Source organism: Paenibacillus sp. 276b (assembly GCF_900107875.1).
Lineage (GTDB): Bacteria > Bacillota > Bacilli > Paenibacillales > Paenibacillaceae > Paenibacillus > Paenibacillus marchantiae.
Map to the genome: position 1 here is coordinate 1,095,759 of NZ_FNRR01000001.1, position 115,343 is coordinate 1,211,101.

Annotated in this window: 90 protein-coding genes (2 of these 90 cut by a window edge); 77 read left to right on the forward strand and 13 right to left on the reverse strand. The window is 44.9% G+C overall.

Annotation, left to right across the window (positions count from 1 at the left end; translation table 11 throughout):
• The 6 genes from BLV50_RS04760 to BLV50_RS04785 form a co-directional block, all read left to right on the forward strand.
• A protein-coding gene (locus tag BLV50_RS04760; RefSeq protein WP_090806185.1) for a sensor histidine kinase crosses the window boundary here: on the forward strand, positions 1-559 show its 3' end. 1,241 nt of this gene lie to the left of the window's left edge; only the last 559 of its 1,800 coding nucleotides appear in the window; its start codon lies beyond the left edge, outside the window; the stop codon is at positions 557-559.
• 3 nt (positions 560-562) lie between these two features.
• Complete coding sequence (locus BLV50_RS04765; protein WP_090806187.1) at positions 563-2,254, forward strand: response regulator; 1,692 nt, start codon at positions 563-565, stop codon at positions 2,252-2,254.
• Positions 2,255-2,412: 158 nt separating this feature from the next.
• Positions 2,413-3,981, forward strand: coding sequence for an extracellular solute-binding protein (locus BLV50_RS04770; protein WP_090806190.1), 1,569 nt, complete (start codon positions 2,413-2,415; stop codon positions 3,979-3,981).
• Positions 3,982-4,014: 33 nt separating this feature from the next.
• Entirely contained in the window at positions 4,015-4,977 is a 963-nt protein-coding gene (locus BLV50_RS04775; protein WP_090806193.1) for an ABC transporter permease, read from the forward strand.
• Between the two features lie 16 nt (positions 4,978-4,993).
• A complete protein-coding gene (locus tag BLV50_RS04780; RefSeq protein WP_072732783.1) occupies positions 4,994-5,887 on the forward strand; it encodes a carbohydrate ABC transporter permease in 894 nt (297 codons plus the stop codon).
• A gap of 33 nt (positions 5,888-5,920) precedes the next feature.
• Positions 5,921-7,960 (forward strand): alpha-L-arabinofuranosidase C-terminal domain-containing protein, encoded by a 2,040-nt coding sequence (locus BLV50_RS04785; RefSeq protein ID WP_090807482.1) that lies wholly within the window; start codon positions 5,921-5,923, stop codon positions 7,958-7,960.
• Between the two features lie 107 nt (positions 7,961-8,067).
• Here the strand turns inward: BLV50_RS04785 and BLV50_RS04790 are convergent, their stop codons facing one another.
• Both BLV50_RS04790 and BLV50_RS04795 read right to left on the reverse strand, forming a co-directional pair.
• On the reverse strand, positions 8,068-9,303 hold the full coding sequence (locus tag BLV50_RS04790) for an MFS transporter (protein ID WP_090806195.1): 1,236 nt from the start codon (positions 9,301-9,303) through the stop codon (positions 8,068-8,070).
• A 156-nt stretch (positions 9,304-9,459) separates the two neighbouring features.
• Positions 9,460-9,933 (reverse strand): MarR family transcriptional regulator, encoded by a 474-nt coding sequence (locus tag BLV50_RS04795; RefSeq protein WP_090806197.1) that lies wholly within the window; start codon positions 9,931-9,933, stop codon positions 9,460-9,462.
• A gap of 205 nt (positions 9,934-10,138) precedes the next feature.
• Here BLV50_RS04795 and BLV50_RS04800 point away from each other — a divergent pair, with 205 nt between their 5' ends.
• The 3 genes from BLV50_RS04800 to BLV50_RS04810 are packed head-to-tail and all read left to right on the forward strand — an operon-like array spanning position 10,139 to position 13,639.
• A complete protein-coding gene (locus BLV50_RS04800; protein WP_090806199.1) occupies positions 10,139-11,485 on the forward strand; it encodes a spore germination protein in 1,347 nt (448 codons plus the stop codon).
• Positions 11,478-12,548, forward strand: coding sequence for a GerAB/ArcD/ProY family transporter (locus tag BLV50_RS04805; protein ID WP_090806200.1), 1,071 nt, complete (start codon positions 11,478-11,480; stop codon positions 12,546-12,548). The genes BLV50_RS04800 and BLV50_RS04805 overlap by 8 nt, the downstream gene beginning before the upstream one ends.
• Entirely contained in the window at positions 12,545-13,639 is a 1,095-nt protein-coding gene (locus tag BLV50_RS04810; RefSeq protein ID WP_063565103.1) for a Ger(x)C family spore germination protein, read from the forward strand. Before BLV50_RS04805 ends, BLV50_RS04810 begins: the two co-directional genes overlap by 4 nt.
• A 109-nt stretch (positions 13,640-13,748) precedes the next feature.
• Here the strand turns inward: BLV50_RS04810 and BLV50_RS04815 are convergent, their stop codons facing one another.
• Positions 13,749-14,297, reverse strand: coding sequence for a TetR/AcrR family transcriptional regulator (locus BLV50_RS04815; protein WP_090806202.1), 549 nt, complete (start codon positions 14,295-14,297; stop codon positions 13,749-13,751).
• 210 nt (positions 14,298-14,507) lie between these two features.
• Between BLV50_RS04815 and BLV50_RS04820 the strand changes: the two genes are divergently transcribed.
• The 7 genes from BLV50_RS04820 to BLV50_RS04850 all read left to right on the forward strand — a co-directional run bounded on the left by BLV50_RS04820 (position 14,508) and on the right by BLV50_RS04850 (position 21,561).
• Entirely contained in the window at positions 14,508-15,674 is a 1,167-nt protein-coding gene (locus BLV50_RS04820) for an MFS transporter (RefSeq protein ID WP_090806203.1), read from the forward strand.
• 273 nt (positions 15,675-15,947) lie between these two features.
• Positions 15,948-16,928 carry an aldo/keto reductase gene (locus BLV50_RS04825; RefSeq protein ID WP_090806205.1) on the forward strand — a complete coding sequence of 327 codons (981 nt, stop codon included), beginning with the start codon at positions 15,948-15,950 and terminating at the stop codon, positions 16,926-16,928.
• A gap of 280 nt (positions 16,929-17,208) precedes the next feature.
• The gene (locus BLV50_RS04830) at positions 17,209-17,934 is read left to right on the forward strand and encodes a methyltransferase domain-containing protein (protein WP_090806207.1); all 726 of its coding nucleotides are present in this window, start codon (positions 17,209-17,211) and stop codon (positions 17,932-17,934) included.
• Positions 17,935-17,992: 58 nt separating this feature from the next.
• Positions 17,993-19,147, forward strand: a complete 1,155-nt coding sequence (locus tag BLV50_RS04835; protein ID WP_072732787.1) for an NAD(P)/FAD-dependent oxidoreductase — start codon at positions 17,993-17,995, stop codon at positions 19,145-19,147.
• Positions 19,148-19,339: 192 nt separating this feature from the next.
• Complete coding sequence (locus tag BLV50_RS04840; protein WP_063565097.1) at positions 19,340-20,524, forward strand: aminotransferase-like domain-containing protein; 1,185 nt, start codon at positions 19,340-19,342, stop codon at positions 20,522-20,524.
• 15 nt (positions 20,525-20,539) lie between these two features.
• Positions 20,540-20,848, forward strand: coding sequence for a hypothetical protein (locus BLV50_RS04845; protein WP_063565096.1), 309 nt, complete (start codon positions 20,540-20,542; stop codon positions 20,846-20,848).
• A 212-nt stretch (positions 20,849-21,060) separates the two neighbouring features.
• Positions 21,061-21,561 (forward strand): GNAT family N-acetyltransferase, encoded by a 501-nt coding sequence (locus BLV50_RS04850; RefSeq protein WP_072732788.1) that lies wholly within the window; start codon positions 21,061-21,063, stop codon positions 21,559-21,561.
• A 112-nt stretch (positions 21,562-21,673) separates the two neighbouring features.
• Here BLV50_RS04850 and BLV50_RS04855 read toward each other — a convergent pair whose 3' ends face one another.
• A complete protein-coding gene (locus BLV50_RS04855) occupies positions 21,674-22,948 on the reverse strand; it encodes a stalk domain-containing protein (RefSeq protein WP_090806209.1) in 1,275 nt (424 codons plus the stop codon).
• 232 nt (positions 22,949-23,180) lie between these two features.
• The gene (locus BLV50_RS32665; protein WP_157258453.1) at positions 23,181-23,321 is read right to left on the reverse strand and encodes a hypothetical protein; all 141 of its coding nucleotides are present in this window, start codon (positions 23,319-23,321) and stop codon (positions 23,181-23,183) included.
• 305 nt (positions 23,322-23,626) lie between these two features.
• Between BLV50_RS32665 and BLV50_RS04865 the strand changes: the two genes are divergently transcribed.
• The 14 genes from BLV50_RS04865 (at position 23,627) to BLV50_RS04930 (ending at position 37,349) form a co-directional block, all read left to right on the forward strand.
• Entirely contained in the window at positions 23,627-24,856 is a 1,230-nt protein-coding gene (locus BLV50_RS04865) for an aminopeptidase (RefSeq protein WP_371129231.1), read from the forward strand.
• Between the two features lie 50 nt (positions 24,857-24,906).
• The gene (locus BLV50_RS04870) at positions 24,907-25,581 is read left to right on the forward strand and encodes a TetR/AcrR family transcriptional regulator (protein WP_063565092.1); all 675 of its coding nucleotides are present in this window, start codon (positions 24,907-24,909) and stop codon (positions 25,579-25,581) included.
• A 182-nt stretch (positions 25,582-25,763) separates the two neighbouring features.
• Complete coding sequence (locus BLV50_RS04875; RefSeq protein WP_063565091.1) at positions 25,764-26,540, forward strand: ABC transporter ATP-binding protein; 777 nt, start codon at positions 25,764-25,766, stop codon at positions 26,538-26,540.
• A gap of 54 nt (positions 26,541-26,594) precedes the next feature.
• Positions 26,595-27,605 (forward strand): aliphatic sulfonate ABC transporter substrate-binding protein, encoded by a 1,011-nt coding sequence (locus tag BLV50_RS04880; RefSeq protein ID WP_090806213.1) that lies wholly within the window; start codon positions 26,595-26,597, stop codon positions 27,603-27,605.
• Positions 27,606-27,647: 42 nt separating this feature from the next.
• Entirely contained in the window at positions 27,648-28,493 is an 846-nt protein-coding gene (locus BLV50_RS04885) for an ABC transporter permease (protein WP_090807487.1), read from the forward strand.
• Positions 28,490-29,302, forward strand: a complete 813-nt coding sequence (locus BLV50_RS04890) for an ABC transporter permease (protein ID WP_079696120.1) — start codon at positions 28,490-28,492, stop codon at positions 29,300-29,302. The genes BLV50_RS04885 and BLV50_RS04890 overlap by 4 nt, the downstream gene beginning before the upstream one ends.
• A 32-nt stretch (positions 29,303-29,334) precedes the next feature.
• On the forward strand, positions 29,335-30,696 hold the full coding sequence (locus BLV50_RS04895; RefSeq protein WP_090806215.1) for an LLM class flavin-dependent oxidoreductase: 1,362 nt from the start codon (positions 29,335-29,337) through the stop codon (positions 30,694-30,696).
• A gap of 236 nt (positions 30,697-30,932) precedes the next feature.
• A complete protein-coding gene (locus tag BLV50_RS04900; RefSeq protein WP_090806217.1) occupies positions 30,933-31,457 on the forward strand; it encodes a sigma-70 family RNA polymerase sigma factor in 525 nt (174 codons plus the stop codon).
• On the forward strand, positions 31,454-32,305 hold the full coding sequence (locus BLV50_RS04905; RefSeq protein WP_090806219.1) for a hypothetical protein: 852 nt from the start codon (positions 31,454-31,456) through the stop codon (positions 32,303-32,305). The genes BLV50_RS04900 and BLV50_RS04905 overlap by 4 nt, the downstream gene beginning before the upstream one ends.
• Positions 32,306-32,556: 251 nt before the next feature.
• Positions 32,557-33,690, forward strand: coding sequence for an alanine racemase (gene alr, locus BLV50_RS04910; RefSeq protein WP_090806221.1), 1,134 nt, complete (start codon positions 32,557-32,559; stop codon positions 33,688-33,690).
• Positions 33,677-34,483, forward strand: coding sequence for a D-alanyl-D-alanine carboxypeptidase family protein (locus BLV50_RS04915; protein WP_090806223.1), 807 nt, complete (start codon positions 33,677-33,679; stop codon positions 34,481-34,483). Before alr ends, BLV50_RS04915 begins: the two co-directional genes overlap by 14 nt.
• 54 nt (positions 34,484-34,537) lie before the next feature.
• Complete coding sequence (vanG, locus tag BLV50_RS04920; protein WP_090806225.1) at positions 34,538-35,590, forward strand: D-alanine--D-serine ligase VanG; 1,053 nt, start codon at positions 34,538-34,540, stop codon at positions 35,588-35,590.
• Between the two features lie 137 nt (positions 35,591-35,727).
• Positions 35,728-36,342: a TetR/AcrR family transcriptional regulator gene (locus BLV50_RS04925; RefSeq protein WP_090806227.1), complete on the forward strand. Its 615-nt coding sequence runs from the start codon at positions 35,728-35,730 to the stop codon at positions 36,340-36,342.
• A gap of 26 nt (positions 36,343-36,368) precedes the next feature.
• Positions 36,369-37,349 (forward strand): alpha/beta hydrolase, encoded by a 981-nt coding sequence (locus BLV50_RS04930; protein ID WP_090806229.1) that lies wholly within the window; start codon positions 36,369-36,371, stop codon positions 37,347-37,349.
• Positions 37,350-37,430: 81 nt separating this feature from the next.
• Here the strand turns inward: BLV50_RS04930 and metE are convergent, their stop codons facing one another.
• On the reverse strand, positions 37,431-39,722 hold the full coding sequence (metE, locus tag BLV50_RS04935) for a 5-methyltetrahydropteroyltriglutamate--homocysteine S-methyltransferase (RefSeq protein ID WP_090806231.1): 2,292 nt from the start codon (positions 39,720-39,722) through the stop codon (positions 37,431-37,433).
• A gap of 199 nt (positions 39,723-39,921) precedes the next feature.
• On the opposite strand from metE, the gene BLV50_RS04940 reads away from it, so the two are divergent.
• From BLV50_RS04940 to BLV50_RS04990, 11 genes are all read left to right on the forward strand, one after another.
• Positions 39,922-40,887, forward strand: a complete 966-nt coding sequence (locus BLV50_RS04940; protein WP_072732801.1) for an MBL fold metallo-hydrolase — start codon at positions 39,922-39,924, stop codon at positions 40,885-40,887.
• A 281-nt stretch (positions 40,888-41,168) separates the two neighbouring features.
• On the forward strand, positions 41,169-42,047 hold the full coding sequence (locus BLV50_RS04945; protein ID WP_090806233.1) for an AraC family transcriptional regulator: 879 nt from the start codon (positions 41,169-41,171) through the stop codon (positions 42,045-42,047).
• A gap of 86 nt (positions 42,048-42,133) precedes the next feature.
• Positions 42,134-43,408 (forward strand): ABC transporter substrate-binding protein, encoded by a 1,275-nt coding sequence (locus BLV50_RS04950; RefSeq protein WP_256337851.1) that lies wholly within the window; start codon positions 42,134-42,136, stop codon positions 43,406-43,408.
• Positions 43,409-43,460: 52 nt separating this feature from the next.
• On the forward strand, positions 43,461-44,351 hold the full coding sequence (locus BLV50_RS04955; RefSeq protein WP_090806235.1) for a carbohydrate ABC transporter permease: 891 nt from the start codon (positions 43,461-43,463) through the stop codon (positions 44,349-44,351).
• Between the two features lie 15 nt (positions 44,352-44,366).
• On the forward strand, positions 44,367-45,248 hold the full coding sequence (locus BLV50_RS04960) for a carbohydrate ABC transporter permease (RefSeq protein ID WP_064638483.1): 882 nt from the start codon (positions 44,367-44,369) through the stop codon (positions 45,246-45,248).
• A 231-nt stretch (positions 45,249-45,479) separates the two neighbouring features.
• Complete coding sequence (locus BLV50_RS04965) at positions 45,480-46,232, forward strand: response regulator transcription factor (protein WP_063565076.1); 753 nt, start codon at positions 45,480-45,482, stop codon at positions 46,230-46,232.
• Positions 46,201-47,853, forward strand: a complete 1,653-nt coding sequence (locus BLV50_RS04970; RefSeq protein WP_090806237.1) for a sensor histidine kinase — start codon at positions 46,201-46,203, stop codon at positions 47,851-47,853. The genes BLV50_RS04965 and BLV50_RS04970 overlap by 32 nt, the downstream gene beginning before the upstream one ends.
• A gap of 218 nt (positions 47,854-48,071) precedes the next feature.
• Positions 48,072-49,709 (forward strand): extracellular solute-binding protein, encoded by a 1,638-nt coding sequence (locus BLV50_RS04975; RefSeq protein WP_090806239.1) that lies wholly within the window; start codon positions 48,072-48,074, stop codon positions 49,707-49,709.
• 184 nt (positions 49,710-49,893) lie between these two features.
• Positions 49,894-50,763 carry an ABC transporter permease gene (locus BLV50_RS04980; RefSeq protein WP_063565231.1) on the forward strand — a complete coding sequence of 290 codons (870 nt, stop codon included), beginning with the start codon at positions 49,894-49,896 and terminating at the stop codon, positions 50,761-50,763.
• Between the two features lie 10 nt (positions 50,764-50,773).
• The gene (locus BLV50_RS04985; protein WP_063565073.1) at positions 50,774-51,661 is read left to right on the forward strand and encodes a carbohydrate ABC transporter permease; all 888 of its coding nucleotides are present in this window, start codon (positions 50,774-50,776) and stop codon (positions 51,659-51,661) included.
• A 161-nt stretch (positions 51,662-51,822) separates the two neighbouring features.
• Positions 51,823-52,971 carry a glycoside hydrolase family 76 protein gene (locus BLV50_RS04990; protein ID WP_090806242.1) on the forward strand — a complete coding sequence of 383 codons (1,149 nt, stop codon included), beginning with the start codon at positions 51,823-51,825 and terminating at the stop codon, positions 52,969-52,971.
• A 216-nt stretch (positions 52,972-53,187) separates the two neighbouring features.
• Here the strand turns inward: BLV50_RS04990 and BLV50_RS04995 are convergent, their stop codons facing one another.
• On the reverse strand, positions 53,188-55,242 hold the full coding sequence (locus BLV50_RS04995; RefSeq protein ID WP_090806244.1) for a GxGYxYP domain-containing protein: 2,055 nt from the start codon (positions 55,240-55,242) through the stop codon (positions 53,188-53,190).
• Positions 55,243-55,548: 306 nt separating this feature from the next.
• Between BLV50_RS04995 and BLV50_RS05000 the strand changes: the two genes are divergently transcribed.
• From BLV50_RS05000 to BLV50_RS05045, 10 genes are all read left to right on the forward strand, one after another.
• Positions 55,549-56,697 carry a GntR family transcriptional regulator gene (locus tag BLV50_RS05000; RefSeq protein ID WP_079696102.1) on the forward strand — a complete coding sequence of 383 codons (1,149 nt, stop codon included), beginning with the start codon at positions 55,549-55,551 and terminating at the stop codon, positions 56,695-56,697.
• Between the two features lie 168 nt (positions 56,698-56,865).
• On the forward strand, positions 56,866-59,070 hold the full coding sequence (locus BLV50_RS05005) for a hypothetical protein (RefSeq protein ID WP_090806246.1): 2,205 nt from the start codon (positions 56,866-56,868) through the stop codon (positions 59,068-59,070).
• Between the two features lie 46 nt (positions 59,071-59,116).
• Positions 59,117-62,197 carry an alpha-mannosidase gene (locus BLV50_RS05010; RefSeq protein ID WP_090806248.1) on the forward strand — a complete coding sequence of 1,027 codons (3,081 nt, stop codon included), beginning with the start codon at positions 59,117-59,119 and terminating at the stop codon, positions 62,195-62,197.
• A 44-nt stretch (positions 62,198-62,241) separates the two neighbouring features.
• Positions 62,242-63,168, forward strand: coding sequence for an ABC transporter permease (locus BLV50_RS05015; protein ID WP_082935088.1), 927 nt, complete (start codon positions 62,242-62,244; stop codon positions 63,166-63,168).
• A 12-nt stretch (positions 63,169-63,180) separates the two neighbouring features.
• On the forward strand, positions 63,181-64,077 hold the full coding sequence (locus BLV50_RS05020; RefSeq protein ID WP_063565068.1) for a carbohydrate ABC transporter permease: 897 nt from the start codon (positions 63,181-63,183) through the stop codon (positions 64,075-64,077).
• Between the two features lie 62 nt (positions 64,078-64,139).
• Complete coding sequence (locus tag BLV50_RS05025; RefSeq protein ID WP_090806249.1) at positions 64,140-65,792, forward strand: extracellular solute-binding protein; 1,653 nt, start codon at positions 64,140-64,142, stop codon at positions 65,790-65,792.
• Between the two features lie 133 nt (positions 65,793-65,925).
• Positions 65,926-67,944, forward strand: a complete 2,019-nt coding sequence (locus BLV50_RS05030) for a glutaminase family protein (protein WP_090807490.1) — start codon at positions 65,926-65,928, stop codon at positions 67,942-67,944.
• The gene (locus BLV50_RS05035; RefSeq protein WP_090806251.1) at positions 67,941-71,189 is read left to right on the forward strand and encodes a glycosyl hydrolase; all 3,249 of its coding nucleotides are present in this window, start codon (positions 67,941-67,943) and stop codon (positions 71,187-71,189) included. Before BLV50_RS05030 ends, BLV50_RS05035 begins: the two co-directional genes overlap by 4 nt.
• Positions 71,190-71,490: 301 nt before the next feature.
• Positions 71,491-73,020: a maltose/glucose-specific PTS transporter subunit IIC gene (locus tag BLV50_RS05040; protein ID WP_371121428.1), complete on the forward strand. Its 1,530-nt coding sequence runs from the start codon at positions 71,491-71,493 to the stop codon at positions 73,018-73,020.
• Positions 73,021-73,025: 5 nt separating this feature from the next.
• Positions 73,026-73,742, forward strand: coding sequence for an N-acetylmannosamine-6-phosphate 2-epimerase (locus BLV50_RS05045; protein WP_090806253.1), 717 nt, complete (start codon positions 73,026-73,028; stop codon positions 73,740-73,742).
• 49 nt (positions 73,743-73,791) lie between these two features.
• Here BLV50_RS05045 and BLV50_RS05050 read toward each other — a convergent pair whose 3' ends face one another.
• Positions 73,792-74,574, reverse strand: coding sequence for a MurR/RpiR family transcriptional regulator (locus BLV50_RS05050; RefSeq protein ID WP_176854346.1), 783 nt, complete (start codon positions 74,572-74,574; stop codon positions 73,792-73,794).
• 318 nt (positions 74,575-74,892) lie between these two features.
• On the opposite strand from BLV50_RS05050, the gene BLV50_RS05055 reads away from it, so the two are divergent.
• The 3 genes from BLV50_RS05055 to BLV50_RS05065 all read left to right on the forward strand — a co-directional run bounded on the left by BLV50_RS05055 (position 74,893) and on the right by BLV50_RS05065 (position 81,128).
• Positions 74,893-78,957 carry an S-layer homology domain-containing protein gene (locus tag BLV50_RS05055; RefSeq protein WP_072732811.1) on the forward strand — a complete coding sequence of 1,355 codons (4,065 nt, stop codon included), beginning with the start codon at positions 74,893-74,895 and terminating at the stop codon, positions 78,955-78,957.
• A 161-nt stretch (positions 78,958-79,118) separates the two neighbouring features.
• Positions 79,119-80,165 (forward strand): AraC family transcriptional regulator, encoded by a 1,047-nt coding sequence (locus tag BLV50_RS05060; protein ID WP_090806257.1) that lies wholly within the window; start codon positions 79,119-79,121, stop codon positions 80,163-80,165.
• Between the two features lie 168 nt (positions 80,166-80,333).
• Positions 80,334-81,128 carry an SDR family NAD(P)-dependent oxidoreductase gene (locus tag BLV50_RS05065; protein WP_090806259.1) on the forward strand — a complete coding sequence of 265 codons (795 nt, stop codon included), beginning with the start codon at positions 80,334-80,336 and terminating at the stop codon, positions 81,126-81,128.
• An 84-nt stretch (positions 81,129-81,212) separates the two neighbouring features.
• Here the strand turns inward: BLV50_RS05065 and BLV50_RS05070 are convergent, their stop codons facing one another.
• Positions 81,213-82,118: a LysR family transcriptional regulator gene (locus BLV50_RS05070; RefSeq protein WP_090806261.1), complete on the reverse strand. Its 906-nt coding sequence runs from the start codon at positions 82,116-82,118 to the stop codon at positions 81,213-81,215.
• A 134-nt stretch (positions 82,119-82,252) separates the two neighbouring features.
• On the opposite strand from BLV50_RS05070, the gene BLV50_RS05075 reads away from it, so the two are divergent.
• Both BLV50_RS05075 and BLV50_RS05080 read left to right on the forward strand, forming a co-directional pair.
• Positions 82,253-82,831 carry a LysE family translocator gene (locus BLV50_RS05075; protein ID WP_090806263.1) on the forward strand — a complete coding sequence of 193 codons (579 nt, stop codon included), beginning with the start codon at positions 82,253-82,255 and terminating at the stop codon, positions 82,829-82,831.
• A gap of 25 nt (positions 82,832-82,856) precedes the next feature.
• Positions 82,857-84,002 carry an epoxide hydrolase family protein gene (locus tag BLV50_RS05080; protein WP_218135362.1) on the forward strand — a complete coding sequence of 382 codons (1,146 nt, stop codon included), beginning with the start codon at positions 82,857-82,859 and terminating at the stop codon, positions 84,000-84,002.
• Positions 84,003-84,103: 101 nt separating this feature from the next.
• Here the strand turns inward: BLV50_RS05080 and BLV50_RS05085 are convergent, their stop codons facing one another.
• Positions 84,104-84,763: a helix-turn-helix transcriptional regulator gene (locus tag BLV50_RS05085; RefSeq protein WP_063565058.1), complete on the reverse strand. Its 660-nt coding sequence runs from the start codon at positions 84,761-84,763 to the stop codon at positions 84,104-84,106.
• A 165-nt stretch (positions 84,764-84,928) separates the two neighbouring features.
• Between BLV50_RS05085 and BLV50_RS05090 the strand changes: the two genes are divergently transcribed.
• The 10 genes from BLV50_RS05090 to BLV50_RS05135 all read left to right on the forward strand — a co-directional run bounded on the left by BLV50_RS05090 (position 84,929) and on the right by BLV50_RS05135 (position 93,268).
• Entirely contained in the window at positions 84,929-86,332 is a 1,404-nt protein-coding gene (locus BLV50_RS05090; protein ID WP_090806267.1) for an MFS transporter, read from the forward strand.
• A 33-nt stretch (positions 86,333-86,365) separates the two neighbouring features.
• Positions 86,366-86,671 carry a winged helix-turn-helix transcriptional regulator gene (locus BLV50_RS05095; RefSeq protein ID WP_063565056.1) on the forward strand — a complete coding sequence of 102 codons (306 nt, stop codon included), beginning with the start codon at positions 86,366-86,368 and terminating at the stop codon, positions 86,669-86,671.
• Between the two features lie 50 nt (positions 86,672-86,721).
• Entirely contained in the window at positions 86,722-87,063 is a 342-nt protein-coding gene (locus BLV50_RS05100; RefSeq protein WP_063565055.1) for a hypothetical protein, read from the forward strand.
• Between the two features lie 45 nt (positions 87,064-87,108).
• Complete coding sequence (locus BLV50_RS05105; protein WP_063565054.1) at positions 87,109-87,465, forward strand: HesB/IscA family protein; 357 nt, start codon at positions 87,109-87,111, stop codon at positions 87,463-87,465.
• Positions 87,466-87,578: 113 nt separating this feature from the next.
• Positions 87,579-88,469: a UDP-N-acetylmuramate dehydrogenase gene (gene murB, locus BLV50_RS05110; RefSeq protein WP_090806269.1), complete on the forward strand. Its 891-nt coding sequence runs from the start codon at positions 87,579-87,581 to the stop codon at positions 88,467-88,469.
• 6 nt (positions 88,470-88,475) lie between these two features.
• A complete protein-coding gene (locus BLV50_RS05115) occupies positions 88,476-88,904 on the forward strand; it encodes an Rrf2 family transcriptional regulator (protein ID WP_090806271.1) in 429 nt (142 codons plus the stop codon).
• Positions 88,905-88,941: 37 nt separating this feature from the next.
• Complete coding sequence (locus tag BLV50_RS05120; protein WP_063565051.1) at positions 88,942-89,490, forward strand: NADPH-dependent FMN reductase; 549 nt, start codon at positions 88,942-88,944, stop codon at positions 89,488-89,490.
• Positions 89,491-89,695: 205 nt separating this feature from the next.
• Positions 89,696-90,919 (forward strand): RNA polymerase sigma factor, encoded by a 1,224-nt coding sequence (locus tag BLV50_RS05125; RefSeq protein WP_072732819.1) that lies wholly within the window; start codon positions 89,696-89,698, stop codon positions 90,917-90,919.
• A gap of 166 nt (positions 90,920-91,085) precedes the next feature.
• Positions 91,086-92,066, forward strand: a complete 981-nt coding sequence (locus BLV50_RS05130) for an SDR family NAD(P)-dependent oxidoreductase (protein WP_072732820.1) — start codon at positions 91,086-91,088, stop codon at positions 92,064-92,066.
• Between the two features lie 182 nt (positions 92,067-92,248).
• Positions 92,249-93,268 (forward strand): phosphotransferase enzyme family protein, encoded by a 1,020-nt coding sequence (locus BLV50_RS05135; protein WP_256337852.1) that lies wholly within the window; start codon positions 92,249-92,251, stop codon positions 93,266-93,268.
• Positions 93,269-93,438: 170 nt separating this feature from the next.
• Here the strand turns inward: BLV50_RS05135 and BLV50_RS05140 are convergent, their stop codons facing one another.
• Together BLV50_RS05140 and BLV50_RS05145 are read right to left on the reverse strand one after the other, a co-directional pair.
• Positions 93,439-94,065, reverse strand: a complete 627-nt coding sequence (locus tag BLV50_RS05140; protein WP_090806275.1) for an HXXEE domain-containing protein — start codon at positions 94,063-94,065, stop codon at positions 93,439-93,441.
• Positions 94,066-94,089: 24 nt separating this feature from the next.
• Positions 94,090-94,671, reverse strand: a complete 582-nt coding sequence (locus BLV50_RS05145) for a TetR/AcrR family transcriptional regulator (protein WP_079696083.1) — start codon at positions 94,669-94,671, stop codon at positions 94,090-94,092.
• 281 nt (positions 94,672-94,952) lie between these two features.
• Between BLV50_RS05145 and BLV50_RS05150 the strand changes: the two genes are divergently transcribed.
• Entirely contained in the window at positions 94,953-95,867 is a 915-nt protein-coding gene (locus BLV50_RS05150; RefSeq protein ID WP_063565045.1) for a poly(ethylene terephthalate) hydrolase family protein, read from the forward strand.
• A gap of 150 nt (positions 95,868-96,017) precedes the next feature.
• Here the strand turns inward: BLV50_RS05150 and BLV50_RS05155 are convergent, their stop codons facing one another.
• Positions 96,018-97,112: a GntR family transcriptional regulator gene (locus tag BLV50_RS05155; RefSeq protein WP_161490581.1), complete on the reverse strand. Its 1,095-nt coding sequence runs from the start codon at positions 97,110-97,112 to the stop codon at positions 96,018-96,020.
• Between the two features lie 428 nt (positions 97,113-97,540).
• Between BLV50_RS05155 and BLV50_RS05160 the strand changes: the two genes are divergently transcribed.
• The 10 genes from BLV50_RS05160 to BLV50_RS05205 form a co-directional block, all read left to right on the forward strand.
• On the forward strand, positions 97,541-98,920 hold the full coding sequence (locus tag BLV50_RS05160; protein ID WP_063565043.1) for an ABC transporter substrate-binding protein: 1,380 nt from the start codon (positions 97,541-97,543) through the stop codon (positions 98,918-98,920).
• Between the two features lie 71 nt (positions 98,921-98,991).
• On the forward strand, positions 98,992-99,885 hold the full coding sequence (locus BLV50_RS05165) for a carbohydrate ABC transporter permease (protein WP_024631712.1): 894 nt from the start codon (positions 98,992-98,994) through the stop codon (positions 99,883-99,885).
• A gap of 12 nt (positions 99,886-99,897) precedes the next feature.
• Positions 99,898-100,716: a carbohydrate ABC transporter permease gene (locus BLV50_RS05170; protein WP_062319098.1), complete on the forward strand. Its 819-nt coding sequence runs from the start codon at positions 99,898-99,900 to the stop codon at positions 100,714-100,716.
• Positions 100,717-100,756: 40 nt separating this feature from the next.
• Positions 100,757-103,516 (forward strand): alpha-mannosidase, encoded by a 2,760-nt coding sequence (locus tag BLV50_RS05175; protein ID WP_090806277.1) that lies wholly within the window; start codon positions 100,757-100,759, stop codon positions 103,514-103,516.
• A gap of 123 nt (positions 103,517-103,639) precedes the next feature.
• Positions 103,640-109,189, forward strand: a complete 5,550-nt coding sequence (locus tag BLV50_RS05180) for a glycosyl hydrolase family 28-related protein (RefSeq protein ID WP_177031118.1) — start codon at positions 103,640-103,642, stop codon at positions 109,187-109,189.
• A gap of 45 nt (positions 109,190-109,234) precedes the next feature.
• Complete coding sequence (locus tag BLV50_RS05185; RefSeq protein WP_090806281.1) at positions 109,235-110,458, forward strand: enolase C-terminal domain-like protein; 1,224 nt, start codon at positions 109,235-109,237, stop codon at positions 110,456-110,458.
• Between the two features lie 34 nt (positions 110,459-110,492).
• Complete coding sequence (locus BLV50_RS05190; RefSeq protein WP_090806283.1) at positions 110,493-111,335, forward strand: NAD-dependent epimerase/dehydratase family protein; 843 nt, start codon at positions 110,493-110,495, stop codon at positions 111,333-111,335.
• Between the two features lie 45 nt (positions 111,336-111,380).
• On the forward strand, positions 111,381-113,060 hold the full coding sequence (locus BLV50_RS05195) for a carbohydrate-binding protein (RefSeq protein ID WP_256337853.1): 1,680 nt from the start codon (positions 111,381-111,383) through the stop codon (positions 113,058-113,060).
• Positions 113,061-113,112: 52 nt separating this feature from the next.
• Positions 113,113-114,441: a family 43 glycosylhydrolase gene (locus tag BLV50_RS05200; RefSeq protein WP_090806286.1), complete on the forward strand. Its 1,329-nt coding sequence runs from the start codon at positions 113,113-113,115 to the stop codon at positions 114,439-114,441.
• A gap of 336 nt (positions 114,442-114,777) precedes the next feature.
• Positions 114,778-115,343, forward strand: partial view of a family 43 glycosylhydrolase gene (locus tag BLV50_RS05205; RefSeq protein ID WP_256337854.1) — the 5' end (the start) only. The gene runs 1,906 nt beyond the window's last position; 566 of the gene's 2,472 nt are visible here — the first part of the coding sequence; the start codon lies at positions 114,778-114,780; the stop codon falls past the right edge of the window.

Here is a 115,343-nt window from a genome sequence, read left to right on the forward strand (position 1 = left end):
CATTGAAGCGGTCTCGGGATCGTTGATAGAGCTCATGCGAAGTGTCCTCGGTAATTCAAGCGAATTTCTTACGGTGCGTGAAGAATTGGCATATGTTGAGCATTACATCTCCATCATGAAGTACAGATATATGAAGCCGATTCGGATGATTACCGAAATTGAGGATGACGCATTGCTGGAATGCCGGGTGTTGAAGCTGATGCTGCAGCCCCTGGTTGAAAATGCAATTATTCATGGAATCGGACCAATTGAACAGAATGGATTCGTGTTGATACGGGTGTATGAAGAAGGAAACAATCTCAATATTGATGTGGTGGACAACGGAAAGGGGATCACGGAGGAGCAACGGGAGTATTTACTGAAAGGTACGGGTACAAACGGAGAAACATCACGTTTTAGTGGAATGGGTGTACGTAATGTACACGAACGAATCGTTCGCACATACGGCGACTCATATGGTGTCCATTTGTGCAGTGAACCGGGGGTGTACACCAAAGCTGAAATTTGGCTCCCCAAACTGGAGAAAAGTATGGAAAATACCAAACGAGAGGTGATATAAGCCATGTTTCAGGTGCTACTCGTTGATGATGAACCCTTAGTACACCATAATCTATGGACATTATTGGACTGGGCTGACTATGGATTTGAATTATGCGGTCAGGCGCATAATGGGTTAATTGCTTTAACGATGATTGAGCAGTCGCCACCGCATATTGTCATTATTGATGTAGATATGCCTGAAATGAACGGTGTAGAGCTCAATCGGGCTATCAAGGAACGTTTTCCGTGGATTAAGACCGTTATGCTCAGCAGTTATGACGATTATGACTATGTGCGGGATTGCCTGAACAATGGCTCCATTGATTATTTGCTCAAGCATCGATTGGATGAGTCAACGCTGCTCAACATCCTGAATAAAGCCGTATCGGAATTGCAGCAGGAAGATCGGTTGCGTGAGAAACAGGTCGCCGAGAGTGCCATGGCCGAGAAAGTGAGTCCCGAGGTTATGCGCGAGTATTTGCTGTATTTACTCAAAAGAAACACGAAATCAACGTACGGGTTTGAAGACGTTTCCCAGAAAGACAATCTGTATCCGCATGCGTCCAGATATGCAACCGCAGCTTTACAGATTGTTCCGTTCCTGCTGCTGACAGAGTCATACAGTGACGTGCAGACCAATGGCCTGGTTCAGCAGGTCGTCGATATGATGCAGCAGAGCCTGGGTGATATCCATGAGCGGACAGCGGTGTACGTTGAGGAAGGGCGATTTGTTATCGTGTTTTCTTTCAGGGAACGAAGCGAGCACATCATGCAGCGTGAGGTAGATGGACAACTGCGGAAGATTCAGCATGCGTTGGAACTGTTCCTGAATCTGCAAAGTGTAACCGCAGTAGGGCCAATATGCACCAGTCTATCACAGCTTGCATCCAGTTACTGCTCCGCCGAATACGAACTCGATGGATCTTCGTCTGTGAAAACGCTCAGAAGCCATACCCTCCAAGTTAAAAGTCCATGTTCGGACAAGCGTTCACATGAAAACGATCAGAGTCAACGAGTTTCTCTGACGATTGAGGAGCACAAGCAGCTTCTGTTATCCATTGAAAGGTTTGACAAGCAAGGCGTGCATCAATTGATTTCCACTATTATTGCTTCGATTGACCACTTGCCTATCCATTCACATACGGTTCAGATGATTGTCAGCGAGCTCATGCAAACGGGTGATAAAGCATGGAGGACCTGCTTGCCTTCCACAGATCCAGCGGTAGCTAATCTGCCTTCAAGAAGCGAGCTTGGGCGCATGAAAACGATAAGAGAACTGGAGCAAGGCCTGCAATCCTTCTTCTCCAGCCTGTTTCATTTGTTGAATCAACATCGTGTAATCGGTTCCTATTCTCGCCATGTCACGCAGACGATCCAATTCATTCTGGAGAGGTACTCCGGTTATGTCACATTGGAGCTTGCGGCAAGCGTAATCGGCCTGAATGCCTCCTATTTAAGCAGAATATTCAAGGAGGAGACGCAGCGGACTTTTTCAGAATATCTGAATCAGGTTCGGATTGACGCAGGGTGCAAGCTGCTGGACAGCGGCCGATACTCGATTAAAGAAATAAGCTTGCAAGTGGGATTTACGACACACAACTACTTTTTCAAAGTATTCAAAGAAATAACGGGTTTAACACCGCAAGCGTATTTGAGCAATCCAGGAAAAAGGAAGAACGAAACGAAGCTCCCATCTTTGCACTTGGGAAACTAGGCAGATAAGAGCAGAACTCTAAACTCGTAAAATATGTGGAGTAAAGGGTCATATTATTGTAATTACCTTCCATGCCCGGTGAATTATAATGAGCACACACCAACCGTGAACGCTTACAAATTACGTTGGTGATAAAGAATTGTGGGGGGCACAACTTTATGCGCAAACGCTGGGGAAGAAATATGATCATGATGATGATCGCTTCCAGTTTGATGCTGGCTGGATGCAATTCCGGTGGAAGCAATAACGAAGCTTCACCAGAGGTTTCGAAGAACGACGTTCATACGACTGGGTTTCCGATTGTGGACGAACCGGTGAATCTCAAGATGTTTACCCGCATTGCACCCGTAAATGGCCCTTTCAAGGAGATGCCGGTTTTCCAGGATTACGAGAAATTAAGCCATGTAAAGGTGGAATTCATTGAAGCGCAGACGGATGGTTTTCAGGAGAAAAAAAATCTGTTGTTTGCTTCGAATGAACTGCCGGATGCCCTGTTCCGTTCAGGTATTTCCCCGCTTGAAGCCATCCGCTATGGCTCTGCCGGCCAATTGATCCCACTGGAAGGTCTTATCGATGAATATGCTCCGAATTTGAAGAAATTAATGGAACAATATCCCGAAATTCGCTCAGGCATTACTACACCAGAGGGCCACATTTATACAATTCCGGGTATTGTTACGCTAAGTGCGGCGCGTACGGATAAGAAATGGATCAATCAGATGTGGCTGGACAAGCTGAATCTGAAAGTGCCGGAGACCACCGAAGAACTTTACAATGTATTGCTTGCCTTCCGTGATGGTGATCCGAATGGAAACGGCAAACAGGATGAACTTCCGATGACAGCCCGCGTAGGATTGGCTGTTGTAAACGCGATGAGTGGGTCATTCGGATTGGATTCACAGCTCGGCTATAACATTAATATTGAAAATGACAAAGTTAGTATCTGGATGGGCAGCGACCAGAATAAAGAAATGCTGATGTACTTAAATAAGCTGTATAAGGAAAAGCTGCTGGATCAGGAAATATTTTCACATACGGAAGCGCAATATCTGGCCAAGCAGGGATCGGGAAATACAGGTTTTTTCTTTGACCAGACGAACAATAACTTCTTGTCGATCAAAGACCAATATACTGGTATCGCCCCACTGGAAGGTCCACAAGGTGACCGTTTACAGAGTCAGGCTCTGCCAGTAGCCAGGGATTTTGGAGCCTTTGCAATCACATCCGTCAATAAATATCCTGAAGTCACGATGCGTTGGATTGATTATTTCTACAGTGACGAGGGTTCTACCCTGCTCCGATTCGGAAGAGAAGGCGAGCATTACGAGATGAAGGATGGTATTCCTTACTATAAAGAGGACTTCCTAAAAGAAATCAGTAACCAGGCCAAAATTACGCCTTATGCCGGCGGAGGCGCGCCACATCTCATCAGTGAACAGGTGGCTTCCTTTATCAATCCACCTCAGGTGCAGGAGGCGCAGCATAAGCTCGATCCGTTTATGCCAAAAGTCCGCTATGCGGCTCCGATGTTTGATGAGCAAACTGCCCAGGAAGTCAACATTCTGCGAAATGATATTGATAAATATTACGAAGAACAGAGTACAAAATTTATTGTGGGTGCAATCGGTTTTGACAAGTGGGAGCAATTCCAGACCACGCTCAAAAAGATGAGAGTTGAGGAACTGGAGAAGTTGTATCAGGATGCTTTTGACAAGATGCAGAAATAATGCTGAAACATCATGGATGAGGAGCAATTGCCTATGAAAAGCGTCAAAACCGATACAACGATGACGATGCCACGAAGCCATCCAAAAAAGAGTTCAGGCGTGTTAAGGCAAATGGGTAAAAGATTGGACCTGTACCTTATGCTGCTTCTGCCAGTCACTTGGTATGTGGTATTCCATTATGCCCCGTTGTATGGACTGCAAATTGCGTTCAAAAACTTCAATCCGGCTAAAGGGATTCTGGGCAGCAGTTGGGAAGGCTTTGGCCACTTCGAACGATTCTTTGATTCCTATTATTTCTGGAGACTTCTATGGAATACATTGTCAATTAACTTGTTCTCCTTATTAATTGCTTTTCCGATTCCGATTCTGCTAGCACTAATTATTAACGAAATTCGCAATAAAACCTTCAGCAAGTGGCTGCAAAATATTACGTATATTCCCCACTTTATTTCAGTGGTCGTTATCGTTGGCATACTGAATGTGTTTCTCTCGCCTCATACGGGTCCAGTCAATCTGTTGATTGAGGCTTTCGGAGGTACACCGATCCGTTTTCTTGAGGAAGCAGGTTGGTTCAAAACCATTTTTATCAGTTCGAATATATGGCAGAACATGGGCTGGCAATCCATCATCTATATTGCAGCTTTGAGCGGAGTGAATCCGCATCTGTATGAAGCTGCCAAGATGGACGGAGCATCAAGGCTGCGGCGCATTTGGCATATTTCGCTGCCCGGCATCGCTCCAGTCGTCATCATTTTGCTCATTCTGGACATCGGTCATTTCATGAACGTAGGGTTTGAGAAAATTTTGTTGATGCAAAACAATCTCAATCTGGAATCGAGCGACGTCATTTCCACGTTTGTCTATACGACAGGTATCCTCAAGGGAGAATACAGTTATACAGCTGCTATCGGGCTTTTTAATTCAATCATTAATCTGCTGTTACTTTTACTGGTCAATCGGATTGCGCGCAAGACGTCTGAGACGAGCTTATGGTAAAGGAGGGCAAGATCCCATGTCCAAGCAGGCGACAATACAAGCCAGTTCCAATGATCGGATTTTCGATGTAATCATCTACATCATAGCCTCAATCATTATCATCGCTGTGTTGTACCCACTGATTTTTATCGTGAGTGCTTCGTTCAGTGATCCCACAAAAGTATTAAACGGAGAAGTCTGGTTACTGCCCAAAGGACTGACGCTGGATGCTTACACGAATATTCTACACAACGAGAAGATTTGGCTGGGGTACCGTAATACGATATTTTATACGGTCGTGGGCACTGTGATTAACATTATCATGACCGTATTGGCCGCATATCCTCTTTCTAGACCTGACCTTCCTGGACGTAATGTAATCATGGTGTTCATCACGCTAACGATGTTCTTCAGTGGCGGATTAATTCCAACGTATCTATTGGTCAAAAATCTGGGCATGGTGGATACGATGTGGGCTCTGATCATTCCCGGCGCAATCGCCACGTACAATCTGATCGTGATGAGAACGTATTTTCAGTCGAGTATTCCCTGGGAGCTTCAAGAAGCTGCCCACATGGATGGGTGCTCCAATTGGCGGCTGCTTGTGAGCATTATCCTGCCCCTTTCCAAGCCGATCCTGGCCGTGATGGTGCTGTTCTATGCCGTAGGCCATTGGAATTCTTTTTTTAACGCGCTCATCTATATTCGTAACGAAAATCTGCATCCGCTTCAGTTGGTACTGCGCGAAATTCTGCTGATCAGCCAATCCGATGCCGTGGACGGCAGCCTTGGTTTGGAAGACAAAATCCTGCTCGCGGAGAGCATCAAGTATGCGGTGATTATCGTCTCCAGTTTGCCTGTACTGTTGATGTATCCTTTTGTGCAGCGCCATTTTGTTAAAGGGGTCATGATTGGATCGATTAAAGGTTAAATCCATATCAACCACAATGATGGAGGACTTATGTTGAAATCAAACGCCAGAATTAGTATAGATTGTAGTCGTGTAAGCGAACACACGGTCAACCCTTTTTTGTTTGGGCATTTTGTGGAAGACATCCGAGACCATATGGAAGCGATGCTTGCATTTCCATTGAAGGATATGGACTTTGAAAGCGAGGCTGAATCAAGCGCTTCTGTATCGGGAAGCTGGAGTACCTACACCAACGGAAGAAATACGCAATATGCAATGGAAGCCCCGGCTCCCAGACATTCGGGTCGCGCTCAGCGTATTCGTATCTTTAGTGATGATGAAGCGTACGCCGGGATTGCACAAAGCTGCGCATTGAAAGGGCCTATGGACTACACCGTTCGTATAGTTGCGCGAGCCTCCATCGAACTCCAGTATTTGATGGTGGAGGCGGTCGATAGACGTACGGAAGAAGTGCTCGGTCAGTTGAAAATCGAATTGCACAGCCATAACTGGCAGGATTATGAAGGACGGCTGACGATCCTACGTGCTTGTTCAGATGCAGAGATTCGGGTGTATGTTCCGACAGAGCATCCAAGATGGATCGATCATGTCTCCACGGGAATGCTCTGGCTGGACCATGTGTCTTTATTGCCTGTGGATCATATTGCTCTGGTAAAAAGCGAAATAATAGAGATGACCAGAGAACTAAACGCAGGCATGATGAGACTTGCAGGGAACTACATTAGCGCCTATCACTGGGAGCATGGCGTTGGGCCGATTCTGGAGAGGCCAGTCATGTACAACGAGGCATGGGGAGGATGGACCAGCAAATATTTCGGAACGGATGAATTTATCCGCTTTTGTTACGAGCTGCAGGTGGAACCTCTGATTTGTGTGAACGATGGATCGGGTACACCTCAAGAGGCCGCCCAATGGATTGAATATTGTAATGGAAGTGTAGATACCCCGATGGGGGCTCTTCGGGCGAAGAACGGATCTCCGGAACCATATCATGTGAAGTATTGGGAGATCGGCAACGAGGTGTGGGGGCAATGGCAAGTTGGAGCTTGCTCTGCGGAGCAATTTGCGGAGCGGACCGTACAGTTTGCCAAAACGATGAAGGAAGCAGATCCTTCCATTGTATTGCTGGCCTGTGGACATTACGAGCAGGATTGGAATAAAACTGTGCTTGCTCTGGCAGGGGAGTATATCGATTATTTAACATTACATTTATACCACGGCTACGGTCCCTTTGGCATGAATCGGGATACACCGGCTGAGGATCGGTATAAAGCAATGGCTAGTTATCCCGAGTGGACCCGGCACTATATACACCAAACAATGGAGGTCATTCATTCCGACATCAAACATCAGCATGTGAAGCTGGCCATCACCGAATATAACACGATGTACTATCCAAACACTGTGCGAAAAGGACTGCCAGACGAGCATACCCTTGGAGCAGCCGTGGCGAATGCCGCCAATCTGAATGAAATGATTCGTTGCAGCGATAGCGTGCAAATTGGCAGTTTCTCCGATCTGGTCAATGGTTGGCTTGGGGGATGTATCCGTGTCGGGGATTTCTATGCGGATCAATATCGGGGCAAGCATGCTGGATGGAGTGGACACCCACTCACGATCTATGGAACTCCAACCTATGAAGTATTAAAGCTTTACGCGAATCGGGATATTCATCATATCCTGCCTGTCGAAGCTGAATGTGGAACATTCTCTGTAACTTCAAACCAAAAAACGCCTGTAGAGCTGGATGCACTCCCCGATCTGGATGTTGTAGCCGGAATGAATGTTGATGGCAGCAGGGTCACCTTGTTTATTGTGAACCGAAGCTTGGAGGAAGTATCGGTTGAGCTGGATTTACAAGTTTTCGATGCGAGTGAGGAGGGGACCTTATATGAGATTACCAGCGATTCGTACAATAACATCAACTCCGTGTTTCAACCCAATCATATCAAGTGCACAGAACGGAGTGTTTTGACCGAGGATTGGCAGCGTGGTTACGTATTACATCCTTCATCCATCTATGTACTGGAGTTTGGAAAGGTAGACCGATTGTCTCGACATCCCGGACTGTAGACAAATAGGGTTTCAGAACCTGTACCTAAGTTCTGAAACCCTATTCTCTGTTCTATGGTGTCTTGACTACCAATCAATCCGATATTTGCCTGATGAAAGCAGGCATTTTAAATAATTACTTGTTTTCGCTTATACAAAACGGGTATTGCCGCTGCTATAAGGATCACACCCATAATGGCGGGTGCAGCATGACCAAGCGATACATAGATTTGACCTCCAATGATAGGACCAATCATTCTAGCTAAAGCCTGAATAGATTGGCTACCGCCTTGAACCCTGCCTTGTTCACTAGAATCGACAGATTTGGAGAGCATGCCATTGAAGGAAGGCCCGAAGATCGAATCACCAAAACCAAAGATAAACATGCCCACGATAAACAGTGGATAGAATGAGAACAAAGTAGATAACGCAATGAGACTGTAGCCTATTATCTCTGAAATCATTCCAAGAATGGCGATCTGTTTATCGCTAAGCTTTTTCAAAAGCTTAGGCATGATGAGACCTTGTGAGATGATATCCTGGACACCCATAATTGAGAACATAAGTCCGATGATTGCAGGCTTCCAATTGAAAGTATCCATTGAAAATTGTGAGAAAACGGCCTGTAAAGATCCGTTGGGTATCCAAAGTAAGAAGGCTGAGATAAGTAGTCTGTTTAAGTTTTTCATGGAAAGCAGGTTTGCAAGCTGTATGAATGGATTAAGTCTCACCAAAGTAATTTCTTTCAGTCTATGTGTCTTAGCAAGACTCTCAGGCATAAAAAAGAATCCATATATAACATTCACCAAAGTAATGATGGCTCCAAAATACATGGGTGCAGAATAATCAATCTTGGCGAGTAATCCGCCTACAGTCGGGCCAATGACGGTGCCTACACCTACAACCGCACTCACCCATCCAAAGTATTTGGTTCTCTGTTCGGGTGGGATGATGTCCGCAAAATATGCGAAGATTGTACCTATGCTTCCTCCTGTGATACCCTCGATTATACGCCCCGCAAAGAGTACCCATAGGGCTCCACCTATGCCGAAAACCAAGTATCCAATTACGGAACCCAAAAGGCATACCAGGAGCAATGGACGACGGCCATATTTATCGCTCAGAGCTCCAAGCACGGGAGACGCAAAAAATACGCAAAAGGCATAAACAGAGGTCAGCAGCGTAACAACGATAGCTTGTTCTCCTGGACTGCTTGTATAAGGCTGTACTAGAAATGGGACAACAGGCGCGATAATACTGAAGCCTATTCCGCAAAGAAACACAGAGATCAGACCGAATAATAAAGCGTGTTTGTCTATGGTTTGTTCTGTGTTCTGTGTATGATGTGATCGTGATTTAAACATTAAATTCTCCTCTCAAACGTCGTAATTTTATTTCCTTGGAAACATTAATATCGTACAACTGCTTTGTTTCCTTGTCAACAAAATAATAACAATAAAAAAACAGCCTGTTCTCAAATAGAGTCCGGCTGCCTTTAGTTTAACTTTCATTATTAAGATTTATTCCGACTTCAGATTTGTACCCAGCTTCTTTATTTCTGCATCCAAATGCCGATTATACTTGTCCACGAAGTTAAGCATACTGTCAAACTGATCGTCGGTTACCTGTTCGAATACAATTTTATCTCGCTCTTGAAACTCATTGTGCAGGTCCTCATGGATTTGATAAATGACTTTCCCTTGTTCTGTAAGCCTAAAATAGATCTCTTTCTTGTTATCCGACTTCTGATAGCTTTCAATCAGGCCTTTTTCTATGAGCTTCTTCGTTAATTTACTTATCGCACCTCGAGTCATATAAAAGGACTCTGCAAGCTTTGTTACATTGGAATCTGCATTTTTTTCAATGTATTCGATGCAATGTACTTCAGAAGGTTTATACCCCTTAAGACTTTCTTCCATCTTATCTTTATTAAGCCAAACCAGCTTGTTATATAAGTCCCTGAAACCCACTAAGACCTGTTCCTCTTTATTCATGGCCTATCCTCCCACCCATTGGTGCATTACAATATTATATTCAATTTTGGTTTCCAGTTCAAAAATATTGAAAACAATTATTTAGGAAGGGATCTATACGTGATAAAAGAGAGACAAAAGCTTCTAAATTACAGTGTAAATCAAGGTTAATTTCTGAATAAACTTTTTTCTTAACGACATACTACTTCAGAAGAGGTGGTAAAATTTGCAGCGAATCCATGAACAGGATCTTCACGATATAGAAAAGCAACTCTATGACCGTTTCGAAAAGAGCACGGATTTCAGCAATAAGGACGTACTTATCGCCAATCAGAAATTCAGAGCATACTTCGTGAAAACGCTAGTCGATCTTCCGACAACGTTGTCCTCAATAAATCAAGCGGCAAGTGGTAATGAGAACGAATCTTTTCTGAAAATGTTCAGTCCTTTTGAAGAAGAAGCATCCATGTCATTGGACGAACTATGCAACAATCTCCTGCATGGAAAACTTGTGTTGTTTAGCACAAAAGGATTAGCAGCAGTCATTGAACCGGAACATCCTGGAATTTCACGGTCCGTAAGCTCGCCAGAGAGCGAAAATCCCCTTCAATCCGCGTTCGATGCTTTTACAGAAGATATTGATAAAAATATAGGTTTGTTGCGAAAAAAAATGATATCCGACCAGTTGGTGATCGAAAGCAGAGAGACAGGGGTTCAGTCTACCAAGAAAATTGCCATGGTGTACATTGAGGGAGTTGCCCAACCCAAAGTCATTGCGGCAATTCGGGATAAGCTGGAACAAAATAAGGATAAGGAACTGACTACGGTAAGGGACCTGCTTAGTATACTGGGGCATCCTAGATTCTCAATAACACCAACGTATATCTCTTCGGAGCTACCGGGTGAGATGGTACAGAATATGATGAACGGAAAAGTGGTTATTTTGATTGACCAATATTCGTTTGCTTTTGCTTTCCCAGCGATCATAACGGATTTGTGGTCAACAACGTTGGACGTCAACTACCCGTATCTATTTCAGGTGTTTTTACGAACCATCCGGGCGATTGGTGCACTTCTGGCCATCACACTTCCGGGTCTGTATATTGTGCTTAATTCGGTAAACCCGGAACTGTTGCGAATCCAGTTAGCCATCACGGTAGCCAAGAGCAGGGAAGGGGTCCCTTATCCTTCGTTGATCGAAATGCTGCTGGTAATGTTGCTTCTGGAGATGATTATCGAAGCCACGATTCGACTACCAAAGAACATCGGACCCACCATAACCATGATTGGCGGTATTCTGTTGGGTCAAGCCATTGTCCAAGCTAAACTTGTCAGTAATCTATTAATTATTATTCTAGTTGCCTCTGCGATCGCTAATTTTGTGCTGGCGGGTTATATGAATACGACGGGTATACGAATGTATAAATATGTTGTCATGATCATCAGTTCCTTCTTTGGGATATGGGGTCTTGAGGCTGCGATGATTTGGATTATATTGTATTTTTCCTCGTTGAGTAGTTGCTCCGTTCCCTACTTAAGTTTAAGTGTGAAAGGAAAGGCTCAGGATGAATAAAGCCCAGATTCTTACTATGTTTGTTCTGCTTCACCTTGCTTCGATCTTTGCCATCTTTCCTGAACGGATCATCTCTGCGACTTCAAAAGGACACTGGGAACCCATAACGATCCTCTTTTTGGCAGAGCTACTGGTTCTATGGATGTACTTAAAAGCGTTGTCGCAGTTTCCGGGGAAAACAGTGGTGGACATCTGTAATGAATCACTGGGCAAATGGGTAACGAGACTGATCGTTCTGCCGATGTTGATCTTCCTATATATCGAGCTGTTATTGCTTATGTACTTCCAGTCTGTCGAAATCAAAGCTGTATTACTACAGAGAACACCGCCAGTAGCAACATCAGCTCTCTTTATCGTTCTGTGTTTCTATGCTGTTTGGAAGGGACTCGAGGTCATGATTCGGGCGAGCATCGGATTGTGTATTCTCTTGATGCCATTCATTTTTTTCTCCATGATGATCAGCATCCAGAATTTCAGAATCAGCTACATTTTTCCGATTTGGGATAGTGGAATGTCGTTTTTCTCCAATTCGGATTTCTATGTATGTACGGTCATTTCAGCCGGGTTCCTATTCCTTGGCATGATTCCCTCCAAGCAACGGCTTAGTTTTGGTAAAGCAGCTGCTGCGGTTGGTATCATATTTGTGTTTGCTTTGGGATCTGTATATGTTCCGCTTCTCGTATTCGGTCAGGAAACGGTAATTCATTTGCAATATCCCATGCTTATGGCATCGGATACCATTGATCTAGAGTGGGTTGTATTTGACTGGCTTCCAAGCTTCTACGTGGTAGCCTCCAGTGCGCTGGGTGTTCTAAAGGTTTCCGTTTTACTCTGGATTCTGGTGTCCCTGCTGAATCAGTTATTTATGCCGAAAATCAATCGATTATGGGTTCTTTCCGTGGTGTGCTTCACCTTGTACGTGTTCAGTCTCATGATACCGGATGTCAACGCTTTGAATTCATACCTGTACCTGAATTCTTTCTTTTGCGTTTATAGCGTTATCGGTTTTCCAATCATTGTATTCCTCGCGGCGCAATGGCAGCGAAAGAGGGTGAGTACATGAACATGCGCATCATCAAGACTCTGATTGTAGGCTTATCTATGATGATGTTACTTCCGGGATGTTGGGATACCAAGGATATTAACAAACAATATCTGCCTGTTGTCATGGGAGTGGGAAAGGGAAACACGGAAAAATACAGGATCATTCTCCAAATACCCGATGCATCAGGCAAAACCCAAATTCTTGACAAAGAAGCGAAATCCATCAGTAAAGCCATTGATTTGATTCGCACGGATTCCGAAAAAAGCATCGAATTGGTACATTTGAGATTATTGCTAATCGACAGGAAAGTCGCAGAGCAGGGAATTGATAACATCATCAATTTTGCTGTGAGAGCGAATGATATCTCGATTAAAGGCTTGGTAGGGGTTATTGACGGTGATTTTGAGAAGACGATGTATCATCAAATTTCGCCAACACCTGAAATTTCTTCCTACGACTTTTTTAGCCAGGATGCCGGGTGGACGCCCAATCAATCCATCGTCCGAATATGGGAAGCTTATCAAAACCAAAATTCATATACGGAAGACATGGCCATCCCCATGCTCAAAAACGGCGATCGAACTTTGTTCACCTTTAAAGGCACGGCCGTGATGCGGGATGACCGCATGGTAGGAACGCTCAATCAGGAAGAGACACTTTTGTTTAATTTATTTAAAGGCAAATATTCAGGGGGAACCATTGAAGTGGCACAGAACACGAGTGTTCTTATTCAAGACACTAAAATCAAACACAAGACCTCCTGGTCGGAGAACGGGCCATCCATCCTGACGGATATTCTTCTCAATGTAGTGATTACGGAAAGCCCTGAAAGTAAGGGTAACGCGGTGATTGAGAAAGAAATGAAAGAACAGATCAGCCAACAGTTTAATGAAACGGTAAGGAAGGTTCAATCTTTTAAATCGGATGTATTGGGTGTAGGCATGATATTTCGACCCCAACTGTCGGAGGGGAAATTAAAGGAATGGAAAACCAAGTGGTTTCCGAAGCTGGAGCAAAAGATCAACGTTCGTGTCAACGTTCTGAACGAAATTTATTTTAAAGAAAATGCCAATGATAATGATAGTCAGGGGCAAATGTTAAAAAAATAGCTTAGGATTATTTAATCCGCTATAAGCGAGGAAAATGCTATGCCGTTATGAAGTCGCCCTGGTGGCGACTTTTTTTATAATATTAGAAAGGTTCAGCGTGAGTTTTTATTTATGAAAGATTCAGCTCCAATAACGTATTCACTTGCTCTTCCATGACATGAGGTGGATAGGGCATTTGGTTTATAAACCACCATTCCACAATTCCCACATACGCTGGCGCAAAGAATTGAAGCAAAATGTCTTCACTTATCCCGCGATTTTTCCCTTCATTCATGTCCCATCCGTTTTTTATATCCTCGATGACAAATTGGAGAAAACGGCTGCGAAAGAAGGGTGCTCCTTTACTTGTTAACATAGCTGAAAAGAATAAATAGTTGTTCTCAAAGTATTCAAACCAGCTCATTCCCCCATCTGTAGCATTCGTTTCAGATTCGGATTCACACAATACCTGTAGTTCGTTCACATGTTCCTCGATGAGCTTATCCAGTAAATCATACTTATCCAGATAGTGAAGATAGATGGTTCTGCGGCTAACATTCGCTGTGTCGGAAATATCCTGAATCGTAATCTGGTCGAAATGCTTTTGAGACATAAGTTCAATCAACGCTTTTTTAATGGCATCTTGAGATTTGAGTATTCTTCGATCCACTTTGGGCATTTCGAGTCACCTGACTTTCCTCTGTTTGTATCCAAATTTCCACGATCTGTGCACTAATGCACAAATCATCATCTTTTAGTCATTGTAGATAAGACGTACTTTCTATAATAATACACATAAGCGCAAAAATACATTCTTGTGCATTTATTTTTTATCTGCGCCATTCGTAAGTTTAGAGAATGAATCAGAAATAGTGAAGGAGTTTTGCTTGTGGTCAAATCAAATCATGTACTCATGTATATATTAATTATCGGTGTTTTCGGCATCCTAACTACAGAGATGGGCGTCATTGGGATATTACCTCAAATAGCTGATTATTTTCATGTCAGTGTTTCCAAGGCTGGCTTGCTCGTGAGTCTCTTTGCACTCGCTGTTGCGATTGCGGGTCCTACGATGCCTTTATTATTTTCCGGTATAAACCGTAAAACGGTGATGTTACTCGTGCTCGGTATTTTTGTTGCATGTAATATTATTTCCATCTTTGCACCAACGTTCACCGTTGCCATCGTGGCTCGTATCATTCCGGGCTTTTTCCATCCCATTTATTGTTCATTGGCTTTGACCGTAGCAGCGACCTCTGTAAGCAGTGAAGAAGCTCCCAAAGCGGTATCTAAAGTAATGCTTGGAGTCACCGCAGGAATGGTACTTGGCGTACCAATCACAAACTATATCGCGAATGGAACATCGGTAGAAATGGCAATGGTATTCTTTGCGATCGTAAACGCGTTGGCATTTCTGGGTACATGGATATTTATCCCCTCTATGCCTGTTAAGGAAAAACTTGCGTATGGAACACAATTGGGAATCTTAAAAAGAGGTATCACTTGGCTAGCCATCGCTGCAGTGATCCTTATGGCTTCGGCAACAGCAAGTGTGAATAGTTACATCGCAGAGTACTTGGGCTCTATCACTCATATTTCGGGAAAAACATTGAGTATCGTGTTATTTATATATGGTTTAGCCAGTCTAGTGGGAAACGTGGTGGGAGGCAGGCTGCTTTCTAAAAACACACGTAAAACCGTTATACTTTTTCCCGTAGTATTGGGCATCGTATATCTTTTATCCTTTTGGACGGGCACATCCACTGGACCTATGATTTTAACCGTGATTTTATGGGGAGTATGTTATGCAATAAGCAATCTAATTGGTCAGTATTGGATCACCTCTGCCGCGCCAGAAGCGCCCGATTTCTCGAATGGTTTGTTCCTTTCATGCGGTAATTTGGGAATAACCTTGGGAACTGCTGTAGGCGGGCTGTTCATCTCGGGGATCGGCACACAGTACATCGTGCTTGGAGGTGTATTGTTCCTGGTACTAAGTCTGTTATCCATTTTGCTGAGAATTCGATTATTTGCCCCCGTAAAAAACAACATGTAAGCTAAGCAATCTTAAGCAACCTTAAGCAACCTTAAGTGACATACACAAAAGGGAAATGTTCATTATTCATCATCTTGCTTACCAAATAATGAACATTTCCCATCGTGTTGTTTACTAATGCACGTTTTATAGCCATTTGGGAATTGCGAGATTTTTTCTCATGCTTAATACTCTACTCAAGAATAGTTATTCTTCCGTGTGTATCTTATGCAGGCATCAGAGCTATCTGCAAAGGTAGCAAAAACCATCCGAAAGCGAGGGAGGAATACGCAAATGGATTATGTGAAGCTTGGCAATACAGGTCTGGATGTGTCCCGTCTGTGCTTGGGCTGTATGGGATTTGGTACAGCCGTTCCTGGAGGCCATCGATGGGTCATTAATGAAGAGAACAGTCGTCCCGTTATTAAAAAGGCGTTGGATTTAGGCATCAATTTTTTTGATACAGCAAATGTATATTCAGCTGGAACCAGCGAGGAAGTGATTGGGCGCACCCTACGTGACTATGCCAATCGAGATGAAATTGTACTTGCAACGAAAATTAATGGTCGTATGCACCAAGGCCCAAATGGTGCCGGACTTTCCCGTAAGGCCATTATGAGTGAGATAGATAAAAGCCTGAAGCGGCTGGAAACAGATTATGTGGATTTGTATCAGATCCATCGCTGGGATTACACTACACCCATTGAAGAGACGATGGAAGCCTTACATGATGTGGTCAAAGCAGGAAAGGTAAGATACATAGGCGCTTCTGCGATGTACGCGTGGCAGTTTTTGAAAGCGTTACATGTAGCTGAGCAAAATGGGTGGACCCGCTTTGTATCCATGCAGGATCACTACAATCTTATCTATCGTGAGGAAGAAAGAGAGATGCTTCCGCTCTGTAAAGCTGAGAAAATCGGTGTGATTCCGTATAGTCCGCTTGCAGGAGGCCGATTGACAAGAGACCCTCAGGAAAAAACACATCGTTCCGAAACCGATCAGATTGCAAAGCAAAAATATGATGCAACTGCAGATACCGACCGATTGATCATTGATCAGGTTGCCGCGATCGCTGAGAAGCATGGGGTTCCTCGTGTACAAATCGCACTTGCCTGGTTACTGCAAAAGGAACCGGTCACAGCTCCCATCATTGGTGCTACCAAAATATCGCATCTGAAGGATGGTGTAGCCGCTCTTTCGATTAAGCTAACACCTGAAGAAATAGCATCGTTAGAAGAACCCTATGTGCCTCACCGAATTGTTGGTCATCAATAATCAAGATGATTGGATAAGGAAGATGGAAAAAACGTAAATTAACAGGTTCATCACATATACAAACAGAAGTCGCCTAATTGGCGGCTTCTTTATGTTTTTATCTGGCAATGCAGCATCGAATTTATTCGTTTTAGAGTGTAATGGAATTAAGCATTCTGAGATGGAGGAAGTCTTCGTAAAATAACATATCGCAGTGCTTACGATTATAAGGCTTGGTTAAGGGGATAATTGTTAATTGGAGAAAATCATTCACAATATACAGCTGTAAAGGAGCGGGATCATGTCCTTCTTTAGAACACTTTCCGTACGGGCAAAGGAAGACGAGTTGATGGACGATTTCTCCATGGGGGGAGAAGAATTGAGCGAAGCGCTCAAACATCTGAGAAGGCTGAACAAAATATTTGCTGCTCCCGCTCCAACCCGTGCAGGGGTGGAGAAGTTATGGAAAGCGATTGGCAGTCCAACTACGCTGACCCTTCTTGATGTGGGAGCGGGTTCAGGTGATGTGAACCAGAAACTATTGCGCTGGGCGGACCAGAAGGGAGTTAAGCTGGAGATTACTCTGGTCGACCTGACAGAGGAGGCATGTGAGCAAGCGAGAAACCTTTTCTGGAATGAACCGAGAATCAAGGTTCGGCGTGCCGATGTCAAGGAATTGCCGGATGCCTCAGCAGACATCGTAACCGGCTCGCAATTTGTCCATCATTTTGAAGGAAAGCAACTCGTGGAGATGGTCTCGCATATGCTGCGTGCCTCCAAATATGGTGTTGTGATTAACGATATCCATCGGCATCCCATATCTTATGCGGCTGTCTGGGTAACCACTCGAATAATCTCACGCAATCGATACATTCGTCATGATGGACCGCTGTCTGTTGCAAAAGGCTTCACGGGAAGGGATTGGCGGGAATTGAAACAGCAGTTGAACCATGACACGCTGACCTATGAATGGAAGCCGTTGTTCCGCTATTCTGTCGTGATACCCCATCATGGGACGTTATCATAGCATCATTACATCAATAGGCAGTTATTATAAATGGACAATGAAAGGCGGGTGTTCTTACGTGTCTACACCATTGGATGCCATAGTCATCGGAGCGGGAATTGCCGGCAGTACCTGCGCGTTGCAGCTTGCCAGGCAAGGGCATCGGACACTGCTGCTGGATCGGCAGGAATTTCCACGTCACAAAACATGCGGTGAATTTATGTCACCTGAGACAACGGAGATGCTGGATTATTTGGGGATCAACCTTAGTGAACAAGAGATAAAGCCGAGTACGCTGGATCATGCCAAGATCATTATGCCTCAGGGCGGGGAGATCGTGGCGCCTTTGCCGGGATTGGCCTATGGGATTAGCAGATATGAGCTGGATCGGATTTTACACGAGCAGGCTACAGCCGCAGGCGTTGAGATCGTTACGAAGGCAACGATAACCAACATTCAGCAGTTAGATGATTGTAGCTATGAAATCGAAGCCAAACAAGGAAATGACCGAATTCAGTATCGAGCAAAAACCGTTATTGGAGCCCATGGCTCGAAGAAGCCGCGCGGGATGACCTCGCCAGCCGAGCTGCGGGATAAAACAGCATATGTTGGTGTCAAATCACACTATCGGGGGATCACCATTCCGCCACGGGTAGAGCTGTATTTTTGCAAGGGAGGATATGTCGGCATTTCTCCGATTGAGGATGGTATCGCAAATGTAGCTGCATTGCTGACACTTGATACGGTGCGGGGAAGCGGCAAGTCTGTAGAGGATATTTTGCAGGCAGCATCCCTAACCAACGAAAGATTGGCCGCGAGGCTTGCTGAGGGAAGCCCAGTTCCAGGAACACAGGTCTCGATCGCACCACTCCATCTCTCCAATGTTCCTGAACCGTGGTCCCAATATCCTCATATTGGGGATGCGATGCTGATGATCCCTCCCCTGTGTGGTGACGGGATGTCCATTGCACTTCGTTCCTCACTGCTGTGTGCTGAATGGACTGACAGGTATCTTCAAAGAAAGATCAACTTTACGCAGTGGCAGCAAGAGTATTCGAAAGAAGCCAATCTTGAATTCTCCCGACTGCTCCGGCGTGCACGAAGAATTCAGAAGCTGGCTTTTGCCAAAACGAATAAATTCTATCCTGGTTTGGCCCGGATGGTACCTGGTCTGGCGACTTATCTGGTTAAGGCAACACGGTTATCAGAAATCAATCTTGTCCATCGATCATAGATGGCAGCAAAGTGACATCCATAAAGTAAAATCCGTAGGAGTAGGGGGCGGCTTATGTCAGCCTCTTTTTTGTTGTTTCTCTGCCAATTTTGACGAGACCGTTTAGAAATCTGCCAAATACTCGTATAATAGAATCTAATTGTAGCTTTAGAGACAAGAGTCTGATTTGAATTCGGGAGGCATTATTTTAAGATGAACTATTCATTTTCCAACCGGATTGCTGCATTGCAGCCATCCATCATTCGTGAGATCCTGAAGGCTTCTTCGGGCCAAAATGTAATTCCGTTCTCTGCGGGGAATCCCGCTCCGGAGACGTTCCCTATTGAGGCGATTCGCACATTTACTCAATCGATTCTGGAACAGGACCCGGTAACAGCACTGCAATACGGAATTACCGAAGGCTATGCCCCGCTGAGGGATACATTGACTACACATCTGAAGACAGGCTTTGACACGGGTAAAGCATCGGATGAACTGTTCATTGTATCTGGAGCACAGCAAGGAATTGAACTTGCTTGTAAAGTATTCTGTAATGAAGGCGATACGATTATCTGTGAGAGCCCGAGCTTTATCGGCTCACTGAACTCTTTCCGGGCTTCAGGTGCAAACCTGGTCGGCGTTCCGATGGAGACGGACGGTATGGATATCGGGAAGCTGGAGCATGCCCTGCAAACTGAGCAGAATGTAAAGATGATCTATGTGATTCCGAGCTTCCAAAACCCTACAGGTTTTACCACCAGCCTGGAGAAGCGCAAGGCAATTTATGATCTTGCAAAGAAGTATGGAGTTATGATTCTGGAAGATAACCCATACGGAGAACTTCGGTTTCGTGGAGAAGATGTAGCGACAATTAAATCGATGGATGATGAAGGTCTGGTTATTTACGTAGGTTCCTTCTCCAAGATTCTGTCCGCTGGCTTGCGTGTTGGTTATGTTCTGGCACCTTCCGAGGTTGTTCAGAAGATGGTTGTTGCCAAACAGGGAGAGGATGTACATACAGCCATGCTGCCGCAGATTCTGGCACACAAGTTCATGACTGAGTATAACTATGCAGAGCATATCAGCAGTATCCGTGCGATTTATCGCAGGAAGTCTGCCTTGATGATTGACAAGCTGCAGGAGCATATGGGTGAGTCCATTACCTTTACCCAACCGGATGGAGGACTGTTCCTCTGGTGTGATCTGCCAGCTCATATCCCGATGCTTGATTATGCCAAAACAGCCGCTGCGGAAGGCGTAGCTGTTGTTCCAGGAACAGCTTTTCTCGTCGATGAGAACGAACCCTGCAATGCGATCAGACTTAATTTCTCAACACCTTCCGATGAGCAAATTGTGAAGGGCATCGAAATTCTGGGACAGGTTCTGCACAAATTCTAATTGGAGGCATATTTCATGAATCAACGTTTTCGGATCACTCGATCCATGCAAGAAAATAACGAGGAGCAATCCATCTCCTTGGAAGAATGCAAACAGTATTTTGCATCCAAACCGGACTTCACGTACTCACCTGTTCTTACCGTCCAGGGACCGGAGAGCGTCATGTCCATCGATGGGGATTTCTTCATGTGGACGTATGAGAACCTGCAGATTCCATTTCGTCTGTATATGGGAGATCTGTATGTTGCCATTGTCAATGAAGCTGTCGTTCCGCAAATGATTGAAGTTGCAACGGATTTGCGATCCGATGTGGTTGAAGGGTAAGCAGAGGCTTGGAATGAAGTCATCCGTCCAATTGTAACCATAAAAGTGTCGGGAGAGTCGCCAATCTGGCGACTTTTTTGCTCTGAATCTATTCGTCAGTTTGCTTATTGAAATATTCAATCGATGGGGAATTGACGCTTAGGACCTGTTCGTGATAATTTATATAAATCACAAAATCCAATAAATCCAATGAGGGAAAGGGGTTTTACGCAATGTCGTCGATCGTACTTGCTGCCGCCGAAGATATTCGAAGCGAGGATTCGGAACTTTTAATCAAGGAGCTAAGCGAAGAACTGGGATTGTTATATGGCGGCGATGGGACAGCGGGATTTCAGCCATCCGATGTGGAGACACCGCGAGCAGCCTTTATTGTCGCGCGTTTGGATGGATATCCGGTAGGCTGCGGAGCCATCAGGCCCCTTGATGATACATCTGTGGAGGTCAAGCGTATGTATACACGTTCGGATTTCCGTCGTAAAGGTGTGGCCCAGGCCATTCTGGCCGAAGCAGAACGTCTTGCGCTCGAATTCGGCTACACCAATCTGAAGCTGCAGACTGGCCCCAAACAGCCTGAGGCGGCGGCCCTTTATGAAAGAGTTGGGTACTATCGGATACCGATTTTTCACGGGGATTGGGATCGAGTACTTGCTTATCAGAAAGATCTGGTACTCAGTGCAACCCAAAGAAACGAGCATTCCTCATTGAACGCATAGATAATATCCTTGTATAACAAACGAACCGAAATCTCTTGTCAGCATCCAGAGATTTCGGTTCGTTTTTTTTGGTGTGTGGAAAGCCAATGGAGTCAAGAATATCGAAATTCCTTTACTCTTTTATAACAGAGGCATTGACAGCGCCTTCCATCTGATTATTGTAGGTACGGAATAAGCCAAGGCGCCAGAAGGCTGCCCCTTTTAGATCATACCGCTTGGCAAGACCCAGTTTATCATCTATGGAAGATGAGGTTTCACTATTTAAGCTGATACCGAGCAAAAGCTTTTGTTTGGAAACGCCAGCATCTAACGCAAGCTGGATGGCCTGATCCACAAGACTGTTCGGCTCAGGAACCTGCGATTTGGTGCCGACCGGATTATATTGGTAAGCCATAATGATGATGTCGTCTGCCAACGAAGCGAGCGTTTTGTAATCATAGCCTTTATATGCACTATTTAATGGAGGTACAGCCAAAGATAAAGCGATGTCTTTAGGCAAGGAATCCTTCAATTGTTTGACATAATTGTTCAGCAGCTTCTGCTGCTCTACTGCGTCTAGCTTAAAACCTAGTCCTTCAAAATCAAGAACAACCCCTCCGAAACCATTCTCAGCTATGGCAGCAGTTATGCCCTCAATGGACTTCTGGCGCATGCTGCTGTCACTCAACACCTTGGTCAGTTCCCCGTTTCCATCCAAAGAATAAACCATAAGATACGGTTTAATACTCTGTTTCGCTGCATCAGCAACGATGGATTTAGGTGTAACGTCACCGGCAGCAGCAGGAATTTGATACTCATCACCCTGAAGCGTAAATTGACCTTCACGATCGATGCGACTCCAGCCAAAAGCGACGGAGTTCATGGATGGTAGCAAATCGATTTCCTTATAGGATTGCAGCGCATAGAAGGCTCTCAAATGCATTTCACGTTGAGGTGAAACAAGAGAGACGGTACGAGTTGACTGGTTCCAGCCTACATTAACACCGAACTGACTACTGAACGAACTGAGTGGAATAAGTACACGACCTTCCCGCTGAACGGGTGGCGCTGCGAGCTTAACTTTTTCTCCATTGACGGTTGCTGTGGTGCTTCCCACTTGAAGCAGGACTTCTGTCGCTTGACCTTTTACCTTTCCAATCGCTTTTACGGTTTGCGCCTTACTGTTCCATGTAATGCTAATTCCCAGGGCTTCGCCAACCGTCCGGAAAGGGACATAGGTAACACCTTTATCAATCAGAGGGGTTGCATCGAATTTCAGAGGAACATCATCTAGCAAGACCGAAATGGCCGGTGCAGCATAGGCATCATTAAGGTTTGCAGTGGTTCCGAGTAAGGATATGGCAAGAATAGTGGCAGCAGCAGTCTTTCCTATTCGTGTATGTAACATGTTTTTTGCATTCCTCCAACTCATCAAATATAGTAGAATTGCATCTCATCTGAATCGTAATCTAGCATAAAATAGTATAGCAAAATTTTCATAGAGTTCCAATTACAAGATATGATGGGTTAAAGTAAATACGCAAAGAAACGGAAATTCGTACAATTTCGGTTTCTTTGCGCATAATCGCATTTCCATTTTTTTATTCTTAAAGGGAATGAAATCAGAGGAAGTTGAATGCTCATTTTACAGCTGTGGTATTACCCATTTTATTCGTATCGGCAGCCAGATTCGCTGCTTCTTCCTCCGCTTTGAGGATCGAGAAATAACCAAGTATATCCCCGATCACGTTTAACGTTAGTCCGATTTTAGCTAATTCCAAGGAAGTTAGCTCCTCGTTCATCAGGTTATTTCTTTTGCCTTTGGCCACGACGTCACCCCGAGAATCAATTTTATTTCAACATATGTTAATCATGCTCTGTATACTTATGTATACGCCTAATTGTTGGATTAAATGGGCGGAGCAATAATTGTCCCTTCGGACAGAAACTTCTGATTTTCTATTTGGTTCGAAGGATTTATATTGGCAGGGTAGTAAATCATAGGCTGGAATATTAACGAATGATATTATGAAGAGTAATAATTAAAACAGGTATATTAATTTTAGTCAGGAGGAGGAGAATGCGATTGGACTTCCGTGAACAATTAGAGCGTTACGCAGCACTCGTGGTCAACGTGGGTGTTCATGTTCAGAGGGGACAAACGCTTGTCATAACCGCGCCAATATCGGCTGCTCCGTTTGTTCGACTTGTTGTGAAACATGCTTATGAGGCCGGCGCTCATGATGTCTATATCGAGTGGAATGACGATGAGATTACGCGTTTAAAATATGAACTTGCTCCTGATTCGGTGTTCCATGAATATCCGGTGTTCCGTGCAGCCGGTTGGGAGAATTTTGCCGAAAATAATGCTGCTTTCCTGACGATCACAGCACCCAATCCCGATCTTCTACATGGAATAGATCCACAGCGGATCATGAATTTGAATGCATCCAAAGGTAAGGCATTAGCCAAATTTCGCAGCTACGGCATGTCCAACAAGGTCAGTTGGTCTATAGTTACGGTTCCATCAACGGCTTGGGCAGCCAAGGTGTTTCCTGATGTTGCCGAGGAGCATTTGATTGATACGATGTGGGAAGCTATCTTTAACGTTACGCGGATTAATTCGGAAGACCCCGTTGAGGCATGGAAGACACATCTTGAGCTGCTTAGAAACAAGACGGAGCAGCTTAATCGTAAAAAGTATCGAGCACTTCGGTACCGTGGACCTGGTACGGATCTGCGGATAGAACTGTCGCCTAAACATATCTGGGTAAGTGATGCGGATAACATCAACGAAAAGGGTGTTTCATTTTTGGCAAACATTCCGTCAGAAGAAGTATGGACTGTTCCGTTAAAGCAAGGGGTGAACGGCACGGTTCGCAGTACTAAGCCCCTAAGTTATGAAGGATATCTAATTGATGATTTCTCCTTGACGTTTGAAAACGGGAAAATTATTAATATTCAAGCAACGCAAGGGCTTGAGGTGCTAAAAAGATTAATTAGCATCGACGAAGGTGCGGCCTATCTGGGCGAGATTGCGTTGGTGCCGCATCATTCCCCGATTTCAGAATCAGGGCTTGTTTTTTACAACTCTCTCTTTGACGAAAATGCATCCAACCATCTCGCGATCGGTAATGCTTATCCATTCTGTCTTGAGGGAGGGAACGAAATGACTGAAGTGGAAAAGGTGGCAAACGGTGTCAACTCAAGCCTCATTCATGTCGATTTTATGATTGGATCGGCTAATATGGACATTGACGGAGAACTTGCAAATGGTGGCTTGGAACCTGTGTTTCGTAACGGTAACTGGGCGTAGAATTAATAATCATAGATCAATCATTGGTAATAAAACGGAGGAGGATTCAAATGTCACCCAGAAACATTCTGAAGGACCAACAAATGAGAAAGGAACGCATTGAGCATATCTTAAATTCAGCCTTACAAACCATGGCGAAACGTGGGATTGATTCAACCAATATTAAAGATATTGCCAAGGAAGCAAAACTTAGCGTAGGCAATATCTATACCTACTTTACTTCGAAGGACGAAATTTTCAGTGAGGTTCTGCGTCGAGGACAAACGATGTATGGGAGGACTATTGCACAAATAGCAGACATGGATATAGATCCTCGTGAAAAACTATTCGAGATTAGCAAAGGGTGGTTATCAAACGAGAGTAACTGGGCCTTCACCATCATGCTCCAAAGTATACGAACAAATCATGCCGTCAGCACTGAAATAAAACAAGCTGCAACCCAGAGATTTACGGACAATCTGGAACCTTTGGCAGAGATTTTTCGCCAAGGACAGGAGGCGGGCGGCATCATACAAGGAGATACTCGACAACTTGCATTTTATTTTGTAAGTCTGATTCAAGGTCTGACCTTGCAGCTCGCTCCCGGTTATGAAATACAAGTAGATATTGACCCCCAAAAAATTGTTCGACTTTTTATGGAACCAGAAACAGTGGTATCAACCGCTGGTCTATTTGAAGGAAATAACGATTTAAGTTACATAAATAAAAAAATGTTTGACAGGTAAGAAATGGTATTGGTAATATATCGTATAACAAAACGAACCAAAATTCACTTTGTTGATTTGCAATCGTAGAGATTTACACTGCCCCGCTTTATTTGCAGTGGAAAGGGGTAAATCTCTTTTTTTTGCCTCAAAACCAAGTAAACATGTAAGTATTATTGATTAAATGTGAAAGGGTGTCTTTAATGTCTGGGGATATGCTTATGATCAGTGACCTGAACAAAACGTTTGTCGCCCCTGTAGGCGAAATCATTGCGTTAAACAACATTCAGCTCAAAGTTCGAAAAGGTGAATTAGTAACTATCATTGGTCCGAGCGGATGTGGAAAAAGCACTTTGCTTAAAATTGTGGCTGGCTTAGATACACAGTATACGGGAACCGTGTTGCTCAACGGCAAACCGATTGCAGGCCCCAGCATAGAGAAAGGATTCATTTTTCAGGAGCCCCGGCTATTTCCATGGTTAACGGTGGAGAAAAACATTGCAGCCAATCTCTCTCTTAGAGATCCTGTTGTCCGCCGAAAGGTGGAGGAACTAATTGAACTGGTCCGTTTAAAAGGGTTTGAAAAATCATATCCTCGTGAATTGTCAGGAGGTATGGCACAGCGCGTCGCCATTGCCAGAGCTTTGCTGCGTAACCCGGATGTATTGTTGCTGGATGAGCCTTTTGGAGCGCTCGACGCATTTACTCGGTCTCATTTGCAGGAAGTACTGCTTGATATTTGGCAACGCAATGGAACAACAATGCTGTTTGTAACCCACGATCTCGATGAAGCCGTCTTCCTAGGGGAACGAGTCGTCATTATGAATCCGCGTCCAGGTCATATTCGGAGTATTCTCTCGATTGATTTACCTTTTCCTCGAAAAAGATCAAGCAGTGCATTTCAGGAGATGCGGAGACTGGTATTAAATGAGTTCGAAAAAGTGGATGAGCCTTTATATGATGTAGGCGGCGGTATATAGCATTGTCCAAAGGATAAGAAGAATGTACAGCATATTAAAGGGAGAGTGGTTTATATGAAAAAATCTCATCTAGTTCTTGTTATGGTGCTCGCGTTGTCTTTATTGACTATGGCTTGTGCAACCAAAAGTTCAAATGAAAACGCAAGTGGTTCAGGCAAGAGCCAAAATGTAACCGTCAAAATTGGGATTCAGGGAAGTGGGGGCTTATTCGGTAAAGCACGTGAAGAAAAATGGTTTGAACAAGAATTTGAAAAAACAGGGGCCAAAGTGGAGTGGATTGAGTTTCAGAGCGGACCGCCCATGACAGAGGCTATTGCTTCCAATAAGCTGGATATCGCCAGCCTGGGGAACATGCCAATTATCGCAGCACAAGCAGCGAATATTCCTTTCAAAATCGTATCGCAAGTTCTAGACGGAAAAAATAACGTTGCAATTATTGTACCTGCCGGTAGTACCGCCCAGTCACTTAGTGACTTGAAAGGCAAGAAGATTGCCGTGACAAAAGGAAGCAATGCATATAACTTTCTATACCGTGGCTTGGAGAAGTCCGGTTTAACAGATAAAGATTTTGAAATCATTCAGCTACAGCCCGACGAGACACAGTCTGCGTTTGAAACCGGCAGTGTGGATGCCTGGGCGACATGGGACCCTTACATTACACTTAATACCTTAACGGGAAAAGGAAAAGTGTTGTCTGACGGAGAGCAGCTTGGCGTATTGTCTCCTTCATTTACGATCGCGGGAACTGATTTTGCAGAGGAGCATCCAGAGCTTGTTACTCTGTACTTGAAGGTAGTTAATAAAGCATTAAAGTGGGAAAGCGAGCATGAAACCGAAGCGATCGACAGATATGCAGCTGAACGTAACGTTCCTGCAAGTGTTATTAGTGGGACGTTCGAACGTTCCCGGATGATTAACACGCCAGTTAATGAAGATATCGTAGATGAAATGCAGCAAACAGCGGATTTCCAATATAAAGTGAAGAACATTCGGAATCAGGTTGTGATCAAAACTATAACGGACAATCAATATATCGACGCAGCTCTCAAGGATCCACTGAAATAAACATAATGACCCCTATAGAAGAGAGGCGTTCACTACATGCAAATGCGTGCAGAAAAGGCAGTTATTCCCCCTTTAATTCAAAAGAAAAACTCGGTTAAGAGGCGAAAGCTTTACTTAAGAGCTAGCAATATGGTACTAGGGCTTATCGTTCCGGTGTCTTTGTTAATCGTGTGGGAAGTAGCCGGGGCTATGGGATATTTGAACCCGGTTCTGCTTCCAACGCCAAGCAGCATATGGAAAGAGCTTGTCAGCATGACGGAGACGGGTGAACTTGTGAGGCATTTGGGCATATCGACGTGGAGAGCTCTGCTTGGTTTTCTGATTGGAGGCGGTCTTGGTCTAAGCATGGGCTTGTGGGTCGGATTTTCTTACAAGACAGAGCGACTGTTGGACCCTTCTTTTCAAATGCTGCGGACGCTGCCGCACTTGGCCATTGCCCCCTTGTTCATTTTGTGGTTCGGTTTCGGTGAAACTTCAAAATTGCTGCTGATAGCCAAAGGCTCTTTCTTTCCACTGTATGTTAATACTTTTCTGGGTATCCGATCCGTTGACAGCAAGTTATTTGATGTAGGAAAGGTGCTGCAATTCAGCAAATGGCAGATGATCACGAAGTTAATTCTTCCAGCATCTCTGCCGAATATCTTTCTGGGGATACGTTTATCCGTCAGTGTCGCCTGGCTGGGTCTGGTCGTTGCCGAATTGATGGGTTCTAGTGCAGGCTTGGGATATCTGATCAATGATGCTAGATCGTTCTCACTCACCACTGTAGTGTTCGTGGGAATCATTGTTTTTGCTGTCGTCGGCAAACTGTCAGATTCTATCATTAAGCTTCTGGAGGCGAGAGCGCTACGGTGGCATGACGGTTTTAAAGGAGAAGAAGCAAAATGAGCAAGCTGGAGATTGATAAACAAACCGAACGAGCAGGAGATTGGCTGAGCAGAATTCCGGGTCGTCTTCACGGGTGGATTATTCCGTTGGCTATTCTCCTCATCTGGGAATTGTCTTCTGCCCTTCAGCTGGTTTCAGCGACCATGCTACCTGCTCCTTCCAAGATTGCAGAGCAGTTCATCCGTCTAATCTTGAACGGCGAGTTGCTGGAACATCTCGGGATCAGCTCCTATCGAGCGGGCTTGGGTTTTCTGCTTGGAACAGCTACCGGGCTCATGCTTGGTCTATCTACAGGGCTTGGGAAATTAGCGGAGCGCACACTTGACCCCTCATTACAAATGCTGCGGATGATCCCGCTTCTTTCCCTCATTCCATTATTCATTTTATGGTTTGGTGTAGGAGAGTTTTCAAAAATTCTAATGATCTCGCTAGGCGCGTTTTTTCCTGTTTATGTGAATACATTTCTCGGTATACGAAACGTTGATATGAAGCTGATTGAAGTCTCCCGGATTTACCAGTATTCAAGATGGGAGCTCCTTGGCAAGCTCATTATCCCTGCGGCACTTCCTAATATTCTGCTAGGAGTGAGACTGTCTTTGGGCGCGGCGTGGCTAGTCCTTGTTGTGGCTGAAATGATGGGAACCAGTGCAGGCGTCGGTTACATGATACAGGATGCTCGTGCTTACTCACAAACGGATATTGTATTTGTCGGTATTGTAGTCTTTGCGGTTGTAGGCAAGCTCTCGGATTCGGCTGTGCGACTGCTTGAAGACAGGTGGCTAAGCTGGCGAGATACGTTCAAGGGATAATCCAAAAATGGAAACTAGAAGGGAAGATATATATGGGGACTAGACAAGAGCAGCTTCATCTAGGGGCATTCATTTATTATACAGGTCATCATCACTACGGCTGGCGCCGCTCGGATTCAGGAGCTGAACAGATTTTTGATTATAAATTTTACCGATCCATCGCACAGACAGCTGAACGAGGCAAGTTTGATATGATGTTTCTGGCTGATCTTCTCTATGTAATGGGTGCTGATCAATCGGCTGCAGGGATGCTGGACCCGCTAACGCTCCTGTCGGCATTGGCTACGGATACAGAAAAGCTGGGTTTGACCGCCACGGTGTCGACTACCTATAACGAGCCGTATAACGTAGCTCGAAAATTTGCCACATTGGACCATATCAGTGAAGGACGCGCAGGATGGAACATCGTGACCTCCCAATTGGATGTTGAAGCAAATAACTATGGACGAACAGAGCATCCTGAGCATGGGCTTCGATATAAAATGGCGCGGGAATTTGTCGAAGTAGCCACTCTGCTCTGGGATAGTTGGGAAGATCACTCCTTAATTGTGGATCGGCAGGCTGGACTATTTGCAGACCCATCTAAATTAAAGGAAGTTTCATATAAAGGGCAGTGGTATTCCACCCAAGGTACGATCAATGTACCTCGTTCGCCGCAAGGATACCCTGTACTCATCCAAGCTGGATCATCCGGACCGGGACAGGATTTTGCTGCCAACTATGGTGAAGTGATTTTCACGGCCCAACAGTCTCTGAATGCTGCGAAAGAGTTCTATAATAACGTCAAATCCAAACTCGCTCTATATGGACGCGAACAAAGCAGTATGAAAATAATGCCTGGTTTATCACCGATTCTGGGTAAGACGGAGGAGGAAGCTCAGAGGAAATATCAAGAACTGCAGGAGTTGATCCCTCCGGCGGCTGCAGTTGGTATGTTATCCGGGATGCTTAAGTTTGACCTTTCGGAATATCCTGTCGAAGGCCAACTGCCTGACATTCCTGATCCCGTGGAAGCTTCCAATGGCATGAAAAGCCGGGTACAGCTGATTATGGACATGGCACGAAAAGATAAGTTGTCCATTCTTGAGCTGGGCCGGAGGCTGATAGGGGCAAGAGGGCACATGCAGTTTGTGGGGACCTATGAACAACTGGCTGATTTGATGCAACAATGGTTTGAAGAATATGGTTGCGACGGATTTAACATCATGCCACCTGTTCTGCCGGGAGATTTGAATGAATTTGTGGATCATGTGGTGCCGATTCTTCAAGCACGTGGACTCTTCCGCACGGATTATACGGGCAGCACGCTTCGTGATCATCTTGGGCTGGATCGCCCGGGTATAAGTCATTTTCAAAAAGAGAAGACGTTAGATAAGACCTCCATAACAATATGAAAACACCTGTTTCAGTCTGATTTTCAATTGCTGGTCTTCCTAATGAAGAAAGAGAAAAGAAGTCGCCTATTGGCGGCTTTTTTTCGTTTGGGACGATATAAGTTTTTGTTCCCAAATAAAAAAATTCATATCTTTAAAACTATTTTCGACTCTCAGCTGTCTAACATGCGAAACAACATACAAAGTAAGCTTTATTAAAAATGCGGCAATAATCAAAATATACAGTCGCAACGGGGGTGGACAAACTGAGTAAGGAAAGTACAGCACTAACTGAACAGCAGTTCAGTGATCGTCTGGAGGCATGTAAAGAAAAGCTTTATCGCTTCGCGTTCTCTTATGTGAAAAATGAACAGGAAGCCTTGGAAATTATATCTGAGGCATCTTATAAAGGTTTTCTATCTTATGAAAAAGTGAAAAGTCCTGATTATTTTGAAACCTGGATGACCCGGATCGTCATCAACTGTTCTCTGGATCACATCAGACGAAAGAAGAAATACACGTATATGGAAGACAGTACAATACCGTTTGCAGCCGAGGAGAGTCCCATGGGGCTTGAAGAGCAATGGGATTTATACGAAGCACTTGATCATCTGCATCCCGAAGATAGGGCATTTATCGTTTTGAAATTTTTCCAAGATCAGCGATTCAAGGATATGGCGGAGGTACTGTCCCTGCCGGAAAGCACGGTGAAGACCAGGTTCTATAAGATCTTAAACAAACTCAAAAAACATCTGACCAAGGAAGAGGTTGATTTTACATGACAGGAAAAGAACGATATGCACAGATCAATATCCCATCCGGCCTTTCCGGAGTTATTCAGCAAGCCCGGCAGCGCGCACGAAACCAAAAGCGAAGAAAAATGATGATCTGGCGTAGTTCCTCCCTGGTTGCTGCCTGTGCTGCAGTGATGATAACAGCTAACGTTCCAGGTGTAGCCAAGGCATTATCCGATGTACCTGTTATAGGTTCTGTCGTCAAAATTTTGCAAGTTGGTGGTGGCGGGGAGCGCACAGATGGGGTTTCGGTTACAACGACCAAAGAATCGGATACACTAAACATTAATTTTCAGATCGATGGTGAACAGATCACCTCTGCTCCATCGTATACTGTGGATCACAAAGAAGGGCCGAATCGTCTGATCTTCACCTTCAATGGGGTACGTCATCTGGATTATGACAAGTTGGAGAAGGATATTAAAGCACTTAAGAATGTAAAAGATGTCTATCAAAATATCATTTTGGATGATTCCGCGATTGGCTTTGTGGTTGAACTTAAGGATGATGTCGATTATTCCGTGTCAGAGTATCAGCAGCCTGGATATATTCAATTGAAGCTTTCTTCCGACGGGAAGTCAACGCAGTCGCATAAACTTTTCTTCGTACGGAGCGAAGACATGGAGCAGGGTGAAGCATTGGCTATGTTGGCTGAACAGTATTCTGCCGATGGCAGCAGCGTAGTGCAGACCCAAAATGGGAAATTCACCGTCGTTATGGGTGCCTTTGAGAATCGTGCAGATGCAGAGAAACACCTGAAAGAATTTACTGACCGAGAAGAATACAGTGAACCACTGCATGTCGACAGCTGGATGAGTAATGAAAATCCTCAATAATGGAAGAAGCCTGCCCAGCGCAGGCTTTTTTTGTTGTAACTATGAGATGTGGAGATGTGTAATCTTACATCGTTGTCAGTATTGTGTAAGTTTGATCGATAGGAGCTGAAGTGGCCTTAATATACACTTAAAACAATTCAACGCACTACATTCACACCTTTAGGAGGCCAAACAATGAAAAGTGCATATGCGGATCTACTGAAAATATTAAGTAAAAACAAGCTATCTATTCGGTTGAGGAAATCATTCGGATGTACCGAGATACTTGGGCTGAAATAGATTTAACGCAAATTCGCAAAAATATCATAGAGATCCGCAAATTTCTACCACGTTCGACCAAACTAATGGCCGTTGTTAAAGCAAATGCATACGGGCATGGAGATATCGAGACGAGCAAAGAAGCAGTAGAGGCAGGCGCGGATTATTTAGCGTGTGCCTTCATTGAAGAAGCCATCCGCCTAAGGAATGCGGGCTTAAAACAACCGATTCTTATTTTGGCTCCGATTCGTCCTGAACTTGTACCTTTGGCTCTGGAACATAATTTGATGCTTACCGTTACACAAGCGTCTTGGTTTCATGAGATGAGAAAATACAAGGCTGTTCATACCCCGCATAGGTTATCTGTGCATGTGAAAATGGATACTGGACTTGGGAGAATCGGTATACGCACGAAAGAAGAGTGGATTGAAATGGTTCCTTGGCTCAGAGCAACAGATGTAGTAGTCGACGGTTTCTATACTCATTTCGCGACAGCAGGCGAGGCAGACAACCGTTATCTACAGCTTCAGATTCAACGCTTCCTGGAAATGAAAGAGTGGAGCAGTATGTCACGGATTCCAATCAATCATTATCACTGTGCGGGAAGTGTGGCAGCACTTCGATTCCCGGAATTGTGCATGGATATGGCTCGAATAGGAGCTGCAATCTATGGCTTTTATCCGGAAAAATTAGTACCTAACATCCAACTAAAGCCAGCATTCAGTTTACACAGTAGACTCTTGCAAACGAAAAGATTAAAAAAAGGCGAATATGTGGGCTACAACAATGCTTATCAAACAGACTCAGATCAATGGATCGGAACAGTGCCTATCGGCTATGCCGATGGATGGTCGCAGAGAATGCAAAATACGGAGGTGTTGGTGGAAGGGGTTCGTGCAGAAATTATAGGGAAAATCTCCATGGATCAATTGATGGTCAAGCTTCCCATGTATTTTCCGGAAGGATCAAAGGTGACCTTCATTGGCTATTCAGGTGAGCAGGAAATTCCGATTCAGGTACTGGCCAATCATATCGGTGGTGTCTCTCAAGAAATAACGAGTTCCATCACGGACAGAGTGTTACGAATTTATAAAGAAGGTGGGGAAGTTCATCATGAAATCACGTGAAGTCGTACAAAAACATATTGAAATCAGCGTAAGTAACGAAGAACGGTTTCAAGGACATTTAGTGTTAATAAATGATCAAAACCCAATCAGAAGGCAAGTACAAGTCCATCAACTAGAGTCACTGGATTCCTTGCCTTCAATAAAGAAGTTAAATAAGGAGATGCTTCTGGAGAAGCAGTGTTTCAATCAATTTCATGCTCTGCTTAAAGCTTGTGGGGGGACGGATGAAATTGTCGCCGTCAGCGCATATCGAACAAAAGAAGATCAAGTCCAGATCTATCAAGATTGTTTGATAGAACAGGGTTCGGAATATACTTCCAAATACGTTGCCTTGCCTGACCATAGTGAACACCAAACGGGGTTGGCTATCGATGTGGGTAAATTGAAATCGAATATCGATTTTATTGCTCCTTCCTTTCCGGACACGGGCATTTACAAGTCCTTCAGACAACATGCCATACAATTCGGTTTTATCCTTCGATATAAACAAGAAAAAGAATCGATCACTCGTATTGCTTATGAGCCCTGGCATTTTAGATATGTAGGATATCCCCATTCCAAAATCATGGAAGAAAACAAGCTATGTTTAGAGGAATACATCGATTTTGTACAGCAATATCGGTTCTCTGGAGAGCAGCTTACAATTAAAGAAAAGGACATGACAATCCAGATATATTATGTTTCCGCGGATAAAGGGACATCTAGCCATATCCCGATCTTGAGCTGTGATTCTTATCGCATATCAGGGACGAATCGTGAAGGATTCATTGTTACGAATTTCTCCAAAAATTAAGTTATAGCAATAAGGGTGATTTAGATTCATATCACATTTTAGGAGGCTTTTACGATGCAGAAGAAGTCGATTGCGGTATTGTTTGGCGGATGTTCAGGTGAGTATAACGTTTCTTTGAGCTCAGCCGCTTCAGTGATTGAAAATTTGGATACCGAAAAATACAATCTTGTGTTAATTGGAATTACACAGCAAGGCTCTTGGCTCCGATATAGTGGAACGGTTGAGGATATTCGCAATGATCGGTGGCATTTGCATCCGAGTTGTATCCCATCCTTTTTCTCGCCGAGCAGAGAAGTCAAAGGACTCATTGAGCTAGTTCATACGGAATATCATGTAACAACGATTGATGTTGTGTTTCCAGTGCTTCACGGCAAATACGGTGAGGATGGAACCTTGCAAGGATTATTGGAACTGTCGGGCATACCGTTTGTTGGATGTGGCATGTTATCCTCTGCTTTGTGTATGGACAAGGAACTGGCTCATAAACTGGTGCAGGCAGCAGGCATAGATACACCGCGTTCCCTTACAATACATAGGAGTGAACGGATGGAAGAAGTGCTATCAGAAGCAGAAGCACTGGATTTCCCACTCTTTGTTAAGCCGGCTAGATCAGGATCATCATTAGGCATATCGAAGGTGAACAATAGGCAAGAGTTGATTACTGGAATTGAACACGCCTTCATACACGACAGCAAAGTTGTCATTGAGCAAAATATTAACGGTTTTGAAGTGGGGTGTGCTGTATTGGGCAATTCTGATCCCGTGATCGGCATGATTGATGAGATTGAACTACAAGGGCACTTTTTTGACTTCTCAGAAAAGTACTCCTTGATCAATTCGAAGATTCACTTGCCAGCCCGCATTGATGAGGACACTGCAATGAAGGTTAAAGAGAGTGCCTTGACTATTTATAAAACGCTTGGGTGCAGAGGGTTTGCGCGAGTAGATATGTTCCTTTCCACTGACGGAAGAATGGTGTTCAATGAGGTCAACACGATACCTGGTTTCACGTCGAATTCCCGCTATCCTAACATGCTCCAAGCTAGCGGCATGACTTATGCAGATATTCTTAACCAGCTCATAGAGCTTGCCATTGATGAGAACTGAGAGCGGCCAAATGGAACATAAAACTGAAAAGAAATATTTGATTACCCATTGTGTAATAATACACAATGGGTAATAGTATTATCATGAAGGAATGAAGACTAAATCTACCCTAACAGAAGGGCGGGCATTATTTAGCGATGAATAAACCAAGTTTGCGTGATATCAAAAGAGAGGCAACCACCAAAGCGCTGGCCAGCGCAGCGTTTGAACTTGCGGTTGAGCGGGGATTGGATGGATTCATTATCGATGATCTCGTTCAAAGGGCTGGGTACTCCAGAAAAACGTTTGCCAACCATTTCTCTTGTAAAGAAGAAGCGATAGCCATGGCGGCAATACTTACAACAGACCATTACGATGACGAGCCATTCAATGAAATTACACAACAAAATATACTGCCGTTGGATGCTCTATATGTATTGATAAAGAGATCTCTAACCGCAGAGTATGTTTCCAAAATGCGTCAACTCGTATCGCTTTCCAAACAGTACCCGACGCTCGAACCGTATCTTCTCAGCGTACTTTCTCGTTTGCAAGCTACGGCTCAGGAAACACTAACCGATTTATCCCAGGGACGGTATCCCCAAGGATACTCCCATCTTCTTTCGGGGGCTGTATACGGGGCTGTCCTCGCGATATTCGACGGAAGTATCAACGTGCTGCTTCCAGGGCAAGGGACAACAAATTCTCCTGGGGAGATGACGTTGGATCAATATTTGGATGACATGTTCAACTACTTGCGAACCGGATTTTAGAAAACTCCTGAAAGGATGGGAACATGATGAAAGTTACAACTAAAATGATTGACAAAAAATTAAGAGTGAAAGGCAAACTGATTGATTTATTAATGAAATCTTCTCATGAAGAAAAGTGGCTTAACTCGATGAGGAAAATCAAAAAAAGATCGGATTTAACAGCGGGGAAAAATATCGACGGTTTACGGTGTAGTGAAGAATGGATACCACGTACAAGTGATGGCTCCAAGATACGTGTTCGAATTTATAAACCTCTACATGCCAAAGGTAATGCGCCAGGTGTCCTTTGGATACATGGAGGGGGATATGCCATGGGAAACCCGGAGCAATTCGGGGCAACCTACAAAAAATTAATTGATGCAGGGAACTGTGTAGTCGTTGCACCAGATTATCAATTATCGATTGATGCTCCCTATCCAGCAGCGTTAGATGATTGTTATGATACCCTTTTATGGATGAAAGGCCATGTGAAAGAACTTGGGATTAGAGAGGATCAACTCATGGTAGGCGGAGAAAGCGCTGGAGGTGGTCTAACCGCTGCACTTACTCTTTACGCCAGAGATAAGGGAGAAGTAAACATTGCATTTCAAATGCCGCTGTATCCCATGATCGATGATAGAATGATTACTGAATCCGCTAAGGACAATAATGCCCCCATTTGGAACTCTGATTATAATCAGTGGGCTTGGAAATTATATCTTGGCGAATTGGTAGGGAAGGATGTACCTCCCTATGCGGCTGCTGCCCGAGCTACCGACTACAGCAATCTTCCTCCGACAGTCACTTTTGTTGGTGATTTAGAACCGTTTCGAGACGAAACGATTCAATATGTAGAAAACTTAAGAAAAGCAGGTGTACCTGTTGATTTTGAACTCTACAAAGGCTGCTATCATGGCTTTGATATCATTCAACCCAATGCAGAAGTGAGTAAAAAGGCAGTTTCAGTTTTTATTCAATCATTTAAATATGCAGTGGATCATTATTTTGCTGAGCAGACAGCGAAATAATGATATTAAAAGGCGGACATTCCATAGCATAGGAATGTCCGCCTTTTATAAATGAATTCTTGAATTATTTATCTATTCAACTTAAACCGTTGCTGCAACGTGCTTTTCACGAGCAATCTTGGTTGCATCAACCATGTTGCGCAAGGAAGCGACGGTTTCTTCGAGTCCACGAGTTTTGAGACCGCAATCCGGATTAATCCAGAACAATTTAGGGTCCAGCACACGCAAGGCGCGTTCGATCATGCTTGTCATTTCATCCACACTTGGAACACGTGGGCTATGGATATCGTATACGCCAAGTCCAATACCCAGTTTATAAGTGTTCAACTCAAAGCTGTGAATCAGTTCACCGTGACTGCGGGATGTCTCGATCGAAATAACATCGGCATCCATCGCTTCGATGGAATCAATCATGTCATGGAATTCGCAATAGCACATATGTGTGTGAATTTGAGTTGTGTCTTGAACCGTGCAAGTGGAGATACGGAAAGCTTTGACAGCCCAAGCCAGATAATCGGCTTGCTCGTTTTCCTTCAACGGCAGTCCTTCGCGAACTGCAGGCTCGTCGACCTGGATCATGCCAATACCTGCCTGCTCCAGTGCTTCGACTTCTTGTCTCAGTGCATACGCCAATTGATATGCGATATGCTCGCGCGGAATGTCTTCCCGTACAAATGACCAGTTCATGATGGTGATCGGTCCAGTCAGCATACCTTTTACAGGACGTTGTGTCTGGGACTGTGCATATTTGGTTTCTTCAACGGTCATTTCTCCGGTAAATGCAACGTCTCCGAAAATAATTGGTGGTTTTACGCAACGGGAACCGTATGATTGAACCCATCCGAATTGTGTAAAGGCAAACCCTGCAAGTTTTTCGCCAAAGAACTCTACCATGTCGGTACGCTCAAACTCACCATGTACGAGAACATCGATCTCGATCTCTTCCTGAATTTTGATCCAGATATCAATTTGATCCCGGATGAAGGCAGCATACTGCTCATTGTTCAACTCACCCTTACGCCACAATTGACGTGCTTTACGCACTTCTGCGGATTGTGGGAAGCTGCCGATAGTCGTTGTCGGGAAAAGTGGCAGTTTCCATTTGTCCTGCTGCGCGATATGACGCTCGGCAAACGGACGGGAACGTTCCGGCTGTTGAACGCTGAGTGTTGCCACGGCTTCTTGAACAGCAACACGATTGCGCTCTTCGGATTGTTGGAGAGCCTGGATCGTACGATCGGAATTTTCAATTTCAGCGATGATATCAGCGTTTCTTGAAGACAATGCTTTTGTAAGAAGAACGATCTCGTCCAACTTTTCATCTGCAAATGCCAGAGCATTTTTCAGTTCGGATGTGAGTTTAGTTTCACGTGCTGTCGTTACCGGAACATGAAGCAAGCTGCATGAGGATTGCACGATTAAACGTTCAGGTGTTACGAGTTCAGCCAGTTCATCCAACAGCTTCAGTTTTCCTGGCAAAGAGGCTTTCCAGATCCCGCGGCCGTCAATAACCCCAGCACCCAAAACTTTATCCGCTGGGAAACCGGACGCTTGAATGGACTGAATGTTACCCGTAGCTCCATGTACAAAATCAAGTCCGATACCTTGAACCGGTAGGGCAACAATGTTGCTATAGTTCTCTACGGATTCAAAGTAGGTTTGCAGCATAATGTTCAGACCTGGTACAGCAGATGCAAACGTCTCATAAATTTTACTCAGCAGCTCTAGGTCAGCATCACTTGTTTTGGTAACGAGGATTGGCTCGTCAATCTGTACCCACTGAACTCCTTCATTTGCAAGCTCTTGAAGCACTTGTACATAGAGCGGAAGCAGGCGGTCCAGCCAAGCGTTCGTTTCGGATTTATCATATCCTTTGGACAGCTTCAGGAAGGTCAACGGTCCGACAAGAACCGGTTTTCCTTCAATACCGAGCTTCTCTTTAGCTTCGCGATAAGCAATAAGTGGTTTATTTTCCGTAAGGGCAGGGGAAGCACCGTCCAGTTCAGGCACGATATAGTGATAGTTCGTGTTAAACCATTTTGTCATTTCACTTGCTGCTGCATCTTTCGTTCCCCGTGCAATTCCGTAATAGACGGACAAAGGTACAGCGCCACCGTCATATGCAAACCGTTTTGGAACAATTCCGAACATAACGGCAGTATCCAGAATGTGATCATAGTAACTGAAATCATTGACAGGAATAAGATCGATACCTTTTTCTTGCTGCTTGCGCAGGTGATCTAACCGAATCTCCTGCAATTTTGCTTGAAAATCTGTTTCTTCGAGCTTACCTGACCAGAATGCCTCCAAGGCTTTCTTCCATTCCCGATCCGCACCAATTCGTGGATATCCCAATACACTGCTTTTTGCCATGACGTAAAACTCCTCTACAATATGTTACCAAAAAGTTATCACATATCCGGAGTTATAATGTAATTCCATTAAGTTATATCTAGCTATAGCCTATGGCTATACCAGAAAGAGGTTGAGAAAACCGCTGTCGATTCAGACTGGGTTAATCGATCGTTTTAGTATATAATGACGTTTGATTCAGAAAGGAGAGGTATCCATAATGCGCGGAATAGGGGCATTCACAGGTTCAAGGCATTTCCGATTGAATGAGGTTACTGAGGGTGTATTTGCTGCGATTGCAGTTCCCGGTACAGGTTCATTGGGCAATGCCACAATCGTTGACTTAGGCGATGAAACGCTAGTTGTGGACACATTCACGACGATACAGGCTGCAGAGGATTTGCAGGCAGCCGCTGAGTACCTCACGGGTAGAAAGGCTTCTTATGTAATCAACACGCATTGGCATAGTGACCACACATGTGGCAATCAAGTATTTGTCCCTGCAGCACAGATTATTTCCACATCGATTACTCGCGAAATTATGGATACTTTTGTTAGGAACAGGATAACGCAGCAGTTGGCAAAACCTGAAGCGATATATGATGCTATAGACGAACTCGATGAACAAATACAACGAGAAACAAACGAAAAGTTAAGACAGGAAATGCAATGGGATAATGCCAGTGACCGTGAATATATGAAGATGCTCCCCGATCTGGTATATTCATTACCGAACTTAACGTTTGATCAGCACATGACTATTCATGGCAGTAAGCGCAGTGTTGAACTTATTACTTTTGGCGGAGGTCATACCCAGAGCGATGCCCTGGTGTTTATTCCGAAAGACAGAATTGCGATAATGGGGGATCTGGTCTTATCTAAACATCATCCGGTTCTCATGTATGCTAATCCTCAGCAATGGCTGGATATTTTGAACAAAGTCGAACAGCTAGATATAGAAATCATCGTACCGGGGCATGGAGAAGTATGTTCATTGAACGCACTACATGAAGTCAAAGACTACATAACGGATCTATTGGAAATTGTGACCGATGCTGCTCAAAGAAACCAAAGCTTGGACGAAATTACTGTACCATCAGCCTATCAGGAATGGTTCTTCACTACGTATTTCAAGTCCAATTTGCAAAGCATGCATGAGTGGATCAAGAAAATTCGTAAAAGTTGAACCTGACTCGATCCGTTATTGTCCTCACATCATACTTATAGTTTTTAAGAAGTCGCCCTATAAGGCGACTTTTTGTTTTGATCCTTCTCAGCAGGTACTATTCAGGATCATGGTTGTTAAGAAGATAGACTCATAATAGAGACTCCTTAACAAATGTTGGGGAGCTTTTTTTTCGTTTTTTCAATCGTTTTTTATCTCGATTAGAAGGGACAGCTATACTTGATGCATAATAATGATAACTAGATCATTGTTGAACTGGAAAATGTGGAAAGGGTGATTTGATGGGGGTACCTACTTTTCTTGAAACAGGTCATATGACTGAAGGTTTTCCAATCAAGGTAATTCATACCGAGGAACAGTTTAATTTTGCCGCACACTGGCATGAAGAGGTTGAATTGGTTGTAGTCAATGGGAAAAGCGCGAGAATTGGCATCAATAACCATGTATTTGACCTTGAACGCGGAGATGTGCTGCTTATTAAACCGGGAGACATTCACTGTTTCTTGCCAGGTACAGATCATTTAACTATTATCCTGTTTCGGCTGGAGTTATTAACGGGAAGCTTCACAACCGAAAAAGAAACCCATGACCTGGGGGAGCTTTTCAACAAAACGACGGTCATCCCGTCCAACCTTTGTAATGAGAAAAATCTTGGGAAATATATAGATGCTTTAGCGAATGAAGAGAAAGATCAACAGGTGGGGTATCGCTGGTTAATGGTTGCCAGATTATATGATCTCATCGTTCATATGCTGCGCACAAAGGCACCGATTACAGATGAATTAACTTCAGGATGCCTTTGTACGCCTTCCAAAAAGTTTGAATTTCTTGAATCGGTCTGTGAATACCTGGAGGAGCACTACGCTGAACCCGTCAAACTGGATCAAGTCGCAGAGCACATTAAATTCAGCAAGTTTCACGTATGTAAATTGTTTAAAGAGATCAAAGGAATCACACTGATGGAATACCTGAATCATTTTCGAATAATCAAATCGGAATGGGCGTTATTGTTTCGCGACGAATCTATTCTGGATATTGCCATTGGTCATGGGTTCAACAATGTGAACTCATACAACCGTCTGTTCAAAAAATATAATGATTGTACCCCGTCCGAATTTCGCAAGAAGCATCGTACAAATATCACAACATATGAAGGATGATTCACAATATTTGGGGAGAAAGCCTTCTCCAAAATCCATATACTCTAATAAATTGTAAGCGTTTCCTTTTTTGAAGGAGGGGGCCCATGAAGAAGTTTAAGCTTAAATATATCTCCATGATTGCACTCGTAAGCGCAGTGTTAATGGTGTCCGGCTGCCAACCAAGTGGAGCCAACCAGTCCAAGCAGGAGGAAATCACCGTCTGGAGTTTTACGGATGAAGCAGGTTATGCTATTGAAAAATTCGAGGAGAAATATCCTAACATTAAGGTGAATTTTGTCAATATTCCAGGCAATTTCTACATCACCAAGCTTAAGTCTGCACTACAGACAACGTCTAAGGCTCCGGATGTGTTTATGATCGAGAATGCAAATATAAGAGAGCTAATTGATGTGCCTTATCTGGAGAATTTATCGGCAGCACCGTATAACGCCAATGAATTAATTCCAGAGCAATATGCTTTTGTGCAGGCTAATGAGAAGGATAGCGAAGGAAATATTAAAGCGATCGGTTATCAGGGAACGCCTGGAGGTATTTATTATCGGAGAGATCTTGCCAAAGAATATTTGGGTACGGACGATCCAGAGAAGGTAGCGCCGCAAATTGATACATGGGAGAAGATATTCGAGATTGGAGAGAGAGTTGAGCAGGAGAGTGGAAATAAAGTTCATGCCCTTGCCAACTGGAATGCGATATCCAATTCATATGATGGTATCCCTTGGGTTAAGGATGGGAAGTTAGTCATCGATCCCACTTATATGAGGGTGCTTGACCTTGTTCGTGAAGCCCGTCAGCGGCATGTGCTTGCAGAGTTGGATGATGGTAGTGCCGGATATGCGGCTTCGATGCAAAAAGGCCAAGTGATGTTCTATCCGGGAGCAACCTGGGCGCTGCAATACACTTTTAAGGCGAACGCTCCGGATACCGAAGGATTGTGGGGTCTCGCACCGGGGCCATCCGCTTTTAGTGCCGGTGGAACTTATATTGCGATGTACAGCAAAAGTGACAAAAAGGATCTGGCCTGGAAGTTTATTGAGTTTTATAACTTTGATCATGATTTTCTGTCTGGGCTGGCGAAGGAACAGGACTATTTCACAAGCAACATGGTCGTGAATGATCAGCTTGCGGGATCTGTATCTTCATCGTATTTGGGAGGGCAGAAGCATTTTGAGTTTTTCTCGGAAGCAGCCAAGCAGGTTCCTGTATATGAGCGAACCAAATATGATTCAACCATTAACAATGACATCTTCAAAAATGTTCTCCAGTTGTATCTCAATAATGACATTCAGACCAAAGAAGAAGCCGTAAAACGAATCAAGCGTGATGTCAAATTGAGATTTCCGGAGCTGGAAGTGGATTAGCTTAGAAGTAAGCGAATGCCTTTTAATCATCCGATGACTGGGGGTACAAATCATGTTTGCCAAGTCCATCCGCAAAGACCATTACGGATACTATTTCATTGCTCCGTTTTTCATTCTTTTCGCCATTTTTGGGCTATACCCCATTCTGTATTCTCTCTATATCAGCTTCACCAACTTTGATGGGATTACCACGCCGGACTTCGTCGGACTCGGTAACTATATTGCTGTTCTGCAAGATCCTTTGTTCTACAAGACATTATTTAATACTCTTTTTATCTGGGGTGTCTCTGTGGTCCCACAACTTACTGTTTCGCTTGTACTCGCCTTTATCCTCAACGACAAGTTACTTAAGGGAAGAGACTTTTTCAGAGCGGTTTATTTCTTTCCCAACATCGTTACCGCTGCATCATTGGGTCTGCTTGTGAGTCTGATCTTTGATTGGCAATCCGGCGGTTTAAATCATTTTCTGGTTCAAGTTGGACTTATCGATGATCCAATTAACTGGAAAAATGATCCTTGGTTTATGCGACTGATTGTTTCATCCATTCTGTTCTTTCAATACTTTGGTTACTCCATGGTCATCTATCTGGCAGGGCTGCAGGGTATTGATCCGGCACTGCAGGAAGCCGCTCAAATGGATGGGGCGAAAAAGAAACATATTTTCATTCATATCATCGTTCCAATGCTCCGTCCAATCATTCTATTTCAGATGATCACGTCCATTATTGGGGGTATTCAGATTTTCGATCAGCCGTTTACATTGACGAATGGAACGGGTGGTCCGGATCGTGCAGCCATGACGAGTATTATGTATCTGTATAATGTGGCATTCCAAAGTACACGTTTTGGTTATGGGGCGGCCATTGCATTCTGTCTGTTCATCATCATTATCCTGCTATCGGTCGTATCCTTCATGATGACGAAGCGCAAGAGCCGTGCATAGGGAGGGGGAAATGAAATGCCAACCGTCAAACCAGTCGAACAACAAAAAGTTACTCTACAGCAGTACGACACTGTGAGGCGTCTGACACTGGGCAAAGTCATTATTTATCTGTGTTTGATTAGCCTTGCCGTGCTCTGTATCATTCCATTTTATCTCATGCTCATCTATTCCACACATAATAATGCGACGATTGCATCGACATTTACGTTTCTGCCAGGCCCCTTCTTGCTGGATAATTATACGAACATGGCTTCCAAAATCAATATCTGGCGCGGGTTTGCCAACAGCTTTTTCATTGCCGGAACGTCTACGGTGCTATCTTTGTATATCGGTTCACTAACGGCTTATGGCTTCGCCAAGTTCAAGTTCAAAGGTCGCAACTGGCTATTCCTGTTCTTGCTTGCCACCATGATGGTGCCTGGGCAGCTCGCGCTGATCGGGATGTATCGTCTGTTCAGTACGTTAGGTTTGCTGGACAGCTATGCAGCGATCATTTTGCCGGCAGCGGCGAATGCATTTAATGTGTTTTTTATCAAACAATTTATGGAGAGCAGCATTCCAGACGAGATTATTGAATCTGCACGTGTAGATGGTGCAGGGGAGTTCCGCACGTTCAATCAGATTGTCTTGCCCATTCTGGGACCGGCCATATCGGCCCTTGGCATATTCACCTTTATCGGTTCGTGGAATAATTTTCTCACGCCGCTGGTCCTGTTTTTCTCCCTGGATAAATACCCGCTTCCGGTACTCGTTGCGCTGGTACAAGGATATTATGGAATGGATTACGGACTGTTGTATTTGGGTGTTGCGATCTCGATCTTGCCTATTATCATTGTCTTTGCGATATTCTCCAGACAAATTATAGGCAGCGTTGCATTAGGTGCGGTTAAGGGATAGCACGTGTACGGAAATAGTCGCCTTTTTGGCGGCTTTTTTTGTTGTTTTACATGATATTTCTATGTCGCTGGGCACTTAAATCACGGACATCGATGCCTGAAAATTGGTGGATTACCTTTTTGAAAGCCCTTTCCTAAATCTATGATATACTACGATATGACTGAATACTATGTACACCAAGATAGTCCCCTTATAGTTTGCCTTCACTTTACTTGCAAAGGAGATGTCATGATGTTTAATGTTCTTGTTGTTGACGATGAGTGCGTGCAAAGAGAAGGCATTAAGGATTTGATCTCTCACTACGGCTTTCCCTTTCAAGTATTGGAAGCCGAGAACGGAAAGAGCGCAGAGCGAATTCTGGTAGAGAACGCGATTGATATCCTCATCACCGACGTCAAAATGCCTCTTATGGACGGACTAGAGCTTAGCAAACAAGCCAGGAAAACGCAGCAGAATATAAAGATTGTGATCTGCAGCGGTTATGATGAATTTGAATATGCCCGCAGTGCCATTCGACTGGGTGTGGTTAATTATTTGCTCAAGCCACTGGTTAGGGAAGAGTTTGTACAGGTGATGGAGGATATCACGCAGATCCGTGCTTATGGCGGAGGTCCCGAACCGGAATCCGTGGAATCGAAGGTCATTCGACAGGTGAAGGATTATGTGAAGGATAACCATCAGAGAGATATTTCATTATCCGAGGCAGCCCACGATGTTTATCTATCGCCAGGGTATTTGAGCATTTTGTTTAAAAAAGAGACCGGGGAGAACTTCTCGAAATATTTGACCGATTATCGTTTGCGGCGTGCAAGCCATCTGCTGGCTCATTCGAATATGAAAATCAATGATATTGCAGGGGCCGTTGGCATCGACAATCATTCTTATTTTGCCAAGCTGTTCAGAAACAGGTTTGGCGTCAGTCCGTTACAGTTCAGAGAGTGCGGGGTGCTTCATGATCGGATGGATCAAGAGCAAATTCAATGATATCAGGTTCCGAAACAAGCTGCTGTTATCCCATTTGGTGATTGCACTCATTCCGATCCTTCTGCTTGGACTGCTCTCCTTCATACAGTCTTACCGTATTCAAATGAAGGAGTTGCGGAGCGAAGCTGAAGCGAGTCTGGAGCAGGTGGCTAACATTATGGACTATAAGATTAATCGCTACAATACGCTAAGTGAGTTCATGGTGCTTAATCGGGACTTATCGCAAATATTTACGAAAGACTACGAAGATAATTATTATAATATGTACCTGGATTTCCGGGACATTCTGGAGCCATTGATCTCGAACATCCGGCTGATGGATGATGATATTGAAGGCATTACCTTTTATACATCCGGGGAGTTATTGGGAATCCGCAATAATATTTTGCCAATTGGGGATCTCAAGAGTAAGGCTTGGTATGACGGATTTCGAGGCAGGCGCTGGATTGTGGATGGGGAGAAGCTTTATCTCGTTCAGGAACTGATCAGCAATCCGAAAGACAGCAATTTTATGGTGATCTCCATTCAGCATGATAGCATCTTTGCAGATCTGGACAATCTGTCGGAACATGTAGCTGTTCATATTGAGGACGCGAAGCAGCATGTGATATTTCAGGAAAACCACAAGCGTGTTGCTGTGCCCGCAGGTTCGAAAGTTGGGGAGTCTGGCGATCTAAGTCTTAGCCGCTCACTCGCCAACAACGGCTGGACCATTCACTATAATCTGCTGAATACCAATGCGTACGCCAATGCAATGAGTATTTTTCAAATTACGCTGTTTGTCATCATCCTCAGCCTGGTCATTACCTTCCTGCTCATTTATGTCATCTCTAATAACTTTACGCAAAGAATTATCCATATCAAGAACAAGGTGGACAAGGTAGAGCGGAACAATCTGGATGTGATTATCCGGAGTTCATCCAGGGATGAATTTGGTGAGCTGACTAACGGTATCGGTAAAATGCTGACAAGGATCAACAGCCTGATCTCTCAGGTGTATCACGCCGAAATTGCCAAGAAGGAAAGTGAATATAACAAGTTGATTAGTCAGATCAACCCTCACTTCCTGTACAATACCCTTTCATTTATACGCTGGAGGGCCGAGAAAAAGGCGGATATAGAAACGAGTTATATGGTATCTGCATTAGCCCGTTTCTATAGAACAACACTAAACCAGGGGAAGAATATGGCCACCATTGAGGCTGAGGTGCAGCATATTAAAGCGTATCTGGATTTGCAGCTCATCATGAACGATGGCCGATTTGATGTGGATTACCATATCAATGACGAGGTATTACATACCGAGGTGATTCATTTTATTTTACAGCCAATTGTGGAAAATGCCATCAAGCATGGTTTTGTGGAGGCAGATGCGATAGATTATCGCATTCACATTACAGTTAACCGGGTGGGAGAAGGGATTAAACTAACCGTTTGTGATAACGGTGTTGGCATGACGCCTATGCAGACGGCAGGGTTGTTAACAGGAGAGAACGGCGGATGTGGTGTTCGGAACGTTAATGACCGAATCAAGCTGTATTATGGTCGGGATTACGGGCTCGTTATTCATAGTGAGCCAGGCAGCGGAACGGAAGTGTCAATCGTCCTTCCTGCCACATAATTGCGTGTAGTTACATTAAAAACATAGCGTTAGTACGGAAGCGGTTGCTGTTGCGACCGCTTATTTGTTACTGTTATAAACTTTTAATACAGAGAAATAAAGTAAATTGGAGGTCATAAAAAAAGTGTTACATATCCGAAAAATGTGGCATATACGCCAATTGTGAAAACGCATACAATTTGGTTATCAAAAGCAAATCAGATAAAGGGGATGACAGAATGAAGAAGCGCAGTAAGATGGCTACGCTGCTGATCGGAAGCATGATGATAGCTGTAATCAGTGGCTGTACCGGGGGCAATAACGAGAGTGCACAACCGCAAATTTCACAACAGGACTATGAACCTTATGGTAAATATGAGACACCCGTGGAATTTACGATTGGCCGAAATACCAATCATGTGAACAATCTGCCTGCCGGCGATACCATTGAAAACAATTTGGCTACACGCTATGTAGAAGACCGGGTGAACGTCAAAGCCAAGGTGGCTTGGGAAACAGATGATATGGATCAGAAGCTGTCACTCTCGATGACGACAGGTGACCTCCCGGATGTAATGCTTGTCAGCCGTGAAATATTTAATCAACTGGTGGATAACGATCTCATTGCCGACATGACAGAGGTTTATGAGAAGACAGCATCCGAGGGTGTTAAAAATATTTATGGTTCCTACGGAGATTTGCTGCTGAATCAGGTAAAGGTGGATGGTAAAATCATGGGTCTGCCCATGACGAATATCGGAAACCAGCACCAATTGCTGTGGGTCCGGAAGGATTGGGTGGATAAAGTAGGCGCGAAGCTCCCGGAATCCGTCGAGGATGTATGGAATCTTGCGAGAACGTTTGTGGAGAAGGACGTTTCGGGAACAGGCAAGACGGTAGGTATGGTCATGGATTCCAATGCGATGAACTTTACGCCGATCTTTGCTGCGCACGGTGCCTTTCCGATGAACTGGATTCAGAAGAACGATCAGGTTGAATATGGATCTGTTCAACCCGAAGTGAAGCAAGCGCTGACAGAGCTGAGCGCCATGTATAAAGAAGGTTTGATTGATAAACAGTTTGCTGTCCGGTCGAGTGAAGAGAAGGAAGCTCTCGTCATCAACGGACAGGCCGGAATGGTGTTTAATCCATGGTGGATCGGCTACACCAACTACAAGGATTCCATTAAACAAGATCCTGAAGCAGTCTGGGTTGCCGTATCTGCACCAGTGGATGAAAATGGCAAGTTCAAGACGATCCGGCAAGATCCGGTGGGCGGTGGTATCGTCGTTGTGAAGAAGGATTTTGCTCATCCTGAAGCGATTATGAAATCAGTCAATTTAACAACGGATTTCCTGTACTCCTTAACGGAGGACGCAATCAATTACAAGAAAGAGCATGCTGACGAGTTGCTCACCGATGCAAGCCGCTGGAACAATGATCCTACCCAGATTCCGATGCAAGTGGATTATGACGATGTGCTAAAGCGGTATTACGATGATCTGATCAAGGCGGATGAGGCCGGAGATGCTTCCGCTGTTCAGGAAGATCGAATGGTTTCTTTCAAGGCCTATCAGGAATTCAAAGAGAAAGGTAATGCGATCGATGCAAACACCTATGGTGAATATCTCTCCCGGATCGAGGGACAGCGTGAGGCGAATAACCCGAATTTGGAAGTGATTCCCGCAGGCTTCTACGGAACAACCGAGACGATGAAGCTGAAGTGGGCGAATCTGCAGAAGCTCGAAGAGGAAACCATGCTCAAGATCATTATGGGGGAAGCCCCTGTAGATGAATTCGATAAGTTTGTCGACACTTGGAAACGTACGGGTGGTGACGAGATTACAGAAGAAGTCAACGAGATGAGCAACAGATAAGGATCGCGTGAGCTTAGGTGCGGAAGCCTGATGGTGGACTTCCGCACGGGCTTTCGTCGATAAAGCCTGTCCAATTAGGCACATGATGGAGGTGGAAAGGACAATGCCGCTAATGGAAACAACCGTTAATCAAGAGCGGGAAGTGCGTTACCGGAGCAAAAAAAAACGTAAAACCTTTGACGAAATGACCTATCATTTTATGCTGCTGCCTGGCATGATCATGCTGTTCATTTTCTCAATTGTACCGATGTTCGGGGTCGTGATGGCATTCCAAAAGTTCATTCCCGCCAAAGGAATATTCGGGTCAAAGTGGGCAGGGCTTTCCAATTTCACATATATGTTTCAACTGCCGGACGCGAAGCAGATTTTCATTAATACATTGGTTATCGCGGTTGGAAAGATTGCTCTAGGGTTGATTGTACCCATCGTATTCGCTTTGCTGTTAAATGAGGTGCGTCTGAAAGTATTCAAGAGTACAATTCAAACCATCGTCTATTTGCCGCATTTTATGTCCTGGGTGGTTCTGGGCACCATGCTGACCATGATCTTTTCTTTCGATGGCATGGTGAATAACTTCCTTGAGTTTCTCGGACTGGAGCGGATTATGTTTCTGGCGAGTAATGACTGGTTTAGGCCGCTGCTCATTGTGACGGATACGTGGAAGGAATTTGGCTACGGGACGATTGTCTATCTGGCTGCATTAACGGCAATCAACCCTGCATTGTACGAATCTGCCGCAATGGACGGCGCAAGTCGCTGGAAACAGACGCTGAATATCACGCTGCCGGGTATGTTCCCAACGATTATCCTGCTGGGTACGCTGAGTCTTGGTAATGTACTGAATGCGGGTTTTGATCAGGTGTTTAACCTGTATAATCCGCTGGTATATGAAACGGGCGATATTATCGATACTTTTGTATACCGTATGGGTCTGATCAACATGCAATATTCATTTGCAACAGCGATTGGACTGATGAAATCGGTGATCAGCTTTGTTCTGATCGTGATTTCCTACAGACTGGCTTCGAGGTATGCGGGGTACAGAATTTTCTAGGAGGGTTAGCATGATTCAATCCAAATCGCTCGGCTCCAGGCTATCCCGCCTGTTGATTATGTTTGCGTTAATTCTGATTACGTTCATGTCCTTGGCGCCGATTGTCAATACCATTATGGTGTCCGTCAGCAGCAGTACAGCTGTTAATGCAGGTCGGGTCTATTTTTTTCCAGTGGAGCTGAATTTCTCATCGTATGGCCAGATTCTGAATGATACGAAGTTTTGGAAGGCTTTTTTCATCTCGGTCGAGCGGGTGGTGCTGGGGGGAGCAATCAACATGTTTTTGACCATTCTCATGGCCTATCCGTTGTCACGAAGCGTCACACAATTCAGATCGAGAAACACATATATGTGGATTATTGTGTTTACAATGCTTTTCAGCGGCGGAATCGTTCCATGGTATATGGTCATCAGCAAGCTGGGGTTAATTAACAGCATTTGGGCGCTGGTTCTGCCGGGGGCAGTTCCTGTCTTTAATGTGATTCTCCTCATGAACTTCTTCAAGGGAATTCCAAAGGAATTAGAGGAGGCCGCATTCATTGACGGTGCCAGTCCGCTTAAAATTCTGCTCAAAATCTTCATCCCCATTTCCATGCCGAGTCTGGCAACGATCATGCTGTTTGTTATTGTTGGGCACTGGAACAATTTCTTTGACGGCATCATTCTGATTAACGACAGCTCCAAAATCCCGCTCCAGACCTATCTGCAGCAGCTCAGCCTCACACGGGATCAGATGCAGAATCTTTCGGTCGAACAGCTGCAGCAGTTCAATAAAATCTCCAATACAACGTTGAATTCTGCCAAAATTCTGGTATCCATGATTCCCATTCTGATGATATATCCTTTTCTGCAACGTTATCTGATCCACGGAATCGTACTTGGAGCCGTAAAAGAATAGTTCTGGTTATCAGCATCATCTGCAGTTCTGCCTGAGAAATATGGAAGGGGGTGAAGGAACACCGTCAGGGACAGGCGTGAACAGAGCTGGAGCAAGGGATTGACACTGCTTTACGGGTAAAACTGTTAGTTATAAGTCGATTGGAGAAGGGAAGGGATCTGATGAGCAAAAGGAAAATGGTGAGCCTCACGCTGGTACTCAGCATTATTCTGGTCACCACCATGGGGGCAACAAGCGGTGGCAAGAATCGCTATGCAGATCAGGCGCAGTGGTCGCAAGAGAAGCTGCATGAGTACTACTGGAACGATGCATCAAAAATGATGAATAATGCTTATCCATCAACACCAGAAGGTGAACAGGCATTGAATTACTGGTGGAAGGCCCATGCGGTCGATGCATTGGTGGACGGATACGAACGTACGGGAGACAAGGCCTACACTGAGCGTGCAGAAGAATTCGTTCGCAGTATCATTGCACGCAATGGTTCACTTCACAATGAATTCTACGATGATATGGAATGGCTCGCGCTCGCCGGGCTTCGTCTGTATGATGCAACAGGCAGTGAAGAGATGAAGGGATACGTAATGGAGTTGTGGGATGACATCAAGACAGCCTGGTGGGAAGATGAGCTTGGCGGTATGGCTTGGAAAAAGAATCAGCGTTATAACCGAAATGCATGCTCCAATGGGCCTGCCGCTATCTTGGCTGCAAGGTTGTATGAACGTTTTGGCGATGAGCGGGATCTGGAATGGGCCAAAAAAATATATGATTGGGAGAAACAACATCTGGTTAATCCGAAAACGGGCCTGGTAGCGGATGGTTTGGTGCTGAAGGAGGATGGCACACTGGATGTGAATGAAGCATGGATCTTTACGTACAATCAAGGCACGTTTATCGGAGCGGGTGTTGAACTCTACCGGATAACAGGAAAGAAGACGTATTTGAAAGATGCCGAGAAAACTGCAGCTGGTTCTTTGAAAACCTTAACGGATGAGAAGACGGGCATATTTAAAGAGGACGGCGACGGGGACGGTGCGTTGTTCAAAGGCATCCTGATCCGCTACATGGTTGAGTTGTATGAAGTCGGGCATAACAAGAGCCTGAAAAAGGCAGTCTATCGCAATGCCGATGCCTTACTGAAAGGTAGCCGGGACACTGGATTATTCGGTCAGGCATGGGGTAAAGCAGCCCAGAACCCACTCGACCTTACGGCTCAGCTCAGCGGCGTATTTCTGCTGGAAGGAGCTGCTAAGCTGGAAGACGGCAAAGCGGATAAGCCAGGTAAACCGGATAGACCAGTGAAGAAGTAGCCATTTGAGTGGAAGATAGGTTAATAGGAAAGTAATTATTAGAGGTCAGCGCCTGCATGAGTCTTTCCAAGAGAAAGATCATGCGGTGCTGTTATGTTCCGGTGTCACTGTTAAACGGTAAATCAGCGGTGAGGCTTCATTCGAAAAAAGCATCGTACCCCATTACTCAGGGTACGATGCTTTTATGCGTCTGCAAATTCATTGTAGGTATGGTGATTACTTGCTAGCGGGTAAGTTGTAGCTTTCTCGGATTAGGGAGAAATAGTCATCAGCACGGACAACCTTGAATTCTGTTCCGAGTTCTTCGGTGATCGCCAGTGCATCGGATGGAGTCGTACTCCATGCAAGCAATCCAAGGGAAACGAACAATGGCGATTTACCATCCCAATTCGCTTTCGCTTCATTCAGCACCTGTAATCCATCCTGCACGGTACTTATCCCACGAATTGTGGATACGGGCAGGCTATCATCAACGATTTCCACACCATAGTTGTCTTCATAGCTGATGAATAAGCCGGGTGCATGATAATCCTGTGCATAAGCCTTGGCTTTAAATGGCGTGAGAGGTACATTCTCGCTGTCTACACGGTTCAACACATAAGGAATGGTCATGCCAGTCTTTTTCATATATTTTTCAGTTTGCTGCAAAAATTGCCGGAAGCTTGAGTCGGGCCATGCCTCTGGATAGAAGTATCCTGCACCGGATGGTCCTGCGATCAGCAGATCATTCGGGGTTGCGGTGTTCACATAATAATTCAATATTGCTGGTGCACCTTCGTAGAGAAGCGGGCTTGAAGTCCAGTTAATCGGAACCTTACCCCTGGCCGGATCATCCCACATCACACGCATGCGATGCTGGTTATACTGAAAATTATCGCCTTCCGTAAAGGTATACGTTACATAGATTTTGTTCTCCAGCGCAGGTCGCGGAGATTTTTTCACCGGGGTGAGATTCGGTTTTGTCCCCGAGAAAACAGTCAGGTTGCTGAACCAATCCGCTGCGAGAACATAGACGCCATATCGAGATGCGATCTCAACGGAGCTGAACTCACCTTCGACATCATTGCTAAACCAGCCAAGGTAGGGAGTTCCGGGTTTTACATCAGACATGATCTTCTCGAAGAGTGCTTTTTGCTCAGGTATATTGGAATCCAACCAGAATACCATCGCTTTATTAGCGACTGCATAATCCCTTAAATATGCATAGGGCTCCCGTTGCTCAGCCGAGAGAGGGCGGATATTACCCGCGGATACTTTATACTGATTCCACATGTCCACTTCAGCCGTCAGGTTCTGAGTACCCGCAGGAGGAGTGAATTCATACACAAAGTAATTGCCATTATCGGCGAAACGGTGGCCGCCTTCTCCTTCAGCAACCTTGGAATTCTGTCTGTCATAGAGGAATTGTTCTTCTTCCGGTGTTCCTGCGATAAAGTTAGCGATCTCTTTTCCATCCGCCTTGACCGTAATCTCATGTACAGCCGGTCCCCAGCCATCCTGAGTGAAAGCGTCATCAAATCGGAGATATACTGAAGATTTTCCCAAGAGTGAAGAAAGGTCCAGGGAATACGTGTCACGGTTGCTTGCATCTCGAATCTGTTGTTTTTCCTCCGCAATCGTAACAAAGGATTCAGGCATGCCGGATGGAATGCGAATCGCCGTATCCGGATCAAGTCCAATTAACATCTGGTGGTTCGTTTTCTTCCACAGATTCTCATATTGCCAAGTATAGGCATCTATCCGACTATTGAATTTACCCCGCAGGTCATCTACAATTTTCAATTTGTAAGGGGCTTTGGACAATTTGACTGCTAACTCGGGACTGGCAACCACAGCATTCTTCAGTCCTGCGAGCGTGGTTGCTACGTTGATTGTATCAGGTACTTGGGGATCATATACAACCATGCCTTTGACTTCGCTGCGATAAGCAGAGAACACTTCCCAATAATCTTGATGAAGTGTGTAAGGCACCTTAATGTCCTTAAGCCAGGTCAATTTTCCTTCTTCCTGGGACTCAATCAGATAAATTCGGGGTTGTTCTCTGTTAACGATTCCCTGTAATGTTCCCAGCAATAATTTGATATCACCTGGCGCATCATAGATGTCGGCTGCATCCAAATGTTTCGGCTTTTTGAAACTTGGTAGTTCACGGTGTTTGGACCCATCAGGTTTGGCTGTCTGTACATCCGTTTCCGAAGCTGAAGCAGCGCCGGCGGTTAATGAAAAAGCGCATATGAGAGCTAAACAGAGCATCGTGAATCTACGAGCCATGGCGAAGTCACTCCTTGTTATAGTCAAGAATTAGAGCTGTGCTTTCGTAATACCCACCCTCCTCTTGTGGCCAAAAGCCAATCCACACATCTCTATCCAACACATATTAAATATATTCATATATAATTTTACAAGGGGTTCGACAAAACTTCCCATTATTCCTGGAAATCAGGCACATTAAATGCGATGATATCAAGGAGATAATCTTTGCAACTGCAGATAAGATCAGCTTGTTTATTGCACTTGCAGGTGAAAGGATATATTATATATCTCAAATATTATGAATGAATTGGTGATGTGATCAAAATGAGTACAAATGATCGAATTCCACTGTATCAACAAATCCAGGACTATATCAGACATGTCATAACTCAAGAAAATATGAAACCCGGTGATCGCATACCGACAGAGAAGGAACTGATGGATCAGTTTCAGGTCAGTAAAATTACAGTTGCCAATGCCTTGACCGGATTAGCAAATGAAAAGTTAATTGCGCGTGTGCCGGGGAAAGGCAGTTTTGTAGCTGAAGAAGCGGATAGTGCTTCTATGACCTCATCGCAAGCGAACACAATGAAAGGTAGAGAGGGGACACTGTCTACAGGAATGATTGGCATCATTGTGCCCTCCATCCATGATTATTTTGCCATCAGGCTCGTTGAGGGAATTGAGCAAGCCTTGCGTGACGAAGGATATCGCAGCATGATCATGTTTACACATGGCAAGGTGGATAAAGAGAAGGATGTCATCAAGGAAATGAAGGCGCTTGGGGCAGAAGGTCTATTAATCTTTCCTGTTGATGAAGAGAACTACAACGAGGAGATCCTTGGCATGAAGCTCTCGGGTTTTCCTTTTGTACTGATGGACCGTTATTTGCCAGGGGTCGAGACACATTATATTGCGGCAGATGGCAGACGGGGCACAAGGCTAGCTGTGGAGCATCTTTGGGAGCTGGGACACCGGGATATCGCTATTTGCTCGGATTCTCCCCTTCAGACAGTTACGGTTCAGGAGCGGATCGAAGGTTATATTGAGGCTTTAAAAGGCAAAGGTGCGTTAATTAATCCTGCTCATATGATCACAGATTTCCAACCGCTAACTGAACTTAAGGAAGCAGAGGCCCACCCTTTGTATCGATATATCCAAAATCGAATGGTCACAGCCTATGTTTCGCTTAACGGCAGGTTAGGTGTGCAAATCTATCAAATGGCCAAGCAAGCAGGGCTTCAAGTGCCTGAAGATGTATCGATAGTAAGCTTCGATGATCCCACCTCAATCGTGGAGGAATTCAGTATATTTACCCATGTTAAGCAATTTGAGCGGGATATGGGGTATCGGGCGGCTGCTAAATTACTGGAAGTATTACGTGGTCATGGGGAAGCGAAAAGTTATAGCAAAATGCTGATTGAACCCGAGCTGGTCGTACGTCAAACTACCGGAACGGTTCCTCGAACTTAAAGTTCACAAGAAAAGAAAACCTTTTCCGTAGAGAAGCGGAGAAGGTTTTTTTTATGTTTGTATAAAAAACATATTGAATATATTCATATCATATATTATAGTCTAGAAAAAGATGGATAGTCATACATTGCAACCCAAATCAAATACGAGCTTGGGGAGGTTAAGAAAATGGCACGAGATCGAAAGGAAGAGCGTACGGGATTTCAAGAATCTGCTGCTTACCATCCGGATTATGATCTGCAGACTGACTTTGTGATGGTTTACGGCATTGATGAGTCGATGCAGGAACGCATTCTAAAGTGGAAAGAAAAAGGATATGTGGTTCATTTGATGACAGGAGTTGCTTGGGGGACCTACAACAGCTATTTGGATGGTGAGGTCGATGGAGCAACACATTGGGATGAAGCTCAAATGGACCGGGAAGGCAACATGATTCTTCATGGAAGCGAGCCAGTCATTCCATACATGGTGCCTACCATTTCCTTTGGTCATTACATAGCGGATCGAATACGTATTGCCGTTGACGCCGGTGTGGAAGCCATCCATCTGGAGGAACCTGAATTCTGGGTAAACGGAGGCTATTCAGAAGCTTTTAAACGGGAATGGCAGTTGTATTACAAAGAGCCTTGGATTCCGCCACATGCTTCACCTGATGCCCAATTTCGAGCTTCCAAATTAAAAGCGTATTTATATACACGTGTCCTGGACCGATTATGTGCCGAGATGAAGGACTACGCGTTAAAACGTTATGGTCGTGTCCTTCGCTTTTATGTTCCGACTCATAGTCTGATTAATTACACACAGTGGCGTATTGTCAGTCCACAATCTCAGCTTCTAGAGCTACCCTCCATCGATGGGTATATTGCACAGATCTGGACCGGGACATCCCGAACCCCCAATGTGTATGAAGGGTTGCGTAAGGAACGTACGTTTGAAACCGCTTACCTTGAATATGGCGTCATGCAGGAACTGGTTCGTGGGACCGACAGACGAATGTGGTTCCTGCATGATCCGATCGAAGATAACCCGAATTATACCTGGGCTGATTACCGCCAGAACTATTTAAAAACGGTGGTTGCCTCACTGCTGCATCCCGGGGTCGCCCATTATGAAGTCGCACCTTGGCCTCGACGAATCTTTCAAGGCACTTATCCATCCGAGGATGGCTCTGGCAAGGAGCAAATTCCGTCAGACTATGCCACAACTTTGCTTCAGGTCATGCACACGCTTGGTAACATGAATCAGGATGTGATTGAAACAGCAGAGGAGACATTACAAGTTGGCGTTTTTATTGCTGACTCAGCAATGTTTCAACGAATGAAGCCAGATCCAAATGCACCTCATGCCGGTAAATACGATGGGACAGATCCTGAAGGATTCCAGGAGGATGGCGATACAGAACTACTCGATTTTTCTCCTTTTTACGGTCTGACACTGCCGTTATTGAAACATGGTATTCCTGTCCGTCCACTTCAACTGGATAATGTAAGGCGGTATCCGGGTTACTTGGCAACTTATCGTGTGCTCATACTGAGCTATGAATTTATCAAACCGGAATATCCGGACATTCATTATGCCCTTGCACAGTGGGTACAGGATGGTGGAGCGTTAATCTATGTAGGCGATGACAGCGACCCGTATCACGATATTCGTGCATGGTGGAACCATGACCGCAAGCATGAGCAGTCAGATCAGACGTATAACTCCCCTCGAGCACATTTGTTTGAACAACTAGGTCTAAAAGATAAGAGGCAAGGTGTCAATAAGGTAGGAAAAGGGGTAGTTTACTGGCTGGATGAACATCCGGCTGACTTCACTTTATCGAAGGCAGGGGCTGATCGGCTGCGCCAATCTGTCAAAGAAACGATGGAAGCTGTCCACGGACCAGAACTACAGTGGGAATCGAAACCATATTTCAAAATTAGACGAGGTCCCTATCTAATCGTATCGGTGCTCGATGAATCGGTCAGCGAAGAGGCAGTAGTCATTCCAGGTCCGATTGTGGATTTGTTCAATTCAAAGCTCTCAGTGCTGAGCCAGGTGACCCTAAATCCGGGAGAGCAAGCCTTGCTCTATGATATTGAAGCGGGTCGTCCAACGGATGGAGAAGTATCCGTCATTGCTGCTTCTTCCCGAATAGAAGGTCTATCTCAGTCGGCCACAGGTTTTCGATTCATTGCAAGAGGACCTTCCAACATGAAGGCAACAGCAAGGTTGTATTGCAAGGCCAGACCATTATCTGCCCAGTATGTCATTCAAGAGCAGATGGTCCCCGTGGTATGGGAATGGGACCCGGATTCAAAGACAGTGCTTCTTCAGTACGAACATGGCAATGAGAACAATGCAGAGGTTCATGTCCGCTGGACTTCCTGAATTCACAATACAACCTGATTGATGTAACAGAGAGGAGTATACTAGCATGCCCTACGAACCGATAAGGCCAGAACGGTTAAAACAGATGTTAAACAAACTTCGGGAAGCCATATATGAGCCGATTGCCGAATTAGAAGTGACGGCTTGGATTACACCAGAGCCCGTACCTTACGAGGAACGGATGACCGGCACGAAAGTGACACTCAAGCAAGGAGAACAATGGGGAGAGTTATGGGATTGTGCCTGGTTCCGTTTTGCAGGTAATCTTCCGGCAGTCACAGGTAACCAAACCACGGTCCTCTTGCTGGATGTCAACGGTGAGCTGTGTCTGGTTGACCATGAAGGGTCACCTATCCAAGGGTTGACGACGATTAACTCCGAATTTGATTTTTCATTAGGTCTGCCTGGGAAACGAGTCGTGCAGCTCCATGAGACATCTGTAAATGGACAGGAAGTTGAAGTGTGGGCAGATGCAGGCAATAACGATCTGTTCGGCAAGTATCGGGGAGGGACGTTGAAAGAAGCACTTATCGCCTACTGTAGGGAAGATATTCGGGAACTCTATTACGATACCGAGGTGCTCTTGGAGACCGCAGAGCAGCTCCATGACGGTTCCGCTCGGAAGGAGAGAATCTATCAGACGCTCTATGATATTTCAGTACAGTTGATCGATTTCTCGAAAGAGAGTGTCGAGCAAGCGAAGAATCGACTACATGAACAGCTAACCCTGCAGGGGGGCGATCCGGTCTTAACCCTAAGCGCTGTGGGTCATGCTCATATAGATTTGGCCTGGTTATGGCCGATCCGTGAAACGATCCGTAAAGGAGCTAGAACGTTCTCAACTGTGCTTCGCATGATGGAGCGTTATCCTGATTATGTGTTCGGAGCGAGCCAACCGCAGCTGTACGATTGGATGAAGCAGCATTATCCCAAGCTGTATGAGCAGATCAAGGAACGTGTACGTGAAGGCAGATGGGAACCGCAAGGCGCCATGTGGGTAGAATCGGATACCAATGTGCCTGGTGGTGAATCACTCGTACGCCAGATTTTGTATGGCAAGCGTTATTTCCAGCAGGAATTTGGTCTGGAAATGAAATCGCTCTGGATGCCTGATGTATTCGGCTACTCGGCAAGTTTGCCCCAGTTATTAAAGAAATCCGGTGTGGATTACATGATGACCCAGAAGCTCTCCTGGAGTGAGTATAACCGACATCCTCATCATTCCTTTCTATGGGAGGGAATTGATGGTTCAGCTGTATTAACACATATGCCACCAGAGGATACTTACAACAGTCCTGCAGCTCCGCGTTCGATCATCAGTGCTGAACAGGGGTATCTGGATAAAAATGTATCAAACCATGCGCTAATGCTCTTTGGTATAGGAGACGGAGGCGGAGGGCCTGGCGAAGAGCATTTGGAGCGGCTTACACGGGAGAAAAACCTGCTTGGCTTGTCCCCTGTTATACAGGAACCTTCTTGGAAATTTTTCGAACGACTTAATGAAGAACGTGAACGGTTCCAGACATGGCGCGGTGAGCTTTACCTGGAGAAACATCAAGGAACCCTGACCAGTCAGGCGCGAAGTAAGTGGTATAACCGGAAGATGGAGAAAGCACTGCGCGAATTGGAGTTCGCCTCAGTACTTGTGGCTTCACAGCTAGGCAAGTCTTATCCGTCCGAGTCACTGGAAACGATATGGAAGGAAGTCCTCTTGTATCAGTTCCATGATATCCTTCCGGGGTCTTCCATCAAGCGTGTGTACGATGAGTCACTCATACGATATGAAGAACTTTTAGATCAGACAGAAAATATGATCAACGAAACCTACAGCCATATGGCAGACCAGATCTCTTCAAATATCGAATCCTCATCCAGCTGCTCCGTGGTGATATTCAATTCATTGCCTTGGGAGCGTCAGGAATGGATTCACACGAATGGAAACTGGCGCAAGGTTCAGGTTCCATCCATGGGATACACAATGGTAGATCATGTGGACCAGGGTGCTATAGATGAAATCGCATCATGCGCCCAGTTAGTTCCGGGAATACAAGAGTCGGAATTTCACGTTTCCGCTGAAGAACGCTGTGTGGAGAACGACACATTCATCGTGAAGTTTGATCGGAATGGAGCCATTATCTCCATACAGGACAAGGCTGAAGCGCGGGAAGTCATTCCGCAAGGTCATCCGGGAAATGCACTTCGTGTGTATCACGACGAAGGAGATGCTTGGGATTTCAGTCATGACTATTCCGCACATACAGGTATGCCATTAACGCTTCATGACATTCGCGAGCTTCGTGAAGGACCAAAAGTCGGGTTGGTCTTCGAATATAACTATGGAGAATCCACTCTGATCCAGACGGTGGTTCTGACAGAAGGCAGCAGACGGATTGATTTCGAGACGACCGTGGATTGGAGAGAGAATGGTAAAATGCTTCGTACTTCATTCCCGGTGAATATCCGTACAGATCAGGTTCACTGTGAGATCCAATTTGGCAGTTTGACTAGACCAACTCATCGGAATACCATGTGGGACTTCGCCAAGGATGAGATATGTGCTCATCAGTGGATTGACTTATCGGAGCCGGATTATGGAGTCGCATTGCTTAATGATTGTAAATATGGTCATAGAGCCATCGATAATGTGCTTGGTCTGAATTTGCTGCGCAGCAGCTCGTATCCTGATCCGGAAGCGGATCGTGCGGAGCATACGTTCACCTATTCGTTATATCCGCATCAAGGCAACCATGTTCAGGCTGAGATCTATCGAAGAGGTAATGAACTGAACATCCCGCTTCGTACAGTTTCCTTATCATCTGTATCTGGTAAGCAGAACGGTAAGCTCCCATATTCGAAAACATTTCTTCAGCCGGATCATCCGCACATCATGGTGGAATCCGTCAAAAAAGCCGAGGATGGAGACGACATCATCGTCCGTCTATATGAAACTTCGGGAACACATGCCACCACAGTATTACATCTTGGATTCCATATAGCAGAAGCCTGGACGACTGATCTTATGGAAAATATCATTTCACCCGTTTCATTTGCAGGAGCATCCGAGATGGCTTTATCCTTCACGCCATTTGAAATCATCACGTTACGATTGAAGCAAGGACAGCTATAGCTGGGATGGATGACCGTCCATTATGAGAAAGGAGAGGTTGGAATGTGATCAAGACACGAGTGAGCAACAATCGATTGATGAAGCGAATCTGGCAGCATAAACTCTTTTATTTGTTTATGCTGCCCGGAATCGTCTGGTTTTTCCTGTTCTCCTATGTACCGCTATATGGAATTCAGGTTGCTTTTAGGGATTACAATTTCGTTGGCGGATTCACCGGAAGTCCATGGGCAGGCCTTAAGTACTTTCAACAGTTCTTCAATTACTATCAATCCGGTGACATCATCCGTAACACGATCATTATCAGTCTCATGAAACTGCTTATTGGCTTCCCGATGCCAATCATTCTTGCACTCCTCTTAAATGAAGTCAGAATGATTAAATTCAAAAAGACGGTTCAGACCCTTTCCTACTTGCCTTATTTCGTATCCTGGATCGTTGTGGTTACGCTGATGCAACGGCTCCTAACGCCGTATGGGGGGCCAGTCAATGACTTATTGGGTTCATTTGGAGCGGAGTCGATCCAGTTCCTGAATAATCCAACATGGTTCTATCAGATGATCGTCGGTTCAGACATCTGGAAGAATATCGGTTGGAATTCCATCATCTTTATGGCCGCGATTGCGGGTATTGATCAGCAGCTTTACGAAGCTGCCAAAATGGATGGTGCGGGACGCTTCAGACAGATGTGGCATGTATCGCTTCCAGGTATCCGCAATGTAGCTATCATATTATTCATACTCGCTGTGGGCAGTCTGATGAGCGCAGGTTATGAACAACTGCTTCTCCTGAATGGACCGGCAACCGCAAGTCTTGGCAGTGTACTGGACGTGCATGCCATTAACTCCGGGATTCGAGAAGGACGTCTCAGTTACGCTGCAGCTGTAGGACTATTCCAAAGTGTTATCGCACTCATTCTGGTTGTAACCGTTAATCGCATCGCCCGCAAAGTCAGTGATGTATCCCTGTTCTAAGGAGGTGACCTTATGGAACGAAAATGGTCCTTATTCTCGGTACTTAACTATATTTTTCTTGCTTTGGTTGGATTCTCGATGATTTACCCGTTTATATATATCTTGGCTTATTCACTGAACGACGGTAAGGATTCGATGCAAGGCGCGATTTATTTTCTTCCCCGCCAATTCACGTTGGATAACTATGCTCAGGTATTCGATAACGCACGGATCTGGAAGGCATATCAAATTACGATTATGCGCACCGTGCTGGGTACTTTTCTCCACGTTGTATTGTGTACACTCATGGCCTATGCACTTTCCAAAAAAACATTGCCAGGTCGCTCCTTTTTTACCTTTTACATCTTTTTGCCTACGATTTTCAGCGCGGGATTCATTCCATTCTTCATTACGCTCCAAAAACTGCATCTGATTAATAGTTTCTGGGTGTACGTTTTGCCCTTGTTGTTCAACTTCATGCACATCATCATTATTCGGACATTCCTGCAAGGCATACCTGAGGAACTGGAGGAATCGGCGCGTATTGACGGGTATGGAGATTTTCAAATCTTCGTACGAATCATTCTGCCTCTTTCCGGGCCGGTACTTGCAACGATCTCGCTGTTTATTGGGGTAGCCCACTGGAATGACTGGTTCTCGGGCGCTTATTACGTCTCGAACAAAGATTTGATACCGGTGCAGACCCTACTGCAAGAAATGCTGACGGAAGCAGAGGCATTATCCAATTCGATGCAGCGTGCAGCTCAGCAGGGTGGGCAGACGGTTGGTGGTGTCGGTGGAGCAGGAGCAACACCTGAATCACTTCGTATGGCATTGCTTGTTATTACGGTTTTCCCGATCTTATGTATATATCCGTTTCTGCAACGATATTTCGTGAAGGGGGTTATGATTGGTTCGGTTAAAGGGTAGATCATCCTGACCTGAATTTGCTAGAGCTTTACCGAGATCATTTATTCAAGGAGGCGATTGGTTTGAACAGGATTTGGTCGAAAGGCGTATCCATCTTGCTCGTGTCCATCATGGTTGGAGGTTTGCTGAGCGGTTGCACGAATTCATCAGGGAACGGGGAAGGCGCAGAAGGCGAGAACGGAAATAAACTCAAAATCTTGCACAATTGGAATGGCTCAGGCGGATCGGATAATGGGATAACCCCTGTCGAGGAAGTCATCAAAGAGAAAACTGGCGTCACATTAGAGTGGGAATATACGAAAGGCAGCGAGACGGAGAAAGTAAACCAGATTTTCGCCACACAGGATTTGCCGGATATCTACACCGGACCTGCATGGGGCGGCGAGCTGGACGGGATCATCAAGGCTGCCAAAGAAGGACAGCTGGTAGATATATCCGATAAATTGGGGGATTACCCGAACCTGGCGAAATCCATTGCGAAAGAGAATGTGCCGCCAGCATTGTATGAAAAAGCGATAGATGCGTATGACGGCAAGAAATATTTACTTTTACAAAATCAGCCCGCAACGAACGAAGACGGCATGGATTGGCTGTATGGCTTCTATGTTCGCAAAGACATCGCTGAGAAAGTCGGCGTGGATCCTCAGTCTGTAGTGACGAAGGAAGACTTCTATAACTTCCTCCAAAAAATCAAAGATGCCAACCTGAAGGAGAGCGGTCAGCCCGTGTTTCCACTGGGCGGATTTAGTAACGGATGGTCCGTAGGCATCGGAAACACGATGTTCTATTCCGGAGCAGGCTATGTAGACAAAGGTGACGGAACGGTAGAACATAACTTTTTCACCAAAGGATACGAAGAATACACGTTGTTCTATCGTAAACTGGTTGAGGAAGGGCTGATGGACCCCGAAGCCTTTACTCAGACGGATCCTATTGCCAAAGAAAAAATTAATCAAGGACGTATTGCTATCCTTGCCGCACATTATCCGGCCATTTTGGACGCCTCCAAAGAATATGTTACTTCACATTCTGGAAGCGATTACATCCCAATCGGACCATTGGAGCGGGCAGATGTTGACGCGAGCCGGCCTGTTGATCTTGGCATTCAAGGAAACAACGTAACGGCTATCACCAGTAGCTGCAAGGGCGAGTGTGTAGATGTAGCGCTCAAGTTTCTCGATTACATGGCTTCTGACGAAGGCTTCATGCTGGCCCGGTACGGAGTTCAAGGGGTTCACTGGGATATGAAGGATGGCAAACCAGTACCGAATCAAGAATGGTTCGATAAGTTTACAGCAGATCAATCCGGTAAAGTTCGCAAAAACGAGGGTATTTCCATTGGGCTGGAATCGATCACGGGGCTTGACCGGATCAATTCGGCAGCAGGCGGCGACATCTGGGCAGACCAGGAAAGACTCGATGCCATGGAGAACGCCCGGAAAATCCTGCGACCAAATGGCATTCATGTGATTACAGCCTATAACCCGGGCGATGTGATTACCAAATCACCGGAATGGGAAATGTTGAAGCCTTCCATGGACCGGATGGGAGATGCCTGGAAGGAAGCTATTTTCGCAAAATCGGATGAAGCAGCCCTTAGCATTATCAACGACCTCAGGGAACAGCTTCGGAAGACCGGATACGACCAAGCGATGCAGTTCACCAATGAGAATCTGAAAGGAAAAGATATCGTAACTGTTCAAATGCCGAACTGATGCTGAAGAGTTAGGTTAACGATTATCAGGGAAATCAAATAGGCTTTGCAGCGCCTTGGTCAACAAGGCGAGCGAAGCCTTTCCCTTTTGAATCAGGATGTACCGTTTTCGTTGGAAAAATGAATTGAAGGAGATGAAACAAATGACGACATTTAGACCACCATCCGTACCTTTAATTACGGTAGACCCTTATTTCAGCGTATGGTCTGCTGCTGACCATCTCTATGATGATCACACCAGGCACTGGACGAATAAAACTCAAGGTATGGTTGGCATGATTGTCATTGACGGCAAAATCAGAAGGTTTATGGGGAAAGTAGACGTTCACGAAGCTTCAACCGTTGAGGAGCCTGACGTGCTCACTCAGACGAATCTAACCGTTGAGCCGGTGACTACCCGTTACACCTTTGAAGGAGAAGGCATCGAACTTGAGGTTCATTTTACCACACCGCTATTGCTCGATGATCTTGAAATGTTATCCAGACCTGTGACGTATGTTACGTTCCATGTTCGAGCGATAGATGGTCAAGGCCATCTAGTGAAAATCTATTTTGATGTGACAGGTGAATGGTGTGTACATACTCCTGATCAGCAAGTCACCTGGGAGTCTCATATAATTAATGAACAGTTACACGCCATGTCTATAGGAACGGTGGAACAACCTATATTAAAACGTGCCGGAGATGATACGAGAATAGACTGGGGTTATATGTATCTGGTGGTTCAGCGATCTCATCAATCTCAATCGGTCATCCATGCGGTATCCAAGCGTGAGGAGTATGCCCGGTCAGGTCTTTTTAAGACAGGAGATGATTCTATCCAGCCAAAGTCCATATCTGGCGATATGGCTATTATGGCAACTGAAATGGATTTGGGTCTTATCCATGAAGAGCCAGCATCCCGCTACGTGATGCTCGCCTATGATGATATTCATGCGATTGAATATTTTCACCAACCACTGAATGCGTATTGGAAGAAAAATGGTATGACATTTGAGGAGATGCTGGTAAAAGCAGCGGATCAATATGAAGAGGTAGTACAACGATGCGACCGCTTTAATCGGGAACTCTTAACGGAGAGTCAGGCTGCAGGTGGGAACCAATATAGAGACATTCTGGCATTGACCTATCGGCAAGCGATTGCTGCACATAAATTGGTTGCTGATGAAGCAGGAGAAGTATTATTTTTCTCCAAAGAGAATTTTAGTAACGGCTGTATCGCGACGGTGGATGTGAGCTACCCCTCGATTCCGTTGTTTCTGAGGTATAACACCGAATTGGTCAAAGGTATGATGCGTCCAATCTATAAGTATGCCGAAAGCACGGATTGGACGTTTGATTTTGCTCCACATGACGTGGGGACTTACCCCCAAGCTAACGGCCAGGTTTACGGAGAGAACAAACTCGAATACCAGATGCCCATCGAGGAATGTGGCAATATGCTCCTGATGGCAGCAACGGTATGCAAATATGAGAAGCATGCGGAATTTGCCCGTGAGCACTGGGGACTTCTAACAACTTGGGCTTCATATTTGTTGCAACATGGTCTGGACCCTGACAATCAACTGTGCACGGACGACTTCGCCGGACATCTAGCGCACAATGCGAACTTATCGATTAAAGCGATATTAGGCATTGCCGCCTATGCGTATATGTGTGATGAACTTGGTTTGCCGGATGGTGCCGTTTATCGTGAAGCGGCTGAAAAAATGGCAGAGGAGTGGTCATCCATGGCGACAGCAGGTGATCACTACAAGCTGACTTTTGACAGCTCGGATGAGTCATGGAGCATGAAATACAATCTGGTGTGGGATCGTTTGTTGGACTTCAACCTTTTCTCAAAAGAAGTGGCTGCTAAAGAGTTGGCTTATTATCAGCTAAAACAGAATCGATATGGCATACCGCTGGATAGCCGTGAGACATACACCAAGTCTGATTGGCTCGTATGGTGTGCCTCCATGAGCGAATCGCAGCCTCAGTTCGAACAGATGATTTCTCCTCTGTGGGACTTTATGAATGAAACATCGAGCCGTGTACCTGTAACAGACTGGTATGACACCATCACCGGAAAGCAGTTGAATTTTCAAAATCGGTCGGTTGTCGGTGGATTTTTCATTCCTTTGCTGAGAAAGACATCTGTATCAAAATCATGATGAGATCAGGTGATGAATTGGAGTTGAAAATCACGGATATTCATAAATTACAACAGCAGTTCAAGAATCCTGAGGCGACGTATCGTCCACAGCCCTTTTGGTTTTTGAACCACAGTTTTAGCAAGCCTGAGTTAGAAAACCAAATTCAATCCATGGTTGAAGCCGGTGTTGGCGGTGTTGTATTGCATGCACGTCACGGGATGCAGGCCTCGTACCTGTCAGAAGAGTTCATGGATACGCTGGATTTCTGCACAAAAGAGTGCCAGAAGCGTGATATGGTGGTCTGGCTGTATGATGAGGACAATTGGCCGAGCGGAACACTGGGAGGTAAACTGACTAGGCAGTATCCCGAATATCGTATGAGATACTTGAGGGTTGAGGAACGAAGATATTTACACGATGCACAGCAGGAAATGTTATCTCTCGATTTTGCCACCTACGCTAACAATGAACTCATCGCAATTCTCGCTTATCGTGCCATCCAGCAAGAAGGGGAATGGCTGATCTATGATCAACCTGAGGATATTACAGAGTTATGCGGACAGGAATGGAAGCCTGATAACGACGAGGATTATATTATACTTGCCTGCTGGTCCTGTGAAATTGCTGAAGGGATCACGTTTGCAAAAGGGTATTATCTGGACACGTTGAACCCGGAAGCGGTGCAGGCTTTCATTCAGTCGGCATATGAGCCGTTTCAGCAATTTCAGCCTCATTTCGGAGTGACCATTCAAGGTGTATTCACGGATGAACCTGGGCTCATGATCCACGACGGTTTTTTCGGAGTCGAAGCCATCCGAACGTCGGTTCAGGATGTGAATGCAACTCTGCCCGGAATCGTATTCGCTTGGACACATGGGATGGTGGAGCGGTATGAGCAGGAGAACGGATATGATCTGATTCCAAGATTAGGCGCGTTGTTATATGGTATGGCCGATGGCAGCAGGTCTGCGAGGCAGGACTATTATGATACGATTACCCGTTGGTATGTGGAAGGTTATCATGAAGCTATTCGTTCGTGGTGTGAATCACACAGCTTGCTGTACATCGGCCATACGCTGGAAGAACCCGTCTGGGGGCAGGCTCGGTCGCAGGGTAATCAAACCCGTGTATTGCAGCAGTTCCATTATGCAGGTGTGGACTACCTGACACATGGAATCGGTACAAAGGAGAATCCACATCGTATTGTATCCGTAAAGACGGCCGGGTCTGTCGCACAGTTGGACGGGAAAAAAAGAGTTATTTGTGAGTCATTTGGTGCAAGCGGTCATGCCTATGCCATGCGACAAAGGCGGCTTGATGCCAATTTTATGGCATTTTTGGGTGTTAATTTGTTTATCCCGCATGCATTTTACTATTCGTTTGCAGGGTATCGGAAAACAGACTTTCCACCTACGGAATTCAAGCATGCACCGCATTGGTCACATTATCGGACTTTTGCCGATTATCTTGGTCGGTTGAGTGTACTGGGTACTTTCACGAAGCGTACACCTGAAGTACTTCTGTTATCACCGATCCAAACGGTATATGAGCATATGTTCTTATCCGGTGAATCGAACCAGCATCCAGCTGCGGATCAACTGTTTTCATTATTGTCAGACCGCATGCTGCGCAGCTCCATTGATTACGATTATGTGGATGAGTGTCAACTCAGGGAGGCGAAGATTACTCATGCTGGAGGATATCAGTTTAACGGAGAACGAAACGAATATTCGATTTTGATTTTGCCGGAAATTACGGTCATGTCTGTAGATATCGCAAAACAGCTTGTTACCTTTGTAAACCGTGGTGGAACGCTTATAGCGGTTGGGGCAATTCCTTGTGATAGTAAGCGACAGCGCCAAGATCCGGAATTACGGAAGTATATGAACGAACTATATGGCTCCGATCCTCAGCCAGGGGAATTACAAGCGATTGGCAAAGGGTACAGCTTATTCTATTCCATGAAAAACACAGCTCATAACGACACACTTATGAACTTGTGTGTTCAGTTAAGAGAGTTAACGACATCATCACCAGCGATTGCCTGGAAACAGATCGAGGGGCAAGCTGAGGATCTCATTAGCGTTGAACGCAAAATTGAAGATCATGTGCACACATGGCTGATGAACTGGTCGGAGCAGCCCGTGACCATTCAACTCCATCAGAACCCTGTGAAAGAACACATAGAAGAACAGATGGAAGAATGGAACTTGGAAAACGGGAGTATAAACCCGTTGAGTCATGATGCTGTTCTAACATTTGTACCGGGAGAGCTTCGTCTTCTATCCGTTAGACTTGATCATTTACCTGATCTGCTTCACACTGAAGATTCGACACATCCCAAACCGCAAGAGCCTATAAATCATAAAGTGCAAGATACCTCCGATGTGTTGGTACTAGGTGATCATTGGCAGTTTCAGACCGTCGAACCCAATGTGCTTGTGTTGGATCAGTGGCAGGTCACATTGAATGACCGTCAGTCCAGAATGAATGCAACGATGCCAGGCCAAGTCAACACGTACCGGACGACGTTTGTCGTAACTGAAGAATGGATCGAGTTTACGAAATTACAGCAAGATGCAGTCCATTTAAACGAAGCTGGAAATGAGCGGATCTTCACGATTGAGCTAATCCTTGACGATATCGAGCAAAAAATTCCATCCCATATTGGTTTCCTCCAACGCAGACGTAATGTTGAAATCTTTGTTAATGGAGTACGGATGGAAGCACTCCAGCCTTCACTGTGGCAAGATATTCATTACGCTGGTGTGGACATTACCAAACAGCTTGTTAAAGGCGAGAATGAGCTTGAAGTTCTCACGGTTTCACTGCTGGAACCGATGCCAGCCATTTCCTTTCCTGCTTATCTGGTTGGTTCATTTGCTGTAGAAAATCAGACTACATTAACCGTTGAACCTGAACAAATGACTGGGGTTTGGAATGTTGAAGGTTATCCTTTCTATTCGGGAGCAGGAGTGTACTCGCAGCAACTGGATTTGTCTGATTTCAGCTTGAATTCGGCAAATGAAATTTGGCTGGAAGCGGAAGATATTAGAGAGACGGCTTGCCTGTATGTGAATGGGGAGCAGGTTGGCGTCCGGTTATGGCCACCCTATCATTGGAACGTCACGTCTTACATGCTTCGAGGTAATAATGTAATCGACATTCATGTGGCTAATACACTGGAGAATCTATATGGAAAGTCTTCACTACCTTCGGGCATGTATGGGCAGGTAAAACTTGTAACTAAAATATTAAAATAATGCATGATTCAGGTTTAGGTTTTGGATTCGCGGGGGAAGAATATGAACACGATAAAGTCGCCAAACTGGCGGCTTTTTTTGCATTGGAACAAAAAGACTGAGCTTTACTTCGCTGGAAATAATTATATTTGAACCGGGTTATTCATCAAATGATTAGACCTCACACGTAATGAAAGCGATTTAAAATTGTGTTGACGAAAACCGTTTTCATAATTATTATGTAAATGAAAATAGTTTTAGAGAGGTGGATATCACTGTGAAGCAATATTTTGAGAAGGCTCAGAAGTTTGGTAAATCGTTTATGCTTCCTATTGCTGTTTTACCAGCGGCGGGTCTATTACTGGGGATCGGAGGGGCCTTGTCCAACGCCAATACGATTAACTCGTATCCATTTTTGCAGATCACATGGTTGCAGCAAGTGTTTACGGTGATGAGCAGTGCAGGAAGTATTGTGTTTGATAATCTGGCATTGATCTTTGCTATTGGTGTGGCTGTTGGACTCGCCAGAGCGGACAAAGGTACAGCAGGATTGGCAGCAGGACTGGCTTATCTGGTCATGAATGCATCGATCAATGCGATGCTGGTCAATTCGGGGAAACTTGCCGCGGATCATTTGGCTAGTGCCGGTCAAGGTATGGTACTTGGAATCCAAACCCTGCAAACCGGTGTACTCGGAGGGATCGTCGTCGGATTGGTTACCGCATGGCTTCATAATCGGTACAACAAAATAGAACTTCCTCAATTCTTAGGATTCTTTGGAGGTTCACGTTTCATTCCTATCGTTTCATCTTTTGCGGCCATCTTTATTGGTATTGCTTTGTTCTTGATCTGGCCAACCATCCAGCTCGGCATAACGCAGCTTGGAGGTTTGGTCGATAGAACTGGGTATATCGGAACACTGTTATATGGATTTATTTTACGGATGCTGGGTCCACTTGGGTTGCACCACATCTTTTATCTGCCTTTCTGGCAGACGGGAGTCGGAGGAACAATGGACGTTGCGGGAAAAGTTTACGAAGGAACACAGAATATTTTCTTTGCTCAACTGGGAGACCCTGCAACCGAGAAGTTCTTCTCGGGTACATCCCGATTTATGTCAGGACGTTTTATCACGATGATGTTTGGTTTGCTCGGTGCGGCACTCGCTATTTATCATACGGCCAAGCCTGAACGTAAAAAAGTAGTTGGCGGATTGATGTTGTCTGCGGCACTCACTTCGTTCTTGACAGGAATTACGGAGCCTCTGGAATTCTCATTCCTGTTTGTTGCTCCAATCCTGTATGTCATTCACGCCGTATTTGATGGATTGGCATTTATGCTTTCACATATTTTTGAGATTACAATCGGTCAGACTTTTTCAGGTGGATTAATCGACTTTATCTTATTCGGGGTACTTCAGGGTAATGCCAAAACGAACTGGATTATCGTTCCCATCATCGGAGTGGTCTGGTTCTTCCTTTATTACTTCACCTTCCGAATCTTGATTGTGAAGCTCAATTTAAAAACTTCTGGACGTGAGGAAGAAGTAACATCAGAGGCAGACGCCAAAACGCAAAGTCAGCAGTCTAATACACCCGCATCAACGAAAGGTGAAGAACGCTCCATCGCTATCCTGAATGGACTTGGCGGTGCAGACAATATTAACGAATTGGATTGCTGTGCAACACGGCTTCGCGTATCTGTGAAGGATATCGAGAAGGTTCAAAAGGATGCGCTTACAGCTACTGGAGCCAAAGGGGTAGTACTTGTCGGTAACGGAGTGCAGGTTATTTATGGCCCTCAGGTTACCGTGATCAAAAATGAAATCGAAGAAATTATGGAAACGGAGTAATTGCAATGAATTTAGATAAATTAGGTTTACAAGGTGGTCTCGTTGTATCATGTCAGGCTTTGGAGCACGAGCCACTTCATAGTTCGCTGATTATGGGACGCATGGCAGTCGCAGCAAAAGAGGGAGGAGCGATCGGTATTCGTGCGAATACTGCTGTAGATGTGAAAGAGATCAAAGAACAGGTTGATCTGCCCGTCATAGGTATAGTGAAAAGAAACTACGGAACCAATCCCGTATTTATTACACCAACGATCTTGGAAGTAGATGAACTTGCCGAGGTCCAAGCAGAGATTGTTGCGGTTGATGCCACTTTACGTGCACGGCCGGACGGTAAATCACTGGATGAATTCGTACATGAAATTCGCACCAAACATCCTCAACTTCTATTAATGGGGGATATTTCAACCAAAGAGGAAGCCATCAATGCAGAACGACTTGGTTTTGACCTGATCTCCTCTACATTGGTCGGATATACAGAGGAGACAGCAGGGATTAAACTGTATGATAATCAATTTGCAGCCTTGAAAGAAATTCTAACTAGCGTACAAACGCCTGTTGTTGCGGAAGGGAATATCATGACCCCGGAGATGGCAGCAACGTGTCTGGAAGCTGGAGTCTATTGTGTTGTTGTTGGTGGAGCCATTACGCGTCCTCAACAAATTACGGAACGTTTTGTCTCAGAAATTGCTAAAGTGAAAAAGCCTTCTCCTTCTGTCCAATAAAAAAAGAAGAAATCAACAAAACAGCCAACGAAATAGGTTGGCTGTTTATTTATTCAGCAGAATAAAGAGCTTTTAACGTTTGCTGCCGCGCATGGAGTAAATGTTCATCCTCAAGTAATAGAAGAGAAATCACATCCAGGATGTAAATAATGGCTAATTGGCTGTTGATGAAGCTCACATCTCCGGTTCGCCCGATATCCGGTGTGAAAATGCACAAATCCGAGACTTCAGACAGGGGGGTATGATCAAAATTAGTAATTCCAACAACTTTGCTTCCTCTTTTTTTGGCTGCGTTTAATGCGTCACTGACTTCTAAGGTTCGTCCTGAATTGGATAAACCTACGACCAGATCATCTTCGCCCAAAAGAGAAGCACTCATGATCATCATGTGTGAATCCGTCACCGCATCAATGACGATATCCATCCGCATTAGTCTGTATTTGAACTCCAGAGCAGATAAACCTGAACTTCCCAAACCATAAACATAGATTCTGCGAGCTTTTTTTATGTACTGGACCACTTGTTTGATTCTGTCGGTATCCAGCATTTCTGCGGTAGCGTTGATGATATCATTGTGGATCTGCTGTGTTCTGATAAAGAAATCTGTTTGATTGCGGGGTTGATCCACTTCACGGTTAAGTCGAATTTTAAAATCTACAAAGGTAGAACAACCTACTTTTTTACAAAATCGAGTTATGGTTGACATGGAAGCATTGGTGTAAGCAGCCAAATCCCTAATATTAATATTATTAATGGATGATTTATTACGCATCACATAATCAGCGATTTCCTTTTCTTTCGCTGAAAAACGTTGATATTCAAGCTGCAGCATGTCGATGACACTAGATGACATTATGATTCCCCTTTCCCAGAACATGTTAACTTTTGTATAGTCTATCCTCATTAGTCTACTTCCTAAAAGCCAATTCATCAAACCTTTAAAAATAGTCTGTATATTTTGATCCAAATAGGAGGAAAACCATATTAATTATTATGTTAACTAAAAACATTGTCCATATTATAAGTCAAATAAATGTAAGAGTTTACATAAGTTTTACTTCCCGCTAACTGAATGCTGATCTTCTCTTGTTATGCTAGGCCTGTTTGGATTTACATAAGCCAACCAATCATACATACAAAGGAGAGAATTATGATCAGTCACCTCTACAAAAAAGTGTTATCCATCCTGTTATCGATTGCTTTGGTATTCGGATGGCTTGCGGGATTTGGGGGAGTTAATTCAGCCCAAGCCGCATCATTGTCTGAGCCTGAGATGCTGTTAGAGCGTAATGCCACTTGGCATTATTTCGATCAGGGTCAGGATCTGCAATCGGATTGGCGTGCTTCATACGATGATTCATCTTGGAAAACGGGACAGGCTCCACTTGGTTACAAAGACAACGGTAATGGCGTAAGCACTTCCTATTTTGGATCACTCAAAACGGAAGTCAGCTACGGTCTGGACAAAAAAAATAAACCCCGCACAACCTATTTCCGGACAAACATTAACGTTAACAAGGATCAGATTGACGGTTACGGGCAAATTCTCGGCACATTCGGTATTGATGACGGTGCAGTGATCTATGTGAATGGTGTGGAAGTCATTCGTTTTGGCATGCCGGATGGAGAGATTGTGTACTCCACCCAAGCAACCTCAAATAAGGACTTGCCGGTAATGTATGAGAATATCGACCTAACTGAGCCAATGAAAGCCAATTTGCATGAAGGCTCAAACGAAATTGCGGTCGAAGTGCATCAACAGAGCGACAGCAGCTCGGACCTGTATTTTGACATGGAGCTTAAAGCCTTGGCTAATGCGCCATCGCTGGATATCAGCAAAATAACGGTTACCTTCTATGGAGATGCAACAAGTAGCAAAGGCTTCACTTGGTATACTCCTCTTGCATCTGCACAGAGCACTGTTCAAGTGGTGCCGAAACAAGGAGGAGGCGTTGCCGACTTCAGTCAGGCCCAAATTTTCAATGGGCGTGCAACCGTCGCTTCCAACTCCCCGGGAGAAATGGTGCATAAGGCGGAAGCGACAGGCCTTTCCCCTGACACTTCTTATTCTTTCCGTGTTGGTGATCAGGATCTGGGTATATGGAGTGAGGTTGGAACGTTTAAAACGGCTCCGGTTGACGGAGCATTTACCTTTATTGACCTGACGGATACACAAGCGAAGGAAGAGGATGAGGCGATCCTGTCCGGATCTACTCTGTCCAAAGCACTCGCGACTGTTCCGAATGCTGAATTTGTCGTCCATAACGGAGACGTTGTGGAGAATGGCACTTCAGAGCAAGAATGGAATTGGTTGCTTGGTCATTCGCAAGCCAGTCTTATGAACACGACCATTGCACCGTCTGCTGGCAATCATGAGAATAAAAATTATGCGTTCTACGAGCATTTTAATGTGAAGCAGCCAGACGGTGCTACAACGGTAACAGGCGCATATTATTCGTATAATTATAGCAAAGCTCATTTTATCGTATTGAACTCCAACGAGGATTCATCGGATTACGCCAACTTCTCGAATGAGCAAGTCGCATGGATGAAGCAGGATGTAGCGGAAGCAAAAGCCGCAGGAGCCAAGTGGATTATCGTGAACATCCATAAAGGTCCGTACACGACATCGAATCACGCCACGGATAGCGACATTATTGGTGCGAACGGTGAACGAAAAAAAATCGCTCCACTCATGAACGAACTGGGGATTGATCTAGTCCTTCAGGGACATGACCATATCTATGCACGGACGAAACCAATCAAGAGCGATGGTACTGCTGAAGATGTGTCCAAAATAACGGAGACCTTCAATGGACAGAGTATCGAATACGCGGTCAAACCGGATGGAACCATTTATATGATTCCTGCTACCGCCGGGGCTAAAGTATATTTCAAAAACCAGAAAACTGAATTAGGAGATGCATATTTTAATTTGTTCGAGCGTGCGGAGGAAAACCACGCTCGGCAATATGGCGACACCACGAGCGCAGCCAGAGGGCAGGTTCAGAACTTCGTTTCATTGACTATTGACGGAGACAAGCTGTCCGCCATAACGTATGAGATTGACCAAAATAAGAATGCAGAACCATTTGTCGTGGATACTTTCGGGATTATCAAGGAATCGGATACAGTTCCTGTTCCAGAACAGGTAAACAAGGTAACGGTAACGTTCCATGGAGATCCTACCAAGAGCAAGGGGTTCACGTGGTACACTTCCGATCAAGTAACGAATAGCGACCTTCAGGTTGTGGAGAAAACAGCTGCAACACCTGATTTCACGCAAGCCAAATCGGTTCAAGGGCGCTCTGCACAACCTGCGAATGCTCCTACAGAACTGATGCACAAAGCAGAAGTGACAGATCTGAAAGCTAATACAACCTATTATTTCCGTGTAGGGGATGCTTCCCAGCAAGTATGGAGCGAGATAGGTACCTTCAGTACAGCACCGGAGAAAGGTAAATTCACTTTCATTGATCTGGCGGATACACAAGCGAAGGAAGAGGATGAGGCAATTCTGTCCTCTGAGACATTGGCCAAAGCATTGGCTACAGTACCGGATGCACAATTTGTCGTTCATAACGGGGATATCGTGGATAATGGTGTGAAAGAGGAGCAGTGGAACTGGCTGCTTGGGCATTCGCAGGAAAGCCTCTTAAATACAACCATCGTTCCATCCGCAGGGAACCACGAGGACGAAAATTATGCGTTTATCGATCATTTCAACATCCAGTCACCGGTAAATTCCGCTACGGAGACGGGAGCTTACTATTCTTATGATTACAGCAATGCGCATTTTGTTGTGTTGAACTCCAATGAGGATTCGGATGAGTATGACAACTTCTCATTAGAGCAAGTCGAGTGGCTGAAGAAAGATGTTCAGGCTGCCAAGAAGAATGGATCCCAGTGGATAATCGTCAACATTCACAAGGGACCGTACACGACGTCAAATCACGCAACGGATTCCGACATCATGGGAGCAAACGGGGTACGTACCAAGATTGCACCGATTATGGCGGAGCTAGGCATTGATTTTGTACTCCAGGGACATGATCACATCTATGCGCGCACAAAACCGATTGATCAGAAGGGGAAAGCGCGTCAGCCAGAAATGATCACGGAGATGCAAAACGGACAGAAAATCGAGTACTCTGTGAATCCGGATGGCACGATCTATCTGATTCCGGCAACAGCGGGTCCAAAAGTGTATTACAAAAATCCGAGCACAAGTCTCGGTGATGCTTATTACAATCTTTTTGAACTGGCAGAGGAGAATCATGCAGCCAAATATGGCCCTGATCCGAATGACAACCGTCGTCCAATGCGCAGTCAGGTACAAAATTTTGTGGGCATTACGATTGACGGCAGCAAATTGACAGCTATAACGTATGAAATTGACCAAAATCAAAATGGAGCAGCCCCGTTCATTGTTGATCGGTTCGGTATCGTGAAGAAGACAGAACCATCGAATCCAGGACCAGGAACTTCCAATCCGGGAACATCGAATCCCGGCTCGGGTTCAGGTTCAGGTAATGGATCTGGCAGCGGTAATGGCTCCTCAGGAAGCGGTGGCGATACAACTACCGGTAACGGTTCGAACAGCGGTAGTGGTAGCGGAACTGATTCCGGCAACAAACCGGATACTGGATCAGGCAATAACGGAAACGGAGGCACTGCGCCAGCGTTGAAAGATACAGCCGGACACTGGGCAAAATCTGCAATTGATAAAGCCCTGGCGGCTGGATTCGTCAATGGCTATGGCGATCAGACCTTCCGTCCAAATCAGAAAGTCACACGTGCCGAGTTCATTACGATGCTGGGCCGTGCCTTGAATCTGAATGCCGTAAGCGAGAGTATTCACTATACGGATGATAACAAGATTCCTTCATGGGCGAAGCCTTATATTACAGCAGCTGCATCCGCTGGCATTGTCAATGGTTACGAGAATGGCTCGTTCGGCCCTAGCAAGACGCTGAGCCGGGCGGAGATGGTAACTATGATTGCACGCGCTGGCGGAATCCAAACGGATTCCAATGCGAAACTGGATTTCAAAGATGCAAAAGATGTCCCAGCATGGGCAGTATCCTATGTAGCTTCTGCTGTGGAAGCAGGTCTGGTGGGCGGTGTAGGTGGCAATCGATTTGCTCCGATGCAGACAGCTACCCGTGCTGAAGCAGTTACACTTATTGTTGGGCTTCTTGAACAATCGAAATAACGCTAAACCTAATTTCCAAGAAACCAATGCGGGACGTTCCCGCATTGGTTTCTTGTTTTATTCTAGAGACCGGGAAATATTAGAGACATTGCAAAAGAATCAGAGTCCCTGTACAGTGGATGAATCATTAATCAACAATGACTCCAAGAAGGAGAGTATCTATGAAGTCCCACACCTCTGAGCGTATTAAATTCCCGGCAGGGTTTTGGACAGGCTTGCATCAATTAGGGATTGCGGCCCACGATGTAGCTCGCAAAGCACAACTGCCGCTCACGATTATAACTGAATCAGCTGTTACGACCACTCAATATTTTGCGATCTGGCAGGCATATTCCGATCTCGTCGGTGACACTGCCGAAGGAATCATCAAGCTTGCGACCGTCTTTGAAACGGGGAAATACCCGCCGAGTGTCTTAGCAACCTACCATGCGCGTGACTACCGTGATGCATTACACCGAATGGCTCGGTACAAACAGCTTTGTCCCCCTGAAAGCTTACGTATTACTGAGGAGGGCGATGATTGTTCAATTGAACTGGAATGGTCTAACGAACAACCAGGTCCGTCATTGCTGGTTGGAGTCACACTGGCATTTCTCCTCGAACTTGGGCGCCGGGGAACAGGTCAACCTTTGACTGCGCGGCTTGTCGAATTTTCGCGCACCATGGGCGATGTTCGAACCCTTGAGACTTATTTTGGCTGCCCAATTCGGATGGGTGCAACTTGTAACCGGCTTACCTTACATCGTAAAGATTTGGACCGTCCGTTTCTTTCATACAACGAAGAGTTACTGGAGATCCTTACTCCCGCCCTGGACCGATCGCTGGATGAACAGCAGGGCAGTCGTTCTATTACAGAAATGGTCAAATGGATTATGAAACGCAGTCTCACAGGAGGTCGCCCCGACATTCAAGTCGTTGCCAAGGAATTGGGTATGAGCGATCGGACCTTGCAGCGCCGGCTTACAGAAGAGAATACAAGTTTCAAGCATCTATTGACGCAAGCCAGACATGAGCAGGCACGAGCCTACTTGGCAGACCCTACACTGGATATTAAAGAAGTAGCTTTCTTAATTGGATATGAAGACCAGAACTCGTTCTACCGTGCCTTCCGCTCATGGGAAGGGGATACGCCAACGAATTGGCGTACGGAATATTTAGGAACGAATTCGCTATCCGAAGGACCGCCAGAATCATCAAGGCTTCATTAACTGAATGCTTTATACCATTTGGCGTGTTATGCAAGAACTTTGGCGCAACACGCTAGTTACTGGACAATGTAGACAAGGTAATATAAATCCTATCCGGAGCACAAGACTGTTTTTAACATGATAACAATTCAGCTTGCCGCTACAAGAAAATAAAAGGAGTAGTGTGATATGGATATGGGTTTATACGGTAAAACAGCTTTGGTTACAGGATCGACGAAGGGGATAGGGAAAGCCATTGCCATTGAACTTGCCAAAGAAGGGGTTAATGTGCTCATCAATGGACGAAATGATGCAGAGGTTGAGCGCGCGGTTCATGAAATAAAGTCCGAGTTTCCCGCTACCTCACCTCAAAAAGCTACAGCTGATCTGGTGGACATTGGTCAAAGAGAAGCCTTATTTGAAAAATACCCCCAAATTGATATCCTAGTGAACAATATGGGGATTTATGAAATGATGCAATATGAAGATATCAGCGATGAGGTTTGGGAGAAATACTTCCGTACGAATGTGCTCGCTGCAAATGCATTGTCCAAGTTTTACATGCCTAAAATGTTGCAAAATGATTATGGCCGCATGATCTTTATTGCGAGTGAAGAAGCCATCATGCCTTCAGGACAAATGCCTCAGTATTGTATGACCAAATCCATGTTATTATCGTTGTCCAAAAGTTTATCGAAATTAACGGTAGGAACAGAAGTTACCGTCAATACAATCATGCCAGGACCAACCCTCTCTGAAAATGTGCAACAAATCATTGAGAGCATCTACCCTGATGAATCGATGACTTTTTTAGAAAAAGAGAAGGATTTTATGCGCAAAAACCTGCCTCAATCCGAAATCCAACGATTTATCAAGCCTGTTGAAATTGGCAGATTGGCCACATTTGTATGCAGTCCGTATGCATCGGCATTCAAAGGTTCTCCAATCCGTATGGATGGGGGAATGGTGCCAACCATCTTCTAAACTTTGTTTTTCACTATACAACTGAACGTAAAGAACCTTGAGGGAAGCCCAAGGTTCTTTTTTTGTTTCTATATATCTATAAGCTTAATGGATCAAATCCGATTCGTTTTCTGATACACTGATTGATTTTATAACAAGCTCACTGAAAGCTTTAATGGCTGGAGATAGCCATTTTTTCTTTTTAAACAGCATATGGGAGTAAATGAGGTCAAACTGTTCGGAATGACTCACAATCTTAAGTTTTCCTCGTTCCACGTCTTCTTTAACTGTCATGTAAGGTAAAAAAGAAAAGCCGAGTCCACTCATAACGGTTTGTTTGATGGCCTCAATACTCCATAACTCCATCGTTTGAAACGGAGGAATATCATGTTTTACAAGATATTTTTCAAACATGGTTCGATAACTGCATCCTTCTTCGTTGGTGATAAAAAAGGTGGGGTTGTTCTCCAGTTTATACGCATCAAAATGTTCCGGGCCGTCATTGCTGGAAACCAGTACTATTTTTTCCTCGATTAGCTGGTAATGAATGCATTTTTCCGGATGCAGCTCGGGGTACACCATCAAAGCTACATCTACACGCCCACTTATCAAATCAACCTGGTTTTGCTCACATGTACCGTTGGTAAGGATGAATTGAACTTGAGGATATTTCGATGAATACTCCTTGATGATCGGACTTAATCTGGAAATTGTTAAAGACTCTGGTGCAGCTACCCTTAATATACCTTTAACTTCCTGTTCGCTTCTTATGCTTTTAATCTGATCATGAGTTGCCAGCAAATCTTCTGCCAGTGGTATTAATTCCCTCCCAAGATGCGTAAGCTTCAATTGTCTTTTTTCGTATGTGAAAAGCTCCCCGCCAATCTCTTCTTCGAGGGACTGTATATGAGCCGTGATCGTGGATTGTGTGTAGCCCAATTGGGATGCGGCCCCGGTATAGCTTCCAACCTCGACAATCGTCTGAAATGTGACAAGATGTCTAATTTCCATCCAAGTTCTCCTTAGCTTGAGACATGTATCGATAAAAATGATAATGCTTTTAATAATTTCGATTTTATTAAGGGTTTAATTCATCATACAATAAAGTCCTTCAGATCGTAAATGATTTCATTGGGGGGTACAGCTTGAATATTGTAGCATTTCTAACGTATGTGATCGTGACCTCCATAACACCTGGACCAAGCAACATCTTGATGATGAATGAGGCACGGAAATTTGGCTTTATTGGATCATGGAGATTTAATGGTGGTATTTTAGCGGGGTTTGGCTTATTGGGGATCATAAGCGGCGTATTTACAACAAGCCTATATCACTGGTTGCCAGTTTTAGGGCCGTATTTTAAATGGGCTGGTGCAGCATATATGCTTTATCTGGTGTGGCTTATGATTGGGAATAAAAGCTCGGAAAAGGATTCGAGGGATGTGCAATCGTCATTTTTATCCGGTGTTATGCTCCAACTTATCAATGTCAAAAGTATATTGTTTTTTCTAACGGTGATGAGTGCTTTCATTTTGCCTTCTTCACCTTCTGGCGGGAGTCTTGTTATTTATTTGAGTTTATCGATCCTTCTGGGATGGTTGTCGTTACTTGTATGGTCGGGGTTTGGCTCCATGTTCAAAACCTTTCTAACTGTCCATGACAGGTCATTTCGATTGCTGATGTGTCTGTTGTTGACATACTCAGCGATACGTATTTTTATTTAACTCAAAACGTAGGAGGATAATTGAAATGAAACCGTTCAAGATCGCTATTCCAGAGCAACAATTACATGATTTATCTAACAGATTGAAACAGGTTCGATGGCCCTCTCGATTCTCTGAAGAACCATGGGCTTTGGGGACAGATCATTCCTTTTTGAAGCGATTAGTGGATTACTGGAGTTCGGAGTATAACTGGCGCGAGCAAGAAGCAAGACTGAATCGTTTCCCGCAATATATTGAGAACGTGGATGGTTTCGATATACATTTTGTTCATGTTCGAGGTGAAGGAGTTTCATCACGGCCGCTGCTACTGACTCATGGTTGGCCAGGATCATTCGTAGAAATGTTAGAACTGATTCCTTATCTAACAACCCCATCATTATATGGTGGACAGGCTGAAGACGCATTTGATGTGATTATTCCTTCTTTGCCGGGATTCGCATTTTCGAGTAAACCCACTCAGCCTGGGGTAGGTTCCAAATATGTAGCTACACTTTGGGCGAAACTGATGGATCGTCTGGGTTATGAAAGGTATTTTGTACAGGGAGGGGATATTGGAGCAGGAGTCTCAACGTGGTTAGCCTTCATCTACCCTGAGCGGGTGAGAGGACTTCATCTTAATTATATTCCTGGAAGCTACAGGCCACCACTTACTCAGAATACACCTTCGATGAGCAAAGAAGAGCGCACATACCTTGACTCCGTAGCGGAATGGTCGGAACGAGAAGGCGCTTATAGCGCCCTTCATAGAACCAAGCCGGAAACTTTGGCTTTTGCACTGAGTGATTCCCCGGCAGGTCTTGCCAGCTGGATGGTAGAAAAATTTCGGGGGTGGAGTGACTGTAAAGGAGATATTGAGAGTTCCTGTTCACTTGATCATATCCTCATGAATATCTCGATATACTGGTTTACCAATACAATTGCATCTTCCATGCGAATCTATACTGAAGGTGGCAAAATGCCACTGCATTTCACGGAAGGCCAGCGCATTACTGTTCCAACAGGGGTTTCCGTATTTCCCAAGGAGTTGCCGATGCCTCCACAAAGCTGGGTAGAGCGTGTGTATCATGTTACGTACTGGGAGGAAGCGGATAAAGGGGGGCATTTCGCTGCGATGGAACAGCCAAAGTTATTAGCTGAACATCTTCATCGTTTTATTCATTCCATTAATTAATTTCTCATACAATCCTTTTCTGGATTTAACGGGAACAAAACGTAACCATTCAGAAAGTCGCCTGTTGGCGGCTTTTTATATAGTTATGCAAGTTTGTTTGGTTACGAATGATATTCTCTAACCGTATATATGCAGTTTCTTCCTCCAGCCAAAATATACTCTCCACGTTCAATATGAACTTGATCCCCCAGAACCGTTTTGAATAAATGCAATTCATTCTTACATAACCCGGTACATACCGCCGCAGCTTCACAGATTGGACAATGCTTCTCTATAAACAACAGGCTACCATCGCCTTGATCCTTGACCTCGGCCATATAGCCTTCATTTGTTCGGATTTCAGCCAGTTTCTCCAGCCTTTCCTTCACGCCGGATGTATCGCCAATGTACTGTAGATATTGCTCTTGCATGTTCTTATTCCGAACATTGAGGAGCTTGTCCAGCCCTTCATTTCCGAAAGCTTCTTTCATGGAATTGATCAGACTGACGGATAACTCCGAATATCCACTAGGGAAAAAACGATCAGCAGCGGGGGTTAATCTCCATAGCTTGGTTGGTCGACCCATGGGACGAGCTTCTTCTTCGAAAGTAACCAATCCTTCTTCTTTCAGTGCATTTAAATGCTGCCTGATAGCCATTCCAGATAACGCAAATTGGGAGGAGAGTGCCACAACATCCATTCCACCTTGCTGTTTAAGCAGGTTAATGATTGCTTTTCGGGTACTGGTTGAGGCATCCTTTTTCGTTTGATCCCGGCTCATGGTGAACCTCCTTTTTAAGCAACTGAATCTTCATTATTTCATACATTTTAAACAAATACATTGACAAAGTCAAAGGCGAACTGTAGTTTAAACTTTGTAAAGTAAAATGTTTACTAAGTATCCGGATACGATGTATACATAAAATTCTCTTGGAGGTCACATACCATGTCGTCCCATTCACAAAGTATTTTCAGTCCGCGTTATTTTGCATTATCCATAGGAATTATATTGTCAGTGATGGCTGTTGGATTTGAAGGTTTGTCGGTAACGACAATTGCTCCTTCCATTGCTGGAGACCTGAACGGTCTTAACCTGTTTGGCTGGATATTCAGTACATATCTGCTTGCACAGATTATAGGCACCTTGGTTGTTGGTCGGATTATTGATAGAAGGGGACCCGCAGTACCATTTACGCTCGCACTTCTATTGTTTATTGTCGGGCTGGTCGCAGCCGCAACTGCAGGAGATATGTATACCATGATCGCGTCACGCGCCATGCAGGGTTTGGGGGCCGGAGCTATGATGACTTGCGTGTACACGGCGATTTCCTTAAGTTATCCTGATGAATTACGTGCCAAAATACTGGGCGCATTCGGTACAGCCTACGTTCTTCCGTCCATGCTTGGTCCATACGTTGCAGGGCTTATTGCAGATCAGTGGTCATGGCGCTTTGTGTTCTGGGGGATTCTACCGATCCTGTTAATTTCAGCGCTCCTTAGCTTACCTGCCTTTACGAAATTAAAATCACAGCCTTCACAAGGGGAGCAAGGATCTGCCGCTACTTGGATGACGCTGCTATTAACGATAGGTACGGGAACTTTATTAGTGGGACTTGGAAAGCTTCCGTCAATTATTGGATTTGTTATCGTCTTTATTGGGGGAGTTCTGATGGTATACCCACTGCGCAAACTCCTGCCGGAGGGAACCCTTGCTTTGCGAAGAGGTATGCCCGCTATACTCGCTACGCGTGGATTGTTCTTCGCTGCTTATACCAGTACACAAAATTTCTTGGTATTAGCTTTAATTGAGGTGAAAGGAATTACACCTTCTCAGGCTGGTTTAATTGTAGCAAGCGCTGCACTGAGCTGGTGTGTCATTGCTTATATGCAAGGGCGTTGGGACTCGGCAGATCAGGGTCGTGGACGTCATACACGAATTATTATTGGTGTACTCCTGCTTGCCATCGGAATTACCATCGTATTTTGGGTTCCTGTTGTGACCGTTACCGCAGCGGTTATAGGCCAAATCATAGCTGGAATAGGAATTGGATTGGCACATCCGATTAGTGGTGTTGTTGCGTTTTCCCAAACAGGAGAGGAAGGCGTTGGCAAAACCTCGGCAAATCTGCAATTTGCAGATTCATTTACACCGGGCGTAGTCATCGGGATCGGTGGTTCTATCCTGGTGGTGTGTCAAGCTGGCGGGATGTCATTGCAATCAGGATTAATCGTAACGATGGGCTTTCATCTGGTGTTAATCGTCTTGAGCTTGATTGCCAGTACTCGAATTGCACCAGTAACAGACCAAATAAGAACGGGACTGCAATCGTTAGGCTTGAAAAACAAATAAACGGGGGTAAGCCAAGGAAGGTGTGTTCATGCGATGTTGACTTCGGATACCGAGAAACTTTTCACAGCCTATCGTATTATCGGAACGAAATGGACGATCCATATCCTATGTACTCTTTCGCAAGGTCCTAAGAAATTCAGCGAAATTTACGAAAATGTGCCTTCCATCTCAGAAGCGATCCTCTCCAAACGATTAAAAGATCTTCAGAATGATCAGTTGGTGAAGAGAAAAGCCCTAACACATCCCATACAGATCATGTATGAACTTACACCCAAAGGGGTCGCTCTAGCTGCTTTCATACCTTGCTTGATGGAATGGTTTACTACAAACATGAATTAACGCAAAGGAATATCCTGCGATTGCCATCATTTTATCCGGAGGTTTTCTGAATGAACCATGTGTTAATCCTATCCGATACGCATCACATTGTTAAAAGTTTAAGTTTGTTGATTCAAACCGAGGCGTCGTTACATGTACTGGACGCTACTCGTGATGTGATCGGTAGTAACATGGATCAACTTCCGGATAATTCTGTGATCATCGTAGATATGAATGTGGACAATATTGAGCTGCTTATAGAACAATTTCCCGAGAAATATCGAGTGATATTGTATAGCGGGTCGCTGGAACTTATGGATATTCCTATCCATCTGCAATCAACAGGTTGTCGTTATTTTAATGCATATACGAGTCCTGAAGAAATCATTAAGATTTTAATGGGCTGCGTTTGAAAAACAACCGGCTAGCCAAAAAATACGCTTCAAGGAGGTATAACAATGATTCAGGTCAGTGAAGCAGCAGCAGAAAAAATCGTTGAAATCCTGGCAAGTACGGATACCCAGAATTCTTTCCTTCGGGTCGGGGTCGATGAGGGGGGATGCAGTGGTTTATCCTATAGCCTTATCGTAGATGAACAGCAAGCAGAAGGGGATATCTTATTAGATAAAGGTGTATTTCGTATATTGGTTCACACCAATACGGTTCCATATATTGAAGGACTTGAGATTGATTACGAAGAAAGTGGAATGTTAGGGGGATTCACCATGAATAACCCTAATGCAAAAGTTTCATGTGGATGCGGGGCCAGTTTCCGAATGGCGAATTACCGTGGTGAGGTCAAAAAATGTGATTAATTGTCAGGATGACGGAATATTTTCAACCAATATCTCATATTAAACATACAATGAAGGAGCTTTCTATTTGCCGATCGTGCAATCATGTCTTTTCAACTCAGGGAGAGAATGTCATGAATATTTTTGAGAATCACATACCTTTGGAAAAATTGAAATGGAATGAGCCATTAAAAGACCACACGTATATAAAGCTGGGTGGTAAAGCAGACATACTTATCCATCCCACAACGAAAGAAGAAATTATTAACGTGGTTAACATTGCAAAAACACATCAAATACCTCTAACGATTATTGGAAAAGGATCAAATGTCATTATCAAAGATCAGGGCGTGCGTGGAATAACGCTCTCTCTGAGCGAATTTGATCAGATTAAAGTCTATGGTGACAAGATTGTCGCGCAGAGCGGTTCCAACATTATTGATGTGTCACGTACTGCTTTGCATAACAGCTTAACAGGTCTGGAGTTTGCATGTGGAATACCCGGAAGTACAGGTGGCGCCTTATATATGAATGCGGGAGCTTACGGTGGTCAGATGGATGAGGTCGTTGAGCGAGCGCTAGTGGTTACTAAAAACGGAGAGCTGATAAACATGGTCCGAGATGACATGCAGCTTGGTTATCGAAACAGTATCTTTCGAACGGATCAATACATCATACTTGAAGTGGAATTTAAGCTTAAACCAGGGAACAAGGATGTCATTTCGAGTATCATGCAGGATTTAACGATTAAACGGGAATCCAAACAACCGCTTGAATTTCCCTCTTGCGGAAGTGTATTCAAACGTCCAGAGGGACATTATGTCGGAAAACTCATTCAAGAGTGTAATTTACAAGGTACTCGCATTGGGGGAGCGGAAATTTCCAAGAAGCATGCTGGTTTTATCATTAATGCAGATGACGCCACTGCTGAGGATTATTTAGAATTAATCAAATTAATTAAAAAAACAGTACGTGATCAATTTAATATTGAATTGGAGACGGAAGTCATTATTTTGGGAGAGTAGGCTGCTATGAACAGTGAGCTAAGTGTTGTCATCTATATTCTGGTTCTCCTTAGTTCACATGAAAATGAGAAGTTAACCAGTACTCAGATCTCTGAAAGGATTCGGGTGAACCCGGCGAGGATACGCCGAGTCCTTAGCTCGATCAAAAAAGTGGGATACGTTAAGGCAAAAGAAGGTATTGACGGTGGTTATGTTTTGTCTAAAGACCCGTATGAGATAACCTTGAAGGATGTGTACACCCTGGTGTCTTCCAAACCGCTTCAGATTCCCAAACCATCCATTATGAAAAAAGGGAATTTAACTGCAGAGGTAGATATTCAGCTCGCAAACATTTTCATAGAAAGTGAACAACAGTTAATGCAGCAGTTAGAAAAAATCACCCTAGGCAGTATGCTTCATGTGATGAAGGAATGTGCATTGGAAACCATGGAATAGTTTGATGATGAAGAAGAAATCATAGGAGGTTAATGTTGTGAAATTAATCGGATTATCCGGGTCACTGATTGGATCAAAGACACCAGTGGGTGTGGATGCTGTACTCCAATTCGTAAAAAATAATCATCCAGAAATTGAAGTGGAACTCATAGATTTAAGAGATTATAAAGGGATCGAATTTTGCGATGGTCGCAAGTTGGAGGAATACAATGAAGACACCCAGTTGGTGGTCCAAAAATTGATTGATGCTGACTTTTACGTTATCGGCACACCAATATATCAATCCTCTCTGACAGGCGTACTGAAGAATGTATTCGACCTTCTGCCCGTGCAGAGCATTTACAATAAAGTGATGGGTTTTATAGCAACCGGGGGCACCTATCAGCATTATTTGGTAGTGGAAAATCAATTAAAACCGATTGCTGGCTTTTTCCGCTCTTATGTCGCCCCAAGCTATGTATATCTGAATAGTGATCATTTTGATGCTGAGAATAACATTAAAGATACTGAAGCACTAAGTCGGCTGGAAAAGTTGGCTGAGGAACTGGTCTTCATGCAGACTCAACTAAAAGCTTCATCGAGCTGAAATAAGCAAGGATTAAAATTTATGTTTCATTAAAGAACAAAGGTAGCCGATCAGTACGATCGGCTGCCTTTGTTTATTTTCTACTTCAAAAGTTAGCAGAATTCATATCAAAGAGGTGAGGGAGTCAAAATTATTTTTCTCATGCGTGGCTTTTTTGCTTCCTCCGGTGTCTAATTATATGTAAATCAAGAGGAGGTTCCCCACCATGTCAGGAGCTCATGACACAAAACCTGTTTATCCGGATGAACAGGAAAGCATCACCATCTTTGAGAACACGTATGAGCAATACCGTCAACGAATCAGCAAATACTTCTCACTGAAATTGAACCCGTTGGTTGCAGACGATTTGACCCAACAGGTATTTTTGAAAGCAGTCGAAAATATTCACAGCTTTAAAGGAAGCTCAAATTTATTCACCTGGATCTTTAAGATTGCTCAGAACACGGTGAAGAACGAATATCGCAGGTTATCACGACAAAAAGAATCTCCTTATGATTTTACAGATTATGAATCGCAATCGATCTCTCTTGAATTTACGAAACATGTTGATATTCGAATTGATATTGGCTCTGCATTAGTAAAGCTGGATGAGATTGATCAGGAGATTATTGCATTACGCTTTTTCGTTGACTGCACCTTACCTGAAATATCCAAGATTGTTGGACGACGGGAAAGCGCGGTAAAGAACAGACTTTACCGGGCTTTGGAGAAATTAAGAAAAGAACTGAAAGAGTGGGGGGATATTGCCATCATGTCTATTCATGAACTGATTTCCATTGTAAATAAAGGTGAAAACCATGATACGAATGATCGTACGACGAAAGTGCATCAAGATTTGTTCGATGAACTCAACAATAGTGTTGAACGAGTGTCGACCAAATATAAACATCATCCATCACAAAAGGTAGTTATTGAAATTTATCCTGATCTACCAACATTCCATCAAGCCGTCGGCGAAACAGATGCCCCCAATTGGTTTATGGGCACATATGAAGGGCGTACTCTGAAGATTGTTTCTCCATTGAATCCGGGACCGGAGCATACGTATCAATCCATTCTGAAAGGCACAGTCCACTTGTTCGCCATGTGGCTAATCAGCGACATTAATCCTGTAGCTCCCAAATGGATAAGACAGGGTATTGGTGGATATGAAGCTAAACAGATGTCCCAAGATTTCATTAAAGGTTCAACGAAAGATACCATTCGCAACCAGTCGATTCCAACTTTTGATGAATTAAATAACGATACGTGGGATTTTGAAACGATGAAAGGTTTTCAGTTCTCTTATATGATGGTGGAATTTGTGGTTGAGCGATACGGGATAGAGGCATTAAACAAACTGATTCGCAATCCTCTAGATTTCAAAGGGATCTTTCAATGCAGTGAGACTGAACTGTATGAGCAATGGGTGAAGTATATAGAAATATAATAGAAATACAACCTTATACTTTTGTTTATAGGCTCGGTGATGAACCGGGCTTTTTTGTATTAGCAAAGGTTTGGAGCATTGATGTAGGTGAATTCGTTATATTTGACTTAGAGGGCACTCTAAGCTGTAAACTTGAAGAAGACACATCTGGAAGGAGATTATTTTGATGAACCAGGATAATAAGCCAAAAACCTCACAACATAAAATCGGTTCCGGATTCAACCATCGGACGACAGCTGAGGAAGTATTGAATAACACGGATTTATCCGGAAAACTTGCCATCGTCACGGGTGGATATTCCGGATTGGGACTGGAAACTACACGTGCACTCGTTCGTGCTGGAGCCAAGGTTGTTGTGACCGCACGTCGGCCAGCTATCGCCAAAGAGGCTCTTGCAGGGCTCGCTAATGTAGAGATTGATGAACTGGACCTCGCAGATCTCACTAGCGTCCGTGCTTTTGCCGAGCGTTTTCTGGCAAGCCACCGGAGTATCGACATGTTGATCCTGAATGCGGGAATTATGGCTTGTCCAGAGACTCGCGTAGGCCCGGGTTGGGAAGCTCAATTTGCTACGAACCATCTTGGACACTTCACCCTGACGAACTTATTATGGCCGGCACTCGTCAGCCATGGAGGAGCACGGGTTGTATCCGTTGCCTCAACAGGGCATCATTTCTCACCAATTCGCTGGGACGATATGCAATTTGAAAATGGCTATGAAAAGTTCCCTGCTTATGGGCAGTCCAAAACAGCAACCATTCTGTTTAGCGTCGAACTGGATAGACGCGGTGCAGATCAGGGAGTGCGTGCGTTCTCTGTACATCCGGGTGGAATTCTGACGCCGTTGCAACGACATATGCCGAAGGAAGAAATGATTGCATTGGGCTGGATTGATGAGTCTGGTCAAGTTGCCAATCCAAACTTTAAAACACCTGAGCAAGGGGCAGCAACGCAAGTATGGGCAGCGACTTCTCCTCAACTTGAGGGAAAAGGTGGCGTGTACTGCGAGGATTGTGACATCAGTGAGCCAGCTCCTGCGGACGGAGCCTTCTTTGGAGTCAAGGACTATGCCATCGACCCTGAGCAAGCCCGTCGTCTATGGGAAGTTTCAGCCCAGTTGACTCAAACGGATTTACCAACCTCTTAAGATCTTTTTTTCTGTTCACGAGGAAAGTCGCCTGAAATGGCGGCTTTTTTTGTGTTGGAAATGCCCTTCGTTATGTAAAAGACGTTTTAAAATCGTTTGTTATATACGCCCCCAATGGTCTGTTCTGTATAATTCGTTGTACATCTGGATTCGCTTGCGGATGATGAATGAGGAGGACAATGATGACTTTTTTTCAAAATGGGACACATGAAGAACTTGAATGTTTGCTCGTTCAGGCGAGAAGTGTATGTCTAAGGGCATTAGATCAGTATGAATTAGCATGGGATTGTATACATTTTATTCAGTTGTCAGATACCATCACGTACAAAATCGATACATCTCCATTGAAAAGCTATTTGCTTCGCATTCATTCCAATCGGCTAAGTAAAGAGTCTATCCGTTCAGAACTTACTTTGCTTCAATCATTGGGCACATCTGATGATCTCCACGTACCTCAGGGTGTGGCGAGTCGCGATGGCTCGTATGTTTTGTTCATAGAGGCAGAAGAAGAGGGGATGTACTTTTATGTCACGATGATGAATTGGGTGGACGGAGAGCATATGGATGGAAATGAGGTTAATGAACATTGTGCATACCGTATGGGCTCTATGGCCGCAAAACTCCATGAAGCAATTACCCGTTTTGTACCATCTGTTGATTTTTCTCGTCCCATATGGGGAGAAGAGAGTTTTAAAGTGGATATGACCAAACTGAGACGTTATTATACAAGGTTTTTATCCGATCAGGCATGGAAGACGTATCAGAGAGCATCCCATAAAATATTATCCCAACTTGCAGACTTGGATCAGAATCCACAGCATTACGGAATCATCCACGGAGATTTACATATTGGTAACATCGTATTCAACGATGAACAACCTAATCCAATTGATTTTGGACGATGTGGCTACGGATATTATCTTTACGATATAGCAAACACAATATTAGGGCTTTTTCCCGCACAACGTTTGGAGTTCATCAGAGGTTATGAAAGTGTAAGGACACTGCCAACAGATTATGTTGAGGTTCTGGAAAGTTTCTTTATCATGTGCATAATTGAGAATTACAGCCACCACTCTTCCGATCCTAGAGAAGCATCACGATTAATTGATGAGCAGCCGTACGCACAAGCGTGTATCAGAGAATATTTAATGAATGCTCCATTTCTTTTCAATGGGATAGAAGTACAGGAAGTTACTTAAATGAATGTCTTGGAATCAGCTCTACTGCTTTTTATCTTGCTCGCATGGCATCACGTCTTCAGGAAGTTTCAGAAAAGTTCAAGGTTGAAATATAATCATTTCAAAAGAGAAACGTAAAACGCATCGAATCCATAGACGCGATGCGTTTATTTTATATTGAAGTCAAAGGTTTATTTTTTAGTATAAGATCCTAATTGTTTTTGTGAAAAAGGATGAACGGAGTTTTTGTTTCTTAGCCACATATTGCCTTTAACAATTAAAACATAGACAGCTACGACAAAGTAAATCATGCTCCAAAGCCAGTCTGTTGGTGTTAACATATTCTGTTCATAGGCACTTTTAATGTACCAGATTCCAATTGGCAAATGCAGAAATATCGCTGAAAATAATCCGGGATTATATATGCTTTTTGCTTTTATATTAGCGAAGATGCCATGCCAGATAATCTGGAAAAATCCCATTAATATAGGTGCCAGACCCAGCCATACAACGGAAGGGAAGAATACAGGCGGTAAATAAAACACATAGGCGATAATCAGATTAATAATCATCGCTGACTGCTGATTTAACGGATATCTCTCAGGTGTTTTACTTTGGAACAAAACTTTATTAAACAAACCTGCAAAGTAACCCGGCCATCGATATTCTTCAAATTGATGCAGGAGTATGGCAATAAAGCTTAACCATAAAATGCTGTTAATGCGCGGAAGTGTTCCCCAATCCAAGATGAGATAAATACATACAAGGCATGCAATGATCGATCCCAAGTCTTGCCAATGTTTTCTTAACATGTTCAACTGAATCGCCTCCATCAATGTTGTTTAATGAAAGTATCTTTCAAAGAGCAAGTCAATTTGTGCTTCTATCGGAGCAATCTTCACAGAAGCTCCTTTTTCCAGAATAGGACTCATAAGTGCCGGGAGAAAAAGCGCCCCGAAAACTTGCGTCATCATTGTGGTCAGTCGTTCCGGTTGTTGCTCTCCGGTTATCTCTTTTAACGTATTTTGAACTTTGGGGAACCCCAATAAATTTAAGAATGAACCGTATTCCTGTTGAGATGAGAAATCTGCTGAACCCATAAGAATAATTCTGGATAACAATTCGGGATATTCACGGATGACTTGTAAATAATCCACTAAGAATTGCTTTAATCGATCTCGGGCGGGAATGGATAATTCATCGAGTATAACAAAGGTATGCTGGAAGCTACTCAGAATCATTTTAATAGATTCACTGATCAGATTTTCTTTGGAGCCGAAGTAATAATTAACCAGGGATACATTAGTGCCAGAGGCTTCGGCAATTTTTCGAATGGTGATGCCTTCAAATCCACTTTGTTTGGTGAACTCTAGTGTGGCTTGCATAATCTTTTCTTTTGTTTCACTTTTCTTGTCTGGTTCCATATGTAAAACCTCCAATAAAGTTATTCAAACAATGTTTTAAACAGTGTTTGAATTTATATTAGCACGTTTTCCTAATTTTGCAAGTCATACATTTGGAGTATTGACCATTAACTAAGAAACATCATTTCGAAGGCTTTTCATGAAGACATGTTCAGTTTTTCGTGGGTGTTTTATTATGAAATGCGAAAAGGTTGATGTAACAAAAATATCTCTAAACAAAAAGCGTTATACCTGTGGTATGTTTTACGTACGAATACCGCTTTAATGTGAGAGGAGATTGTATGCCACAAGTGAAAAGAGTAATTCGGAGCAAGTGGTTTCTATGGATAACAGGTGTTATCGGTATTTTTATCGCTGCATTTTGCGTATTATCCTTCTTCCTGGTAAATTCGGTATCGGCTACTTTTGAAGCCGGAAGTGTTGAAGAAAAATATGCTCTACCCGGCACGTACGAGGTAGATACGCTGGAGATCAAGGACGAGCAAGGCGAGAAGCTGTACAGGATTTATTCTCCGCAATCAACGGATGTCTTGCATCCCCTCATCGCTTGGGGCAACGGAACCGGGGCATTACCTGACAATTATGATCAGTTGTTAAGACACCTGGCCAGTTGGGGATTTATTGTCATTGATACATACAGTCAAACCACGGGTACAGGAAAAGAAATTATGGCTGCGATCCAATATATGCTCAGTGAAAATGAAGCGACGGTCAGCCCGTTCTATCACAGGATTCAAAAAGATCAGGTCGGTGCGGCAGGGCATTCGCAGGGATCAACGGGTGTGATTAACGCTCACACGAATTTTGAGAACGGGGATCTCATCAAAACGGTTGTATCGATTGCTCTGCCTGAGCTGAAATATTGTGATCCAGAGGACGTGTATGATACATCAGCGCTGAAGGTTCCATTTTTTGTTATAGGAGGAACCCGAGATTTCATCATCTCCCCGTCAGACTCCAACAAATTGGCCTTGAACAATACCAGTCCGGATCTTCCGGTCTTGATGGCCATGGCTAAGGGCGCTGCACATACAGCGATAGAGCAGGATGGCGGGCAGCATAGAGGTTATTTGACAGCTTGGATGAGATATCAATTAATGAATGATTCGGAGGCAAGCGTGGCCTTTGTTGGAAAGCATGCTGAAATAGGAACGAATAATCATTGGAAGAATGTTACTTCCGCAAATTTACAATAGTCATGGTTCACATAAATCGAAGGACCCTTCTGAAATGGAAGGGTCCTTCGATTTATGTGGAAAACAATTTGAGGCATTGAAATGGCTTTATCTAATGCCACTATAAACGTTTTCAGAAAATTCATCCTGTTGAACACCAAGTAACGGTAGCTATGATTTCGCCTTTGCTGTTGATTGTCTGGGAATAAGCATCGTAGGTAATTTAACTTGAAGGTACTCACTGTTTGGATTCTCCACTTGTTTCAGGATGACTCTGCCCGCTTCTCGTCCGAGTTCAAGTTCCTGCTGTACAACAGCCGTGGGCGGAATGATACAGAACTCCGGAAATTCGACATCATCGAAGAACACGACAGATAAATCTTCTGGTACAGAGATTCCCATCTGCATCGCCGCTTGAATAACATGAGGGCTGAAATTGGAGGATAGAAGGGCCGTCATCTGCGGATTGGCCTGTAAAAACTTCTGAATCATCATGATAACCTCTTCATCGCTGGCACTCATGGCCAGACGTGTCATCTGTATACTGCGATCAATCAGAATATGACGGTCCTCCAAGGCTTTCTCATACCCATGCAATCTGTCCTCAATACTTGATGTTCCCTCAGCAAGAGTGGAAATAAAGCCAATTCGATTGTGCCCAAGCTCATGAAGATGCTTAACCGCCTGAATAGCTGCCTCATGGTTGTCCGAGCTGATGGAGTTGGTCTCCACCCCTTTTAGATTGCGGTCCAGAAGGACAAGGGGAAAGCGATTTAGCGTAAGCGCAAGAATCTCATTGTTATAGTGCTCACCCTCAACGGGATAGATAATTAGTCCTCTGACGCCTGCCTGTTTCATTTCCTGAATTTTGAGAATCTCTGTCTCTTGTGAATCATTCGTCTTGGCAAATAACAATTGATAGCCATTCTCTGAAAGGGTGTCCTCAATTCCGCTCAGCAGATTGGCGGTGAACCTATTGTCAAGACGGGGGAGAAGGAACCCGATTGTTGGTACTGTGAGCTGCTCTTTTACCGCTGAAGTGATGTTATGAATTTCCTCTGGACTGTGATCGTTAACAAAGGTGCCTTTGCCTTGAAGTCGGTAGACCACTCCTTTATCAACTAGAGCAGTAAGGGCATTTTTCACCGTGATACGGCTCACACTGAATTGTTCAGCCAGTTCATTTTCGGAAGGAATTCGGCTGCCCGGTTTCCAATTTCCGCTTCGAATCTGGTCAATGATATAAGTCTCGATTTTCTTGTACATTGGCTTGAAGGTTCTCACCATCGCATTTTATCTCCATTCACTATTAGTTCGTTCTAAATATATTATATTAATACAACATATACAAGTGCTAAAAATCAATAACAAGTGAGTAAGACAAGAAGATTGAAATTACGAACAAATATGATAAAAAAACCTTATGAATAAACAATTTATTAGAATACAATTTGTTAAGTTGTATTTAAAAATAAACATTTACAAGTAAAAGTATGTTGTTTATATTGTTTTTAAAGTTTGTTGGATAAAGCGTTTCCAACGAGCCTTCACAATCTTATCTATGCCACAAATTTATTCTCGAGTGTTCCTTAATTCGAAAAAGGGGGTGCAACGGTTCTTAACACTAATTGGTTGCTGTGGAATATTCATTAAGCTAGGAAAGATCAAAAATTAAAGATAAGGGCGGTTAAAGGATGAAAAAAAGAGCAGGCATGATCGTTACTTTGATAACTGTTTTCTCACTCATTGTAAGCGCTTGCGGTGATGCGCAGTCCGGGGGGACGGAACCCAAAGCGAGTAAAGAGCTGACGATGTGGACGTGGAAGGTTGCTTACACGCCAGGGATTGAAGCAGCTGCGAAATTGTATGAAGAGAAAACAGGAATCAAAGTCAAACTCGAGACCTTTACACCAGATGATACGTATCGCCAAAAATTCCAGGCGGCAGCCAACTCCAAAAATTTGCCGGATATTGTGAACTGGTGGGCAACGGCAGGCGATTCCATCGAGAACTCAGTGCTCGAACTGTCAGGTGAAGTCGACGATGATCTGTTGAACAGCTACTACAGTGCTGCAATGGACCCGATCATTGTCACACAGAGCCAGGTTGATTCCTGGAAAGAAGACAAGAACGCCACCACAATTCAAAAGTCACTGAAGACTGGCCAGTTCTACGGACTGCCGCTTGATATCGGAGGATTCTTTACTTTCTATGGTAACAAGAAGCTGATCGAAGAAGCAGGGCTGACAGCCGAAGCGCCAAAAACATGGGAAGAGTTTGTCACCATGATGGAGACTGTCAAAGAGAAAACAGGTACTCCGGGGCTTGTGTTTGGTGCAAAGCTGCCTGATCTGTGGGAGAACTGGGCCGGTTCGGCACTGTCCATCATGCTGAACGAACCTCAAGGTTATATTGATCTGCTCGAAAGAAAGTCTAAACTAAGCGACCCTTCAAATCTGCCGGTAGTGAAAGCGATGGAGACACTGGCAAACAAAGATCTGCTTATGCCGGGAATTTTGTCAACGGATATTGATGGAGCAGACCAGGCGTTTGCTGCTGGCAAAGCCGCTTTCGATCTCGGTGGTTCCTTCACGATGTCTACGCTACTGGCTATGGGAATGAGTCCTGACGATATTTTCACCTTCCCGGTCCCACCGCTTGAAGGGTCGAAAATTAACAGCTGGACGACTGATCCATTCACATTAACGATGTTGTCAGTGAATAAAGATTCGCAGAACAAGGCTGAAGCGCTCGATTTTATTAAATTTCTAACCGGTGATCCGGATGCAGCTGTCGCTTTTGCTAATGCGGCGTATACAGTACCTGCGCTGAACTTGGGAGATCGTGCAAATGATCTGGACCCGAACCTGAAATCAATTTCAGATGCATTCGCTGCCGAACCTGGTCCTTACAGTCAAGCTTCACCTGCAATCAATACGTATCGTGGCAAGCACAAAGAGTGGGAAGTGTATGCCCAGTCCATGCAATCCATGATCGAGAAAAAGATGACTGCTGAACAAGTCGCCAAGAAGTTCGACGACACCATGGAAAGTCTGAAAGCGAGCGGGAACTAGAACACCAAAGCAATCGGCAAGCCCCGTAAGGGGCTGTCGATTGCCAAATTGAGAGCAAAAGGTGATTGATCATGATAAAAAGTCGAAATAAGTGGATGCCGTATCTCTTTTTACTGCCTGGCGTGCTTTTGTTTCTAGCCATCGGCGTGTATTCGGTCGGATTCTCGATCATGCTCAGTTTTTATAACTGGTCCGGGATCGATTTTTCCACCGCAAGGTTTGAAGGTCTGGCGAATTTTCGTCAGTTCCTGCTCGGTGATGATCCGATTGTAACCCGGAATTTCTATAATGCCGTTCTGCACAATCTGATTATTGCCGTTTCACAGGTTGTGGTCGTCGTTCCAATCGCACTTGTGCTGGCTTTTGTGCTGCAAAATACGAAGGCAGCAACGTGGTACCGGACGATTTATTTTCTGCCGATGATCGCATCTGGCGTAGCTATCTTTTATGTATGGAAAGGCTTGTTTGAACCTAGTGGAGCATTCAACTCACTCTTCTTATGGATGGGCTTGGATTTCCTTGCTGTACCTGGTGGAATGTTAGGGAGTTCGTCTACTTCTTTACTCGGTATTATTTTGACATCAATCTGGGGCGGTCTGCCTGGAACACTGATTCTGTACTACGCTGGTCTGACTTCCATTGATCCGACACTGTATGAAGCAGCAAGTGTGGATGGTGCCAAGAAAACAACGATGATATTGAAAATTACCTGGCCGTTACTGAAGCCAATCACGCTTATTGCCGTCATTCAGATGGTGAACGGAGCCTTTCAGGCCTTTGAGAATGTGTTCATCATGACAGGCGGCGGACCGGCTGGCAGTTCGGAGGTTATTGGTACGCTCGTGTACCGTACAGCTTTTCTAAACAATGATTATGGTCTGGCCAGCGCTATCGGATGGGTATCATTTCTGATTACAGGTGCCATTGCCATATTCAGTATTCGCTCATTCAAGGCAGACATCTAAAAGGAGGAGCACATGGTCAAATATATTAAGCATATCATTCTAATCTTGTACGGGTTGACCTGCCTGTATCCTTTTGTCTGGATGATCGGCACTTCGCTGAAGACATCTCAGGATGCATTAGCCAATCCACAAAGTCCGTTTCCACAAGCTGCACCGTTGTGGTCCACATTTGGTGACGTATGGAACAAATTGAACTTCTATCAGTTTTTCATCAACAGCGTGATCGTAAGTGCAGTCGTGATTATAGGCGTCATTCTCATCTATACCATGATGGCCTATTCGTTTGCCAAATTTGTTTATCGGGGCAAAAAATTCATCTACTACACGTTTATTGCCTTGCTGCTCGTTCCAGGGGTAACCACATTGATTCCGCTTTATATCAACATGACCAATCTGGGGCTGCAAAACACGTATATTGGCATGATTCTGCCCATGATTAATGGTGCTGCACCCTTCGCCATTTTCCTATTCACCAGTTACTTCCGCACAATCTCACATGAGTTATACGAGAGCGCCGTCCTGGATGGATGCAACAATTTCAAAATCTACTACAGAATCTATCTGCCATTAGCGTTGCCAGCTATCGGAACCATTGCGATTCTGAACTTTATCGGAAGCTGGAACAATATTTTGTGGCCGATGATCATCGTGGATAGCCGGGATATGTTTACGTTACCAATGGGACTCATGTATTTGGATTCATCTTCATTTAAGAAATGGAATGAACTCATGGCAGGGGCTTTAATTACGGTCATTCCAATCCTGCTTGCCTTCCCGTTCATGCAGAAGATGTATGTCAAGGGCATGACGGTAGGTTCAGTGAAAATGTAAATACACAACAACTAAATCATACAAGATTGGAATGAAATGAATGACTACAAAAACCGCACATATTGTCGCACATTCTCACTGGGACAGGGAGTGGTATCTATCCTTCGAGAAGCACCGAATGTTGCTCGTTCAGCTCATGGAGGATTTAATAGAGACGTTTGAAAATGACCCGGAATTTACGAATTTCCATCTGGATGGGCAGTTTATTGTGCTGGAGGATTACCTGGAAATCATGCCGCACAGGTCGAATCAGGTTCGCAAGTTAATTGAAGAGGGCAAGCTGATTGTCGGTCCATGGTACATCCTTCAAGATGAATTCCTCGTCAGCAGTGAAGCCAATGCACGCAATCTGTTAATTGGTATTCAAGCCTCAGAACAAATGGGAGGATATGCGAAAATCGGATATTTCCCGGATTCCTTCGGCAATATGGGTCAGGCACCACAACTCATTAGCCAAGCAGGCATTGAGGTAGCTGTATATGGACGTGGAGTGAAGCCAGTTGGATTCAATAACGAAATTCAGTCTGGCAATGAACATACCTCCAAATACTCGGAGATGTATTGGGAATCACCCGATGGTACTCGTGTACTGGCGATCCTGTTCGCCAATTGGTACAACAATGGCATGGAAATTCCGGTGGAACCAGAGAAGGCGAAAGTTTACTGGGCCGAAAAACTGGCTGCAGCAGAAGAGTTTGCTTCAAGTCCGGAACTCCTGTTCATGAACGGATGCGATCATCAGCCGCTCCAGAAGGATCTGACACAAGCGTTAAAAACAGCCACCGAGATTATGCCAGACGTGACGTTTCGTCATTCCAGCTTTCCCGAGTACATTCAGGCTTTGCAAAAAGCGAAACCACAATCCTTGGACGTCATTCGTGGTGAACTTCGAAGCCAATGGACCGACGGCTGGATCACACTTGTAAATACTGCTTCAGCAAGGGTATATATCAAACAGCAAAATGTAAAAAGCCAGACGTTACTGGAGAAAGTGGCTGAGCCATTGGCAGTCATGGCCTCTCTGTCTACAGGCCTTTATCCACGGCATGAGCTGTTATATGCCTGGAAGACATTGCTGAAGAATCATCCTCATGACAGCATCTGCGGGTGCAGTGTTGACGAGGTCCATAGGGAAATGATGACCCGATTTGCCAAATCGCAAGAAGTGGCTGAAACCATATCGGTTCAGAGTGCTCGTATAATAGCTGAATCCGTGGATACATCTGGTTTTGACGCAGATTCTGCGTTGCCTTTTGTAGTGTTTAACACTTCGGGACATCGTCGATCCAATGTGATTGTAACTAGAATGGATGTTGAGCGACGGTACTTTGACCACCAGCCTCCGCATGAAAAGTATCAGGAATTTAAGCGCGAATATGAAGCCTTTGACCCGAACGATTGGGTTGTATTCAACGCGGAAGGCATGCAAGTGGAAGCCGTGATCACACCCGTTGGACCGACATTTGGATATGATTTGCCGGATGATCGATTCCGTCAACCTTACTGGGCATATCAAGTGGATGTAGAGCTTTATGTCCAGAACATCCCAGGTTTTGGATATCATAGTTTTGCTCTTGTGCCTAAGAGTTTTTCTGGAGAGAATGCGCTTAGCGAACTGACTACCACTGAACTTGTTACAGAAGAGCAAGTGATGGAGAACGATTATGTGCGGATCGAGATTGCGGGGGATGGATCGTTTACCATGTTGGATAAAGTGAACGGTCGTAATTATACAGGGCTTGGTATTTATGAGGATACGGGGGATATCGGAAATGAGTATATGTACAGACAACCGGATCAGGAAGCTCCGCTGACTACGCAGGGACTGCCTGCCCAGATTAAGCTGGTACATCATACCCCCCTGAAAGCCGTTTATGAGATCGTGCATAACTGGAAGCTCCCGGTAGGCGCTGATGAACTGCTGGATGAAGAGATCCGCTCCATGGTTCCATTTCGTTACCGGAAATCCCGGCGGCTGGACGAAACTAGAGAAGTGAGCATTCGTACAGAGCTGATCCTTGAAAAAACGGGACGTTCGGTTGGCATTAAAAGCTATATCGATAACACGGTTCAGGATCATCGTATCCGCATGTTGTTCCAAACGGGACTCGAAGCAAGTCATGTTACAGTCGACTCTATTTACGAACTGGCTCAACGCCCGATACAGCCGGAAGCGGAATGGAGAAATCCTAGCAATGCGCAGCATCAAAATGCATTTGTCAGTATCAGCAATGGTCGTGAAGGGCTAACGATTGCGAATAAAGGTCTTAATGAGTACGAAGTATTGGCTAATCAGAATACCATTGCTGTGACACTGCTGCGTGGGGTACGCGAGCTTGGGGATTGGGGAGTATTTGCAACGCCGGAGGCCCAATGTCTCGGACAGCACATTCTGGAAATGGAGCTCATCTCACATGATCTGGATGTTATTGAGTCCGATGCTTATGTGCAGGCGTATCAGTTCCCGGTTCCCTGGACCGTTCAACAGACAGGGGTACATGGTGGTACGTTACCCGCTGCCCACGAGTTTTTGCAATGGGAGGGTGATCATCTCGCTTTTAGTGCGCTTAAACGGGGCGAGGCAAATGATGACATGCTGTTCAGAGTGTTCAATGTGTCATCGGAGACGACTTCACTGAAGGTAACGCCTTCGTTTGAGGCTAAGGAAGTGTACGAAAGTACAATTGTTGAAGATCAAGGTGAAGCCATGAAGGTAGCGGATAAGGGAAGTTATGCTTTGAATGTGGGACCAGCAAAAATTCAGACGATCGGCATTCAACCCACAACACATTTAATATAAACAATTCAGTCTTGGAGTTCTCTCCACTGCTGCGGATTGAAAACGGATGCATCATGTTCCACATACGACAACCCTGTTTTCGTGCAGCTTGATTACATGATCAAGTTAATGGGAGGTACGATTGTGAACAAACGATTATGGTTAGGTGCCAGGTGTACCATTTCAGTGCTGTTGACTATTGTCATGTTATGTTCAGGGCTATACATCACACCAGCAACCACACACGCGGCAGCAGAGGGGGAAGATGTTACTGAACAGGGAGACGTCCATCCAAATGATGTGTCACCTGACTCGGTAAGTATTACGTTGGGGGAAACTCCTGTGCAGCAGGGCATAACGGCTCGTCCCGGCGATGGACCTCCAGCAGGTCTTCAAGTGGGGACGTTTGACGGGAAGGATTATTGGAAAACCAATCAGACGGTGAATCCAACAAATCCGGCCGATAACATCCTGTACTTTTACTTCAATGTTGCGGATGAATATTTGTTTGAAAATACCGATCAGGACGTGTTCGTCACTGTTGAATATTACGATAGCGATAGTGGAGCGTTGTCTCTGCAATACGATTCGAAGCAATCCAATTTCAAGGATGCCCCTTTGTTCCGGTATGAAAATACGGGAACCTGGAAGACACATACCTTCAAGCTCAGCGATGCCAATTTCGGTAACAGCACCCATGATGCGGATTTCCGAATCGGGGTTAGCGGCGCAGGGGCACCAGCCAACAATCCGGAACTTCATCTGGCGAAAGTAACCGTCCATAAGCAGCCTCAGCAGCAGTCGGGTACTCAGACCAAGGTCTATGATACGGAATTCCCTACATCAGATATCGTCATTGCAGATCGAAGCGTAACCGATTATGGAGCAATAGGGGACGGGGTCTCAGACGATACTCAAGCATTCAAAGAATCGCTGGCAGTAGCCGGAAATCAAGGTGGGGGAGTTGTGTTCGTACCATCTGGAACCTATAAATTAACCGGAGAGCTGGTTATTCCAACAGGCGTTACGCTTCGCGGCGATTGGGGGAATCCCGACGAGCATGGCGGGCTAGTCAAAGGTACGATCCTTGCTGTATACGGCGGCAAAGGTCAAGCTAACGGGAACAGCTTCATAAAGATGGAACCTTCTAGTGGGGTAACACATGTGTCGATCTGGTATCCCGAACAGAATATGAATAACCCGGTGGCCTATCCATGGACGATGGAACAGCTTCCAGGTGACAGTGCCACGGTGAAAAATGTAACACTCGTCAATGCGTACCAGGGGATTAAGATTGGCCCGGAATGGAACGAACTTCATTATGTGAAGGATGTATACGGCACCACACTGAAAACCGGTATCTTTCTGGATTTCACAACAGACATTGGGAGACTGGAAGAGCTTCACCTTTCCCCGAATGTATGGGCGAACTCTGGTTTACCAGGAGCACCTGAGCAATCTCAATTGCGTGAATATATGATACAGCAATCAGAAGGTATCGTAATGGGGCGCTCGGATTGGGAGTATATGTCGAATATTCATATCTCGGGTTATAAGACAGGGATACGAATCACGACAAGAACAGGAAGCCTTGAAACAGCCAATGCGCAGCTGTACAAAATTCAGATCGACGACTGCAACGTAGCGCTGAAGATTGAAGGCGTCAATGATTATGGATTGCTGGTGACAGATAGCCAATTCGAAGCGAGTGCTGGTCCGAATCCTGTTGCCATTTATGCAACGGAAGGCTTTCACTCCATTGCCCAGTTTAACAGCGTAACGGTGGGCGGGGAGCCCAAACATGCGGTGGTGAATAAAGGGCGTGGAACGTTGTCCTTTGAGAGCAGCTCTTTCGAGAATTGGGGTGAAGGAAGCGGAGATTATGCCATTGTTGCCAAAAGTGGTTCGCTTATACTGGGTAGTTCTACCTTCGCCAAGCCGGATCGGCACCTGCTTCTTCAGGGAGATGTGGCCACAATCAATGCCATACATTCCGGACACGAAGGCAACCTTGCAGTGAACGATGAAAGTACCTCGGCGGAACTGAACATCCACCAGGAAGAAAATTTGGTGTTGGAAACGATCCCTAATGTTCCTTCAGTGGATATTGCTGTGCAGCCCAAGCCGGGTACTCGCGAGTTGTTTAACGTAGTGAGCCAGCCCTATTTGGCTGATAACACAGGGAATACGGATTCATCGCAAGCCATTCAACAGGCATTGAATGATGCCGAAGCTGCAGGTGGAGGAACGGTCTATATGCCTGCTGGCATATACCGCGTTGAGCAGGCTTTGGTGGTCCCGACTGCCGTAGAACTGCGGGGCAATTATGATGTACCTCATCATACGATCGGGAATGGAACCGTTATTTTTACGAACTATGGCGAAAATGCTCCGGATGCCGATGCCTTCATTCAGCTGAAGCAAGCATCGGGGTTACGCGGATTATCCGTCTATTACGATCAACAAACATGGTCTGATACCAATCCGGTGAAGCCTTATGCATGGACTGTGCAAGGTCAAGGTGAAAACGTATACCTGATCGATATAACCTTGGTTAATCCCTATCAGGCTGTCGACTTCGGCACCCATGATACAAGTGGTCATTATATCGATTATGTAGCGGGATCACCGCTCAAGGAAGGCATATATCTTGGTGGCGGGTCAAACGGAGGATACATGCGGAATGTGCAGTTCAATCCGCATTATTATGGTCGGAACAATTATCCGAATCATCCATCGAATGATGAAGAATTTAATCAAATTTGGAATTATCAAAAAGAGAATCTGGACGCCTTCCGTATTGGGGATGTCACAAATCAGGTTATTTTCAATACATTTGTATACGGTTCAAAGTACGGCATTCATTTTGAAGAACAGAATGGAAGAGGGCCTGAAGCCGTCGTTATTGGTCATGGCACCGATGGCAGCAAAAAGGGAGCCGTATTACAACATGCGGGAACAGCAGGTCTTTCGTTTATCAACACAGAGCTTGTTTCCATGAGTACAACAGACAAGGTATACGTGGAGGTTGGGCCTGACTTTGGTTCCAAAGCGGTGTTCTTCAATACGTCCATGTGGGGAGACACAACAAGATCTTTTGATATTCACGGAGGAGATATCCGCATACAGCAAGGAAACTTCACGAACGTTGGTGAAATCGGTATTAACGCAATCGGTGGTGATATTACCCTCTACAATTCCTATTTTCAACAGCCACGTACGAATCATGTGGTTGCAGGTCCAAACGTAGAGAAGATGGTGATATCCAACAACCTGTTTAATGGCGGTTTTCAGATGGAGAATGAAGCCCCACCTGGAAAAGTGACGGGTACCAATCTGTTTCCTTTGGCACTCAAACTGAACCAGCTTGGGTATGATCCATCCAGACCAGGTGATCCCGGAAGCATGCTGACTTTGACTAATGTTGCAGGTGAGGCTTTGCTTAAAGGGCAGATCGAACTGATTGAACCGAGTGTGTATCATGGGATGTTTAAGCCAGTACGATTTGAGGGGCTGGGCATTGGGAAAAGCATGGATGTGGCGCTTCCCTATATATCAAGTGACTTGCTCAAATTCAGAATAACGCTTGAGAATGGGTTCCGTTATGAGACTTCAGTCAAGCTGTCACAATCCTTTGCGGCACAAAAAAATGCTGTTGGAACGCTGCCATTCATTGAGGTTTCCAGTCCGGAGCATTACAACAGTGTCGGTGGAAGCTGGGGAGGTCCGAATGACCTCAGCATTCAAGCTAAAGCAAGTTGGGATACGGAAAATTTGGTTCTCAAGGTGGACGTCAAGGACGATATTCACCATCAATCCAATACCAATGGCGATATATGGCAAGGAGACAGCTTACAGCTCGGTATTGACCTTGGCAAAGAGGATGGTGCGGCCAGCAAACAGGTGAATGAGCTTGGTTTTGCACTGAATCAGGAAGGTGTCATCACGAAATGGAGATGGAGAGCTCCAGAAGGGGTTGCTACAGGATTATTGGAATCCGCTTCAGCAAACATTACCCGGGACGAGACGACCCATACTACTCATTATCAAATTACGCTACCTTTTGCAGCACTTCATCAGGAAGGATATTCATTCCAACCTGACAAACCTATCGGTTTTGCATTACTTGTCAATGAAAACGATGGCGAAGGACGATCAGGATTTATGGAGTTTAATGGAGGAATCGGTTCAAGTAAAGATGCACGATTATTCGGAAACTTGTATCTGCTTACGGGTGATTACGTGACATTGTTGGAGCTATCGGCCGAGTCGAGTGTTCGTACTGCGGAGCAAAAGAAAGATGTTACCTCTATAGATACAGCAGCCAACTTCGTCACTCTGCTACCGGGCGGTACGTTGAAGTCCTCATTACTCGTAAGACTCGCTGCTCTTACATCAGGTTCCAATCCGAATCCTGGGGGACCCAATCCACAGCCTGGCTCGGGTTCGCAGCCAAGTGCTGGAGGGGGCTCTCCGACTGGAAGGGAGAATGAAGCAATACCTGCCGCTCCTGGTGCTACAATGCAGCTTCTGCCCAAGCTGGATAAAGCTGCTGCATTGGCAACAGCCGAGCTCACCAACAAGATGATGGAGGATGCATTCAACCGCATCACCCCTGATCAGGACGGGAAAAAGAAGCTGATTGTAGACATCGAATCCGTGGATGGTGCTGAAGGGTATGCTCTGACACTTCCATCCAGCTTTTTGCAGGAAACACCATCTACCCATTGGTTGGAGATTCGCACAACATGGGGAGTGCTGCTGGTTCCGAGCAATTTGCTGGCTAGTCCCCAAGGAACGATTGGAGAGCGTATTACCTTGGTATTAAGTAAGGCTGAACGAAGCACTTGGAGTGCCAAGCTGAAATCAGACTTAGGGGAGCGGCCTGCGATTTCATTATCTGTGATGTCGGATGGCAAATCCGTTGCATGGCAAAATTCCATTACGCCAATCACAGTAAGTTTACCTTATCAGCCTAATGTTACTGAACTGTTGGACCCGGAAAAACTCGTAGTACGACGTATCACGGATGACGGGCAAATGATCTCCATTCCCAATGGGAAGTTCAATAAAAAATCGGAACAAATGATTTTCAAAACACGGCAAAACGGAGTTTATGCAATGACTCAGGATAATCGAACATTCCAGGATATACAGCAGCTATCATGGGCCCGTCATGCCATCGAAGTTCTAGTGTCCAAAGGGGTTATTCTTGGAATGTCACCAACAGAATATCAGCCTCAATCCATGATCCGCCGAGCGGATTTCGTAACTCTGCTTACCAATGCCTTAGAATTACAACCTCATCAGGGAAGCAAGGTGGAACGCTTCCCTGATGTACCTGAGCATGTTTATTACGAACAGTCCGTGAATACCGCAAGAACGCTGGGCATCATTCAAGGGGAAGGCGCCGATCGATTCTCGCCAGCATCTCCAATTACCCGGGAAGAAGCAGCGGTTATGATCTACAGAGCTATGCAAGTTATCGGGATGCAGCCTCTTCCTGAAGGTGAATCCGGTCTGAATGACTATAAAGATACTCATTTGATTAAGGCATATGCCCGCGATGCCATTGATTCATTAACCAGATCAACAATGATGGAAGGAAGTAATGGCAGCTTCCATCCGGAAGATACAATGACACGTGCTGAGACCGCAGTGCTGCTGTATCGTTTATACAACCGTTTGCCTTAAATCTTCCGATAGGATTGAAATGGAGCAGATGAGGAGAGTGAACACATGGCTAAAATTACACGGATAGAATGCATACGTACAAGACACGACGGAAGCTGGACCATTGTGAAGATTTCGACGGATCAGGATGGTCTTTACGGATTGGGTTCTGCTTCCGATCTTTATAATCCCGAAGCGGTGGTTCAGGTCATCGAACAACTGCTGGCACCATTACTCGTGGGAAGGGATGCATCCCAAATTGAAGATTTGTGGCATCTCATGCATATGAGCGGATATTGGAGAAATGGGGCAATATTTCATACGGCCATTGGTGGAATTGACATGGCCCTGTGGGATATCAAGGGCAAGGAAGCGAATCTACCGGTATATCAATTGTTAGGAGGGGCCTGCCGTTCGGCAGTTCCCTGTTACGGCCATGCCGGTGGTGCTGATATCAGCGAGCTGAAAGAAGATGTATCTCGTTTTATGGAAGAAGGATACACGGTCATTCGAGTGCAGATGGGAGGTTACGGTGGCGGGGGATTTGTCAGCGGCAAGGACGCGAATTTGCCACGCGAGCCCTGGAGCAGCGGTCCTGTATTCGATGAACATGCGTATCTGCATGCCATCCCTGACATGTTCGAGAAGTTGCGCCTGGAATTTGGTAATGGGATTCAGTTTACTCACGATGTGCATGAGCATTTATCCCCCATTCATGCCATTCAGCTGTCGAAGCGGCTTGAACCTTATCATCTTTTCTTTCTGGAAGATGCACTTGCTCCGGAACAGATCGGATGGTATCGACAGCTTCGTCAACAGAGTGCTACGCCGCAGGCAGTGGGAGAATTATTTGTTAATCCTCAGGAGTGGACGGGTCTGATTCAAGAGAAGTTGATCGATTTTATCAGAGTTCGAGTATCGAAAACAGGCGGAATCAGCGCTTGTCGCAAGATCGCTACGCTGGGCGAAGCCTACGGAGTACGAACAGCCTGGCAGGAGGGTGGGGAGAATGATCCTGTTAACCAGGCAGCTGCTGTCCATCTGGATATGGCCCTGTGGAACTTTGGTATCCAGGAAATCAATCATTTTAAACCTCATGAGTTGCAGGCATTCCCCGGACATATCGTCAGAGAGGGAGGATATCTATACCCTTCCAATAAACCGGGACTGGGCATTGAACTGGATGAAGTGAAGGCCAAATCATTACTAAGTGACTCATGGGATCCCAACAAATATCATCGGCCGTATCCTCTGGACCGCAAAGCGGATGGAACATTGGTGCGACCCTAACGAAGTGACAAGAACAGACAGGAGAGATATAGGAATGAAGACGATTGCAGTTACAGGTGGAGGCGGAAAGCTGGGTTCACAAGTCATTGAGAAGCTGCAAATACAAGGTCATGATGTCGTATCGCTGGATAAACACCTGTCAGACCGGGTGCGTTGCAAACAGATCATTGTCGACCTGAACGATTATGGTCAAGTCGTGGGAGCGCTTGCCGGAGTAAATGCGATCATCCATCTAGCAGCGATTCCTGCGCCGCTTCACTACCCTCACAGCTATATTTTCGCTAATAATACACTTTCCGGATACCATGTGCTGGAAGCAGCCTCTTTGCTCGGTATAAAAAAGGTGGTCATGGGCTCCAGTGAATCATCCTACGGGTTTGCCTGGGCCAACAAACCCTTCGCTCCCGATTATTTCCCGGTGGATGAACAGCATCCGCAACAGCCACAGGAATGTTACGGCCTGTCTAAGATCGTTAATGAGGTCACTGCAGAGATGTTTCATCGTAGAAGCGGGATGCAGGTAATTTCCCTCCGTTTTTCAATGATTGTCGGACCAGGAGAGTACAGACATCTGGCTATTGCGAAGGCGGAAACGTTCAAGCACATATTGTGGAGCTACATTGATATTAGGGATGCCGTGGATGCTTGTTTGGCTGCTCTGCACGCCGATTATGATGGGGCTGTTCACGTTAATGTTACCGCTAATGATACGTTAAGTGATCGGCAAACGACAGAATTGCTCGCCACCTTTTATCCCGATGTAAAAGATCTACGGACACCTTTCTCTAGTCGAGAAGCCATTGTTAGTAATGGAATGGTGAAAGAGCTTCTGTCCTGGGGCCCGAAGCATTCGTGGGCGGATGAAGAACAGGAGTAGCTTACGCGCAACTAAAATGAATAGGGGGATATTATGCTAAATTTCATGCAAAAAAACAAGAAGGTTTTGGCTTTTGCAAGTGTGGCATTATTGATTCTTACGTTGTGTTTGTCTATTTCACCTTCCATCGTATCGGCAGCTTCCGCGTTTAATCAAACGCAGGCTTCCAGTTATAACAGTCAATCCGGAGTCCAACTGGAAAGTTCCAGCGAGGGCGGGCAAAATGTCGCATTTATCGACAACGGCGATTACATTGTATTCAACAATGTGGATTTTGGCAGCGGTGCCAATTCAATCGACGTGAGAGTAGCCAGTAATAACAGTGGCGGTACGATTGAGGTCCGTCTGGATAGCCTAAACGGGACACTCGCGGGAACTGTTGCTGTTCCAGCTACGGGCGGGTGGCAATCCTGGCAAACGAAGTCCGGGTCAATCAGTGGTGCCACTGGTGTACACACAGTCTATCTTAAATTCACGGGCGGAACCGGCAATTTATTCAATCTACTCTGGTTCAAGTTCAGTGCTTCCGCCGCAGGCAGCGGTGGCAATGTCGTAGGCAAGCTGTATGCCGGGTATCAAGGCTGGTTCAACGCAGCCGGAGACGGTTCACCGAACGGGGGCTGGGTGCACTGGTCCAAAAATAGCAGTGCGCCATCAGCAAATGGCAACGTGAATTTCGAGTTGTATCCAGACATTCGCGAATATTCCAAGCTGTATCAGACAAGTTTGGCGAACCTCGGTAATGGTTCTCCTGCCAAATTGTTCTCCTCTTACGATCAGGAGACGGTCAACAAACATTTTGAGTGGATGCAAACCTACAATATCGACGGTGCAGCATTGCAACGGTTCGGCGCAGATGAGAGTGACACACCTAACAACTGGAAAAGCAACCGGGACAGCGTAGCTGTCAAGGTTAAGAATGCCGCAGAATCCTATAATCGCAAGTTCTATATCATGTATGACATTACGGGAATGAATGCGAGCAATTGGGTACAGGCAGTCAAGCATGACTGGTTGACTAATGTCGTGAACAACATGCACCTCCCATCATCTTCGGCCTATGCGAAGCAGAACGGCAAGATGGTTGTCTGCATCTGGGGTATTGGCTTCACGGATCGGCCGGGTACTGCAGCAGAGGCGGCCGATTTGATCGGTTGGTTCAAAAACCAGGGGATCTATGTTATCGGTGGCGTGCCTACGTATTGGAGAACAGGTAATAACGACTCTCGATCTGATTTTATGAACGTCTACAAGTCGTTGGATATGATCTCACCTTGGTCCGTTGCCCGATTCGGCAATATTCAGCAAGCGGACAGCTTCAAAACCAAACAACTTCAGCCCGATCTGGCCTTCGCCCAACAGAATGGAATTGACTATCAGCCAGTGATCTGGCCGGGTTCGGCTTGGTCGAATATGACTGGAGGCCCAAGAAACGAGAATCCCCGTCTGCATGGAGACTTCATGTGGAGGCAGGCCTACAATCTGAAGAGCATCGGTATCAATACCGGATATATCGCAATGTTTGACGAGTATGATGAAGGTACAGCTATTGCCAAGATGGCAGAGAACAGCTCCATGATTCCAACCAATCAATATTTTCTAACGCTGGATGCCGACGGTGTTGCCGTATCTTCAGACTTTTATCTCCGACTTGCAGGGGATATCAATCGCATGTTCAAAAACCAGATTCCAGTGACGGCAAACCATCCAACAAGTCATCAATAGAGCCCAAATGGCATGATTTTAACAAGTTCGTATACGTTCAGGAGGATTAAAAATGACTACTAATGATATTGGCTTCAAAACCACACGCCAAAAGACTACATCCATGAATCCAGCAATCACATCTATATATACAGCAGATCCTTCGGCCCATGTATGGAACGACGGTAAAATTTACATTTACGCATCTCATGATATGGACCCAGCCAGAGGTTGCGATCTCATGGACAGATATCATGTTTTCTCCTCGGAGGATATGGTTCACTGGTTGGACGAAGGGGAAATACTCCGTTCAGACGACGTTTCCTGGGGCAGACCGGAGGGCGGGTTCATGTGGGCGCCTGACTGTGCATACAAGAATGGGACCTTTTACTTCTATTATCCGCATCCAAGTGATTCGAACTGGAATGATTCCTGGAAGATCGGGGTTGCCACCAGTAGCTATCCAGCGCATGGCTTTACGGATCAAGGGTATATCGAGGGGCTTGGCGGGTTTGCACTGATTGACCCGTGTGTAATTGTAGACGATGACAATAGCGCCTATATCTACTATGGTGGCGGCAGTGTCTGTCTGGGAGGCAAGCTCAATGAAGATATGATGTCACTGGAGAACGGTATGACAGAAATGCAAGGACTTGAGGATTTTCATGAAGCGGCCTGGGTGTTCAAAAGAAACAATCTTTATTATCTTAGCTATGCGGACAATCTGGAAGACAACAACCGTATGAGATACGCAACAAGCGAGAATCCGCTTGGCCCATGGACGTACCGAGGCATTTTTCTGGAGCCGACAGGCTGTTCTACGACCCATGGCTCTGTAGTAGAATTCAAAGGGCAATGGTATCTTTTTTATCACAATCAAGCGATCTCTGGAGAAGGTACGCTGCGTAGCGTATGTATCGACTATCTGGAGTTCGATGAAGATGGTTCCATCAGACCTGTGGTTCAGACAAGGGAAGGTGTATCGTCCGCTGGTCCAGCCCCGGTTCCTGCACGGCAACAGAAAGTTTATGCAGGTGCAGCTTGTCAGGTTTTTGGTGGAGCTGAAATCAGGATATTGCAATCCGGTCAAACCGTGGTCGGGAATCTTCAATCCTCAGAAGCGTACGCCTTGTTTAAGAATATAGATGGAGGCGAAGGCGGCAGAGCATCGATTGAGCTTCATTATGCGACAGGTGAACGACTGGCCAAATTGCATCTGACGATTAATGACCAGGACTATTCCTTGCTGAATGCGCTATCCACTGGCGGTTTGCAGGAGTTCGGCGGAATCACCAATATCACCGTTCATTTGGAGCCGGGTAATGTTAACACAATCCAAATTTCAGGTGGACATGGCGAGATCAATCTTTTAAGTCTCACCGTTACCCCGTTGTTGGATTAATACGTAAGAAACGGGATAGACGTTTAAACCTCAGGAGAGTTTTCCTGAGGTTTTTTCTGGTTTATATGAACGAGTGAGTTCTAAAAAAAGATAAGCACTTTTTTCCAACAAAATGCCAAATAAATGACAACGAAATGTTATTTCTATTTGTAACTTCTTACTTTATGCTAGATTTCAACACCCGATGAAGAGACTCGATTATGTCTGTACATACGGTTGTGACGGTTAGCTGTTGTGCAGAAGAAAACAAGTTCTTCGGATGTAAGACAGAAGCGAAAGTAGAGAACATTGATGTATTTGTAAGCGGTAACAAAAAACAGACTAGGAGGAAATCATGTGAGGAAGAGTCGTCGATTCATGTTCACGCTGTTGGTCATTTTATTAATGGTTTCGTCAGTGCCACTCCCTGCCACAGCCTATCAAAATCCGCAAACGTTACCGGATGAATGGGGACAATATGGACTCGGGGACCCCTATGTATTGAAATTTAATGGATACTATTACCTGTATGTAAGCACAAGAGATACGGACGACGGTGTCAAAGTCTGGAGCTCCAAAGACCTGGTGAATTGGTCGTACCGTGGATTAGCTGCAACAGATCCCATTACGCACGGAGCTTATGCTCCTGAAGTTGTTTACTGGAATGGCATGTTCTACATGTATACATCACCTGCCGGAAAAGGACATTACGTGCTGAGTAGCACAAGTCCTACCGGACCCTTCAATGTAGTAACGGGCAACCTTGGAAAGTCGATTGACGGTAATGTGTTCATTGACGATGATGGCTCGTTCAGCTTCTATCACGCAGCACAGGGCCGCATAGATGCAGCACCGATGAGCAGTCCGACTGAGATCGGAGTGAGTGCGTCTACAGGCGTGGGGATGGGAGGCTGGACTGAGGG

Bases quoted from the DNA above. Each gene is read 5' to 3' on its own strand.
- BLV50_RS05010 (WP_090806248.1), top strand. From the start codon at position 59,117: ATGCCCTACGAACCGATAAGGCCAGAACGGTTAAAACAGATGTTAAAC.
- BLV50_RS04930 (WP_090806229.1), top strand. From the start codon at position 36,369: ATGAAAGTTACAACTAAAATGATTGACAAAAAATTAAGAGTGAAAGGC.
- BLV50_RS05000 (WP_079696102.1), top strand. From the start codon at position 55,549: ATGAGTACAAATGATCGAATTCCACTGTATCAACAAATCCAGGACTAT.
- BLV50_RS04855 (WP_090806209.1), bottom strand. From the start codon at position 22,948: ATGTTACATACACGAATAGGAAAGACTGCTGCTGCCACTATTCTTGCC.
- BLV50_RS04810 (WP_063565103.1), top strand. From the start codon at position 12,545: ATGAACATGCGCATCATCAAGACTCTGATTGTAGGCTTATCTATGATG.
- BLV50_RS05055 (WP_072732811.1), top strand. From the start codon at position 74,893: ATGATCAGTCACCTCTACAAAAAAGTGTTATCCATCCTGTTATCGATT.
- BLV50_RS05070 (WP_090806261.1), bottom strand. From the start codon at position 82,118: ATGGAAATTAGACATCTTGTCACATTTCAGACGATTGTCGAGGTTGGA.
- BLV50_RS04870 (WP_063565092.1), top strand. From the start codon at position 24,907: ATGTCACCCAGAAACATTCTGAAGGACCAACAAATGAGAAAGGAACGC.
- BLV50_RS05155 (WP_161490581.1), bottom strand. From the start codon at position 97,112: ATGTACAAGAAAATCGAGACTTATATCATTGACCAGATTCGAAGCGGA.
- BLV50_RS05130 (WP_072732820.1), top strand. From the start codon at position 91,086: ATGAACCAGGATAATAAGCCAAAAACCTCACAACATAAAATCGGTTCC.
- BLV50_RS04895 (WP_090806215.1), top strand. From the start codon at position 29,335: ATGGGGACTAGACAAGAGCAGCTTCATCTAGGGGCATTCATTTATTAT.
- BLV50_RS04925 (WP_090806227.1), top strand. From the start codon at position 35,728: ATGAATAAACCAAGTTTGCGTGATATCAAAAGAGAGGCAACCACCAAA.
- BLV50_RS04940 (WP_072732801.1), top strand. From the start codon at position 39,922: ATGCGCGGAATAGGGGCATTCACAGGTTCAAGGCATTTCCGATTGAAT.
- BLV50_RS05125 (WP_072732819.1), top strand. From the start codon at position 89,696: ATGTCAGGAGCTCATGACACAAAACCTGTTTATCCGGATGAACAGGAA.
- murB (WP_090806269.1), top strand. From the start codon at position 87,579: ATGAATATTTTTGAGAATCACATACCTTTGGAAAAATTGAAATGGAAT.
- BLV50_RS04995 (WP_090806244.1), bottom strand. From the start codon at position 55,242: ATGGCTCGTAGATTCACGATGCTCTGTTTAGCTCTCATATGCGCTTTT.
- BLV50_RS05170 (WP_062319098.1), top strand. From the start codon at position 99,898: ATGGTCAAATATATTAAGCATATCATTCTAATCTTGTACGGGTTGACC.
- BLV50_RS04850 (WP_072732788.1), top strand. From the start codon at position 21,061: ATGTCGTCGATCGTACTTGCTGCCGCCGAAGATATTCGAAGCGAGGAT.
- BLV50_RS05040 (WP_371121428.1), top strand. From the start codon at position 71,491: ATGCTTCCTATTGCTGTTTTACCAGCGGCGGGTCTATTACTGGGGATC.
- BLV50_RS05160 (WP_063565043.1), top strand. From the start codon at position 97,541: ATGAAAAAAAGAGCAGGCATGATCGTTACTTTGATAACTGTTTTCTCA.
- BLV50_RS05050 (WP_176854346.1), bottom strand. From the start codon at position 74,574: ATGCTGCAGCTTGAATATCAACGTTTTTCAGCGAAAGAAAAGGAAATC.
- BLV50_RS04825 (WP_090806205.1), top strand. From the start codon at position 15,948: ATGGATTATGTGAAGCTTGGCAATACAGGTCTGGATGTGTCCCGTCTG.
- BLV50_RS04805 (WP_090806200.1), top strand. From the start codon at position 11,478: ATGAATAAAGCCCAGATTCTTACTATGTTTGTTCTGCTTCACCTTGCT.
- BLV50_RS05165 (WP_024631712.1), top strand. From the start codon at position 98,992: ATGATAAAAAGTCGAAATAAGTGGATGCCGTATCTCTTTTTACTGCCT.
- BLV50_RS04955 (WP_090806235.1), top strand. From the start codon at position 43,461: ATGTTTGCCAAGTCCATCCGCAAAGACCATTACGGATACTATTTCATT.
- BLV50_RS04830 (WP_090806207.1), top strand. From the start codon at position 17,209: ATGTCCTTCTTTAGAACACTTTCCGTACGGGCAAAGGAAGACGAGTTG.
- BLV50_RS04960 (WP_064638483.1), top strand. From the start codon at position 44,367: ATGCCAACCGTCAAACCAGTCGAACAACAAAAAGTTACTCTACAGCAG.
- BLV50_RS04970 (WP_090806237.1), top strand. From the start codon at position 46,201: ATGATCGGATGGATCAAGAGCAAATTCAATGATATCAGGTTCCGAAAC.
- BLV50_RS05200 (WP_090806286.1), top strand. From the start codon at position 113,113: ATGACTACTAATGATATTGGCTTCAAAACCACACGCCAAAAGACTACA.
- BLV50_RS04840 (WP_063565097.1), top strand. From the start codon at position 19,340: ATGAACTATTCATTTTCCAACCGGATTGCTGCATTGCAGCCATCCATC.
- BLV50_RS04815 (WP_090806202.1), bottom strand. From the start codon at position 14,297: ATGCCCAAAGTGGATCGAAGAATACTCAAATCTCAAGATGCCATTAAA.
- BLV50_RS05190 (WP_090806283.1), top strand. From the start codon at position 110,493: ATGAAGACGATTGCAGTTACAGGTGGAGGCGGAAAGCTGGGTTCACAA.
- BLV50_RS05060 (WP_090806257.1), top strand. From the start codon at position 79,119: ATGAAGTCCCACACCTCTGAGCGTATTAAATTCCCGGCAGGGTTTTGG.
- BLV50_RS05115 (WP_090806271.1), top strand. From the start codon at position 88,476: ATGAACAGTGAGCTAAGTGTTGTCATCTATATTCTGGTTCTCCTTAGT.
- BLV50_RS04990 (WP_090806242.1), top strand. From the start codon at position 51,823: ATGAGCAAAAGGAAAATGGTGAGCCTCACGCTGGTACTCAGCATTATT.
- BLV50_RS04790 (WP_090806195.1), bottom strand. From the start codon at position 9,303: ATGTTTAAATCACGATCACATCATACACAGAACACAGAACAAACCATA.
- BLV50_RS05090 (WP_090806267.1), top strand. From the start codon at position 84,929: ATGTCGTCCCATTCACAAAGTATTTTCAGTCCGCGTTATTTTGCATTA.
- BLV50_RS05175 (WP_090806277.1), top strand. From the start codon at position 100,757: ATGACTACAAAAACCGCACATATTGTCGCACATTCTCACTGGGACAGG.
- BLV50_RS04975 (WP_090806239.1), top strand. From the start codon at position 48,072: ATGAAGAAGCGCAGTAAGATGGCTACGCTGCTGATCGGAAGCATGATG.
- BLV50_RS05095 (WP_063565056.1), top strand. From the start codon at position 86,366: ATGTTGACTTCGGATACCGAGAAACTTTTCACAGCCTATCGTATTATC.
- BLV50_RS04950 (WP_256337851.1), top strand. From the start codon at position 42,134: ATGAAGAAGTTTAAGCTTAAATATATCTCCATGATTGCACTCGTAAGC.
- BLV50_RS05100 (WP_063565055.1), top strand. From the start codon at position 86,722: ATGAACCATGTGTTAATCCTATCCGATACGCATCACATTGTTAAAAGT.
- BLV50_RS04905 (WP_090806219.1), top strand. From the start codon at position 31,454: ATGACAGGAAAAGAACGATATGCACAGATCAATATCCCATCCGGCCTT.
- BLV50_RS04980 (WP_063565231.1), top strand. From the start codon at position 49,894: ATGACCTATCATTTTATGCTGCTGCCTGGCATGATCATGCTGTTCATT.
- BLV50_RS05035 (WP_090806251.1), top strand. From the start codon at position 67,941: ATGATGAGATCAGGTGATGAATTGGAGTTGAAAATCACGGATATTCAT.
- BLV50_RS04880 (WP_090806213.1), top strand. From the start codon at position 26,595: ATGAAAAAATCTCATCTAGTTCTTGTTATGGTGCTCGCGTTGTCTTTA.
- BLV50_RS05185 (WP_090806281.1), top strand. From the start codon at position 109,235: ATGGCTAAAATTACACGGATAGAATGCATACGTACAAGACACGACGGA.
- BLV50_RS05150 (WP_063565045.1), top strand. From the start codon at position 94,953: ATGCCACAAGTGAAAAGAGTAATTCGGAGCAAGTGGTTTCTATGGATA.
- BLV50_RS05195 (WP_256337853.1), top strand. From the start codon at position 111,381: ATGCAAAAAAACAAGAAGGTTTTGGCTTTTGCAAGTGTGGCATTATTG.
- BLV50_RS05005 (WP_090806246.1), top strand. From the start codon at position 56,866: ATGGCACGAGATCGAAAGGAAGAGCGTACGGGATTTCAAGAATCTGCT.
- BLV50_RS05065 (WP_090806259.1), top strand. From the start codon at position 80,334: ATGGATATGGGTTTATACGGTAAAACAGCTTTGGTTACAGGATCGACG.
- vanG (WP_090806225.1), top strand. From the start codon at position 34,538: ATGCAGAAGAAGTCGATTGCGGTATTGTTTGGCGGATGTTCAGGTGAG.
- BLV50_RS04795 (WP_090806197.1), bottom strand. From the start codon at position 9,933: ATGAATAAAGAGGAACAGGTCTTAGTGGGTTTCAGGGACTTATATAAC.
- BLV50_RS04915 (WP_090806223.1), top strand. From the start codon at position 33,677: ATGAAATCACGTGAAGTCGTACAAAAACATATTGAAATCAGCGTAAGT.
- BLV50_RS04845 (WP_063565096.1), top strand. From the start codon at position 20,540: ATGAATCAACGTTTTCGGATCACTCGATCCATGCAAGAAAATAACGAG.
- BLV50_RS05045 (WP_090806253.1), top strand. From the start codon at position 73,026: ATGAATTTAGATAAATTAGGTTTACAAGGTGGTCTCGTTGTATCATGT.
- BLV50_RS05085 (WP_063565058.1), bottom strand. From the start codon at position 84,763: ATGAGCCGGGATCAAACGAAAAAGGATGCCTCAACCAGTACCCGAAAA.
- BLV50_RS05145 (WP_079696083.1), bottom strand. From the start codon at position 94,671: ATGGAACCAGACAAGAAAAGTGAAACAAAAGAAAAGATTATGCAAGCC.
- BLV50_RS05080 (WP_218135362.1), top strand. From the start codon at position 82,857: ATGAAACCGTTCAAGATCGCTATTCCAGAGCAACAATTACATGATTTA.
- BLV50_RS04890 (WP_079696120.1), top strand. From the start codon at position 28,490: ATGAGCAAGCTGGAGATTGATAAACAAACCGAACGAGCAGGAGATTGG.
- BLV50_RS05105 (WP_063565054.1), top strand. From the start codon at position 87,109: ATGATTCAGGTCAGTGAAGCAGCAGCAGAAAAAATCGTTGAAATCCTG.
- BLV50_RS04965 (WP_063565076.1), top strand. From the start codon at position 45,480: ATGTTTAATGTTCTTGTTGTTGACGATGAGTGCGTGCAAAGAGAAGGC.
- metE (WP_090806231.1), bottom strand. From the start codon at position 39,722: ATGGCAAAAAGCAGTGTATTGGGATATCCACGAATTGGTGCGGATCGG.
- BLV50_RS04885 (WP_090807487.1), top strand. From the start codon at position 27,648: ATGCGTGCAGAAAAGGCAGTTATTCCCCCTTTAATTCAAAAGAAAAAC.
- BLV50_RS04765 (WP_090806187.1), top strand. From the start codon at position 563: ATGTTTCAGGTGCTACTCGTTGATGATGAACCCTTAGTACACCATAAT.
- BLV50_RS05020 (WP_063565068.1), top strand. From the start codon at position 63,181: ATGGAACGAAAATGGTCCTTATTCTCGGTACTTAACTATATTTTTCTT.
- BLV50_RS04780 (WP_072732783.1), top strand. From the start codon at position 4,994: ATGTCCAAGCAGGCGACAATACAAGCCAGTTCCAATGATCGGATTTTC.
- BLV50_RS04945 (WP_090806233.1), top strand. From the start codon at position 41,169: ATGGGGGTACCTACTTTTCTTGAAACAGGTCATATGACTGAAGGTTTT.
- BLV50_RS04775 (WP_090806193.1), top strand. From the start codon at position 4,015: ATGAAAAGCGTCAAAACCGATACAACGATGACGATGCCACGAAGCCAT.
- BLV50_RS04770 (WP_090806190.1), top strand. From the start codon at position 2,413: ATGCGCAAACGCTGGGGAAGAAATATGATCATGATGATGATCGCTTCC.
- BLV50_RS05135 (WP_256337852.1), top strand. From the start codon at position 92,249: ATGACTTTTTTTCAAAATGGGACACATGAAGAACTTGAATGTTTGCTC.
- BLV50_RS05030 (WP_090807490.1), top strand. From the start codon at position 65,926: ATGAAACAAATGACGACATTTAGACCACCATCCGTACCTTTAATTACG.
- BLV50_RS04875 (WP_063565091.1), top strand. From the start codon at position 25,764: ATGTCTGGGGATATGCTTATGATCAGTGACCTGAACAAAACGTTTGTC.
- alr (WP_090806221.1), top strand. From the start codon at position 32,557: ATGTACCGAGATACTTGGGCTGAAATAGATTTAACGCAAATTCGCAAA.
- BLV50_RS04985 (WP_063565073.1), top strand. From the start codon at position 50,774: ATGATTCAATCCAAATCGCTCGGCTCCAGGCTATCCCGCCTGTTGATT.